At 58.9% G+C, this 114,557-nt stretch carries 110 protein-coding genes and 2 tRNA genes; 62 read left to right on the top strand and 50 right to left on the bottom strand.

From position 1 onward, the window contains the following. Positions 1–177: 177 nt before the first annotated feature. Together H035_RS21115 and H035_RS17515 are read left to right on the top strand one after the other, a co-directional pair. On the top strand, positions 178–345 hold the full coding sequence (locus H035_RS21115) for a hypothetical protein (RefSeq protein ID WP_200861511.1): 168 nt from the start codon (positions 178–180) through the stop codon (positions 343–345). Further along, positions 342–755: a type II toxin-antitoxin system VapC family toxin gene (locus H035_RS17515; RefSeq protein ID WP_051149709.1), complete on the top strand. Its 414-nt coding sequence runs from the start codon at positions 342–344 to the stop codon at positions 753–755. The genes H035_RS21115 and H035_RS17515 overlap by 4 nt, the downstream gene beginning before the upstream one ends. Here the strand turns inward: H035_RS17515 and H035_RS0100560 are convergent. Then, positions 752–3,019, bottom strand: coding sequence for an NADP-dependent malic enzyme (locus tag H035_RS0100560; RefSeq protein WP_022947070.1), 2,268 nt, complete (start codon positions 3,017–3,019; stop codon positions 752–754). The genes H035_RS17515 and H035_RS0100560 overlap by 4 nt on opposite strands. Beyond that, positions 2,994–3,455: an Hg(II)-responsive transcriptional regulator gene (gene merR / locus H035_RS17510; RefSeq protein WP_022947069.1), complete on the bottom strand. Its 462-nt coding sequence runs from the start codon at positions 3,453–3,455 to the stop codon at positions 2,994–2,996. The genes H035_RS0100560 and merR overlap by 26 nt, the downstream gene beginning before the upstream one ends. A 198-nt stretch (positions 3,456–3,653) precedes the next feature. On the opposite strand from merR, the gene H035_RS22320 reads away from it, so the two are divergent. Genes H035_RS22320 through H035_RS17500 form a run of 5 tightly spaced genes read left to right on the top strand, consistent with a single transcriptional unit; the run spans position 3,654 to position 6,429 of the window. Continuing rightward, on the top strand, positions 3,654–3,746 hold the full coding sequence (locus tag H035_RS22320; protein WP_235044522.1) for a hypothetical protein: 93 nt from the start codon (positions 3,654–3,656) through the stop codon (positions 3,744–3,746). A gap of 31 nt (positions 3,747–3,777) precedes the next feature. Next, positions 3,778–4,026 (top strand): mercury resistance system periplasmic binding protein MerP, encoded by a 249-nt coding sequence (gene merP, locus H035_RS0100545; protein ID WP_456152362.1) that lies wholly within the window; start codon positions 3,778–3,780, stop codon positions 4,024–4,026. 2 nt (positions 4,027–4,028) lie between these two features. Continuing rightward, on the top strand, positions 4,029–4,286 hold the full coding sequence (merF, locus tag H035_RS0100540) for a mercury resistance system transport protein MerF (RefSeq protein ID WP_235044521.1): 258 nt from the start codon (positions 4,029–4,031) through the stop codon (positions 4,284–4,286). Further along, positions 4,283–5,929, top strand: coding sequence for a mercury(II) reductase (gene merA, locus H035_RS0100535; RefSeq protein ID WP_022947066.1), 1,647 nt, complete (start codon positions 4,283–4,285; stop codon positions 5,927–5,929). The genes merF and merA overlap by 4 nt, the downstream gene beginning before the upstream one ends. A gap of 5 nt (positions 5,930–5,934) precedes the next feature. Beyond that, on the top strand, positions 5,935–6,429 hold the full coding sequence (locus H035_RS17500) for a hypothetical protein (protein ID WP_022947065.1): 495 nt from the start codon (positions 5,935–5,937) through the stop codon (positions 6,427–6,429). 22 nt (positions 6,430–6,451) lie between these two features. On the opposite strand, the gene H035_RS22670 is transcribed toward H035_RS17500, so the two are convergent. Both H035_RS22670 and H035_RS0100525 read right to left on the bottom strand, forming a co-directional pair. Further along, a complete protein-coding gene (locus H035_RS22670) occupies positions 6,452–6,772 on the bottom strand; it encodes a DUF2283 domain-containing protein (RefSeq protein WP_407635327.1) in 321 nt (106 codons plus the stop codon). Beyond that, on the bottom strand, positions 6,678–7,538 hold the full coding sequence (locus H035_RS0100525) for an NAD(P)-dependent oxidoreductase (RefSeq protein ID WP_022947064.1): 861 nt from the start codon (positions 7,536–7,538) through the stop codon (positions 6,678–6,680). The genes H035_RS22670 and H035_RS0100525 overlap by 95 nt, the downstream gene beginning before the upstream one ends. Before the next feature lie 219 nt (positions 7,539–7,757). Here H035_RS0100525 and H035_RS0100520 point away from each other — a divergent pair, with 219 nt between their 5' ends. Beyond that, entirely contained in the window at positions 7,758–8,627 is an 870-nt protein-coding gene (locus H035_RS0100520) for a sterol desaturase family protein (RefSeq protein ID WP_022947063.1), read from the top strand. A 46-nt stretch (positions 8,628–8,673) separates the two neighbouring features. Beyond that, positions 8,674–9,114 carry a RipA family octameric membrane protein gene (locus H035_RS0100515; protein ID WP_022947062.1) on the top strand — a complete coding sequence of 147 codons (441 nt, stop codon included), beginning with the start codon at positions 8,674–8,676 and terminating at the stop codon, positions 9,112–9,114. 1 nt (position 9,115) lies between these two features. Here the strand turns inward: H035_RS0100515 and H035_RS0100510 are convergent, their stop codons facing one another. Together H035_RS0100510 and H035_RS0100505 are read right to left on the bottom strand one after the other, a co-directional pair. Next, complete coding sequence (locus H035_RS0100510) at positions 9,116–9,763, bottom strand: MlaD family protein (RefSeq protein WP_022947061.1); 648 nt, start codon at positions 9,761–9,763, stop codon at positions 9,116–9,118. Further along, positions 9,760–10,680 (bottom strand): serine/threonine protein kinase, encoded by a 921-nt coding sequence (locus H035_RS0100505; RefSeq protein ID WP_022947060.1) that lies wholly within the window; start codon positions 10,678–10,680, stop codon positions 9,760–9,762. Before H035_RS0100505 ends, H035_RS0100510 begins: the two co-directional genes overlap by 4 nt. A 66-nt stretch (positions 10,681–10,746) precedes the next feature. Here H035_RS0100505 and H035_RS0100500 point away from each other — a divergent pair, with 66 nt between their 5' ends. From H035_RS0100500 to H035_RS17495, 9 genes are all read left to right on the top strand, one after another. Next, entirely contained in the window at positions 10,747–11,613 is an 867-nt protein-coding gene (locus tag H035_RS0100500) for a YicC/YloC family endoribonuclease (protein ID WP_022947059.1), read from the top strand. Positions 11,614–11,818: 205 nt separating this feature from the next. Then, positions 11,819–12,121, top strand: a complete 303-nt coding sequence (locus H035_RS0100495) for a hypothetical protein (protein WP_022947058.1) — start codon at positions 11,819–11,821, stop codon at positions 12,119–12,121. A gap of 177 nt (positions 12,122–12,298) precedes the next feature. Next, positions 12,299–12,511: an MIT C-terminal domain-containing protein gene (locus tag H035_RS22665; protein ID WP_200861554.1), complete on the top strand. Its 213-nt coding sequence runs from the start codon at positions 12,299–12,301 to the stop codon at positions 12,509–12,511. A 284-nt stretch (positions 12,512–12,795) separates the two neighbouring features. Next, positions 12,796–14,070: a hypothetical protein gene (locus H035_RS0100485; protein ID WP_022947056.1), complete on the top strand. Its 1,275-nt coding sequence runs from the start codon at positions 12,796–12,798 to the stop codon at positions 14,068–14,070. After that, positions 14,067–14,672: a condensin complex protein MksE gene (locus H035_RS0100480; protein ID WP_022947055.1), complete on the top strand. Its 606-nt coding sequence runs from the start codon at positions 14,067–14,069 to the stop codon at positions 14,670–14,672. The genes H035_RS0100485 and H035_RS0100480 overlap by 4 nt, the downstream gene beginning before the upstream one ends. Then, the gene (locus H035_RS0100475; RefSeq protein WP_022947054.1) at positions 14,669–17,434 is read left to right on the top strand and encodes a hypothetical protein; all 2,766 of its coding nucleotides are present in this window, start codon (positions 14,669–14,671) and stop codon (positions 17,432–17,434) included. The genes H035_RS0100480 and H035_RS0100475 overlap by 4 nt, the downstream gene beginning before the upstream one ends. Beyond that, complete coding sequence (locus tag H035_RS0100470; protein WP_022947053.1) at positions 17,431–18,321, top strand: DUF7281 domain-containing protein; 891 nt, start codon at positions 17,431–17,433, stop codon at positions 18,319–18,321. Before H035_RS0100475 ends, H035_RS0100470 begins: the two co-directional genes overlap by 4 nt. A 208-nt stretch (positions 18,322–18,529) precedes the next feature. After that, positions 18,530–19,144, top strand: a complete 615-nt coding sequence (gene gmk / locus H035_RS0100465) for a guanylate kinase (protein ID WP_022947052.1) — start codon at positions 18,530–18,532, stop codon at positions 19,142–19,144. Between the two features lie 199 nt (positions 19,145–19,343). Then, positions 19,344–20,126: a transglycosylase SLT domain-containing protein gene (locus H035_RS17495; protein ID WP_022947051.1), complete on the top strand. Its 783-nt coding sequence runs from the start codon at positions 19,344–19,346 to the stop codon at positions 20,124–20,126. Here H035_RS17495 and H035_RS17490 read toward each other — a convergent pair. The 5 genes from H035_RS17490 to secA form a co-directional block, all read right to left on the bottom strand. Next, positions 20,123–21,436, bottom strand: coding sequence for an HDOD domain-containing protein (locus H035_RS17490; RefSeq protein ID WP_022947050.1), 1,314 nt, complete (start codon positions 21,434–21,436; stop codon positions 20,123–20,125). The genes H035_RS17495 and H035_RS17490 overlap by 4 nt on opposite strands. 6 nt (positions 21,437–21,442) lie before the next feature. Then, on the bottom strand, positions 21,443–22,678 hold the full coding sequence (locus tag H035_RS0100450) for an HDOD domain-containing protein (protein WP_022947049.1): 1,236 nt from the start codon (positions 22,676–22,678) through the stop codon (positions 21,443–21,445). A 166-nt stretch (positions 22,679–22,844) separates the two neighbouring features. Continuing rightward, positions 22,845–23,825 (bottom strand): Nudix family hydrolase, encoded by a 981-nt coding sequence (locus tag H035_RS0100445; protein ID WP_022947048.1) that lies wholly within the window; start codon positions 23,823–23,825, stop codon positions 22,845–22,847. Next, on the bottom strand, positions 23,806–25,020 hold the full coding sequence (argJ, locus tag H035_RS0100440; protein WP_022947047.1) for a bifunctional glutamate N-acetyltransferase/amino-acid acetyltransferase ArgJ: 1,215 nt from the start codon (positions 25,018–25,020) through the stop codon (positions 23,806–23,808). Before argJ ends, H035_RS0100445 begins: the two co-directional genes overlap by 20 nt. Further along, a complete protein-coding gene (secA, locus tag H035_RS0100435; protein WP_022947046.1) occupies positions 25,020–27,791 on the bottom strand; it encodes a preprotein translocase subunit SecA in 2,772 nt (923 codons plus the stop codon). The genes argJ and secA overlap by 1 nt, the downstream gene beginning before the upstream one ends. A gap of 308 nt (positions 27,792–28,099) precedes the next feature. On the opposite strand from secA, the gene H035_RS0100430 reads away from it, so the two are divergent. Together H035_RS0100430 and H035_RS0100425 are read left to right on the top strand one after the other, a co-directional pair. Further along, positions 28,100–28,558 (top strand): DciA family protein, encoded by a 459-nt coding sequence (locus H035_RS0100430; RefSeq protein WP_022947045.1) that lies wholly within the window; start codon positions 28,100–28,102, stop codon positions 28,556–28,558. A 116-nt stretch (positions 28,559–28,674) separates the two neighbouring features. Next, on the top strand, positions 28,675–29,178 hold the full coding sequence (locus H035_RS0100425) for a peroxiredoxin family protein (protein WP_022947044.1): 504 nt from the start codon (positions 28,675–28,677) through the stop codon (positions 29,176–29,178). A gap of 9 nt (positions 29,179–29,187) precedes the next feature. Here the strand turns inward: H035_RS0100425 and H035_RS0100420 are convergent, their stop codons facing one another. Both H035_RS0100420 and H035_RS0100415 read right to left on the bottom strand, forming a co-directional pair. Then, positions 29,188–29,868: a hypothetical protein gene (locus H035_RS0100420; RefSeq protein ID WP_022947043.1), complete on the bottom strand. Its 681-nt coding sequence runs from the start codon at positions 29,866–29,868 to the stop codon at positions 29,188–29,190. Then, a complete protein-coding gene (locus H035_RS0100415; RefSeq protein ID WP_022947042.1) occupies positions 29,865–32,282 on the bottom strand; it encodes a Lon protease family protein in 2,418 nt (805 codons plus the stop codon). The genes H035_RS0100420 and H035_RS0100415 overlap by 4 nt, the downstream gene beginning before the upstream one ends. On the opposite strand from H035_RS0100415, the gene H035_RS0100410 reads away from it, so the two are divergent. Further along, a complete protein-coding gene (locus H035_RS0100410) occupies positions 32,281–33,687 on the top strand; it encodes an MgtC/SapB family protein (RefSeq protein ID WP_022947041.1) in 1,407 nt (468 codons plus the stop codon). The genes H035_RS0100415 and H035_RS0100410 overlap by 2 nt on opposite strands. Positions 33,688–34,385: 698 nt before the next feature. Further along, positions 34,386–34,613, top strand: a complete 228-nt coding sequence (locus H035_RS0100400; RefSeq protein WP_022947040.1) for a DUF433 domain-containing protein — start codon at positions 34,386–34,388, stop codon at positions 34,611–34,613. A gap of 460 nt (positions 34,614–35,073) precedes the next feature. Here the strand turns inward: H035_RS0100400 and H035_RS17480 are convergent, their stop codons facing one another. The 8 genes from H035_RS17480 to H035_RS0100355 all read right to left on the bottom strand — a co-directional run bounded on the left by H035_RS17480 (position 35,074) and on the right by H035_RS0100355 (position 42,863). Next, positions 35,074–35,454 carry a hypothetical protein gene (locus H035_RS17480; protein WP_022947038.1) on the bottom strand — a complete coding sequence of 127 codons (381 nt, stop codon included), beginning with the start codon at positions 35,452–35,454 and terminating at the stop codon, positions 35,074–35,076. 42 nt (positions 35,455–35,496) lie between these two features. Then, positions 35,497–35,781: a nucleotidyltransferase family protein gene (locus H035_RS0100390; RefSeq protein WP_026596101.1), complete on the bottom strand. Its 285-nt coding sequence runs from the start codon at positions 35,779–35,781 to the stop codon at positions 35,497–35,499. 412 nt (positions 35,782–36,193) lie between these two features. Then, complete coding sequence (locus H035_RS0100380) at positions 36,194–36,631, bottom strand: type IV pilin protein (protein WP_040574290.1); 438 nt, start codon at positions 36,629–36,631, stop codon at positions 36,194–36,196. A gap of 220 nt (positions 36,632–36,851) precedes the next feature. Beyond that, positions 36,852–40,214 (bottom strand): pilus assembly protein, encoded by a 3,363-nt coding sequence (locus tag H035_RS20585; protein ID WP_022947034.1) that lies wholly within the window; start codon positions 40,212–40,214, stop codon positions 36,852–36,854. Positions 40,215–40,229: 15 nt separating this feature from the next. After that, positions 40,230–40,787, bottom strand: a complete 558-nt coding sequence (locus H035_RS0100370; RefSeq protein ID WP_022947033.1) for a pilus assembly PilX family protein — start codon at positions 40,785–40,787, stop codon at positions 40,230–40,232. After that, complete coding sequence (locus H035_RS0100365; protein WP_022947032.1) at positions 40,784–41,803, bottom strand: PilW family protein; 1,020 nt, start codon at positions 41,801–41,803, stop codon at positions 40,784–40,786. Before H035_RS0100365 ends, H035_RS0100370 begins: the two co-directional genes overlap by 4 nt. Continuing rightward, positions 41,800–42,330, bottom strand: a complete 531-nt coding sequence (gene pilV, locus H035_RS0100360; protein WP_022947031.1) for a type IV pilus modification protein PilV — start codon at positions 42,328–42,330, stop codon at positions 41,800–41,802. The genes H035_RS0100365 and pilV overlap by 4 nt, the downstream gene beginning before the upstream one ends. Beyond that, positions 42,327–42,863, bottom strand: coding sequence for a GspH/FimT family pseudopilin (locus H035_RS0100355; protein ID WP_022947030.1), 537 nt, complete (start codon positions 42,861–42,863; stop codon positions 42,327–42,329). Before H035_RS0100355 ends, pilV begins: the two co-directional genes overlap by 4 nt. A 175-nt stretch (positions 42,864–43,038) precedes the next feature. Between H035_RS0100355 and H035_RS0100350 the strand changes: the two genes are divergently transcribed. The 3 genes from H035_RS0100350 to H035_RS0100340 are packed head-to-tail and all read left to right on the top strand — an operon-like array spanning position 43,039 to position 44,825. Continuing rightward, positions 43,039–44,136: a hypothetical protein gene (locus tag H035_RS0100350; protein WP_022947029.1), complete on the top strand. Its 1,098-nt coding sequence runs from the start codon at positions 43,039–43,041 to the stop codon at positions 44,134–44,136. An 18-nt stretch (positions 44,137–44,154) separates the two neighbouring features. Next, complete coding sequence (locus H035_RS0100345; RefSeq protein ID WP_022947028.1) at positions 44,155–44,412, top strand: type II toxin-antitoxin system Phd/YefM family antitoxin; 258 nt, start codon at positions 44,155–44,157, stop codon at positions 44,410–44,412. Beyond that, positions 44,409–44,825, top strand: coding sequence for a type II toxin-antitoxin system VapC family toxin (locus tag H035_RS0100340; RefSeq protein WP_022947027.1), 417 nt, complete (start codon positions 44,409–44,411; stop codon positions 44,823–44,825). The genes H035_RS0100345 and H035_RS0100340 overlap by 4 nt, the downstream gene beginning before the upstream one ends. A gap of 58 nt (positions 44,826–44,883) precedes the next feature. Here the strand turns inward: H035_RS0100340 and cmoB are convergent, their stop codons facing one another. The 3 genes from cmoB to cmoA all read right to left on the bottom strand — a co-directional run bounded on the left by cmoB (position 44,884) and on the right by cmoA (position 48,091). After that, on the bottom strand, positions 44,884–45,867 hold the full coding sequence (gene cmoB / locus H035_RS0100335; protein ID WP_022947026.1) for a tRNA 5-methoxyuridine(34)/uridine 5-oxyacetic acid(34) synthase CmoB: 984 nt from the start codon (positions 45,865–45,867) through the stop codon (positions 44,884–44,886). Beyond that, entirely contained in the window at positions 45,864–47,156 is a 1,293-nt protein-coding gene (locus H035_RS20580; protein WP_051149708.1) for a sensor domain-containing diguanylate cyclase, read from the bottom strand. The genes cmoB and H035_RS20580 overlap by 4 nt, the downstream gene beginning before the upstream one ends. A 158-nt stretch (positions 47,157–47,314) precedes the next feature. Then, positions 47,315–48,091 carry a carboxy-S-adenosyl-L-methionine synthase CmoA gene (cmoA, locus tag H035_RS0100325; protein WP_022947025.1) on the bottom strand — a complete coding sequence of 259 codons (777 nt, stop codon included), beginning with the start codon at positions 48,089–48,091 and terminating at the stop codon, positions 47,315–47,317. Between the two features lie 70 nt (positions 48,092–48,161). Between cmoA and hemF the strand changes: the two genes are divergently transcribed. Continuing rightward, on the top strand, positions 48,162–49,079 hold the full coding sequence (hemF, locus tag H035_RS0100320; RefSeq protein WP_022947024.1) for an oxygen-dependent coproporphyrinogen oxidase: 918 nt from the start codon (positions 48,162–48,164) through the stop codon (positions 49,077–49,079). Here the strand turns inward: hemF and H035_RS17465 are convergent. Next, complete coding sequence (locus H035_RS17465) at positions 49,047–49,724, bottom strand: MlaC/ttg2D family ABC transporter substrate-binding protein (RefSeq protein ID WP_084684779.1); 678 nt, start codon at positions 49,722–49,724, stop codon at positions 49,047–49,049. The genes hemF and H035_RS17465 overlap by 33 nt on opposite strands. Positions 49,725–49,810: 86 nt before the next feature. On the opposite strand from H035_RS17465, the gene hemB reads away from it, so the two are divergent. From hemB to mltF, 4 genes are read left to right on the top strand one after another with little or no spacing between them, the layout of a single operon-like run. After that, positions 49,811–50,848 carry a porphobilinogen synthase gene (gene hemB / locus H035_RS0100310; RefSeq protein WP_022947022.1) on the top strand — a complete coding sequence of 346 codons (1,038 nt, stop codon included), beginning with the start codon at positions 49,811–49,813 and terminating at the stop codon, positions 50,846–50,848. A 3-nt stretch (positions 50,849–50,851) separates the two neighbouring features. Next, positions 50,852–51,466, top strand: a complete 615-nt coding sequence (locus H035_RS0100305) for a hypothetical protein (RefSeq protein ID WP_022947021.1) — start codon at positions 50,852–50,854, stop codon at positions 51,464–51,466. After that, positions 51,456–52,292 (top strand): shikimate dehydrogenase, encoded by an 837-nt coding sequence (gene aroE, locus H035_RS0100300; protein ID WP_022947020.1) that lies wholly within the window; start codon positions 51,456–51,458, stop codon positions 52,290–52,292. The genes H035_RS0100305 and aroE overlap by 11 nt, the downstream gene beginning before the upstream one ends. After that, positions 52,217–53,788 (top strand): membrane-bound lytic murein transglycosylase MltF, encoded by a 1,572-nt coding sequence (gene mltF, locus H035_RS17460; protein WP_152485929.1) that lies wholly within the window; start codon positions 52,217–52,219, stop codon positions 53,786–53,788. Before aroE ends, mltF begins: the two co-directional genes overlap by 76 nt. On the opposite strand, the gene tadA is transcribed toward mltF, so the two are convergent. From tadA to guaB, 4 genes are all read right to left on the bottom strand, one after another. Further along, entirely contained in the window at positions 53,785–54,213 is a 429-nt protein-coding gene (gene tadA, locus H035_RS0100290) for a tRNA adenosine(34) deaminase TadA (protein ID WP_051149794.1), read from the bottom strand. The genes mltF and tadA overlap by 4 nt on opposite strands. Before the next feature lie 32 nt (positions 54,214–54,245). After that, positions 54,246–56,510 (bottom strand): TonB-dependent receptor family protein, encoded by a 2,265-nt coding sequence (locus H035_RS17455; RefSeq protein ID WP_022947017.1) that lies wholly within the window; start codon positions 56,508–56,510, stop codon positions 54,246–54,248. A 127-nt stretch (positions 56,511–56,637) separates the two neighbouring features. Further along, positions 56,638–58,209 (bottom strand): glutamine-hydrolyzing GMP synthase, encoded by a 1,572-nt coding sequence (gene guaA / locus H035_RS0100280; RefSeq protein WP_022947016.1) that lies wholly within the window; start codon positions 58,207–58,209, stop codon positions 56,638–56,640. 31 nt (positions 58,210–58,240) lie between these two features. Continuing rightward, positions 58,241–59,710, bottom strand: coding sequence for an IMP dehydrogenase (guaB, locus tag H035_RS0100275; RefSeq protein WP_026596095.1), 1,470 nt, complete (start codon positions 59,708–59,710; stop codon positions 58,241–58,243). A gap of 68 nt (positions 59,711–59,778) precedes the next feature. Between guaB and sbcB the strand changes: the two genes are divergently transcribed. From sbcB to H035_RS0100215, 11 genes are all read left to right on the top strand, one after another. Beyond that, on the top strand, positions 59,779–61,212 hold the full coding sequence (gene sbcB, locus H035_RS0100270; protein ID WP_022947014.1) for an exodeoxyribonuclease I: 1,434 nt from the start codon (positions 59,779–59,781) through the stop codon (positions 61,210–61,212). 71 nt (positions 61,213–61,283) lie between these two features. Then, on the top strand, positions 61,284–61,859 hold the full coding sequence (locus tag H035_RS0100265) for an SRPBCC family protein (protein ID WP_022947013.1): 576 nt from the start codon (positions 61,284–61,286) through the stop codon (positions 61,857–61,859). An 11-nt stretch (positions 61,860–61,870) separates the two neighbouring features. After that, the gene (locus H035_RS0100260; protein WP_084684778.1) at positions 61,871–62,842 is read left to right on the top strand and encodes a YVTN family beta-propeller repeat protein; all 972 of its coding nucleotides are present in this window, start codon (positions 61,871–61,873) and stop codon (positions 62,840–62,842) included. A gap of 4 nt (positions 62,843–62,846) precedes the next feature. Further along, a complete protein-coding gene (locus tag H035_RS0100255) occupies positions 62,847–63,173 on the top strand; it encodes a YqcC family protein (protein ID WP_022947011.1) in 327 nt (108 codons plus the stop codon). Continuing rightward, on the top strand, positions 63,173–63,481 hold the full coding sequence (locus H035_RS0100250; protein WP_022947010.1) for a hypothetical protein: 309 nt from the start codon (positions 63,173–63,175) through the stop codon (positions 63,479–63,481). Before H035_RS0100255 ends, H035_RS0100250 begins: the two co-directional genes overlap by 1 nt. A 39-nt stretch (positions 63,482–63,520) precedes the next feature. After that, positions 63,521–63,596: transfer RNA gene (locus tag H035_RS0100245), tRNA-Thr, on the top strand. A 150-nt stretch (positions 63,597–63,746) separates the two neighbouring features. Beyond that, entirely contained in the window at positions 63,747–64,082 is a 336-nt protein-coding gene (locus H035_RS17450; RefSeq protein WP_026596093.1) for an Arm DNA-binding domain-containing protein, read from the top strand. A gap of 259 nt (positions 64,083–64,341) precedes the next feature. Next, positions 64,342–65,108, top strand: a protein-coding gene (locus H035_RS21095; RefSeq protein ID WP_152485928.1) for an IS5 family transposase whose coding sequence is annotated in 2 segments (ribosomal slippage) — positions 64,342–64,717 and positions 64,717–65,108 — 768 coding nt in all. Because the reading frame shifts where the segments join, the coding sequence is not laid out codon by codon here. A 74-nt stretch (positions 65,109–65,182) separates the two neighbouring features. Continuing rightward, positions 65,183–65,458, top strand: coding sequence for a late competence development ComFB family protein (locus H035_RS0100225; RefSeq protein ID WP_022947007.1), 276 nt, complete (start codon positions 65,183–65,185; stop codon positions 65,456–65,458). Between the two features lie 247 nt (positions 65,459–65,705). Next, positions 65,706–68,645: a response regulator gene (locus H035_RS17445; RefSeq protein ID WP_022947006.1), complete on the top strand. Its 2,940-nt coding sequence runs from the start codon at positions 65,706–65,708 to the stop codon at positions 68,643–68,645. After that, entirely contained in the window at positions 68,635–70,524 is a 1,890-nt protein-coding gene (locus tag H035_RS0100215) for a GGDEF domain-containing response regulator (protein ID WP_022947005.1), read from the top strand. Before H035_RS17445 ends, H035_RS0100215 begins: the two co-directional genes overlap by 11 nt. A 50-nt stretch (positions 70,525–70,574) precedes the next feature. Here H035_RS0100215 and H035_RS0100210 read toward each other — a convergent pair whose 3' ends face one another. The 6 genes from H035_RS0100210 to H035_RS0100185 all read right to left on the bottom strand — a co-directional run bounded on the left by H035_RS0100210 (position 70,575) and on the right by H035_RS0100185 (position 77,978). Further along, complete coding sequence (locus H035_RS0100210; protein ID WP_022947004.1) at positions 70,575–71,891, bottom strand: glycosyltransferase family 2 protein; 1,317 nt, start codon at positions 71,889–71,891, stop codon at positions 70,575–70,577. Further along, positions 71,891–73,240, bottom strand: coding sequence for a TackOD1 domain-containing metal-binding protein (locus H035_RS17440; RefSeq protein WP_022947003.1), 1,350 nt, complete (start codon positions 73,238–73,240; stop codon positions 71,891–71,893). Before H035_RS17440 ends, H035_RS0100210 begins: the two co-directional genes overlap by 1 nt. A gap of 113 nt (positions 73,241–73,353) precedes the next feature. Next, a complete protein-coding gene (locus tag H035_RS0100200) occupies positions 73,354–74,313 on the bottom strand; it encodes an HlyD family efflux transporter periplasmic adaptor subunit (RefSeq protein WP_022947002.1) in 960 nt (319 codons plus the stop codon). Beyond that, a complete protein-coding gene (locus H035_RS0100195; RefSeq protein WP_022947001.1) occupies positions 74,310–76,448 on the bottom strand; it encodes a hypothetical protein in 2,139 nt (712 codons plus the stop codon). Before H035_RS0100195 ends, H035_RS0100200 begins: the two co-directional genes overlap by 4 nt. 136 nt (positions 76,449–76,584) lie before the next feature. Continuing rightward, positions 76,585–76,908 carry a hypothetical protein gene (locus H035_RS0100190; RefSeq protein WP_022947000.1) on the bottom strand — a complete coding sequence of 108 codons (324 nt, stop codon included), beginning with the start codon at positions 76,906–76,908 and terminating at the stop codon, positions 76,585–76,587. Positions 76,909–76,937: 29 nt separating this feature from the next. After that, positions 76,938–77,978: a multicopper oxidase domain-containing protein gene (locus H035_RS0100185; RefSeq protein WP_022946999.1), complete on the bottom strand. Its 1,041-nt coding sequence runs from the start codon at positions 77,976–77,978 to the stop codon at positions 76,938–76,940. 694 nt (positions 77,979–78,672) lie between these two features. On the opposite strand from H035_RS0100185, the gene H035_RS17435 reads away from it, so the two are divergent. Genes H035_RS17435 through H035_RS17430 form a run of 7 tightly spaced genes read left to right on the top strand, consistent with a single transcriptional unit; the run spans position 78,673 to position 90,145 of the window. Next, positions 78,673–80,028: a TolC family protein gene (locus H035_RS17435; protein WP_022946998.1), complete on the top strand. Its 1,356-nt coding sequence runs from the start codon at positions 78,673–78,675 to the stop codon at positions 80,026–80,028. After that, positions 80,018–81,307 (top strand): efflux RND transporter periplasmic adaptor subunit, encoded by a 1,290-nt coding sequence (locus tag H035_RS0100175; protein WP_022946997.1) that lies wholly within the window; start codon positions 80,018–80,020, stop codon positions 81,305–81,307. The genes H035_RS17435 and H035_RS0100175 overlap by 11 nt, the downstream gene beginning before the upstream one ends. After that, entirely contained in the window at positions 81,300–84,449 is a 3,150-nt protein-coding gene (locus H035_RS0100170) for an efflux RND transporter permease subunit (RefSeq protein ID WP_022946996.1), read from the top strand. The genes H035_RS0100175 and H035_RS0100170 overlap by 8 nt, the downstream gene beginning before the upstream one ends. A 32-nt stretch (positions 84,450–84,481) precedes the next feature. Next, positions 84,482–87,061, top strand: coding sequence for a heavy metal translocating P-type ATPase (locus H035_RS0100165; protein ID WP_022946995.1), 2,580 nt, complete (start codon positions 84,482–84,484; stop codon positions 87,059–87,061). A 24-nt stretch (positions 87,062–87,085) separates the two neighbouring features. Next, positions 87,086–88,774: an alpha-glucan family phosphorylase gene (gene glgP, locus H035_RS0100160; RefSeq protein ID WP_022946994.1), complete on the top strand. Its 1,689-nt coding sequence runs from the start codon at positions 87,086–87,088 to the stop codon at positions 88,772–88,774. A 6-nt stretch (positions 88,775–88,780) separates the two neighbouring features. Further along, a complete protein-coding gene (locus tag H035_RS0100155) occupies positions 88,781–89,374 on the top strand; it encodes a carboxymuconolactone decarboxylase family protein (protein ID WP_022946993.1) in 594 nt (197 codons plus the stop codon). Positions 89,375–89,389: 15 nt separating this feature from the next. Further along, positions 89,390–90,145 (top strand): SLOG cluster 4 domain-containing protein, encoded by a 756-nt coding sequence (locus tag H035_RS17430; protein ID WP_022946992.1) that lies wholly within the window; start codon positions 89,390–89,392, stop codon positions 90,143–90,145. Between the two features lie 50 nt (positions 90,146–90,195). Here H035_RS17430 and H035_RS0100145 read toward each other — a convergent pair whose 3' ends face one another. The 5 genes from H035_RS0100145 to prlC form a co-directional block, all read right to left on the bottom strand. Further along, positions 90,196–91,368 carry an ABC transporter permease gene (locus H035_RS0100145; protein WP_022946991.1) on the bottom strand — a complete coding sequence of 391 codons (1,173 nt, stop codon included), beginning with the start codon at positions 91,366–91,368 and terminating at the stop codon, positions 90,196–90,198. Further along, on the bottom strand, positions 91,368–92,528 hold the full coding sequence (locus tag H035_RS0100140) for an ABC transporter permease (RefSeq protein WP_022946990.1): 1,161 nt from the start codon (positions 92,526–92,528) through the stop codon (positions 91,368–91,370). Before H035_RS0100140 ends, H035_RS0100145 begins: the two co-directional genes overlap by 1 nt. A gap of 186 nt (positions 92,529–92,714) precedes the next feature. Next, entirely contained in the window at positions 92,715–93,380 is a 666-nt protein-coding gene (locus H035_RS0100135; RefSeq protein WP_235044520.1) for an ABC transporter ATP-binding protein, read from the bottom strand. A gap of 26 nt (positions 93,381–93,406) precedes the next feature. After that, complete coding sequence (locus H035_RS0100130) at positions 93,407–94,657, bottom strand: efflux RND transporter periplasmic adaptor subunit (RefSeq protein ID WP_200861509.1); 1,251 nt, start codon at positions 94,655–94,657, stop codon at positions 93,407–93,409. 225 nt (positions 94,658–94,882) lie between these two features. After that, positions 94,883–96,928 (bottom strand): oligopeptidase A, encoded by a 2,046-nt coding sequence (gene prlC, locus H035_RS0100125; protein ID WP_022946987.1) that lies wholly within the window; start codon positions 96,926–96,928, stop codon positions 94,883–94,885. 104 nt (positions 96,929–97,032) lie between these two features. Between prlC and H035_RS0100120 the strand changes: the two genes are divergently transcribed. From H035_RS0100120 to amoC, 9 genes are all read left to right on the top strand, one after another. After that, positions 97,033–97,389, top strand: coding sequence for a hypothetical protein (locus tag H035_RS0100120; protein WP_022946986.1), 357 nt, complete (start codon positions 97,033–97,035; stop codon positions 97,387–97,389). A gap of 14 nt (positions 97,390–97,403) precedes the next feature. After that, positions 97,404–98,414 (top strand): calcium/sodium antiporter, encoded by a 1,011-nt coding sequence (locus H035_RS17425; RefSeq protein WP_022946985.1) that lies wholly within the window; start codon positions 97,404–97,406, stop codon positions 98,412–98,414. Continuing rightward, a complete protein-coding gene (locus H035_RS0100110) occupies positions 98,411–99,394 on the top strand; it encodes a KpsF/GutQ family sugar-phosphate isomerase (RefSeq protein WP_022946984.1) in 984 nt (327 codons plus the stop codon). The genes H035_RS17425 and H035_RS0100110 overlap by 4 nt, the downstream gene beginning before the upstream one ends. Beyond that, on the top strand, positions 99,394–99,924 hold the full coding sequence (locus H035_RS0100105; protein ID WP_022946983.1) for a KdsC family phosphatase: 531 nt from the start codon (positions 99,394–99,396) through the stop codon (positions 99,922–99,924). The genes H035_RS0100110 and H035_RS0100105 overlap by 1 nt, the downstream gene beginning before the upstream one ends. A gap of 35 nt (positions 99,925–99,959) precedes the next feature. Beyond that, entirely contained in the window at positions 99,960–100,487 is a 528-nt protein-coding gene (lptA, locus tag H035_RS17420; protein ID WP_161623984.1) for a lipopolysaccharide transport periplasmic protein LptA, read from the top strand. Positions 100,488–100,492: 5 nt separating this feature from the next. Further along, the gene (gene lptB / locus H035_RS0100095; RefSeq protein WP_022946981.1) at positions 100,493–101,218 is read left to right on the top strand and encodes an LPS export ABC transporter ATP-binding protein; all 726 of its coding nucleotides are present in this window, start codon (positions 100,493–100,495) and stop codon (positions 101,216–101,218) included. A gap of 85 nt (positions 101,219–101,303) precedes the next feature. Further along, complete coding sequence (gene zapD, locus H035_RS0100090) at positions 101,304–102,071, top strand: cell division protein ZapD (protein WP_022946980.1); 768 nt, start codon at positions 101,304–101,306, stop codon at positions 102,069–102,071. A gap of 4 nt (positions 102,072–102,075) precedes the next feature. Continuing rightward, positions 102,076–102,273 (top strand): DNA gyrase inhibitor YacG, encoded by a 198-nt coding sequence (locus H035_RS0100085; protein ID WP_022946979.1) that lies wholly within the window; start codon positions 102,076–102,078, stop codon positions 102,271–102,273. A gap of 74 nt (positions 102,274–102,347) precedes the next feature. Continuing rightward, complete coding sequence (amoC, locus tag H035_RS0100080; RefSeq protein ID WP_022946978.1) at positions 102,348–103,151, top strand: bacterial ammonia monooxygenase, subunit AmoC; 804 nt, start codon at positions 102,348–102,350, stop codon at positions 103,149–103,151. Between the two features lie 127 nt (positions 103,152–103,278). On the opposite strand, the gene H035_RS0100075 is transcribed toward amoC, so the two are convergent. Continuing rightward, positions 103,279–103,836 (bottom strand): hypothetical protein, encoded by a 558-nt coding sequence (locus H035_RS0100075; RefSeq protein WP_022946977.1) that lies wholly within the window; start codon positions 103,834–103,836, stop codon positions 103,279–103,281. Positions 103,837–104,084: 248 nt separating this feature from the next. Here H035_RS0100075 and H035_RS0100070 point away from each other — a divergent pair, with 248 nt between their 5' ends. Beyond that, positions 104,085–104,690, top strand: a complete 606-nt coding sequence (locus H035_RS0100070; RefSeq protein ID WP_022946976.1) for a peroxiredoxin — start codon at positions 104,085–104,087, stop codon at positions 104,688–104,690. A gap of 66 nt (positions 104,691–104,756) precedes the next feature. Here the strand turns inward: H035_RS0100070 and H035_RS17415 are convergent, their stop codons facing one another. Then, entirely contained in the window at positions 104,757–105,053 is a 297-nt protein-coding gene (locus H035_RS17415; RefSeq protein WP_022946975.1) for a hypothetical protein, read from the bottom strand. Positions 105,054–105,227: 174 nt separating this feature from the next. Here H035_RS17415 and H035_RS0100060 point away from each other — a divergent pair, with 174 nt between their 5' ends. From H035_RS0100060 to H035_RS0100045, 4 genes are all read left to right on the top strand, one after another. After that, on the top strand, positions 105,228–107,321 hold the full coding sequence (locus H035_RS0100060) for an AsmA family protein (RefSeq protein ID WP_026596087.1): 2,094 nt from the start codon (positions 105,228–105,230) through the stop codon (positions 107,319–107,321). Continuing rightward, positions 107,318–108,367: an A/G-specific adenine glycosylase gene (mutY, locus tag H035_RS0100055; protein WP_200861508.1), complete on the top strand. Its 1,050-nt coding sequence runs from the start codon at positions 107,318–107,320 to the stop codon at positions 108,365–108,367. The genes H035_RS0100060 and mutY overlap by 4 nt, the downstream gene beginning before the upstream one ends. A 31-nt stretch (positions 108,368–108,398) precedes the next feature. Continuing rightward, the gene (locus tag H035_RS0100050) at positions 108,399–108,686 is read left to right on the top strand and encodes an oxidative damage protection protein (RefSeq protein WP_022946974.1); all 288 of its coding nucleotides are present in this window, start codon (positions 108,399–108,401) and stop codon (positions 108,684–108,686) included. Positions 108,687–108,722: 36 nt separating this feature from the next. Continuing rightward, positions 108,723–108,798: transfer RNA gene (locus H035_RS0100045), tRNA-Phe, on the top strand. A 395-nt stretch (positions 108,799–109,193) separates the two neighbouring features. On the opposite strand, the gene H035_RS0100040 is transcribed toward H035_RS0100045, so the two are convergent. The 8 genes from H035_RS0100040 to H035_RS21890 all read right to left on the bottom strand — a co-directional run. Beyond that, entirely contained in the window at positions 109,194–109,565 is a 372-nt protein-coding gene (locus H035_RS0100040) for a Mor transcription activator family protein (RefSeq protein WP_022946973.1), read from the bottom strand. Positions 109,566–109,654: 89 nt separating this feature from the next. Further along, on the bottom strand, positions 109,655–110,716 hold the full coding sequence (locus H035_RS0100035) for a hypothetical protein (RefSeq protein WP_022946972.1): 1,062 nt from the start codon (positions 110,714–110,716) through the stop codon (positions 109,655–109,657). 45 nt (positions 110,717–110,761) lie between these two features. Next, positions 110,762–111,256 (bottom strand): phage virion morphogenesis protein, encoded by a 495-nt coding sequence (locus H035_RS17410; RefSeq protein WP_022946971.1) that lies wholly within the window; start codon positions 111,254–111,256, stop codon positions 110,762–110,764. Beyond that, complete coding sequence (locus tag H035_RS0100025; protein ID WP_022946970.1) at positions 111,253–111,600, bottom strand: hypothetical protein; 348 nt, start codon at positions 111,598–111,600, stop codon at positions 111,253–111,255. Before H035_RS0100025 ends, H035_RS17410 begins: the two co-directional genes overlap by 4 nt. Before the next feature lie 18 nt (positions 111,601–111,618). Continuing rightward, positions 111,619–111,987: a hypothetical protein gene (locus tag H035_RS0100020; RefSeq protein ID WP_022946969.1), complete on the bottom strand. Its 369-nt coding sequence runs from the start codon at positions 111,985–111,987 to the stop codon at positions 111,619–111,621. A 132-nt stretch (positions 111,988–112,119) separates the two neighbouring features. Then, a complete protein-coding gene (locus tag H035_RS20575; RefSeq protein WP_152485927.1) occupies positions 112,120–112,845 on the bottom strand; it encodes a hypothetical protein in 726 nt (241 codons plus the stop codon). Next, complete coding sequence (locus H035_RS17400; RefSeq protein WP_022946967.1) at positions 112,842–113,444, bottom strand: hypothetical protein; 603 nt, start codon at positions 113,442–113,444, stop codon at positions 112,842–112,844. Before H035_RS17400 ends, H035_RS20575 begins: the two co-directional genes overlap by 4 nt. Continuing rightward, the coding region (locus tag H035_RS21890) for a hypothetical protein (protein WP_022652397.1) at positions 113,441–114,557 on the bottom strand (1,117 nt) is incomplete at its 5' end. The genes H035_RS21890 and H035_RS17400, both read right to left, overlap by 4 nt.

Raw genomic sequence — 114,557 nt, 5'->3', positions numbered from 1 at the left:
GCAAGGTACCGATGGGTCGTCGCTCCATTTCCGCAACCCATCGAACAGGCACGATTAGCGTGATATCATGATTCCTGGTTGATATCATGACCTTGGGCCATGCCAAGAACCATCATTAGCCTTAGCGAAACCGAAAAAGCCTGGCTGACGCGGCAGGCTGAGACAGAGCACGTTCCGATGACCGAAATCGTCCGCCGTGCGTTGCAGCTCTATCGACGTCAAACCGAACAACCACCGCAGCCCGGGTTTGAGGAACTTCTCGAAAAAACGCGCGGCATTTGGTCCGAAAAGGACGGGCTCGACTACCAAATCCGAATTCGCAGCGAATGGGAAGCGGACCGATGACCTATTTGCTGGATTCGGTGATCCTCATCGACCATTTCAATGGTGTTGAAGCGGCAACCCGGTATCTGAAGGAAAATGCTCGGGAAATTGCCATTTCTGTCATTACCCGCGCCGAAGTACTGACCGGTTTTAGCTTGGAGCGGGAAACGCTGGCGAAAGCACTGCTCGACAGAATCCCGCATTATCCGGTGACCAAGGACGAGGCGGACTTGGCGGCTAGTCTTCGCCGTCAGCTGCGCTGGAAACTTCCCGATGCTTTACAAGCCGCTGTTGCCCTCCATCACCGCCTCAAGCTGGTCACCCGCAATACCAAGGGATTTCAACCCGGCGCAGCACCCTTTCGTCGTGGTTCCGTATACCTTGGATCGATCTTCATCATGAAGTCTATCAACGGCCCCTTTTCTTATTAGCGGTCGGCCGCTCTGGCGGCGGCGATGGCCGCCATGTTGACAATGTCGTCCACACCGGCCCCGGTCTGGAGCACATGCACTTGATGCGGCAGACCCAAGAGAATCGGTCCGATCGCCCGGCCGCCGCCCAACTCGCGCAGCAGCTTGTAGCTGATGTTGCCCGCCTGCATGGTCGGGAAAATCAGCACGTTGGCTGGCGCTTTCAGTTTGCTGAAGGGATAGTTCGCGAGGATCTCGGCGTTGACGGCGGTATCGGCCTGCATCTCCCCGTCCACCGTCAGATCCGGCCACCGCCGGTGCAGGATTCGGGTGGCCTCGGCCACTTTCCGCGTTTCCCCCAGTTCGACGCTGCCGAAATTGGAGAAGGAAAGCATCGCCACCTTGGGTTCGAATCCCAGCGAATCGGCCGTCTCCGCGGAAAGCCTGGCCAATTCCGCCAACTCTTCGGCGGTCATCTCCACATTGACGGTACAATCGGCCAGAAAATAGGAACGATGCTCCATCACCATGATATACATGCCGTAGACATGGTGGCGATTGCCGGAAGCATCCCGGCCGAGCACCCTGAGCACCGGACGCAGCACATTGGGATAGTGCTCGGTGCGGCCGGAAAGCATGCCGTCGGCAATCCCCTGTCTGACCATCATCGCCCCCAGGGTATGAGAATCCTGCCGCAAGGCCTTGAACGCATCGTTGCGCAGCACGCCGTGCCTTTGCCGGTCGGCATAGTAGGCCTCGGCAAGCTCGGTGAACCGCCGATTCTCGAGGGTGGGGTCGACCACTTCCATGGCCCCCGGATCGAGCCCGGCCTCCGCGCAGAGGGTTTTTACCCGATCGATGCGGCCGATCACAATGGGCATGGCGATCTCCGTCTCCCGCATCTCGATGGCGGCGCGAAGCACCGTTTCGTCCTCTCCCTCGGCAAGCACCAGGCGGATCGGATTGCGGCGCGCCTTTTCCTGTATCAGGCGCATGAAAACGCGCGCTTGATCGATGCGGCCGGCCAGTTGCTGGCGGTAGGCCTTCAGATCCCGGATCGGTCTGCGCGCCACCCCGCTGTCGGTCGCCGCCTCGGCGACCGCTGCGGGCACCACTTCGATCAGGCGGGGATCGAAAGGTTTGGGAAGAATATACGCCGGCCCGAAACGGAGCTTCTTCTTGCCGTAAGCTTTCAGCACCGAATCGGGAACGTCTTCGCGGGCGAGCTCGGCCAGCGCATGGACGGCGGCCAGCTTCATCGCCTCGTTGAAGGCGGTTGCCCCGGCATCCAGCGCCCCCCGGAAGAGGAAAGGAAACCCCAGGACGTTGTTGACCTGGTTGGGGTGATCGGAGCGGCCCGTGGCCATGATCAAATCGTTGCGGGTCTGCATGGCCAGGTCATAGGCGATTTCCGGCTCGGGATTGGCCAGGGCGAACACGACGGGCCGCTCGGCCATGGATTGGAGCATGGCGGGAGTCACCACATTCCCCCGGGAGAGACCGATGAAGACGTCGGCGCCGCGCATGGCCTCCTCCAGGGTGCGCTCCGGCCGGTCGGTGGCGAAATAGGCCTTATGTTCAGGCAACGCCTCGTCCCGGTGCCGGTGGATGACGCCTTGGGTATCCAGGAAGAGGATGTGGTCGCGCGGGGCGCCCAACTCCTCGAGCAGCTTCATACAGGCAAAGCCTGCCGCGCCCGCCCCCAGGCAGACGATCGTGCAGTCGGCGAGATTTTTCCGCTGCAGATGGAGGGCGTTGATCAGGCCGGCCGCGGTGATCACGGCGGTGCCGTGCTGGTCGTCGTGGAGCACCGGAATGTGGACCCGCCGCCTGAGTTCCCGCTCCACGATGAAGCACTCGGGCGCCCGGATATCCTCGAGATTGATGCCGCCGAAGGTGGGTTCCAGGCGGGCGATCGTTTCCACCAACCGCATCGGATCGGCCTCATCGATTTCAATGTCGAACACATCGATATCGGCAAAGCGTTTGAACAGCACCCCCTTGCCTTCCATGACCGGCTTGCTGGCCAGCGCGCCGATGTTGCCGAGACCGAGCACGGCCGAACCGTTGCTGATGACGCCGACCAGATTCGAGCGGGCGGTATATTCGCCGGCGAGTCCGGGATCGCGGGCAATCTCCAGGCAGGGAGCGGCCACCCCCGGGGAATAGGCCAGCGCCAGATCGCGCTGGGTCAGACACGGTTTGGTGGAGCGGACGCTGATTTTCCCCGGCGTCGGCAGGCGGTGATACGCCAGGGCATCAAGGTTTATCGTCTCCTTGGGCATAAGACTTCCTCTGGGTGTTTTGCGCCCCCGCACCGATCCGCAGCGAGGTTGTCAGCGGGCAGGAAACATTTTTCTGGCGCGTCCGGCAGGCGTGCGCCAAGTCCGCCAGGGTCTGCTCCATGCGCTTCAAATCCGTCAGCTTCCCGCGCACGTCGGCGAGTTTACGCTCCGCCAGCCGGCGGATCTCGTCGCAATGCTCCCCGTCCTCCAGGGACAGCAGCTCGGCGACCTCGTCCAGGCTGAATCCCAACCGCTGGGCCGATTTAACAAACCCGAGCCGGGCCGCATCCGCCTCGCTGTAGCGGCGAATGCCGCCGCAGGGCCTTGCCGGCACCGGCATCAGCCCTTTGCGCTGGTAAAACCGGATGGTCTCCACGTTGACGCCGGCAACTTGGGCGAGGGCGCCGATGGTCAGTGTGTTCGAATGATTCCCCACGCCGCTTGACTCCGTACTCGACTACGGAAATAAGCTTACTCCGTCCATTCGGCTTTGGAAAGGAGGATTTGATGGCGACACCCTCCCGAGAGTCATCCCCCGGCGGCGTGGCGCTGGTGGCCATGATTCTGGCCGGGCGGCACATCTTCCAGCCGGCGGGGGTCCTGCCGACCGGGTGATGTCTGCGCCAACCCCAGGGTGCGCGGCACCTACCAGTTCCTCTTCTGGCTCGCGTCCGGCCTGGTGCTGGTCGCGTTCGGTTTTCCCTATGTGCTTCCTTTGTTCTACTGATCAGGAGTATGTCATAAACAGACTATCTGCCTTGCTCGTTCTTGCCGCCGTCGCCGCCCCGCTCCGGGCCGCCATGCAAACCGTCACCCTGTCTGTGCCGGGGATGACCTGCGCCGCTTGCCCGATCACGGTCAAGAAGGCCCTTTCCCGGATCGATGGAGTGGACCAGGTCGAGGTGTGTTTCGAAAAGCGCCAGACAGTGGTGGCTTTCGACGATGTCAAGACCCTGACTCAGGCCACCGCAAATGCAGGCTATCCCTCGTCGGTCATGGAGGAATGAAAATGAACATGCAACTTCCAGAACCCCGCAAGCTTTTCCGCGTCGGCGTCATCGGCACGGTGGTGACCGCGCTGTGCTGCTTCACCCCGATCCTGGTCGTCCTGCTCGGGGTGGTCGGGCTGTCGGCGCTGACCGGTTATCTCGACTATGTGTTGTTTCCCGCGCTGGCCGCGTTTGTCGGTTTGACCGTTTACGCGCTGATCCAAAGGCGCCGGGTCGAAGCCAGTCGTACATCCGCAGAATCGGAGGAAAAACGATGATCGAACTGAAAGTAACCGGCATGACCTGCGACTCGTGCGCGGAGCACGTCCGAGAAGCCCTGGAGCAGGTGTCTGGGGTGCGGTCGGCGGCGGTGTCGTACCCTGAGGGGACAGCGCAAGTTCAATCAGATCCCGATGCGTCGCCGGATGCCTTGATCGCCGCCGTGGCCGCATTCGGCTACCGCGCCGAACTCGTCGATGCGGTCGGTCGGCTGGAAGGAGGCAACCTCGCCTCAGGCGAGGGGAGAAGACTTCACATTGCCGTCATCGGCAGCGGCGGGGCGGCGATGGCGGGGGCGCTGAAAGCGGTCGAGCGCGGCGCGCGCGTCACCCTCATCGAGCGCGGTACGATCGGCGGCACTTGTGTCAACATCGGCTGCGTGCCCTCCAAAACCCTGATCCGCGCAGCCCATATCGCCCATCTGCGCAGGACCAGTCCCTTCGACGGGGGCATCACCGCGGTCGAACCGGTGATCGATCGTGCCCACCTGCTTGATCAACAAGAAGGCCTGGTGGAGGAACTGCGCCGCGCCAAGTATGAAAGCATTCTGGACGGCAATCCGGCCATCACCGTGCTGCGCGGCGAGGCTCGCTTTATGGACGACCACCGCCTGATTGTGCACCTGAGCGAAGGCGGCCAGTGCGAGGTGGCCTTCGACCGCTGCCTCATCGCCACCGGGGCAAGACCTCAGATACCGCCGATTCCCGGTTTGCAAGACACACCCTATTGGATCTCGAACGAGGCGCTGGCAAGCGACACCATCCCCGAGCGACTGGCGGTGATCGGCTCGTCGGTGGTGGCGACCGAGCTGGCCCAGGCCTTCGCCCGGCTGGGCAGCCAAGTAACGATCCTGGCGCGCAGCACGTTGTTCTTCCGCGAGGATCCGGCCATTAGCGAGGCGCTGACCGCCGCCTTTCGCGCCGAGGGCATCGAAGTGCTGGAACAGACCCGGGCGAGCCATATTAGCTATGGAGATGGGGAATTCGTGCTGACCACGAACCGGGGCGAGGTGCGTGCCGACCGGCTGCTCGTCGCGACCGGACGCACGCCGAACACGCGTGAGCTGAATTTGGAAGCTGCCGGAGTCCAAAACAACGCGCGGGGCGCCATCGTCGTCGACAGCGCCACGCGCAGCAGCGCGCCGGATATTTACGCCGCCGGCGATTGCACCGACCAGCCGCAATTCGTTTACGTCGCGGCCGCCGCCGGCACTCGCGCCGCCGTCAACATGACCGGCGGCGAAGCCGTTCTCGACCTGACGGCGATGCCGGCGGTGGTGTTCACCGACCCCCAGGTCGCCACCGTCGGGCTGTCCGAAGCCGAGGCGCACCACGCCGGCATCGAGACCGACAGCCGCACGCTGACGCTGGACAACGTGCCGCGCGCCCTGGTCAACTTCAATCCGCGCGGTTTCATCAAGATGGTCGCCGAAGCCGGCTCAGGGCGTCTCATCGGCATTCAGGCGGTGGCGCCGGAGGCGGGGGAACTGATCCAAGCGGCGGCGCTCGCCATCCGCGCGCGGATGACCGTGGACGAACTCGCCGACCAGTTATTCCCTTACCTGACCATGGTCGAGGGGTTGAAGCTTGCCGCCCAGACCTTCAGCAAGGACGTTAAGCTCCTGTCCTGCTGTGCCGGCTAACGACCATGGTCCGCACCACCTCGGTCCATGAACGTCGTTCACGCCATGGCCGTTCCCTCACCCCGGCCCTCTCCCAAAGGGAGAGGGAGATCAAGGCGTCGCTGTGCGACCTTCACGTTAAAGAGGGCACAAGCAAAGATCTGGCCCGCTGCGATAGTCCTGGCGGCACGTGGCGGGCGCTGATCCTGTGGGGGTTGCCGGCGTTGGTCGCCGGCGGTGCGCTGATAGCGGTTTCCTGGAACAGGAGCTTGCTATGGTTGGCCGGCGCTGCGTTCGCCGTAATGGGCCTGGCCTGCCTCATTAACGCCGCTCGGTGCCGGCGCCTGCATTGCTTCATCACGGGCCCTTATTATTTCTTACTCGCTTTAGGCGCCTGGATAGGATTTTTCTATGACCCTATCGGCGAATATCATTCGACATTATGGTTGTTACTAGCGCTGGCGGTCTCGCCTTTGTTTATCTGGCTGCCGGAGCGCTTGGCGAGGAAGAAATACTGGTAAAAGCAGATGTTTCTGCTAGCGATCACGACGTACCGCAATACAGCTTGGCTGAGCCATTTAAGGATTTAACTCGCCATCCTATCTGGCATGGTTCGAAAACTAATTTATTCAATTCCGGGCGAGGGACCCGTTTGGATAGGTTTAGAATTTCTACACCGACGACCTGATTTTCAGCATTGTAATCTAATACCACCCCTGGAGATACTTCCTCTGACTCGATGACCCGGTGCGCGGCCCAAGGATCCCGATTATCTCTTTTCCAGAACCGCCTCGAACACGCACGAGTAATCCTCGCGTTCGTGACCTTCCAGGGCGCTCTGATACAACCGGCGCAGTTTTTCAAGCACTTGCGTATCGATCGCCCCGGCGCCTTGGACAAACAAATCGATGTCTTTGATCAAATGCTCGGTGGGGAAGTTGGGATTGCGGTAATCGTGCGCCGCCATCCGCGGCAGTTTCTTGTCGAAGGTGGGGGCATAGAGCGCGCTTTGCTTCAGAATATCCATGAAGGTATCCACCGGGGCGCCGTGTGCCTCCACGTAGGCCAGGCTGGTGGCGAACGCCGCGGTGAGGGAAGCGATGAGTTGATTCAACGCCAGCTTGCAGGCCGCGGCTTTTCCCGTCTCGCCGATCAGGCGCGGCTCCGATCCCAGACAGGTTAGGAGCGGCCGGACTTTAACAAAGACGTTTTCCGAACCGCCGGCCATGATGATCAGCTTGCCGGCCTTGGCTTCGGGAATGCTGCCGAGCACCGGCGCTTCCAAATAAGCGCCGCCGGCGCGGTTCACCCGATCCGCCAATTGCCGGCTTTCCTCGGGGCCGACGGTGGCCATCTGCACGAGGACCTTACCGGCCGGGTCGATCTCTTGCAGAGCCGCTTCGGTGGCGGCGAAATCGCTGAGCATGGTAAAGACGATTTCGCTATCGGCTGCGGCGTCTCCGGGCGTGGCACACGCTTGGGCGCCCTTTTCCCGCAACGCCTCGGCTTTGGACGGCGTGCGGTTCCAAACCTTGACGGGATGATACCCTTCCGCCAGCAGGCGTTCGGCCATCGGCCGGCCCATCAAGCCGGTGCCGAGCCATGCGATGGACGATTTTGTCTCAGCCATGGTTTTCCTCCTCGAGTATGATACCTATTACAAACGCGGCAACAGGTGGGCATTGGGTTATCCCAAACGCTCCTTGGAAGCCGAAGAGCGCCCTACGGGACACGCTGTAAATACCTCCATGTACTCTGCGCACGGTCCCGCAGGGCGCTCTCCGGCTTCCCTCTGCAAATACTCACCTGTGCCCTGAATGATGACATGATATAGGAGGGGAGGCATTCGATGCCCGATTGGAACGACTGGATCTTGAGCCACGAAGTGATCATTCGCTTGGGATGCACCCTCGGCGTCCTCGCCATCATGGCCGGATGGGAGAGGATCACCCCGCGGCGACGGCTGATTCTCTCGAAAACCGTGCGCTGGCTGAACAATCTTGTGTTGGTGGCGCTCAACAGTTTATTGGTCCGCCTCTTGTTCCCCGCCGCCGCGGTGGGCGTGGCGGCGTTTGCCGCCGAGCACGGCTGGGGATTGTTGCATCACTATCGGCCCCCGTTCGTCTGGGCGGTGATCGGGTCGGTCATGGCGCTGGATTTGGTCGTTTATCTTCAGCACGTGATGATGCACGCCGTTCCGGCGTTTTGGCGACTGCACCGGGTGCATCACGCCGACGTGGATTTCGACGTCACCACCGGTCTCCGTTTCCATCCCCTGGAAATCCTTCTGTCCTTGCTGATCAAGTTTTCCGCCATCGTGGTGCTGGGCGTGCCGGTGGTGGCGGTGGTGATTTTCGAGGTACTCCTCAACGCCACCGCCCTGTTCAATCACGGCAACATCCGACTGCCTCTCGGGTTGGACCGGGTTCTGCGCTGGCTGGTGGTGACCCCGGACATGCACCGGGTCCATCATTCGGTGGAAGAAGACGAAACCAACAGCAACTTCGGCTTCAACCTACCCTGGTGGGACCGCCTGCTGGGGACTTACCGCGCCCAACCCCGCGCGGGACACGAAGGAATGACCATCGGTCTGCACGGTTATCATCGTCCCAAACAGGTGGCTTGGCTGCCGGGCCTGTTGGCGTTTCCGTTCGCCGAACCGGTCGACGGTTATGTCATCAACCGCCGCGTGTGGTCTCCGCCGCGGCAAAAGCGCTAGAATGCCATCCCATGGAATCTGAGAAAAACAAAAACCGAGGATAGCCATGAGTGTTCATCAGCATCATTTGGACAAAGTCGACATCGACGTTTTATTGGAGTTCTACCGCCAGGCGTGCATCAACGCCCGCGCCTACATCGAACTCCGCTACAAACGCTTCGCCATCTTCGTCGCCATCAACGCGGTGATCGGCGCGGCCACCTTCGCCATCACCGAGCTCCATCCCTACCACGCTTATGTGTCGGTGTTCGGGATTTTGATGACCCTGCTCTTCTGGATATTGGACCGGCGCACCCAAGCCTTCTACGAACTCAAATGCCGGCGCATCCTGGCCTGCGAGAAATTATTGGGCGGCGCCGATTACTTCGTCCCCTACACCGAGGAAACGCCGCCGGGCATTCCGGTACGGCTGTTGATGAATCTCATCTTCGCCGTCATTCTGCTGGGCTGGCTGACGATCGAGGCGCTTTTCGTCCTGCAGCCCTGACTCATAAGTCGATGGGCTCCCGCTCGGAAGGCGCCGGTTTTTTCTCGGGGCGGGATTTTTCCATCTCCTCGCGCAAGCGCTCCATTTCCTCTTTCAGACGGGGAAGGACATCCCGCTCCATCTTCTTTTCCGCCTCGCGCATTTCTTCCATCAGGTTCTCCAAGCGCCGCTGGAGGTTCTGGAATTCGGGCGATTGGGGAATCTTCTCCAACTCTCTCGACAAGCCTTGGAATTCCTTCTGCAAGGCTTCCATACTCTCGCCGAATCCCCGGAGGATGGGGCCGAACAATTCCGCCATGGGTTCGCTCCCTTCGACCACCGCCCCCTCCTTGATCGGCTCGCCCTCCGGATTGGGGGCGATCCAAATGCTTTGGCGCCGCGGCCGGACGGGATCGGGTTCGATGGTGTAGCGCGAACCGCCGGTCACCTTCGATCCGTGGGGGGCGCGAATCTGCACCGCCACCCACAGACTGCCGTCCTCCACCGGCTGAATGGTTTCCACTTGCCCCACTTCCCGGCCGGCCAGGTAGACCCGGTCTCCGGCTTCGAGGCCATCCACCTCCTGAAAACGAATGAAAAAATTCAGATCCCGGCTTTGACAGCCCATCAAAACAGAAGCCAAGCACACGATCCAAGCAAGCGCTTTCATGACACGGTTCCCTTATCGGTTAGCAAGGACTCGAATTCTGCCACCGATTGGGGTCGGTTTGCAGGGTCCAGTTGCATGGCCCGGTCGATCGCCTCCAGCAACCCCCCGGGGTATTGGTTTCGATACAGACGCCGGGCGGGCTTGAGCGTGTCTCGTTCGAGGCGATCGGTGACCATGGGTGGGGGACGGCGGTCCAGGCACGTTCGGAGTGTCGCGCCCAAACCGTACAAGTCGCTCCAGGGGCCGAGGGGCCAATTGGAGCGGTATTGCTCCGGCGGTGAAAACCCCGGCGTCCGAATCTTGCCGGGACGTTTCCAATTGTCCTTGCTTTTGGGGTAGGGTTGGGCCGCCCCGAAATCCAACAGAAGCGGATCGTTACCGGGACGGATAAGGATATTTTCCGGCTTCAGATCCAGATGCAAAAAACCGTGGCGGTGAATGGCAGCCAGCGCCTGCAGCAACTTGCCTATGACTGCCAGAAAAAAAACACCGTCGAGACGCTTGGGCTGACGCTTCATATACCAACCCAGGCTTTTGCCGTAATCGTAGGTCATGACCATATAGACCGTATCGTTGGCGTGGAAGAAGCTGGTCACTTCGACGATATTGGGGTGTTTGAGGGTGGCCAACATGCGGGCTTCTTCCACGAACAGGCGCCGACCACGGAGAAACAGGGAGCGGGTGTCCTCGCTGTGGGGCACCACCTGCCCCTCCCAGTTCCGATAGGCGAGCTTGCGCGGCAGGTATTCCTTGATCGCCACTTGGGTCTGATCGACGAGATGGCGGGCCAGATAGACGGCACTGAAGCCGCCGTCGGCCAACGGCCGTTCGATGACATAATGATCGATCACCGTCCCCAAGGGCAGATGGACGAATGCTTGGTCCTGGGCATCGGTGGACGAGGGGGCCTTCAACATCGGGGTTTCATCCTCACGGGTTTGCGCTTACTATGCTGCAAGTTTAATCATAGTCGGTTTCGCCTCATGGTCTACAGCATGACCGCCTTCTCCGAGCACGAAGGCCGGACACCACACTACACTGTTCGCTGGGAGATCCGCTCGCTCAACTCCCGCTATTTGGATTTGATCCTCCGCCTGCCGGACAATCTGCGCTTCTTAGAGCCCGAGATCCGGAAACGGATCGGCGGCCGTCTCAACCGGGGTAAAGTGGAATGCGCCTTGAAGTTGGGACCGTCCACGGATGCTTCGTTCGCCTTCGAACTCAACCGGCCGGTCGCCGAAGCGGTGGTCCGGGCGCTTTCGGAAATCGAACCCTTGCTGGGAGCTTCGGCACCGGTATCTCCCCTGGAAGTGGCACGCTGGCCCGGCGTCTTGCAGGAAGCGGGCATGGATCGGGAAACGGTAGAGGCCGCCGCCCTGGAAAGCCTCGAGGCGGCCTTGGAAAAACTGTTGACGATGCGCCAAAGGGAAGGCGTCCAACTGGCGCAATTTCTCCGCCAGCGCTGCGAAGAAATACACCGGCAAGTGACCCAAGCCCGTCAGGCCCTGCCGCAGGCGCTTCCCCAGTTGCGGGAAAAACTGCTGGGGAAAATCCGGGAACTGGGGCAGACCCCGGATTTCGACCGGCTCGAACAGGAGCTGGTCTACCTGGCTCAGAAATGGGATGTGACCGAAGAACTGGACCGGCTCGACACCCATCTGGAGGAAGCGGACCGCCTCCTGACTCAGGATCACCCCATCGGCCGGCACCTGGACTTTCTATGTCAGGAAATGAACCGCGAGGCCAATACCCTGGCCGCCAAGTCGGCTTCCACCGCATTGACCCAGTACGCGATCGAAATCAAGGTCTTGATCGAGCAAATGCGCGAGCAGGTGCAGAATATAGAATGATGTTCTATGGCGTTTTGTCGCGTTCTTATAGCACTTTAAAGAAAGAATTTTACTGAATTTGACTGTGATCGCATTCAGCAGCTCAAAGGCCAACTGGACATCCTGCAGGAGCGCATCGACGAAAAAGTACAGCAAAACCCGGTCACAGGCAGAAGCGCCTGCTTGCCGTGATCAAGGACCGGACTTTGTTCAGCGGCAATCCAGCTTGGCCGAACGCACGGGCCGGGGCATCGACCGAATCTTCGAGGGCATGCTCCGCTACGGACGTACCGCCCCGGACTATTCCAGGTCGTCCGCTCACAAGGTATCCGTGCGCATGAGCGCGGCGGACGCGGACGCCGAATTCCTGCGCATGATCGTCGAGCGCGAGGAACAGACTGGCACCGCCATGCCCATCGACAGCCTGATTATCCTGTCCCGGCTGCGCAATGAGTGGCGCACGTATTTCCGTGTGCTGTCGGCACAATGTTTAGGCCGGGCCGCATGGCGTCCGTCTGCTGGCATTTAAGCGATGCGGCTATCCAATGGTAATAAGAATGACCTATGAACAGAACCGATGCTGAAGCGTTGCTGCGTACTGCGGTGGGAAACGCAACCGCAAGCTTCCGTAGTGGCCAATGGGAAGCCATTGATGCTTTGGTAAGCCAGCGCAAAAAGCTACTGGTAGTTCAGCGAACCCGGCACGATTCATGTCGACTTCACTTGGGAGTTTGACGAAACCGGCACCATTCACGCCCGTCATATCGTAACGGACCACGGCTGGAGGATATCGCTGGACAAAGGCCTGGATATATTCCAACACTACGAGATGAACGACGAGGCCTTTGCTTTTGCCAATCGGCTGCAGCAGTTTCGCTCCGGCAAGGCCTTCGAGGTAACGTTTATCAAGCAGGCTTAGGCAGCACGGCAATCGCAAGAGGAGGCTTCCGATTCCCGCTCACACCAGGACGGAAACAACTGTTCACCATCGGCATAGTCCCTTCTCCCCTTGGGGGAGAAGGCTAGGATGAGGGGGAATCAAATCTTTCTTTGACCACACCCTCGCTCCTCCCTCCCCGCCAGCGGGGGGATAACGATTCCTACGGCTTCCCTACTAATCCCGCCTCAGCAGAGGGACAGTCCCGATGATATGGCAAAATAACCTGTAAAAGGAAAACCTCGTCAGAGAAGTTAAAGCATTTTATGGCCACCCCGAAAAGCCTCGTCGCCCAACTGCATAGACATTGGGAGATCATCGAAGACCTGGCGCGTGCATCGCGGGATATGCCCGCCTTCGAAGAGCGCCAGGTGCTGGCGGTGATCGCCAAGCATCAGCCCCGGGCCGGGCCGGAAGACCACGCCGCCGCCCTGCGCTCCCTCTGCAACGCGGATTTGCTGCAGCTTCTGAGTCGCACCTCCCACCTGCAGCTTAACCCCCTGGTGCTGGAATTTGTCCGCGGACTGACCCGCGAGCACGAGCTGGGGCTGTCGTCGGTGCTCAAGGCCCGGGTCGAGGCGATTCGGCAGGCGACAGAGCAGCTCCGCGAAGGATTGCATCGGAACGATTCCGATCTGATGCGCCGCGGAGCGGGGCGCCTTTCCGAACTGTTCCGCCAGATCGGTCAGCAGCTGGATCAGGACCGCCATGCCATCCTGGAACTGGCGGAAAACGCCAAGGCCGGCGACGCCGCCATGCCCATCGACCGGCGCTATCAAGCCGTGCTGGAAGCCTACGATCAGTATGTCGAACCGATGAACGAGATGATGGACAGCGGCTCCGACGGCACCTTCTATCCCTATCTGGTCGCGGCCGAGCAGGCGCTGGATGCGGCCACGGAAGTCCTGTCGGTTCGCGGAGCGCTCTACACCCACCGCCTGCAACTGCGGCAGGTGGCCTATCAGGCCAAGGAGCTGCGCCGCCTGGGGCGGGTCGTCGCCCAGCAATGCGCCGATACGCTGTTGCCGTTGCGGGAAGAGGCACGGCAACATAATCAGCTGTCGGCATCCATCAGCCATCTGCTGGGTCGGGTGCGCAAACAGGGGCTGGCCCGCGGATTGCGACGCCACGGCGCGCAAAGCAAGCTGCCATTGTGGCAACGGGAGCGCCGCAGCCGCATTCATTTGGGGGACGAGATCCGCACCCTGATGGCCGAAGCCCGGGATTATACGCCTCGACCAGAGGCCTTCCCGGAGGAATTACCGGCCGATCCGGCCGATTTGAGCGCCTGGATCGATGAGACCGAACTGCGCGAAGCGCTTCAGGCCGCACTGCCGGTGCACAATCTGATGACCTGGCTGCAGCAGCGGTATCCGACCCTGCCCGATGCCGTCGTGCTGCGCCTCTATCACGATCTGGTGCGCGAGCCACGGTGGCAAGCACAATTGCAACCGCAGACCACCACCACCGATCTGAAGGCACTGCGGGTACACTATCATCCCCATCAGTTGCAACCGTTACCCGAGGATGCCGCTTCATGACGGATACCCCGCTGGCGCTGGACCGGCTCACTCACCTGGCGACGCTGTTCAGGGAATTGGGCAACGGCAAACACATCAACCGGCTCTCCGATCCCATGCTGTGGGCCGAGCTGGAACGCGAAGAGGCGGCTTACCGCGCGCTCTTCGGCGCGCTCGGTTACGATCTGCGACTGGATGGACGCGGATTTGCCTGGTTTCATACCGAGGAAGCCAGCGGTAACGTCAACAAGACCTCCCGCCAGCTGGCGCTGCTCTTCATGGTGATCTTCGATACCCAGGCGGATGCCGGCAAGCCCTTGCTGCGCTTCGGCGACTGGGCGATCGATCGGTCGCTGCTGAACACCGTGCATGAACAACATCAGGAGCTGCTGACCGCCGAGGGGCTGGATACCGAGGGCTTGGCGAGCCTGCTGGAGACCGCCGCGCGCTTCGGGTTTGCGCGGGAAGCCGGCGGCCATTGGCAGCTGTTGCCGGCGGTGTGCCGCTACCTCGATCATTTCGAGGCGCTGGCCGCCGAGAGCCGCGAGGCGTCGGATGAACCGGCGGCAGCCGAGGATGAGCTTGATCGGGACGAGCCGACCGCAAGCGAGGATATGCGATGATTCAACATGGCTTTCAGCGCCTGGTGCTGCTCGGCAGCGCCGGCTATCAGCGGGCCGAATTGCCCTTGGATGACTCGGTTTCCCTGATCGCGCCCAACAACACGGGCAAGACCAGCCTGATCAACGCGCTTCAGTTTCTGCTGATCATCGACCGGCGGCGCATGGATTTCGGCGCCCACGATTTCGACAAGACCCGCCGCTTCTACTTTCCCGGCAACAGCGCCTATATCCTGCTGGAGGTGAGCCTGCCCCAGATCGGCACGGCGGTGCTGGGCTGCGTCGGCAAAGGCGTCAGTCATGAATATGAATACTTCGCCTACAAGGGCCCGCTGGTGGTGGAGGATTATCGGCAAAAGGACGGCTCCTTGGCACCTCAACCGCAGCTGGTCAACCATCTCGCCCGGCGGGAGCGGCTGGTGTTCAAATACAATCCGACGGAATTCCGCGACCTGATCTACGGCGGCCGCAGAACCCGCAGCGGCAACGAGCCGGACTTTACCGTGTTCAAGCTGGAACACGCCTCGGACGCGCAGGCCTTCCAGCAGGTGCTGACCCGCACCCTGCGGCTCGACAAGCTCAGCTCGACCGATGTGAAGGCCTATCTGCTGCAGATCTTCAAGCGCGACCTGCCGGACGCCAATATCGATTTCAAACAAGAATGGGACAAGGCGTTTGCCGAGGTCAACGCCGAGCGCGACCAGTATCGGGCGGCGGTCGATCAGCTCGAACGCATCGAGGCAATGGCGCGGGACTACGAGGAACGCTTGAAACTGCGCGGCAAACTGATCGACTGGCGGCCGCGGGTCGATCAGGGTCTGGCCGCCTGGCAAAGCCACTATGACAGCCGGCAGCAATCCCTGGCCGATCAGGAAAGGGAGCTGCGAGAAGCGCAGCGCCGGCAGACCGCGCGCGACCGGGAATTGACGACCGAGCGGTTCGAGCTGACCCAGCAACGCAAAACCCTGGGGGAAGAAGATGAGAAAATGGAAGCGCTGTCCCGCCGGTTTGCCTTGGTCCACGAACGCGAGGAGCTGGAGAATCGGCTGGCGGAGTGCGAGCGACAGCTGGATCGGCAGACCACACTCCTGGGCCAGATCAGCGGGCGGCCGGTGTCGGCCATTCGCCGCGATCAACAAACCCGGCAACGCGAGCTGGCGCAGCTGGAACAACAGCGCGAGCACCTGAATGACAACCTCTATCGCCGTCTCGGCGAATCTTTGTCGGCGGATCAACTCGACCGGTTGAACCGGGTATTGAGCCCGCCGGTGATGACGCTGGCGCCGGAGACCTTCTCCCTGGACATCGAGCCGCTGCGGCAGATGCTGGCGCAGTCGGATCGGAACCGGCTGCAACTGCCCGGCCTGTCCCTGACATTGGCCTCATTGAGTCCGCAGCACCGACAGCTGACCGAAGCGGAATTGGACGAACAACTGACCGATACGCGGCAACAGTTGCAGGCGTTGGCGGAACAGTTGCAGGCCGCCGAGCGGTTGGCGGATGCGCAGCACAAGAAGCACCAACTGGAACAGGAAAAACGTCAGCGGGAACAGGATCTGGCCGACTATGACCGGCTGCAACAGCTGCTCGACGAAGCGCCCGAGCGGCGGAACCGGCAAACACAGCTGCAACAACAACTCGATGAAGTCGAGCAGGCACTGAAACAATCGGAGGAAACGGCCAAACAGCTTCAAGACCGCCTGGATCGGGTCAGGCAGGATCAGGCGAATCTGCGAAATCAGCACCAGACCATCGAACGCGCCCGAACTCAGCGCGGCGACAGCAGCGAGATCTTCGGTTATCTGGATCGATTGGACCATCACCCCTGGCTGGAAGAAACCGGCTGGGCGCTGGATCGGCTGGCCGACAAGCTGCAAACCTACCAGCGCGACTGCCGCCGTCTGCAGGACCTGGATCACTCCCTGCGGACGGACCTGCGCGAGCTGCATTCCGGCGGCCTGACCAAGTACCAATACAGCGACAGCCCCGACCGGGAGCTGAAAGCCATCATCGACTTCAGCCGGCAACTGCCCCGGGAGAGAGAGGCGCTGGAGAAGAAGGCGCGCAGCGCCGTGGTCAACGTGACCGCCAGCCTCCGGGAGCTGCGCGACGGCCTGCTCTCGTTCAAAAGTAAAATGCGCGAATTCAACCGTCTGATCGGCCACCGCCAGCTGTCGGATCTGAAAACCTTCAAAATCGAACCGCAAGACGAAACCCACCTGGTGACGGCCATCAACACCCTGATCGACACCGCCGCACAAGTGGAGACCGGCGAAAGCTTCGAGCTGTTCAACCAGGCCAGCGTCCTCGACGACAAGCAGCTGGATCGGGCCAAGCAGATCCTGATCGACGAGGGGAATGCGCGCCAGGGATTGAAGGTCGCCGACCTATTCCGGCTGGAATTCGTGGTGGGCAAGCTCGACCAGCCGGCGGACGCTTTTCAGGACATCGACAGCGCCGCCTCCAACGGCACGGTGCTGATGGCCAAACTGGTGACCGGATTGGCGATGCTCCACCTGATGCAGGATCAGCGGCATCAGGTTCGCGCCGTCTGCTATCTGGACGAAGCCCTGGCGCTAGACGCCCGCAACCAGACCCATCTGATCGAAACCGCCCACGAATTCGGTTTCGCCCTGATCTTCGCCTCGCCGGCGCCCCTCACCACCGTTCGCTATTGCGTGCCGATCCAGCATCACAACGGCAAAAACCATATCAGCCGTCAGAGCTGGCAGGTACTCGAGTCATTGAGCGAGGCAAATCCATGAGCCGCGCTCTGCGGGCCGCGCTGGGCAAGCTGTGTCGGGCCCAAGACGATCGGCTGGCCGGCTCGCAACTCAGCAGCGCCCAACGCAAGGCGCTGGATGCGTTCGCCCGTCAGACCGGCAGCGTGCAGATCCAGCCCCGCGGCCGCGGCGTATTCTACCGCATCGTGCAACCGGCCGTGGTCGAGCGCCATTGGCGCGACCTGACCCCCATCGACGCGGACGAGTTGGATGCCGATCTACCCAAGCGCGCCGGCAACATCGCCCGCGCTCGCTTCAGCAAGAGATCCCTCCACAGTCACGACCTTCACTACCTGCTGCTGAAAGCGGCCGGCCCGGTTCAATGGCGCGATGGCGCCGGTCATCGACTAGACCTGGACCTGGCCACCGTCCGGCAAGGCGCTGCCGTTCTGGCCATCGACAACGACATGCGAAAAGACAGTGGCTGGCATACGGCCGGAACGCTCTGGCTAGTCGAAAATCAGGCGCTGTTCGACCGGCTCGACTGGCTGCCCGATCGAATGCACGCCAGTGTGGCTTACTATGGCGGTCAACTGCGCAAGGGATTGATCGAATGGCTGGCGGCACGGCCCCGTGCCGCCAGAGTCCGGTTCTTTCCCGACTACGATGGGGTGGGCCTGCTCAACTATGCGCGCATCAAGGAACGGCTGGGCGACGCCGTTCAGCTCTGGCTCATGCCCGCGTGGGAATCCCGTTTGCGCCGTTACGGCAACGCGGAGCTGTGGCAAGGTACGGCAAGAGAATTTCAGGCAGCGCAACGCCGCCTGACCGAGCTTGTGCTGGAACCGGAAGTGCTTGAACTGATCCGGACGATGCAATCCCTTGGGATGGCGCTGGAGCAAGAGGCGGTATGGGTGGACACGACCTAACCCATCAAGCCGGGGCATCTTTGCCAACGAGTCAGGGCAAATCCAACGTTATTTTGTAGCAACCGTCAGCGTCATCTCGCTCCCACCGTCCAACATCCCACGGGGTAAAATCGTGTCACTTTATCGAACGGCATGGACCGCTGACCGAGGAAATTGCTTTAATAAAATTTTTTTCACTCGATAACCCAATCCAACAAACCGAATAACCATGGCTAAAGGCACGCTTTTCATCGTTTCCGCCCCGTCGGGCGCCGGTAAGACCAGCTTGTTGAAACAATTGCGGGAAGAATTGGAGAATGTGGTGATTTCCGTCTCGTACACCACCCGGTCCATGCGACCCGGTGAGGTGGACGGCAAGGATTATTGCTTCGTCACCCGGGAGCAATTTGAAACCATGCTCGCCGAGGACGCCTTCCTGGAATACGCACGGGTCTTCGATAATTATTACGGCACCGCTCGCGCTCAGGTTCAGGAAAATCTGGCGCGGAGCCTGGACGTCATATTGGAAATCGACTGGCAGGGCGCGCGCCAGGTGCGGGAAAAGCTGCCCGACAGCCGTTCCGTCTTTATTCTCCCCCCGGCCCGGGACATTTTGGAAGAACGGCTGCGCGGACGCGGCCAGGACAGACCAGACATCATCGCCCGGCGCATGCGCGACGCCCGCGCCGAAATATCCCACTACGCCGAATACGATTACTTGGTCGTGAACGACCATTTCGAGCAAGCCTTAGGTCAACTCAAAAGCATTTTGATTGCCGACCGCCTGCGTTTGGACAGGCAACAGGAAACGTTGGGCGAACTTCTGCAAAACCTGCTTGCCTGACCGCCATTCCAGTGGCCAATCCAATGCAGAACCGTCCCCTTTTGCCCGCCTATAAGAGGCTGTTTAATCTCCGCCATAACAACTGTCAGATTTTTTTACATTTTCTGGCGTAATATTCGCCAAAGCCAGGAAAATCAAGGGTTGGTTCGAAAATTGCGTTGGATGTATTCAAAGCAAACCGAACCAAGAGGATGCAGTCATGGTGCGGATAAAATGGATCACTGGATTAGTGCTTTTCATATGTCTCGCGGCCGCAGAAGCCAAGCAATATTCCCTGTCCGCGCCCAAATTGCGTCAGGCCGCTCTCCAGCATGAACACGAAAAGGAATATGCGGACGCGTTTCGCCTGTACTGCCTGGCGGCGGCTTTGAACGACCCCATCGCCATGCATCACCTGGGTTGGATGTACTTCAACGGCCGCGGGATGCCGCGCAACCTGGAAGTCGCCATGGGCTGGTTCCGACGCGCCGCCCTTCAAGGAGACCCTTATTCCTGGCGGATGGCCAAGCGTTTCCGCGACGTATCGCCCCGCCGCGATGCCGATTGTCCGGTCACCCGCGACCCCAAACGCATGAGCAAAGAAAGAGTGGCCACCTGGGCCAAGCTGTTGGGGAATGAATTGGGCGTGGACCCTCGCCTGGTCTTGGCGGTGATCAAAGCCGAATCGAATTTCAATCCTTCCGCCATGTCGCCTTCGATGGCCTATGGCTTGATGCAACTCATGCCCGCCACTGCCCGGCGGTTCCACGTCAACCGCCTGCATCCGGTGGAAAACATGATCGGGGGGGTGCTTTACCTGCGCTGGTTGCTACGCCGTTTCGACGGAAACGTACGCTTGGCGCTGGCGGCCTATAACGCCGGGGAAAACGCCGTTAAGCGTTACCGGGGAATCCCGCCCTATCGGGAAACCCGTCGTTACGTGAGCAAGATCGTCGCCGCCTATCCCCATACCACCCATCCCGTTCCCCGGACCGCCCTTTAGCGCAGAATTCTCAGAATTTCTTGTACCTGGGTGCGGGCGTCGCAAAGCACTTGTAGGGAATATTCAGGCGACAAGCTGCCGTTGCGCAGCTTGTTGCAAGCGGGAATGGAGTTGATCGGCGGAACTTCGTTCATGCGGGAGGTTTCCATGTAGCGGTGCAGCCTGGACAACATCACGATATCCCCCAGGGACAATTCGGGATCGTCATCGTAATGCCAGACATCGGCTCTTCTCGGAATCTCCACCAACTCATCCGGAAAACCCCATTTTTGCAGGATATAGTATCCGATAGGGCCGCGAATGACCGGAAGGGCGGCGTCGACTTCCTCCTTTTGATAATAGGACTGGGGAAAGCCGTCGGCGAAGGTCAAAAAAGGAATGATGCCGATATTGCAGATCAGTCCCGCCAGGAAAGCTTCCTCGGGATCGTGCCAGTGATTATCCTTGGCCAGGACGTAAGCCAAGGCGGCAACATGGAGCCCTTCCTGCCAAGAATCGCGCATTTTTTGACATAAAAACGCATCTTTGGATTTAAAGACATTGCGCATGCACAGGGAAAGGGTAAGATTGCACGTCGCCCTGAGACCGAGGCGGTTGATCGCTTCCAGGCATGTGCGGGCCGGGTTCGCGGCGAGATACAAGGGACTGTTGGCAATATGCATCAAATTGGCGGCGATGGAAGCGTCGGCCTGGACGATTTTGGCCGCCTCGGCCACGCCGATATCCTCCTTTTCGATGGCCCGGCGTAGCGCCAGGGCGATATCGGGCAAGGTAGGCAGCGTCAATTCCTCGTTGAGGAAATTTTGGCAAAATGCCTGGAACAACTGGCTATTACGGAGTTGCTTGGGCGCCCGCCAACGGTTTGGATCCAGCAACCGGTCATCTTCCATCTGATCCTTCAAATTTTTCCGCATGACCTTGGCCAAGACCCGAATCACCTCCACGTCGGTCCGGGCGATCGCGGTGGTATTGTGGGCCTCCCCGGAAGAAAGGGGGAACCTGGCTTTGGCGGTGCCGGCGGCGACCTCGTAACTTTGCTCATCATTGAGCCTCATCGTCACCGTCCCTCTCAGAAGATAGAAGACATGCGCCTCGGTTTCGCCGCGCTCGAACAGGACCGATCCGGGCGCATAGGTCTCGGTCCGCTGGGTCAAGGCGAACGCGTTCAACTCCTCCTCGCTCAGACTGCGCAAAGGAATCAACTGCTGAAGTTCGGTAACCGTAATCGGACGCGGCGGAAATTTTCCCGACGGTTTGCGGCCCTGGCCGGTGCTCGAACCGCCCCGTTTTCCTAATAGTCGTTCCAACATAAAACTTCAGTAATCGAAGAACATTCGGACTTGCTCGATTTGCTGTTGAGCATTATGCAATAGATTCAGTGAGAATTCCGGAGAAATTTGCCGCATATCCAGTTTCTGAAAAGCCGGCAAGACCTCGATGGGAGGCAGCTCCCCGGTTTTTCTCCGCCCCAGACGGGCATGCCAGTGGGCCAGAATCACGATATCGGTCAAGCGGGTCGGCCCGGGGGCATGATAAAACCAATCGTCGCAAAAAGCGGGAATACCGCACATCTCTTCGGGGAACCCCCAAGCTTTCAGCATCTGAATCCCCAAGCCTCCCCGAACCGCCCGTACCCCGGCCTGCAACATGTTTTCCGAAAGCGAATCGGCGGGGAAATCCGCGGCAAAGTACAAGAACGGCAACGCACCCACATGGGACATCAAACCGGCGAGCAAAGCCTGCTCCGGGTCCACGCCGCCAATATGGCGCCCCAATACATAGCTCAAGCATGAAACCCGCACACTGTTCCGCCAGATGCTTTGAATTTGGCGCTGGACCTTCTTTTGCCGACACTGGAACAAGCGCCCCACGGTCAATGCGGTAACCAACTGTCGGGCGGCATTGAGACCGATACGCGCAATCGCCTGCTGACAGGTGGCTACGGGGGTTACGCCCGAGTAAAGCGGACTATTGGCGATTTCAATCAAGCGGGCGGTGACGATGGGATCGGTTTGAATGATCCGGGCGCCTTCATCCGCGCCGATCTCTTTTTGCATCGCCGCGCGCAGGCGGATGGCCGCCTGCGGCAGCGTCGGCAGGGTCAAGGAGTTTTCCCGATAAGTGCGCCAGAAGGTATAAAACACCTCGCTCTGGCGTAAAATGTCCGGCAATTGCGCGAAATCGACGCTTAAACCGGCGGCATCGATGGACTTGGCGCGCTTATTCTCCAAGGCGGTAAGCATGGCCGATTCCGGCAGGGACAGCAGAGTCACGTCGGTTTTGGCGGTGGCCGTGGTTTCGTAATGACTCCCGCAGGCCAGCGGATATTGGGCCATCTTCGATCCGGAAGAAACCGCCCGGATCTGCTCACCACGCACCAGCATTACTTCTCCGTCCAACAAGTAAAAAGCGGTGCCGTCGCTCGGACCTTGCTGAAATAACAGCGTACCCGGCGGATAGCGATGGCTGCGACAAGCGGGCAGCAACAAGCTAAGTTCGGACCCATTGAGATGATTGCATGGAATGAGCTTCCTCAACTGCTCGGGAAGCATCGGCGCGGAATCGGAGTCGATTGAGGAAGCGCGCTCGAAGGCTGGCTTTGCCGCTACCTCCTGCCGTTTACGCGACCGGTCCGCCTGTGAGCGAAAAAAATACCTGAGTAACCCCATTTCATGCCTATTATCATTCCGCGCTCCTCTAATAGTAGTAGAAATCCGTTCAGTCGAGAAACAGGCGGATGCCGGCGACGCCCCGGGCGCCGCAAAGGCGGGCCCGGTCGAGATCCGAGCGCTCAAGGCCGCCCATCAAATAGACCGGCAGATTGATCTGGCCGAGCCAGCGCCGGGCGGCTTCCCATCCCAAGGGGGTGGCTCTCGGGTGGGTGGCGGTGATCGAAATGGGAGACAAGACGGCGAAATCCAACCCCAAGGCTTGGGCCTGCCGCAAATCGGCGAGGCTGTGACAGGCGGCTCCCACCCAGCGCCAGCCGGCGGGCCGGGTCGACAGGGTATGCAGTTGACGGCCGCTCAAATGGAGTCCGGCACGGGGGCATAGCTCGGCTGATTCAGCGAATTCCTCGGAATCGGCGCGGATCATGAGACAGCCACCCTTCGCCCCCATGGCCTGGCTGAACTCCTTCGCCAAGCGCCGATAGACCGCCGGAGAAAGATTTCGAGCGCGCCAGTAAATCAAGCGCTCGCCCCGATCGAGCAAGGCGTGAAAGCGCCGCCGGTAGGTCGATTGGTCATCGCCGGTCCGAGCGTCCGTCGCGGTGCTTTCGAGGACGGGATAAAAAGGCGGCAAGCGGAGGGCGGTCAAAATCGGTCCGTTGGCGGCCGGAAACGCATAGCGATCCAGCGCTATCGGTGCCGCCCACACCAGGGTCTGGTTCTCACGTCCAATCGGTTCGCCTTCAAAACGGGTCACCTCGAACACGTGCAAAACCACCCGTCGATCCGGATAGGCATGCCGGATTTGGATCAAAGGCCGGGCAGCGGTCACTCGGATACCCAATTCTTCGCCCAGTTCTCTCGCCAAGGCTTCGGCAACCGGCTCGCCCGGTTCGCACTTGCCTCCCGGAAACTCCCACAAACCGCCCTGATGGGCGTCTTCACGACGGCGGGAAAGCAGAACGCCACCCTCGGCGTCGCGAATGACGCCCACGGCGATATGCAATGAATCAGGTGCGGTATTCCGCATTGATGCGGACGTACTCGTGGGACAGATCGCAGGTCAACACTAGGGCGGAAGCGGTTCCCCGGCCCAATTGGATGCGCACGGCGATCTCCTCGCGCGCCATGACCGTTTGCCCCTGCGCCTCGGTATAGGTGGAGGCACGCCTTCCGTCGGCAACGATGCAGACTTCGTCCAACCAGATTTTAACCTGATCGATCGCCAATCCTTCGCAACCGGCGCGCCCCACCGCCGCCAGAATCCGGCCCCAGTTGGGATCGGAGGCGAAAAAGGCGGTCTTCACCAGGGGGGAATGGGCCACCGTAAATCCGACCCGGCGGGCCTCGTCCACGGTCGCCGCCTCCAAGACCTCGATGCGAATCAGCTTGGTGGCCCCTTCGCCGTCGCGCACGATGGCTTCGGCCAGTTCGGCGCAGACCCGCTCCAAGCCGTCGAGAAAAGCGGGAAAGTCCGGGTGGTCCCGGTCCAGGACAGGGTTTTCCGCGCGGCCGGTGGCCATCAACACGCAGGCGTCGTTGGTGGAAGTATCGCCGTCCACCGAGACGGCATTGAAGGTGGGGCCCACCACTTGGGCCAAGGCGAATCGTAGCGCGCTCGGTTCGATGGCCGCATCGGTGCCGACGAAGGCCAGCATGGTGGCCATATTGGGCGCGATCATGCCGGAACCCTTGGCGATCCCGGAAAGCGTTATCTCGGTGCCGCCGACAGGAACGCGAACCGTCGCACCCTTGGGCCGGGTGTCGGTGGTCATGATGGCGCGGGCAGCCGACGCCCAACCCGCCTCATGCAGATTTTGCAGCGCTTCAGGCAGGGCGGCGGTGAGTTTGTCCACCGGCAAGGGCTCGCCGATGACGCCGGTGGAAAAAGGCAGCACTTGATCCGTTCGACCGCCGGTCAAACGGGCGAGGGCGGCGCAGGAAGCGCGTGCATCGGCCATGCCCCGATCGCCGGTGCCCGCATTGGCGTTGCCGGCGTTGATGAGCAGCCAACGGGGATTCTCGATCAAATGCTCGCGGGCGACCCTCACCGGTGCGGCGCAGAAGGCGTTGCGGGTGAAGACCGCCGCTATCCGGGCTTCCGGACACAACTCGATCAGCGCCAGATCGTCCCCGGCGGCGGGGCGGAGGCCGGCACGGGCGGTTCCCAGGCGCATTCCCGCCACCGCCATGGCTTCCGGAAAACAAGCAGGGCCGACCGCCATCAGCTCAACTTGCCGTGACAGTGCTTGTACTTCTTGCCGCTGCCGCAGGGGCACGGTTCGTTGCGACCCACCTTGCGCGCCTGACGCACGAACGGCTTTTGCTCCACGGCCACATCGCCTTCTTCCTCGACCAGCGCCAGGGCCTCGTCCTCGCTCATGGCGCTGCTTTCGGCGTGCTCGTATTGGACATCGTGGGGCTCGCTGGCGCGGCGCTGCTCGTCGATCGCCGCCACATCCTCGGCGCCGCGGATCTGCACCCGAGACAAGACGCTGATAACCTCGTGCTTGATATTGTCGAGCATCGAGCCGAACATGTAGAACGCCTCGCGCTTGTATTCCTGTTTCGGATCGCGCTGGGCGTAACCGCGCAAATGGATGCCCTGGCGCAAATGATCCATCGCCGCCAGATGTTCCTTCCAGGCGTTGTCCAGGATTTGCAGCATCACCGATTTTTCGAACTGACGCAGCACTTCCGTGCCGATCTCCTGTTCCTTGTCGCGATAGGTCTTTTCGGCCGCGTCGATGATTTCTCTCTTGAGATCCTCGTGCTGCAGATTCAAATCCGATTCGAGGCGCTTTCGCACCGGGAAGTAGAGACCGAATTCGGCCTCCAAGGTGTGTTCGAGACCTTCGATTTCCCACTGTTCTTCGAACGTATTGGGAGGCAGGTGCTTGTCCACCACCTCGGTCAACACGTCCCAGCGGATGGCGTCGAGCACTTCGGTGATGTCCTCGGTCTCGAGCAGCTCGTTGCGCAATTCGTAAACGACCTTGCGCTGATCGTTGGCGACGTTGTCGAACTCCAGCAGTTGTTTGCGGATGTCGAAGTTGTGCCCTTCCACTTTGCGCTGGGCGTTTTCGATGGCCCGCGTCACCCAGGGATGCTCGATGGCTTCGCCTTCCTCCATGCCCAATTTCTGCATCAGGGCCGCGACCCGGTCGGACGCGAAAATTCGGAGCAGGCTATCCTGGAGAGACAGATAGAAGCGGGTCGAACCGGGGTCGCCCTGACGCCCCGAACGGCCGCGGAGCTGATTGTCGACCCGGCGCGATTCGTGGCGCTCGGAGCCGATCACATGCAGCCCGCCGGCCTCGATTACCTGCCGGTGGCGCTGATGCCAATCCCGCTTCACCTGATCCTTGGCTTCCTCGGGGGCGTCTTCGCCCAAGGCCTCCAGCTCCGCATCCAAGCCGCCGCCGAGGACGATGTCGGTGCCTCGGCCCGCCATGTTGGTGGCGATGGTCACCGTGCCCGGCCGTCCCGCCTGGGCGATCACGTGGGCCTCCCGCTCGTGCTGCTTGGCGTTGAGCACCTGATGGGGGATTTTTTTACGCTTGAGCTGCTGCGACAGATACTCGGAGTTTTCGATCGAGGTGGTCCCCACCAACACCGGCTGCCCCCGGCGGACGCAATCGTCGATGTCCTTGACGATGGCATCGAACTTGTCGCGCGCGGTCAGGTAGACCAGATCGCTGAGATCGTCGCGAATCATCGGCCGGTGGGTGGGGATGGCCACCACCTCCAGGCTATAGATCTGATGAAATTCGTAGGCCTCGGTGTCGGCGGTACCGGTCATCCCGGCCAGTTTTTCGTAGAGACGGAAATAGTTCTGGAAGGTAATCGAGGCCAGGGTCTGGTTTTCCTGCTGGATGGGCACCCCTTCCTTGGCCTCGATGGCCTGGTGCAAACCATCCGACCAACGCCGCCCGGGCATCACCCGACCGGTGAATTCGTCCACGATGATCACTTCGTTGTCGCGCACGATGTATTCCACGTCCCGGTGATAGAGGGAATGGGCGCGCAAGGCGGCGGTCAGGTAGTGGAGCAGGCGGATATTGGCGGCGTCGTAGAGGCTTTCCCCGGCCTCGATCAAGCCGGCTTCGGCCAGCAATTGCTCCACCTTTTCGTGTCCCTGCTCGGTCAGGAAAACCTGCTTGGTTTTCTCGTCCACCGTGTAGTCGCCCGGTTTGAGCGAGTCGGCAAGGGGTTCCGAGGGACCGGTCTCCTTTTCGTCCGGCTGGTCCTGCTTCTGCAAATGGGGCACCAGCTCGTTCATGCGAAGGTAGAGATCGGTGCGCTCCTCGGTGGGGCCGGAAATGATCAGCGGCGTGCGCGCCTCGTCGATGAGAATGGAGTCCACCTCGTCGACGATGGCGTAGTGGTGACCGCGCTGAACCTGTTCCTCCTTGCTGAAGGCCATGTTGTCGCGCAGATAATCGAAGCCGAATTCGTTGTTGGTGCCGTAGGTGATGTCCGCGGCGTAGGCCTCTCGGCGGTCCGACTGGTTCATGCCGCTGGTGATGACGCCCACGGTCATCCCCAAAAAGCCGTAGATCTTGCCCATCCACTGGGCGTCGCGGCGGGCCAGATAATCGTTGACCGTCACCACGTGCACGCCCTTGCCCGACAGGGCGTTGAGATAGACCGCCAGGGTGGCCACCAAGGTCTTGCCCTCGCCGGTGCGCATTTCGGCGATCTTGCCGTCGTGGAGCACCATCCCGCCGATCAGCTGGACGTCGAAATGACGCATGTGGAGCACCCTTTTGCCGGCCTCGCGGACAGCCGCGAACGCCTCGGGGAGGAGATCGCCCAGGGTTTCGCCGTTCTCCAAACGCTCTCTGAATTCATCGGTCTTGGCGCTCAATTGCGCATCGCTCAATGCCTCGAATTGGGGTTCCAGGGCATTGATCTTTGCCATCAACCACCGTTTTTGGTTGATGATGCGTTCGTTCCGGGAACCGATGACTTTTTTAACCAGCTTGCCTATCATTAACGTTCCAATTTCAAAATTGATGACCCCATACCCGAGCGGGGAAGAAGATATCTCAAATTCGATCCATTTTACCGCAGGAGGCGGTGGGTTCGAAAACGCCGCAACGGATTTTTTTGAATCCTGGCGGTACGATTCCAAAACCGCCCCTTGTCAATGCTTTTTTGACGCGAGCAACCACCCAATGTTCATGAGCGCTTGTTTACAAATGGTGATGGGGTATCGGCCATTCGCCCGATACCCGCCTTTTCGGATTTGTAAACAAGCTCTGCTAAGCATCCACCCCATTAGAAAGTTTTGCTGGAGACGTGACCATCCCTAACTCCCCCAAGCCGGTATCCGAAACCGTGAAACGGGACCGCAATCTGGCCGCGCTTTTGGCGCGGGCGCGATTGCACGAACGTTTGCTCGAGAAGATCCGGCGCTCCCTGCCCGATTCCATCGGCAACCACTGCCCGGCATGCGTATTGCGCGCCGACGGGCAATTGATGCTGTATGCGGAAAACGCGGCTTGGGCGTCCCGGTTGCGCTTTTACCAAGTACAATTGCTGCCGGGGGTGAATGAACTGGTGCCGGTCACCCGGATTCAGGTTCGCGTTTTGCTGGCCTCCGAGGGACAGGAAAAAGCGCCCCGTCCGGTGACGAAACCCGGACCCGACGCCGTGTCGCAACTGGAACGCGCGGCGGACGCCAGCCCCGATCCTCAGATTCAGGACAGCTTACAGCGCCTGGCCCGTACCTTGCGCCGCGCCGCCGAGAAGCCGTAGGATTCGGCGATCACAAGCACCGCTCCCAACGTCGGCCTCTTTGACAGCGCTTGCCGAACTTCCCGGATCTGGTGTTCAATAGTGTTGACTAAAAACTTTATTTCCGGCTACCCCAAATGCAAGCATCCGAATTCCAAATCGACACTTGGCTCAACGGCGGTCCTCATGAACTCTCGTTTCTCCGGGGAAAGGTGGTGGCGCTCCACTTCTTCCAAATGCTTTGCCCGGGGTGCGTGGTTCACGGCATGCCCCAAGCGCAGAAGCTCCATGAAGCATTCAAGGAGGATCCAAGGATTCAGGTGGCCGCGATCCACTCGGTGTTCGAGCATCACGATGTCATGACTCCCGAAGCGCTCCGCGTCTTCGTCTCCGAATTTCGCTACACCCTGCCCATCGCCATCGACCGGCCCGACCCCGAGGGCTCGATACCCCGAACGATGCGCGCCTACGGCTGCCGGGGAACGCCCACCTGGATTCTGATCGATCCGGAAGGGGAGGTGGTGGCCAACCTCTTCGGCCGCCCCACCGACCTGGAGATGGGGCTTAGAATCGGAGAACTCTTGCCGCGCGCGCAAGGGGAAGAATGCTCCGAAGACGGATGCAAAGTCCCACTCACCTAGGTTCTTTGCCTAAACCAAAATCACCGGGCAACGCGCCCGTTCCGGCAATATTTGGGACAAGGGATCGGTGCGGGAACAGACCACCGCCGTGCACCCCTGGCGCTGGAGCAGATCCAGGAAGCATTCGGGATCGGCGGTCACCCACTCGCCTTCGGCTGGAGCGGCAATTTGCGCACCGCCCTTCCCCCCCAGGCAAAGACGGCAACGCTCTCTCCGGGCCAGTTCGCGCCCCGTCGCCAGGGCCCGCTCGGCCGCGGGCGAGCCGTCGTACCATACCCAAACGGGCGAGCGGCGGACCGACAGCCATTCGCGATACGCGCCACAGATCAGCAGATCGTTCTGCCCCACCGCGGCCAGTGCCGTCTCCAGATAGCGGCCGCGGCGGATTTCCAACCCGCCGGGCAAGGACAGCCGGGTTTCGATCTCCACCAGCCAGCGCCGGATTTGGGTGACCCGCTGCTGGAGAAACGCTTCCAGGCGGTCCGGCTGAAACGGCTGCAGGGCGCCGGAAAGTCCGTCGATTTCCCGCATGAAAGGGAGTTCGGCGGCCTGGCGCAGTTCCGGATTTTCCACTACCAGAATGGTCAACCGCCGGCCTTCCTGCAGGGCCATCCGGGCGCCCAACTCCAAGGCCGGACGGCGGAGAAACAGGGAATCGAGGGCCACCAGCACGCCGGGAGGAGCGCTCATGACGCCTTGTCCTCCTGGTCGCGGCCGCCGAAACGGCGTCTCAATTCGGCAAAATGGCGCAGTTGCCGCTCCACTCGCCCGTTGATAGTATCGGCGGGGAAGTCTCCATCCTCGCCGCGTTCGCCGGCGGGCGTGTCGAGCAGCAATTCCAGCGCCTCGTCCACGGTTTCCACGGCGTAGACGTGAAACTTGTCCTCCTCGGCGGCGGCCACCACGTCCCGGTGCAGCATCAGGTTCTGAACGTTGGCGACGGGAACGATCACCCCTTGGTCGCCGGTCAGTCCCTTTCGCTGGCAAACATCGAAAAACCCTTCGATCTTCTCGTTGACGCCGCCGATCGGCTGAACCTGTCCCAATTGGTTAACCGATCCGGTGACCGCCAGATGCTGACCCAGAGGCAGATCCGCCAGAGAAGAGAGCAGAGCGCACAATTCCGCCAGGGAAGCGCTGTCGCCTTCCACCGGACCGTAGGATTGCTCGAACACCACGCTGGCGGCCATGGACAACGGCTGAACCCGGGCGTAACGGGAGGCCAGGAAATTGGACAGAATCATCATCCCCTTGGAGTGGATCGATCCGCCAAGCTCGGCCTCCCGCTCGATATCGATCACCTTGCCGTCGCCCAGACGGGTGGTGGCGGTGATCCGCGTCGGCCGGCCGAAGCTGAAATCCCCCGGGGAAGTCACCGCCAGGCCGTTGAGCTGCCCCACCCGCCGGCCCTGGGTGTCGATCAGCAGAACGCCGCGCTCGATCATTTCCTTGGCTCGGCTGTACAATCGGTCGCCACGGTAGATGCGAGCGTCGATGACGGCTTGAATATCGGCGCGGGTCACCACCTCGCGGCTGGCCTTCCGGGCGCGGTAATCGGCTTCCCGGATCAGATCGGTGAAGGTCCTGAGATGGGTAGTAACCTTGAAGGCGTCCTCCAGCTCGCGCGCGCCCTGTTCCACCAACCGGATCACCGCGTCGCGGTCCAGCGGCAGGAGATTTTCCTTGCGCGCCAAGGTGGCCAGGACCCGCGCGTAAAGCTGATGGGTCTCGGGGCCGCGGGGCAGGTCCTCCTCGAAGTCGGCGGGAATCTTGAACAGGTCCTGAAATTCCGGATCGAGGGCGTTGAGCAGGTAATACAGCAGCCGGTCGCCGGTCAGAACCACGCGCACGTCGAGAGGGATGGGCTCGGGCTCCAGGGTCACGGTGCTCATCAAGCTGAGGGTTTTTTCCAGGGACTCGATCTTGATTTCCCCGGCCTGCAGAGTGCGTTTCAGGGTATCCCAAGCGTGCGGTTGCAGCAGTACCTTGCGCGCGTCGAGAATCAGATAACCGCCGTTGGCCTTATGCAGGGCGCCCGGCTTGATCATGCCGAAGTCGGTCATCAAGGTGCCCATAAAGGCGTGGTAATCGACGCGACCGATCAAGTTGGCGTGGTTGGGCAGTTCCTCGTGAACCACCGGCGCGCCGTCGTGATCGCTGTGGTCCACCAGCAGATTGATCCGATAATGCTTGATCCGCTCCTCCGCCTTGGATGCCATGAAGGGGAGGGGGATGGGAGACGCCGGCTGGGAGAGAAAATCGTCCACATGGTCGACGATATCCTGCTCGATCGCTTCCAAATGAGCCGGCACGGCCTCCAGATCCGCGTGATGCTGCTTCACTTCCTCGATCAAGGGGCCGATGGCATATTGGGCGATTTCCCGGTTGAGCCGGCGTAGCTTCTCCCGCGCCTCCTTGCGCCAGCGGGGAAATTGACGCAGCAGCTTTTGCAATCGCTGCTGGAGGTCTTCCACCGTCTCTTCGATGCGTTTTTGCGTCTCGGGGGGCAGTTGATGGAACACCTCCGGGCTCATCACCTGTTTATCGTGGGTGAGCGGCGCGAAGGCGAAGCCGGTAGGGGTCTCCAAAAGCGCCACATCCCGTTCGCGGGCCTTTTGGCGGAGCGATTCAATGGCTTCGGCCTCACGGTGCTTGGCCTCCTGTTCCAGCTCCTCCACCCGGGTGCGATACCCTTCCCCCTCGAAGGCGGCCGGAATCGCGGTACGCAACTCCTCGATCAAGTGATCCATGTCGCGGCTCAGCTTGAGGCCGCGCCCGGCAGGCAATTTCAGCGCCTTGGGCTTGACCGGATCCTGGAAATTATGCATGTAGCACCAATCGGCGGGCACCGGTCTATCGCGGGCATGGGCACTGACCACGTCCTGTACGGCGGTCAGCTTCCCGATGCCGGTGGGCCCCAGAACGAAGACGTTGAAGCCGGAATCGCTCATACCGATTCCCAGCCGCAAAGCCTCCATCGCCCGCTGTTGATCGAACACCAGCGGCACGTCGGGCAGTTCCGCCGTGGTTTTGAAAGGGAAGTCGGCGGGATCGCAGGTAACATACAAGCGATCGGGCGAGAGCGGCGCAAGGGTTTTGGTCATGGCGTCCCCCAAGGTTTATTTTCATTGTATCACCCGCTTGGCGGGGGACGGATGCCGCGGCCGTCTCTCTTTCGGATACAGGCAATTGTTTGCCCGCGGCGACCGCTGGCGCTATGCTGCAACGATGGAATCGTCCGACCTGTCTTTAGAAATCTATCCTCTGTTGTTCCGCAACCTGGCCATCGCCCTGGCGCTGGGGCTCTTGATCGGCCTGGAGCGGGGCTGGTCGAAGCGGGAAGTGGAAACCGGCGGCCGCATCGCCGGCATCCGGACCTTCAGCCTAATCAGTCTGCTGGGGGCCTTGAGCTTTCTTCTGGCTCAAGCGCTGGATACCTGGACGGTGGTCTTGGGGTTCGGCGGGCTGGCGTTGATCCTATCGTCGGCCGCCTTCGTGGAAGCGCAAAAAACTGGCAATTACAGCATCACCACCGGGGTGGCGGCCTTCGTGACCTTCGTCCTGGGAGCCCTGGCCATGACCCCCTACGTGCAACTGGCCGCCACCGCCGCGGTCATCATGGCGATTCTTCTGGGACTCAAGCCAGTCCTTCACGGCTGGGTATACCGACTGGCCCCCGAGGAGATGTACGCCGTCTTCAAACTACTTCTGATTTCGGTGGTGATCCTGCCGATTCTGCCCGACCATACCTACGACCCCTGGGACGCCTTCAACCCCTATAAAATCTGGTGGATGGTGGTGCTGATCTCGGCAATTTCCTTCGTGGGCTACTTCGCCGTCCGCATCATCGGTCCCCGCCGCGGCATCCTGTTGACCGGCCTGTTCGGCGGGCTCGCCTCCTCCACCGCGGTCGCCCTGAATTTATCCCGCCTGGCCAAAAAGAACCGGGAAGGGCATAAGCTTCTCGCCGCCGGCGTGATTATCGCCTCCACCACCATGTTTCCCCGGGTGCTGGTGATTACGGGATTTCTTTACTCCCCCTTGGCGAAACTACTGCTCTGGCCGTTGCTCGTCACCGCCGGCGTGGGTTATGTCGCAGCCTGGTGGCTGGTACGCGGCGAAGCGGCCCAGGGCGCCGGCCCGGTCCTGAATCTGTCCAATCCATTCGAATTCGGCACCGCTTTGCGATTCGGGGCTTTGTTGGCCTTGATTCTCTGGTTGACGAAGGTCCTTAAAGCTTGGCTGGGAAGCGTGGGGATCTATCTGACCGCGGCCGCCTCGGGGATTTCCGACGTGGACGCCATCACCTTGACCCTGGCGCAAATGGCCTCCGGCCCTGGCATGCTCAAGACCGCCGCCCTGGGGATTTTGCTCGCGGCAGTGGTCAATACTCTGGTGAAAGGAGTGCTGGCGGCGGTAATCGGCGGCCGCGCGATGGGCCAATACGTCTTGGGCGTGTTCGTGCCGCAGCTTCTGATCGGCGGCTCGGTTTTATTGATGTTGGGATAATTCAGGATTGATAGCGCATCCGGCAACGGACGATGCACCCAATGACGGGGTTCGATAAAATCCAACTCAAAAGACGTATGACTGAACGCCACACTTACAAGGCTTACCTGCAATGGCCGGAGGAGACCCGCTACGAACTGATCGACGGGGTGGCCTACGCCATGGCGCCGGCGCGCCGGCATCAGGAAATGCTACTTGCGCAAGTACAGAGCCAGCACATTTCGAAATTCGCTTCGCCAAAGCGCTGGGGCCGCCCAAACAGGTTATTGCATCAACAGTTTTTCGGCCAGGGGCGTGTACTCGGTCGGCAGGTAGAAATAGGCAATGACGTTGGTATCCACCACAATCATGGACGTCCCTGGTCAATCGCCCGGGAAATCTCATCCGCCTTGAAGTCGCCTGGTTTCAAGCCGCTTCGCAATTGCCGGGCACGCGCAATCTGCTCGCTGCCAGTCAGACGGGTTGGAAGCAGCGCCTGTTCCAGGCAGTCAATCACGAAGGATCGGGTCTATGAAGCCCGTAAGGTTGGAGTGAGGCACGACCCCCAACATTTAATGGCGGCGGGGGTTACGTTGGGGTTCCTTCGTCACCCCAATCTACGGGCTGGGAGCTGTTTGCGGATTTGCTCGGACCATCGGAACCCTGATATAAGGGCAGGGTGTCAAATAGCTGCTTGCCGATCACAAGAGAGATCACTAATGAAACTGGATCGAATCACGGTAAACCCCGAAATCATGAATGGGCAGCCTTGCATACGGGGTATGCGATTTACGGTGCGGCGCGTCGTCGAGGCGGTTGCCCTGTATCCGAATCGTGAGGAACTCAGAGTGGAATATCCTGAACTGGAGGATGAGGACATTCGTCAGGCGCTGGAGTTTGCGGCGCTCAACCTGGCCGATGAGGTTTTGCCCTTGGAAGCGGCATGAATCGGATCCTTCTGGATCAAGGGGTTCCACGATCCGCGGCAGCGGTGCTTCGCGAAGCCGGCTGGAATGTGAAACATGTTAGCCGGCGTAGCCCGGATGAAGCGCACCGGAATCCGGGACGACCGGCGCACGAATGACTGGCTTTCCTAACAGTCTGTTTCAAAACTCGATATACCGTACAAGCAAGCCTATGAGGCATGACGTCCCCCCTTAATTTCCTCTCCGTCCGAGAATGACTCAAGAAGTGTCCCTTCTCCCGCTGGCGGGAGAAGGTTAGGATGAGGGTGGATCTAATTGAAATGAAAGACTTTTTTATTTGACCACCCTCACCCCGCCCCTCTCCCGCCAGCGGGAGAGGAGCTTTTGCGACACGCCTCTCCAGCAAGACAAAACATACAAGGGGGATAATGGCATTCGCGATTACTCCGACCCTCACACGAGTTTTGAAACAGACTCTAAGCTAAGGCGACGGGAGTGGTTTCACGAAGTAATTCTCGTGGCAGAACTGGATGACAGCATCGTGCCAAGCGAATAATTCCGGCACCGCGCGGGTCAATTCTAAGAAAAATTCGGCGAGTCTTGCGGGATTTTCTTCGTATTCGTGGTTGACGGCGTTGCGTAGCTCGCGTATCTCCTTCCACCGTTCGGCGGACTCGATGATGCGCAACTTTTCCATGTACAGCAGTACCGCGGTATAGGGATCGACCTTTTGTTCTTCTTCAATGGCAATGGCGCGCAGGAGCTTGCTGAGATGTTCCTGAAATTCGCTGAAGCGTACGCGAAAAGCTGCCAGGCTTTCGTGCTGCCTTGGGGTGAGCTTGTCCCAATTCCGGATCGGCATGAGAGGTACGATTTGCTCAAGGGAATAGCTCGAGATGTTCGTTCACAATACCACTCCCCCCGTCTTCGCAATCCGCGCGATGGGAGCCTGAGCGCCCGGCTCGCGGACGGTCAGGTCGACGGGCATGTCTAAGCTTGCCTCGAGTTCCAGCTTTAAGCGCAGTTCTTGCATAAGCGGATGGGGAGGGGCTTCCACATAAATGTCCACGTCCCCTCCCCGCTTTTGGTCGTCCAGCCGCGAACCGAACAGCCACATGCGCGCGGTCGCGCCCAAATGGCGGCGCACGCTCTGAACGATGATTTGAATCTGCCTTTGGGTCAAACGCATGGACTCGATCAAGTGACGACCATCATGACCCTATCATACATGATGACATTGACCTTCTGGATGAATTTCGAGGATATAGCATACCGGCCGATCAAGCGATAGCAAGAAGCCCGCTACTTGCTTATTGCTCGGCGGCATCCCACCTGCCCTTTATCGCGTTGAGCGCCTTGTTGGTTCGCTTACTCGGAAAGCACTTGCTCTTCGCGAGATTAAGCAGCAACCACAGCGCTTGGGTGACTGAGGCAGAATCCTTGAATACCCGCGCCACGTCCGGGTCGAGAAATAGGTGCCTTTTCGGTGGGCTTCGTAGCCGGCGTAGCCCGGATGAAGCGCAGCGGAATCCGGGGTGATCGAAGCACGGATGCTCCCATTCCGCGAAACGCCATGCGGGCTACTTGCTATGTAAGAAGAATCACCAACAATCGTCCGCGGTCACGCCGGTGTCGGCATCGACGACGTCTTTCACGCCGATGTGGGTGTAGGTGAGCTTGCCGCATTTATCGTCGGCTTGGGCATCCTGGGGAGCGGCCTGGAGAGTGAAGACGGTGGTCGTCAGGGTGAGCGCGGAAAGGGTGTAATAACCGCCCGAAGAGTTGGTGTTGGCCAGCGCGGGGCCGCTGGTCACCGCCGCGCAGTCGGTATCGCTGTAGGCGTTGTACTCGGTATAGCAACGCTCGAGCAGCTGAGCGGTTTCCATGAGCGCCGCCTGGGCGTCCGAGCGCCGGCTCTTGCGCACATGCTCCACGTAGCTGGGGTAGGCGATCGCCGCCAGGATGGCGACGATCGCCGTGGCAATCATCAGTTCGATGAGGGTGAAGCCCTGTTTATTCACCGGATGATTTGTTTGCATCGGTGTCTCGCTCTGACTGGGGGTTTTCATCTGTCTTAGCTTGTTTTGGAGCCTCCTCATCGGACCGCCCACTCGTTTGGGAAGCCTTCCCGGTACTGGACTCGGCGGGCGGTGATCCCGAAAATACGGTTGTCATGGCAGGGGCCGACAAAGAGCATAGCAGCCCTAACAAAAGCAGCAGAATATTCAATGTACGCATCGTCATGCTCCTGATAAAGTCTCAATCCCCGATGATTTGCCGCCACGAGAGCCGGCCGGTTTTGACCGATTTTCCCTCCATCAAGGTATCCACCGACCCGCTGCTGCCGCTGATCACTTTCACCTCGCTTTCGCGGTCCTTGTCCACCACGGTGGGGGTCGTGGGTATCCCGATGTCCGGTTTCTTGCCGCTGGGCGGCACGGTTTCATTTGAACCGTCGTCGTCGGTATCGAAGTCGACTTTGTCGGCATCGGTGATTTTCTTATCCCCGGTGATATCGAAAGGCGGTACCGACAATCTGGAGCCGTCCAGATAATCCAGCTCCATGATCCAGCCGCTGCCGCCCGCCGCGCAAGGATCAGAAGAATCCGGAATGAGAGTGACGTAGACGAAGCGCCGATCACGCGCGATGGGGTTGAAGGCCACCCGCTCGCCGGTAGTGGGCAGGTCCATATACCAGCCCCGGTCGCTCGTATTGCTCGCCGACCCGTTCGAAGCCCGTTCGTAGCTCACGGTATTGTCGGATGTCACCCGATAGGATTCGCCGGATACGGTCACTTCGCCCAACACTGTTTGTTCCACCAATTTGTTGCGCCCGCCGACGGTATCCACACCTGCCATCGGTTCGCTGTCCCAAATGCCGTACAAGGTGTGGGTATCAGTCGTGGACAGATCGGCGTGCTCCAAGTATTTCCCGGTGCCGAAACCTACCATGTAACCCCCTTGGGGATGGGGAACCACCATGGGAGCGGTGGTGATGGGTTGAGGATTATTGCTGCCGTCCTCGGCGGTAAATAAAAGATCCACGGTCCAGTTGGTTGGATCGTCCACAGTCGCCTCATCTTCATCGGTTAAACTGAACTTCCACAGATTGCCCTCGAGATCGCCGGCATAAACGATGTCGACGTCGCCGTCCCCGTCCACATCGACCGGCATGGGGGTGGCCAACCCGTTGGGCGTGGCCGTCGATCCCTCGCCGGTGTCGATCTTGATGTAATCGCCGGTATCGGTCCAATCGCCGTCCATTCCGCCTTCCAGGAACAGGATGAATAGAACGGCGTGGCCGTTGGTCGAGGCATGACCGTCGGATACGCTATTGTTGTAGCCGTTCCCGACAATCAGCGCCCACTTGCCGTTGTTCATTTTGGTAATCTGGGCGGATTGGCGGGTGAGGAAACTCAAGGTGGGCTGATTATAGGTATAACCAAGGTCGGGATCATCCTCGTCGGTGAATTCCCACAATACCAGGCTGGCCGCATTGCTTTCGGTGAAAGTTGAAGGGTCGGTGACGTCCAGGGCGTAATACCCCTGACCTCCGCCGTTGAGTCCCCCTGCCAGCACTGTTTTCCAATTGCCGGAAATCTTGGCGTCGGCCACCATGGGCGAACCGTCCACGTAATAGCGGTGGGGCACGGAAGGGGAGAGCGACGAATTCCCGTAATTGGGATGGGTCAGATCGCTCAAATGCTCGTAAACGGGACCGGGCACATAGGCGATTTTCTCCTCGCCGGTGGCCGCATCGAAGCCGTGCAACATGCCGTCGTTGGCACCCACGTAAATAATGGAATCGCGTGAAGCATGAGTAGAGGCGAAGGAAGCATAACTGGAATCCACGAATCCGGCTTTCGGCGCTCCCACGAAGAAAGGCGTCGAGTGGACAATGTCGCCTAGGTTGCTGCTTCGGCTTCGGAATCCGGAGACATCGACGCCGCGCAAAAAATCGACCCGATCGCTGCCCAAACTGTCGGGGTTTCCGAAGGCGTCCTGATTCAGAAAATCCGCCTGGGTCGTATCCGTCAAAGCGGAAATGTCCGACCATTGAAAGGGCATGCCGTCGCTGCTGTCACGGCTGAAGGTAATAATTTGCCGACTGGAAGCCGATTGTGTGTTGATCACATCGCCCGCATCCCAGTTGGACGTATTGCTGATGTTTCCAAGAAGGTCGATGTCGAGTGAAAGCAATTGCCCGCTCCAATCGGCGCTGTTGAACCGGGCCTGGTAAACGATACTGCCTGAAATCAGCGAGGTGGAATTCGTTGCCGCCGAGGCCGCCGATCCCACCTTGTCCAGGATATCCGTGAAAATGGCATCGAAGGCGGTATGCAGGGCGGTCGGATCATCGGCCAGGAAAGCCGCGCTGGTGCCACCCGCCGAAGCGATCGTATCAAGAGTCGAAGGATCGGTGCCGAAAGGCAGGGCGAACCCGATCACATAGGTTTCAACATCGCTCGACAAAAGAGAAGAGGCCGCGCTGGCCGCGTCTGAAATGGCCACCGCCGGATCGTTGACCGCGTTGCCGTCTTTGTCCGTCGAGGGGAGACCGTCGGTCAACAAGGCCACGAAATTCTTGTCGCAGGAATTGGGCGGGGCAGACTGGGGACCGCCTTCATCAGACTGGGACAGATTGCCGTCGAAATAATCCTTCGCTGTCAGCAAGGTGCCTTCGATGGGAGTCAGCCCCGCGTTTTGCAGCGGAAAGCTGGGATCGGTGGGCGCGTTGGTGGAAAACTGGGAAGGGGCGAGCTTATCGTCCAGCTTGCCTGCTTGCGTGGCGTCCAGGTCGTCGATTGGGACATGAAGATAACCCCGTCCGGGCGAGGAATTGGCGAACCAGGTCGGCCCGACATGATCCCAGGTCAAAAAAGTTCCAAAATCGAGGATGTTTTGCGCTAGATCGCTATCGGTGGGTTGAAAGGTAAAGGAATTAAAGTAATTGGAAAGCCCTGTGGTATCGTCGTTTTCGTTCGTCTTGTCACGGTAGCAATCGTAGGTGTCCCAAGGTCCCGAAGGATGCGATTCGCTGCCGTTATCGAAATCGGCGGTGCCGGAATAGCAATAAGCGCTGCCTAGATCGGAATTGGCGTAGAAAGGCAAGGCGATATTGTAATAGACGTAATGGCCGGGATTGGAAACATTGGGCGTGCGGAATTTTTTAGTTGCAGAATCCCTCGGGCCAGTGTAGGCGGGATCGTAATTGGCCGAATCGAAACTGGCATCATAAGGCGCGTTGTGTAAATGCCTGGCACTTATTGACGACTGTTGATAGGCCATCAGTCCCAGATTGATTTTTCCCAGATAGCGGTCGATCAGCCCCTCGGGGTCCGAAGGATCGTCCGGATTCACTGATCGGGAAGTGTCCTTTCTGCGCACCACCTTGCGAGCGATTTCGGACTTGCTTTGGGGACTGTCGCTTCCTACCGCGGAACCGTTGGTCGCCTCGTCCATACTATTGGAGTTGTCCAAGATGACCAGCACATTGGCTTTGGCGGAGGCGGTGGTGAAGAGGGGCGCTTGAGACAAATCCAGCGGCGTGGCCTGTCCAGGCACACCGATTGCGACAGCGCCGAGCCCAAGTAGGCTTCGATACCAATTTTTACCTTTCATGACCCGTCTCCGTAATTAAGGCGCATAAACCGATTGCAGCACAACCCGGGTATTGGCGTTTCCACCACAGGCCACCGCCGTAATCCGGTACTGAACTTTCCAGGAGGGGCTGCCCGCCGGCCGGGCTTGGTGGCCTTCTATCCAATACCGAGGCTGACAGGCCACCTGCGGGAGCGCGGCGGCACTGGTGTAAGTGCCCAAGGTGACGCCGTTGGGTTCCGTGGCGGCAGCCTTCCAGACGGGATCGAGCGGGGGATCATTATCCTGTTCTTCCGGAAAGCCGCCGGTGGCATCGCACAGCCCGTTGGTGCAAGTGGAGGTAAAATGGGTGAGACCGGATACCCGAGAGGGCGCGGTGATATCGGTCTCCGCATCCCTGAGCGCCGCTTCCGCCGCCTGGAAGGCCAGATTCACATCCCGGAAATTGCCCGCCATTTTTTCTTCCAGCAGATTGGTCTGCATGGCGGCGACGCCGATGACGGTCATCACCAAGAGCATCAACAGGCTGATCACCAGGGCGGCGCCGCGTTGATTCGAGGAAAAACGCCGGTCAATCTTCCGCGTGTTTTTCATGGCAAACGGTTACGCAAGCTAATGGTCGTGGTGAATACTCGGCGCAGCCGCCGGTCGGCGGGCGTCGTGGTGGAATCGTTGTATTTATAGGACTGGGAATCGGTGGTAATATTGTCTTCTGAGGATCGAAGCAATAAGCTGATTCGAGCGCTGGTCACTCTATTCCAATCCGTCACGTCGTTGGCGCGGAGGAATTGGTTGGCCGATTCGTCGCCGTTGGAATCGACCCCGTACAAAATCTGCATGTCCTCGATTCCCGCCACCAGTTCCTCGGCGTCAGCGGAACCATCTTTGCGGTACAAAGCCGGAACGCCGGCGGCGTTATTCCGAATGTAAAAAGTACGGGTGGTGATCTTGGTCAGACTGCCCTTGCCGGCGTAACAAGCGCCCAAGTTCTTGGTGGCGTTGCCGGGAGTACCCGCCCCGGTATTATGTACTACGTTGTCATTTATATTGATATTGGTAATTTGAAAAATAGAGGCCTTGGAACAATCGCCGGCAATTACGATATCCCCATCGTCTAATCCAGACGTGTCTGCAATTTTAAGATCCGCCGTATAGGAACTCGAATTGTTGCAGTCATTGGAATTACTGGGCTGCCCGGTGATGGGTACGCCACTCTCGAACGTACCCCGAATGGTCACGATGTCGCGCCCTCCCAAGGGACTGGTGATGCTGGCGTCCACCGTAGGCGTCCAGGCGGAATCGCTGGTGGCCTCGAAGCCGTAAATCGCATTGCCGTAGTTGTATAGAAACGAGGATGTGTCGTTGAGCGTATTGACCAGAATCCGGGCCGAACCCGCACAGCCGTCATATCCCGCCATACGCAGATCGCGCGCCAAAAGCTCCATGGCAAAGCGCACGTTTTCCTGAATCCGTGCGGAAGCGTCGTTGACTCGGTAGGTTTGCTTGTTGGCTACGTAGATCTGAATCACGCCGGCGGTGAGAATCAGTCCGCTTACCAGCGAAACCATGATCTCCACCAGGGAAATGCCGCTTTGCTTGCTCCTTGTCATGGTTGAAACACCGTCACGAAGCGTTTAATCACCGGGTTGCCGGAATCGTCGTATTCGTCCACCCACCAAAGCTTGACGGCGTAGCGATTGCCGCTGTTGTCGCAGGCGTATTCGCTGGCTTCCACCGTACCGTTGCTGTTGGCATCGCCGCCGTCGTCGGGACTGCTGTCCAGGCAAACCACGCCCGTGGCTTGCGGCAGCGCTTGCGCCATGGCGTCCTTCCATTCCCAAATATCGTGTTCGGCCATTTGCTGCGGCGTGCACGCGGACGGCGCACTGCCGTCCCAAACGCAACTGCGATCCGTCGGGGTGGGATTGTTGTAAAACGTGCCTTCATAGCCGTCGTGATTGGCGCGTATCCGATCGATCATGTCGTAGGCCAGAAGGGTGGCCTGAGTGCGCAGATTGGCGCTGTGGTTGCTGTGAAGACCGGTGGTCTGAAGGCCGGCCAGGCCCAAAAGGCCGATGGCCAAGACCAGCACCGCAATCAGAATTTCGATGAGAGTGAAGCCCGCTTCCCGCCTCATGGACAACTGACCCCTGTTTCCGTCCGGATGCGCCCGGTATCCGAAAGCACGATATTTTTACCCACGTTTCCCCCGCGGTCGTCGCAAACCGTGATGGTGCCGCTCTGAAAACCGCCGCCCGTCAAAAGACTGCGGCCATTGGCCACGTAGGAAATATAATTGGCTACATTGGTGTTGCCGGTCAGGGAAAGATTTCCCGCGACGGCCTCCCGGACTCGAAGCAGCGTTTCGGTGCCGCTGTCGTAGCTGGCATTGCTGTCGGGATCGGTAAACACCATCCAACCCTGGTCCCAATTGCCCGTAGTGGCACAGGCGGCGCCATCGGCGCTTTTGCAGACGGTGACCCGGACACCTCGCTTGATCGCCTCGCTCCGGGCCAGGTTGATCGCGCCCACCAACGAGTTGGTGGCGGTGGTCATGCGGTTGTTTTTAACCAGCGTCTGGAATCCGGGCACCCCGACGGTCAAGACGATGGCCGCCATGGCCACCGTGACCATCAGTTCGATGAGGGTAAAACCACTGAGTTTTGCCATCGGATTCTTTGAGCGCTCTTTGAGTCGGACCGTTAGTGTTCGCCTTAAAGCCTAGTCGAATTTTTCCGCCAGATGTGCCGGGCAAAAACGCTTTTCTGGATCGGTATTTAAAAGGTAATCTCAAGGAGGCATCTCAACCGTGAACGGAGTCAAAAATCCTAAACCCGATGTAAAAATGTCAAAATTCCTTACCCTGTTATTGTTGACCGCCTTGTTGCTGGCTTTCCCGCTGCTGGGCGTCGGGTGGGCGGGGAAACCGGCGGCCGAGTATCTGCGGTTTCCGCCTCAGCCGATGGCGACTATCGCTCCGGCTTTCTCCTGGCCGATGTTTTGGCTGTATGTATTTCTGGAAATCCCGCTTTACGGCGCGGTCGGGTGGCTATGGCGGCGGTGCCGTAAGGTTCGGCTGAAGCGCTCACCTTTCCCGCCGTGGGGCTGGGCGGCGTCGGCCTGGCTGATCACCGCCTGGTATCTGGCCTGGACTCGACCCGAGTGGCTGGGGGCCTGGCGGAACGATACCTTTACCCTCCTATGGCTCGGCTACATCGGCGTGGTCAACGCTTTGTGCCAATGGCGTTCGGACTGGAGCCTGCTCAGCCGGCGCCCGCTTTTTTTGCTCGGCCTGTTTCCCCTGAGCGCGCTGTTTTGGTGGTATTTCGAATATCTCAACCGCTTCGTGCAAAATTGGCACTATTTGGGAAGCGAAGATCTCACCCCTTGGGCTTATTTTTTCCGCGCCACGCTGCCGTTCTCCACCGTGCTGCCGGCGGTGATCAGCACTTTGGCACTGCTTCGCACCTTTCGGGGACCTGGCGAGAAGCTACCTCCCTTACGCCTGCGCCATCCTCGGCGCTGGGCCTGGGCCGGGCTGATCGTGGCTTGCCTCGGCTTGATCGGGGTGGGGCGATGGCCGCAGTGGTTTTTCCCACTTCTGTGGATGGCGCCATTGATCTTGCTGGTGGCGATTCAGGTGCTATTGAACAATCGAAGTTATTTTCAGCCGTTGCGCCAGGGAAGATGGGACGTGATTGTCCTGCCCATGCTGGCGGCACTGATTTGCGGTTTTTTCTGGGAACTGTGGAATTACTGGAGCGATCCCAAATGGGTTTACAGCGTGCCTTACGTGGGGCGTTTCAAGCTGTTCGAAATGCCCATTTTGGGCTACGCGGGTTATTTGCCCTTCGGGCTGGAGTGCGCGGTGGTGGCGGACTGGTGGGCAAAGCGCGGTGGACAGAGAAAGGAGGACGATATTACACTTGACAAAACAGACTAGACTGACTAGGTGAATTAGATGGAAATTCGTCACAAATGGCAACTGCAAACCGCCAAGGCGCGTTTGAGTTCGCTGATCAAAAATGCCGATTCCGAGGGTCCTCAAGAAATTACCATCCGGGGGAAAGCGGCCGCGGTGATTCTATCCCGGGAAGATTACGAAAAATTGACCGCTAAAAAACCCGCCTTTCTCCAATTCATGCGTCAATCTCCCCTCAGAGATACCGCCTTGGAGATCGAAAGAGATTCTAGCCCGGCACGGGAAGTGGAATTATGAGCTATCTTTTGGATACCAACGTCATCTGTGAAGTCGTTAAACCGCGACCCGATCCTTCCGTGCTGGCGTGGTTCGAACAAGTTCCGGATGCCGCCTTGCATCTGAGCGTTCTCACGCTGGGAGAAATACGCAAAGGCGTGGAGCAACTGCCCCGGGAAGCGAAGAAAGAACGCCTCCGGCTCTGGCTCGAACAAGAAATCCCGGCCTGGTTCGAGAGCCGCTTGCTCGCGGTAGATCACGCCGTTGCCGAGCGTTGGGGAACCCTTATGGCCCAAGCCGGTCGAACGCTACCGGCGATCGACGGTTTGCTGGCCGCCACTGCATTACATCACGAACTGCGGTTGGTGACCCGCAATCTGCGGGATTTTAATTTCCCGGGCTTGCTTGCGGTCAATCCTTGGGAAGCGCATTGATCCAATCGTTCGTCGGTGATAATCCGGTGACGCCTCGGAAGCACGGAAACGTTGTCGTTCATGGTTTCTCCGCCAAAAAAAGCGCCCGTCGCGGCGCGGGATAGCCTTCCAGGGTCAAGGCGGGATCGTTTCGGTCGAGAAAGTCGGGCAGGGACTCGAACCGCATCCAATCGGTCGATCGTTGCTCGTCGAAGGTGGTGGGGCTGACGTCGATGCAGCGGATGCGCCCGAAACCCGCCCGCTTGAGCCAACCCTCCATGGTGGGGGGAGTGGGGATGAACCAGACGTTGCGCATCTTGGCGTAACGCCCCGCCGGCACCAGCACCTCGCCTTCCTCGCCTTCGATCACCAAGGTCTCGAGCACCAGTTCGCCCCCCCGCCGTAAACAATCCTTCAGGGCGAACAGATGGTCGAAAGGCGAACGGCGATGATACAGCACCCCCATGGAGAACACCGTATCGAACGCTTGCAGGCGGGGAGGCAACGCTTCCAACGCCAGCGGCAACAAATCCACCGGGAATTCCCCCGCCAAGCGCTTGATCGCCAGAAATTGGAATACGTAGCGCAAGGTGGGATCGATGCCGATCACGCGGCCCGCGCCCGCGCCCCGCATCCGCCAGCAATGATAGCCGTTGCCGGCGCCCACGTCCAAGACCAGGCGATCGGTCAACGGCTGGATTTCATGGATCAGCCGCGTCCACTTGAAATCCGAACGCCATTCGGTATCGAGGTAGATTCCGAACAAATCGAACGGCCCCTTGCGCCACGGATGCAAGGCCCGAAGAGTGGCCTCCAGTTCGGCGCGGGTTCGGTCGGCGCAGTCTTCCGGCTGGCCGATGCGGATCGTCGGACGGTTCAAGCGGATTTCGCCAGCCTTCGGCCGCGGCAGTTCGGCCAACAATTTTTCCCAGGCCGGTAGATCTCCGTGCCTGGCAGGGTCGAAGGCCCGCGCCAAGCGATCCGGCAATACTTCGGCCAAGCTTTTCAAGGCGTCGGGCGGTGCGTGCAATAAGGATCGATAGTAATCGTTAAGGATGGTCATGTATTCGGAAGCGTTTCGGTTAGGATCTCCACCCGATTCTTACCCCGCCGCTTGGCGTTGTAAAGGGCTTGATCGGCCCGCCAAAGCAAGCACTCCAAGGAGGCATCGCCGGGCAGCCGGCTGCTGACGCCGATGCTGGCGGTAATGGAAATGGTCCCGCACTCCCCGATGGGTTTTGCCGCCACCTCCTTGAGCACTTTCCGGGCGGTGGCGCGTGCGCCCGGCAAGGCGGTTTGCGTCAATACCACCCCGAATTCCTCCCCGCCCAGGCGACCGAGAAGATCGGTCTTGCGGCAAATTTGCCGCAAGATGTCGGCGACGGCCCGGATCGCCGCATCGCCGCAAGCGTGCCCGTGATCGTCGTTGACCCGCTTGAAATTGTCGATATCCAGAACAAGGACGGTAAACGGTTGATCGTAACGCCGCGCCTGCTGCAGCGACTCCTCCGCCCAGGTCATGAAGTGGCCGCGATTGTTGAGGCCGCTGAGGGAATCGGTAGTGGCCAAATGGTTCAGGCGCTCCTGCTGCCGGGACAGGCATCGAAGCATCCAAAGCAAGCATAATGTGGCGGCGAGCCACACGCCGCCTATCCAGACGGCTTCGCGATACCAAGGGGTCAGCGCCGACTCACCCCGAAAACCCTGAAGGCCACAAGCCTGGATCGGGGACGCATTTACCCGACCAACGGGGAGATAACGCTCGCCTTGCTTCGAGGCCAACCCCACCCGGCTCTTCTCGGAATCGAGGGAATAATTCACCTGCAGATAACCGAGGTCGAGTATGGCCACCAAAATACGCTTGAGAGACCCGTCGGGATGACGGAACGCGCGGCTGACCGCGAAAAACCACTCCCCATCATGCACCTTGGAAAGCTGGGGCGGGCCGATAAACCAATCGCCGGCGCGATTATCCAGATGGGCGGTCACGTACGAGCGGTCCAGAACGGAAGGGGGGTTGCCCGGACCGGTCCAATGCACGATCGCTCCCCGGGGATCGACCACCAGCAAGTCCATGAAGCCGGCATCCCGCTGCCGGCGGGATTGGAGGACGGCTCTGACGGTGGGGTCGAAAGGCGCCGCATGAGGAAGGATATCCAGCAAATCGTCGATGCCGAAAAACATCTGTTCGATGCCGTGAAGTCGCCGCTCGATGTCGTGGGCCACATATTGGGCCGCCATCTTGGCCTCCTCTTCCGCATCGCCGAGAACGATCCGGCGATCGCTGATGAGGTGCAAAACGATCAGGATGCTAAAACCGACGAGCACCACGCCGCCAAAGGCGCCGGTCAAGGATTTGTATGTCTTCTTCGATCCCGCCACTGTCAACAATTAGGCCACTGGGTTAATTTATGAGTCCCCCCTATCCTTGATCAAACGTACCGCAGCCCGTCGATTGGCAAGCTTGCCCGAAAAAATGACCGGCAACGCACTGCCGCATCTCCGTGCCGTCACTTGAAAGCCACCAGAGAGACAAAATTGAAATACTGGAACCAGACTTCGCTGGAGGAAAAACCCGACGCTTTCAGGCGGCCGCGATGAGTGGCCAAGGTCTCCGGTATCAGCACATTCTCCAGAGCGGCCCGCTTCTGGCTGATTTCCAACTCGCTGTAACCCTGGGCACGCTTAAAAGCATGATGGAGATCGGTGAATATGGCCTGCTGACGCGGATCTTCCAGAGCGATTTTCTCCGATAAAATCAAGCCGCCGCCGGGGCGGAGCCCCTCATGGACGGCCTGCAGCAATTCCAAGCGCTCGGTCGGGGGGATGAACTGGAGGGTAAAATTCAACACCACCAGCGAAGCGTTGCGGATCGGGACATGGCGCAAGTCGGCACAGACCGGTTGCACCGGAGTCGGACCGGCGAGTATTCGCAGCCGCTCCCGCAGCCGGACCAGCATCGGCCAAGCATTGTCCACGGCGATGATTCGACAGCCCGGCGCGGTGATTTCATGGGCCATGGCAAAACTGGCCGCTCCCAAAGAACAACCCAGATCATAGCAATAACCGTCGGGCTGGGCGATTTCTCCCGCCAACAATCCAATGGCGGCGACGATGGTGCGATAACCCGGCACCGAGCGGTCGATCATGTCGTCGAAGACCGCCGCCACTTGGGCGTCGAAACGAAACGCCTCGATCTTGGACAAAGGGGCGGCGAACAAACGGTCCCGCGCTTCGGAAGACTTGGCCGGGGAGCCGTGCCGCGGCGGGTTCGAACGGTCTTTCATCACGCTAATTTCCCTATGAACTATGCTATTATTCGGGCTTCAGCATCAACCCCACCGAGGAAGTGGAACCATGAGTACCATCGATCTGGCAGCGGTAAAGAACTATCTTCTCGATCTGCAGGACCGGATTTGCCAAGCACTGGAAAGCGTCGAGCCCGACACCCGATTTCGGGAGGATCCGTGGGAATACGAACACGGCCGGGGAGGCGGCCGCACCCGGGTGATCGCCGAAGGCGAGGTCTTCGAGAAGGGGGGGGTGAATTTTTCTCACGTTCACGGCCAACAATTACCCGCAGCCGCCACCGCCCAACGGCCGGAACTGGCCGGACGGAGTTTTCAAGCCGTCGGCGTGTCGCTGGTGATCCATCCGCGCAATCCTTATGTCCCCACCTCCCATGCCAACGTGCGTTTCTTGCTCGCGGAAAAAGCGGGCGAGCCGCCGGTATGGTGGTTCGGTGGCGGCTTCGACCTGACCCCCTACTATCCCTACAAGGCGGACGCGGTGCATTGGCACGAAACCGCCCGCGCGGCTTGCGCCCCGTTCGGGGAAGATGTGTACCTTCGGTTCAAGCAGTGGTGCGACGAGTATTTCTATCTTCGGCATCGACAGGAAACCCGGGGGGTCGGCGGATTATTCTTCGACGATCTGAACGAGTGGGGGTTCGAGCGTTGTTTCGAGTTTCTTCGCTCGGTGGGCGATCAGTATATCCCCGCCTACTTGCCGATCGTGGAAAAGCGCAAGGATCTGCCTTTCGGTGACAGGGAGCGGGACTTTCAGGCTTACCGCCGCGGGCGTTACGTGGAGTTCAACCTGGTCTACGACCGGGGCACGCTGTTCGGTCTCCAATCGGGCGGCCGCACCGAATCCATTCTGATGTCGCTGCCGCCCCTGGCCAAGTGGGGTTACGACTGGCGCCCGGAAGCGGGCACGCCGGAGGCGAATTTGGAAGAATATCTACGCCCCCGGGATTGGCTGGGGCAGGGCTGATGAAGCCTTGCCGCCATCCTTGAAGGCTTTACGGTTGCGCTCCGCCAGGCGATCGATGAGCGCATCCAGCGAGCCCGTTTGGATTTCCTGATCGAAGGTGGTGCGATAATTCTTAATCAGGTCCACCCCTTCGATGACCACGTCGTAGACTTTCCATTCGCCGCCTTTCCGAATCATGCGAAAATCCACCGGCACGGGCTGGCTGCCGGGCTGAACGAACTTGGTTCGGACCATGAGTTTGCTGGTATCGGACTCCCAACCCCGGATCGGCATGAATTGAATTTCCCATTCCGCGTATTCGCCGTAGGCGGTGGCATAGGTACGGATCAACATGGTTTTGAATTCTTTTTTGAAACGCGCGCGCTGTTCGGGGGTCGCGGTACGCCAATGCCGACCCAGGACAAGGGCGGCAAAGCGGTTGAAATCCACGTGGGGTTCAATGTATCTGTCCACGATATCGACCGCATTGGCAAAATCCACTTTATAGTCGATCTGGCGCAGTTCCGTTTGGATCTGGTCGGAAGTTTTTTTGATCAACTGTTGAGGAGGCACCAAGGCATCCGCATGAACCCATGGGGCGAGCAAAAGCCATCCCCAAAACAGCCATCCGTATCCTGCCCATGGCCCAATTTTCAACCTATGCATCTAACTGCTCCTAATATAGTATTCCAAGATTCTTTTTTTGTTTATCATACCTTTAGTGGCCAGGATAAACTAGAACCAAAGCATCTATGGACATTCTCAAGCATAGCGTAATTTTTCCCCGTCTTCGCGCCCGGCGCATGCGGCGCGATCCTTTCAGCCGGCGCTTGATGCGCGAACATGCGGTGACCGTCGACGATTTGATCTGGCCGGTATTCGTTTGCGAGGGCGAGGGGGTTCGCGAGCCGGTTCCTTCGATGCCCGGCATCGAGCGTCTCAGCCTGGATATTCTCCTGGCGGAGGCCCGCGAATTGGAGGCGCTGGGCGTCCCCGCGCTGGCCTTGTTTCCGGTGGTCCCGCCCGACAAAAAAAGCGACGCCGCCGAGGAAGCCTGGAATCCGGACGGACTGGCGCAACGCAGCGTCAGTCTGCTGAAGGAACGAGTCCCCGGATTGGGCGTGATGACCGATGTGGCCCTGGATCCCTACACCGCCCACGGCCAGGACGGCCTGATCGATTCGAGCGGCTACGTCCTCAACGACGAAACCGTCGCCGCGCTGGTCAAACAAGCCCTTTCCCACGCCCAAGCCGGGGCCGACATCGTCGCTCCTTCCGATATGATGGACGGGCGCATCGGCGCCATCCGAACGGCGCTCGAGGAAAACGGCTTCATCCACACCCGCATCCTCTCTTACGCCGCCAAATACGCGTCCCATTTCTACGGCCCCTTCCGCGATGCCGTCGGATCGGCGGCCAATCTCGGGCGCGGCAACAAATTCAGTTACCAGATGGACCCGGCCAACAGCGACGAAGCCTTGCGGGAAGTGGCCATGGATCTGGAAGAGGGGGCCGACATGGTGATGATCAAGCCGGGAATGCCGTCTCTGGATGTGATCCGGCGAATCAAGGACCGGTTCGGCGTTCCCACCTTCGCCTATCAGGTCAGCGGCGAATACGCCATGCTCAAAGCCGCCGCCCAGAACGGCTGGCTGGATGAAAAGAAAACCGTCCTGGAATCCCTTCTGGCGTTCAAGCGCGCCGGCGCGGATGCGGTTTTGACCTATCATGCCAAGGCCGTGGCCGGCTGGCTGCAGGACGACCCCCTGGCATCCGAAATTTGGGAGTGATCGATGGAAGACGAAAAATCGAATGAATCGTTGGAACCTTCTCAAAGCAAGGAGCCGCAGGAACCTCCCTTGAGGAAAATGACCGTCTGGCTGGATGAATCGGTCTTGATCGTTCTGCTCCTGTTATCTCTTGCCGGAATCGTAATCAGCGCCTACTCCTCCCAAGGCGGCTATTTTTTCTGGCTCGTCATGATTCCGATTTTTTGGTTGGGCGCCGTCCTCTCTAGCCGTGCCCAAGCCCGCCGGGCGGGGGAGAGCGATGTTTCGATCAAAACGCTGTTGTGTTTCGAGACCTTGCATTGGGGCGGGGTTTTGTTGGCCGTGATCGCTGTGTTTGTGCTTCGGCATAAGGAAATCGTCGATGATGTCACCGCGGTTCTGGATATTCTCCTGGTGATCGCATTGGGCACCTATCTCAACGGAATTCGGATCGGCTGGCGCTTCAGCCTGATCGGGGTTTTCTTGGGCACCACCGCCATGCTCATCGCTTATGTGGAGCAATTCCTGCCCTTGGCGATCCTGATCGCGGTCATATTCATCCTTTTTTCCCTCTACTGGGGCAAGCGCAAGCGTACGATTCGCCAGCAGTCTGCTCAAGACATCCACCATGCTTCCTGACCGTTACGCCGTTTTCGGACACCCCATCGGCCACAGTAAATCGCCGCTGATCCACACCCTGTTCGTCCAACAAACCGGGGAAAACATCGCCTACACCGCCCAAGACGTTCCGCCGGAATGCTTCGAAGTGGCGCTCCGAACCTTCCACGCCGGCGGCGGCAAGGGATTGAACTGCACCGTACCGCTCAAGGAATTGGCTTTCCAGGCGGCGGATGAGTTGACTTCCCGGGCCCGGCAAAGCGAAGCGGTCAATACCCTGGTCTGGCGCGACGACAAATTATGCGGAGACAATACCGACGGCATCGGCCTGCTGCGCGATTTGACCGAGAATCTGGCCATCGACCTAAGCGGCCGCCGGCTTTTGGTCTTGGGGGCGGGAGGGGCGGTCCGGGGTATTCTCCGGCCGCTCCTGGAACGGAAACCGGCGTGCCTGGTCATCGCCAACCGCACCGTCTCCCGAGCACAAAGCTTGGCCGCCCGCTTCGCCGCCTTGGGTCCGGTCAGCGCGGTGGGATTCCCCGGACTGCAAGGACTTCGATTCGATTTGGTTCTGAACGCCACCGCGGCGGGATTGCAGGGCGAGCTGCCGCCTTTGCCCGACGACCTGCTGGCCCCCGACGGCGATTGCTACGATCTGATGTACGCGGACAAGCCGACCGCGTTCGTGCGCTGGGGACACGATCATGGCGCCCGTCTCAGCGTGGACGGCTTGGGAATGCTGGTGGAACAGGCCGCGGAAGCATTCCTGGTTTGGCGCGGCGTGCGCCCCCGGACAGCGCCGGTTATCCGCCGCTTGCGCCGCGCCACGGCTACCGGCGGCGAATGAAGGGCGACGGCTGGCTTTTCCTCTACCGCGGCGTCATGGCCGGCGCCGGCGCCATCATCCTCATTGCTCTAATGATGGCGGGAATCGTGCTACTGCGGGATCGAACCCAACCCCTTCCCCACCTGTCGCAAGTCAAGCGGGCCGGCAAGTTGCGCGTGCTCACCCTTGCCGGCGCCACGACCTATTACCCCGCGGCCAAAGGCCACGCGGGAATGGAATATTCCTTGGTCACGCGTTTTGCCGACCGGCTCGGCGTTGAAGCAGAGTTCATCGTCGCCAGGTCCTTACCCGATCTCCTGTCCCGGATCTTGGCCGGAGAGGCGGATCTGGCCGCCGCCAGCCTGAGCATCACCGACGCGCGACGCCAGTATTTGCGCTTCTCCAACCCTTACCAGACGGTGACCGAGCAACTCGTTTACCACGGCAGGCAACGCCGCCCTCGTTCGATCGACGATCTATCCTCGGGATTGCTGGAGGTCACGATCGGCTCCAGTTACGTCCGCACCCTGGAAAATCTGCGACACCGCCACCCCGAAGTGAGCTGGAACGCCAACCCCACGACCGACACCGAGGCCTTGCTGCACTGGTTGAACATCGGCTTGATCGACTACACCGTCTTGGATTCCCATCTGTTCGACACCTTGCGCCGGTTCTATCCGCGCCTGCATGCGGCTTTCAATCTGGGTGAGTCGCGCGCTTTGGGTTGGGCTTTTTCCAAACGCCATGACGGCACTTTGTTGCAAGCCGCCAATGCCTTTTTCCAGACGACCCGGCAGGACGGCACCCTGGCGCAGCTGCTAGAACGCTATTACGGTCATGTCGGTGCCCTCAATTACGCCGCGGTTTGCGCTTTCCGGAAAGCCTACAAGACGCGTCTACCGCGCTATCGCGAAGCGTTTGAAGAAGCCGCCCGCCGCCACGGATGGGATTGGCGATTGCTGGCCGCCCTCGCCTACCAAGAGTCTCACTGGAAAGTGAACGCCCGATCTCCGACCGGGGTGCGGGGTTTGATGATGCTGACTCGCCGGACCGCCCGACGGGTCCGGGTCGACGACCGCAACAACCCGCGGCAAAGCATTTTGGGCGGCACCCGTTACCTGGTCAAAGTCAAGGACAAGATTCCGCGGCGCATTTCGGAACCGGATCGCACCTGGCTGGCCCTCGCCGCCTACAATATCGGCTTCGGCCATTTGGAAGACGCGCGCATCTTGACCCAATCAGCCGGCAAAAATCCCGACCGCTGGATGGATGTGAAAAAATACCTGCCCTTGTTGACCGAAGAATCCTGGTACCGACGAGTCGAACACGGCTATGCGCGAGGCCATGAGCCGGTGCGTTATGTGGCGCGAATCCGAAATTACTACGATCTGCTGCGATGGTTGAGCGACAAGGAAGGCTTCGGCCACGAATCGCCCGCACCGGAACCTCGCTTGGAAGAAGTCGACCCAAAAACCGCCCAGGTCGTCTCACCGACCCTCATCCCGGTGCCTTTTTAACGACGACGCTCGAAAAACGCTTTTAGCAAACGGCCGCACTCCTCTGCCAACACCCCGCCCGAAACATCCACGCGATGGTTGAGGAATTCCGCCCGATGCAGCGCCAAGATACTTCCCGCCGACCCGCGCTTGGGATCGGACGCGCCGTAGACCAGGCGCTTGACGCGGGCGTGGACGATCGCCCCCATGCACATGACGCAGGGCTCGAGAGTGACATAGAGGGTGGTTTCGGGAAAGCGGTAATTGTGCAGGAGCCGACCGGCGGCGCGCAGGGCCTCGATCTCGGCGTGGGCGGTGGGGTCGCAGGACTGGATGGGGCGGTTGTATCCCTCGGCGACGATTTGTCCCTGCCGCACCAGCACCGCCCCCACCGGCACCTCGCCCTGGCGTTCGGCCGCTTCGGCCAAGGCCAGGGCGCGGTCCATCCCGGTGATATCGTCAACGACAAGATCACCGATCAAATACCGAACTCCATTTCGAAACCGCCGTAGGCGAACAACGGCATTCCCGGACGCGGGCCGTGGGGTTGCCGAGAGACCAGGTATTCACGATTGGTGAAATTCTGCACCCCGCCCAGTACGCGAATTTTGTCGCTGACTTGATAATACGCCGCCACATCGAAAATCAAATAGTCGTCCGTCTTGCCGAAACGCGCATCGGGCTCCCCGGCGCCATTGATCTGCTGGGTGGTATTGTTGGCGCTGGTAAAGGTTTCCCCCACGTAATTGCCGGTCAAATCGATGCCCCAGCGATTGAAGTGCAGGCCGGTGCCGAAACTGACGGCATATTCGGGGATATAGGGAACCTTGTTGCCTTGCTTCCCGAAGCTGAAAATCGATTCGGGGTCCGTGGATTGGGCGTCATTGTTCTGAATTGCGTTGGTATAAGTGAAAGAGACGAAATAAGGATTGCTGAAGCCCCAATCGAAAGCGGATCCGGCATCGAAATTCAAGGCCATTTCCACCCCGCGGCTGTCAACCTCGCCGAAATTTTCGGTATCGCCGGTACCGGTGCCGCCAATGTTGTTGATCACGATCAGATCCTCGAACTGGGTGTAGAATCCCACCACTTCGGCCGAGAACGGCCCTTTATTGTATCGCACCCCCAACTCCCACGCGGTGCTGGTTTCCTCGTCCAAACCGTCCCTGACGGCGCTGCGGGGACTGGGCGGCGAGAACCCGCGATGGGCGCTGGCGAACGCCATCCATTCGTTGTTGAAGGTGTAGTCCACTCCGCCTCCGCCGGCGAACAGGTCAAGGGTGTTGGAGCCGTTGTCCTGGGGAGAGTTGTTATCCTTCAGGTCCTGAACCACATGTTCATAGCGGATGCCGGGTGTGAATCCCCATTTGCCCCATTCGATGCGATCCTGCAAGAAGAAGGCATACGCCTTGGTGTGCTGGGTGCGTTCCCCCGCTTTCCCCCGGGGACCGTCTTTGGCCCGATCGAAAATCACCCCGTCCGTATTTTGGCTGAACAACTCATCCAATTGGTTTCTTTGGACTTGATCCTCGTGATAGCGGAAGCCGCCGGAAAGCTGATGATAAGTATCGCCCAGAGTCATGCGATAGACGGCTTTCTGCTCGATTCCCCAAAGATAGTAACTGCGATCGTTGTTGCGCACGCGCAAGGTGCATTCCAGCTGACCTTTCAGGCAGGCCAGGCCTTGACCGTTCTCGGCGCCTCCCAGGGCTGAAGACAAATCCATATTGCCCACCCCCGGGATGTTGCGCAAATCGTTCAGTTTAAACCAGTTGCGATGGAACTGGCTGTAATAGCCGGTGGTGATCAGATCGAGATTATCGGTGGGAGAGACGAAATAGCGCAGATAGGTCCGATATTGGTTGGTGCTGATGTTGTCGAAACGGGAAGACGAATAGCGCCTGAAAGGATCCTTTTCGAAGTCCGTCTCGCTCAATCCAAGATAGGTTTCATCCGCCTGCAAGTTCGAATAACCGAATTTCGCTTCCAAGCGCTGATAAATGTCGGTCTTCGGCTCCCACATGACCTTAATCATGGGTTCGATTTGGGTAAACCCGGTCTGATCCCGATCGTTGAAATCGGGCGCTTTGTCGATGCGCTTGAAACCGTCCGTCTCGCGGAAAAACCCTTCCAGCACATAACCGAAACGTCCCAGATCGGTGTCGACGGTCTTGCCCACAAACCCATGGGTTCGGATCTCGTTGTAACTACCGTAGAGGGCTTTCAAATAAGCCTTGCCGGTTTCCGGAATCGGGGTCGAAAGATAGTTGACCACACCGCCGGTGATGTGAGGACCGTATTGAATCTGGCTGGAGCCTTTGAGCACTTCGATGCCACTCATGCGGCCCGCCGACGGAGTGAAATACGCGGCGGGCGCCGAATAAGGCGCCGGCGCCGTCAACACCCCGTCCTCCATCAGGGTCACCTTGGCGCTGCGACTGGTATCCACCCCCCGCAGACTGATATTGGGGAACAAGCCATAGCCGTCTTCCTCGCGCACATACACCCCCGGTACGCGGCGCAAGATCCGATTGATGTCGCTATAGCTCTGGGTTCGGATGTCCTCGGTTCCGATGAGCGTGGCGGATCCGGGAATGGTCGCGACATTGGCGGCATCCCCGATCACCTGGACGGTCTCGAGCACGGAGGCTTCGGTGGATTCATCCGCGGTCGACTCTTCCGCCGCGGCGCCCAAGGGCAATACGCCCAACGATAAGATGAGTGACCATTTGGCCGATTTCATTGCGCCCCCTTTTAAGTAATTTAAATAGCATAAAAACGGACGCAAATGATAACGATTGTCTTTTGTGAGTGCAACTATTAGCAACGAGAGGCTACCCTCCGCCCCGGCCAATGGCGAATTTGCTATCTCACTCCCACTCGATCGTCGCCGGCGGTTTGCCGGAGACATCGTAGACCACCCGGGAGACGCCCCTGACTTCGTTGATGATCCGGCGCGAGACGACCTCCAGAAACGCGTAGGGAAGCCGCGCCCAACGGGCGGTCATGAAATCGGTGGTTTCCACCGCCCGCAGGGCGACGACGTAGTCGTAGCTGCGCTGATCGCCCATCACGCCCACCGATTTGACCGGTAGGAAAACCGCGAACGCCTGGCTCACCTGGTCGTAAAGATCGTGCTTGCGCAGCTCGGAGATGAAGATATCGTCGGCCTGGCGCAAAATCGCCGCGTACTCGGGCACCACTTCGCCCAGAATCCGCACCCCCAAGCCCGGCCCCGGGAAGGGGTGGCGGTAGACCATGTCGTAAGGCAGCCCCAACTCCAAGCCGATTTTGCGTACCTCGTCCTTGAACAATTCGCGCAGCGGCTCGATCAGCTTCAGATTCATGGTGTCCGGAAGGCCGCCCACATTGTGGTGGGATTTGATCAAGGAGGCCTTTCCGGTTTTCGCTCCCGCCGACTCGATCACATCGGGATAAATGGTCCCCTGGGCCAACCATTGCACGTCCCGGATCTTGGCCGCCTCTTCCTCGAAGATCTCGATGAACAGGCGGCCGATGACCCGGCGCTTTTCCTCCGGATCGGAAACTCCCTTCAGGGCCTCGAAATAGCGCTCGGCGGCGTTGACCCGGAGCACTTTCACCCCCATGTGCTTGGCCAGGTTGAGCATCACCTGATCCCCTTCGTGGAGGCGCAGCAACCCGGTATCCACGAATACGCAGGTCAGCTGATCGCCGATCGCCTTGTGGAGCAGGGCGGCGACCACCGACGAATCCACGCCGCCGGAGAGGGCCAAGAGCACCTTTTCCTCACCGATCTGGCGGCGGATGGCGTCGATGCTCTCGTCGGCGATATTGGCCGGCGTCCAAGCCGCTCCGCATCCGCAAATATCGTGAACGAAGCGGACCAGAATGCGGTTTCCCTGATGGGTATGGGTCACTTCGGGATGGAACTGGAGACCGTAAAAATCCCCGCCTTCGAGCGCCATCCCGGCGATGGGCGCATCATCGGTGAAGGCGATGACCTTGAAGCCGGGAGGCAGCTCGATCACCCGGTCGCCGTGACTCATCCAGACATCCAGCAGCGCTTCGCCTTCCGGATTGGTGTGATCCTCGATGCCTTCCAACAGAGGCGAATGGCCTTTCACCCGCACCTGGGCATAGCCGAATTCACGTTTGAGGGCCGATTCCACCCGACCGCCCAATTGAGCGACCATGGTCTGCATGCCGTAACAGATCCCCAACACCGGCACGCCCAGCTGGAAAACCACCTGGGGGGCGCGCGGAGTAAATGCTTCGGTGGTGGTCTGGGGGCCGCCGGAGAGGATGATGCCGCGCGGGTTGAAACGGCGGATGGATTCCTCCGCCCAGTCGAACGGATGGATCTCGCAGTAGACGCCGAGCTCTCGGATTCGGCGGGCGATCAGTTGCGTATACTGGGAGCCGAAATCCAAGATTAAGATTTTATGCGCGTGAATGTCCAATTTCTTTACAACTTACTTAACGTGGGTAGAACTAATCCATCCGATAATTCGGCGCTTCCTTGACGATGGCCACGTCGTGGACGTGGCTCTCCCGGGTCCCGGCACCGGTCACGCGCATGAACTGGGCTTTTTCGTGCCATTCGGCAATGGTTCGGGAACCGGTGTAACCCATGCTGGCACGGATACCGCCGACGAGTTGGTGGATGATGGCCATCACGCTGCCCTTGTAAGGCACGCGACCCTCGATGCCTTCGGGGACCAGTTTCTCGATGGAGTCGGCGTCTTCCTGGAAATAGCGGTCGCTGGAACCTTGTTGCTGGGACATGGCGCCCAGGGACCCCATGCCCCGATAGGTTTTGTAGGAACGCCCCTGATACAGCTCCACTTCCCCCGGCGCCTCCTCGGTACCGGCGAACAGACTGCCCAGCATGACCGAATAGGCACCCGCGGCCAGCGCCTTGGCCACGTCGCCCGAATAACGGACGCCGCCGTCGGCGATCAAGGGCAGGCCGGTGTCCTTGAGGGCATGGGCCACATTGGCCACCGCGCTGATTTGCGGCACGCCGACCCCGGCGACCACCCGGGTGGTGCAGATGGAACCGGGTCCGATCCCCACTTTGACCGCGTCGGCGCCAGCTTCCAGCAAGGCCACGGCGGCCTCGCCGGTGGCGATGTTACCGCCAATCACCTGGACTTCGGGGTAATGGCGCTTGATCCAGTGCACCCGGTCGATCACCCCCTGGGAATGGCCGTGGGCGGTGTCCACCACGATTACGTCCACCCCGGCGGCGACCAATGCCGCCACGCGCTCCTCGGTACCCGCGCCGACGCCGACGGCGGCGCCGACCCGCAAACGTTCCTGGTCGTCCTTGCAGGCGCGGGGATAATCCTTGGCCTTCTGAATATCCTTGACGGTCACCAGGCCCTGAAGCTTGAGCTCTTCGTCGACCACCAGAATCTTTTCGATCCGGTGCTCGTGGAGCAGGCGGATGATATCTTCCTTGGGAGCGCCCTCGGGAACCGTGACCAAGCGATCCCGCGGCGTCATGACCTTGGCGACCGCTTCATCGTAGCGGGTTTCGAAACGCAGATCGCGATTGGTCACGATCCCTTCCGGCCGACCGGAGCGATCCACCACCGGCACGCCGGAAATATTCTTCGCCCGCATCAAGTCGATCACCTGGCGGATGGTGGTGTCCGAAGAAACGGTGATGGGGTCCTTGATGATGCCGCTTTCGAATTTCTTGACCTTGGCCACCTCGGCGGCTTGCTGCTCGGCGGTCATGTTTTTGTGCACGATGCCGATGCCGCCTTCCTGGGCCATGGTGATCGCCAGTCGCGCCTCGGTCACCGTATCCATGGCCGCCGAGACGAGCGGGGTGTTGAGGGTGATTTCCCGGGTCAGGCGGGTGGAAAGATCCACGTCTCCCGGCAATACGGTAGAGTGGGCCGGAACCAACAAAACGTCGTCGAAAGTAATGGCTTCTTCCAAAATGCGCATGGCGTCTTTACCGTAACCGAAAATAAATTGCACTATTATACCTGAAAATCATCTTTCTCTCCTTCATCATGCCGAGCTTATATTGGTACGATTATGAAACTTTCGGCGCCGATCCGGCGCGCGACCGACCGGCTCAGTTCGCCGGCCAGCGCACCGACGAGGATTTGAATCCCATCGGCGATCCCTTGGTGTTGTATTGCCGACCCGCCGACGACTTTCTCCCGCAGCCGGAAGCTTGCCTGATCACCGGGATCACCCCGCAACTCGCCCGGGAAAAGGGACTCCGCGAAGCCGATTTCATCGCCCGCATTCATGCCGAATTTGCGCAGCCCCATACCTGCGTGACGGGTTACAACAACATCCGCTTCGACGACGAAATCACCCGGCACACGCTCTACCGAAATCTGTTCGACCCCTACGCCCGCGAATGGCGAAACGGCAATTCGCGCTGGGATCTGATCGATGCGATGCGACTGGCTTATGCGCTCAGGCCCCGGGGCATCGCATGGCCCAAGCGCGACGACGGCGCACCCTGCTTCAAGTTGGATCGCTTGACCGCGGCCAACGGGATCGAGCACTCGGGCGCGCACGACGCCCTGGCCGACGTGCGCGCCACCATTGAACTGGCCCGCCTGCTGAAAGCCCGCCAGCCCAAACTCTACGCCTATTGCTTCGACCATCGACTCAAGCCCGAGGTCCGCAACCTGCTGGACCTCGAGGCAATGCGGCCGGTGCTACACGTCTCGGAAAAATACCCGGCCCGACGCGGCTGCCTGGCGATGGTGGCGCCTATCGCGCCGGACCCGAACAACCCCAACGGCGTCATCGTCTACGATCTGAGCGTCGACCCCGATCCGCTATTGACCTTGGACGCCGATACCCTCCGGGAACGCTTGTTCACTCCCGGCGATCAATTGCCCGAAGGTTCGGAGCGCCTGCCCCTGAAAACCGTCCGAGTGAATCGCTGCCCGGTGTTGGCGCCGGTTTCGGCGCTGCGCGGAAGGGACGCCGAGCGCTTGGGGATAGACCCGGAACGGTGTCGCCGCCACCTGGAGCACCTGCGTCGCCACCGACCTTATCTCAAAACCCTATTGCCCGAGATTTTCGACTTTGCCGATCGGGAGCCGGTGGCCGATCCCGATTGGATGCTCTACCGCGGCGGTTTTCTGGGCGACGCCGACCGCGCCCGCCTGGAACGGATCCGCCGGACAGCGCCCCATCGCTTGCAAGGGCTCAACGGCGATTTCGACGATCCCCGCCTGCCGGAGATGGTCTTTCGCTATCGGGCGCGCAACTGGCCGGAAACCCTAACCCTCGAGGAACGACGGCGGTGGGACGCGTTTCGCCGGGAACGCTTGACCTCCCCCGAAAGCGGGGCCAGCATCGTCCGGGATCAGTACCGTGAGATTCTGCAACGTTTGCGACGTTCAGAAGCCGTTCAGAACCGCATGGCTATCCTGGAAGCGTTGGAAGCCTACGGACGGGAAATACTCCCGACGTGACCCATTGCCTTCTCGGAAAAAGCCTGTCATGATTTTTAATTTTGCTCAAGCCAATCCAATTTGGAGGATATATGCGGAAGTTCACGGCATTAATGCCCTTGCTGGCCTTGTTTTGGGCCGTCTCGGCTTCGGCCCACGGCCCGGTTCGGCAAAAAACCCAGGAAACTATCGTCATCAACGCACCGGCGGACAAAGTCTGGGAAATCATCAAAGCACCCTGCAGCATCAAGGACTGGCATCCGCAGGTAGCGGAATGCGACGCCGAAGGGAGCCAGGAGGAGGACGCCAAGCGCAAACTCACCTTGGTCGACGAAGGCTGGGTCAACCAAGAGCTAAAAAAATACGATGAAAAGAAAAAGCTGATCGGCTACAAGTTTAATTTCGACGACGTGAGCACCGCCCAAACCATCGTCCATGCCGGCGAAGAAATTCAGGTGCCGATGTTTCCGGTGGCGAACTATTCCGACATGCTGTTCGTCAAAAATAAAGGCGCCGACAAAAGTCAGGTTGTCTGGCGCGGTGCTTTCTACCGGGCCTATATGAGAAACAATCCGCCTGAAGAGATGAACGAAGAAGCCGCTATCAATACGATGTCCGCTTTCTATCGCAGCGGCCTGGAAGGATTGAAACAATTGCTGGAAAAATAGCCCTTTGCTACATGACTAGATCTCCATTGCTATCGACCCTTTCGACAGTGGCGGCGTCAGCCGCCCTCTTTTTTTGGCTCACCCCGATTGCGGCCAAACCCTACGCCTTCATCACCAATCAGGGAGACGATACGGTGTCGGTGATCGATACCGCCGAAAACCAGGTGATCGAAACCCTGAAGGTGGGCTCCAAGCCCTCCGGCGTGGCGGTCAGCGGAAACGGCCGCATTGTTCTGGTGGCCGATTCGGCGGGCAAGGAAGTCACCCTGTTGGACGGCGAACAGCTCAAGGCCATCGGCTCCATTCCCGTGGGCGACGGACCGGTGGGCGTGGCGTTGGATTCCCAAGGCAAACGCGGCTACGTGGCCGATTGGTACGCCCATTACGTCGCCGTTTTGGATATTCCGGCGCGCAAGGTCATCGCCAAGATTCCGGTGGGAAAATCGCCTTCCGGCCTTGCGGTCAGCGGAGACGATCGCCGGGTCTACGTAGCCAACCGCGACAGCGATTCGGTTTCCCTGATCGACGCCCAGACACTGAAAGTGGTGGCCGAGCAAAAGGTGGGGGAACATCCCTTCGGGATCGCGCTGGATGAAAATCGGAACCGCTTGTACGCCGCCAATGTGGTCAGCAACGACCTCACCGTCCTGGACGCCAAGACCCTGGAACCGATCCAAACCGTGCCCGTAGGCGACCGTCCCTACGCCATCGCCCTGGCGGACAAGGGCCGACGCGTGCTCGTCACCAATCAATACGACGACACCGTATCGGTGATCGACGCCGAGCAGCTGAAAGTCATCGAAACCCTGGAAGTAGGGGAATATCCGGAAGGCATCGCCGCCCATCCCGACGGACGACGGGTCTACGTGGCCAATTGGTTCAGCAATTCGGTGTCGGTGCTCGACGCTCGGGATCTTCGCCTCTTGGCGACCATCTCCACCGGCAACGGCAGTCGGGCCTTCGGCCGATTCATTTCCCCTTGAGACCATGGAAAAACTTCATACGGCAGCCGACCTTTTACTGGACATCGAGGCGGAAATGCGCCGTATCTCCCTGTGGGAAAAAACGCCTCCGCCACCGGAAGATCTTGCCAGCCGGCTTCCTTTTTGCTGTGATACTCTAGCTTTTCCGCAATGGCTCCAGTTTGTCTTTTTGGTCCGCGTAACCGCGCTGATCGAAGCCCGCCGGCCGCTGCCGACCCAATGCGGCGTCGCCCCCATGGCGGAGGAGTGGTTCATGGCCCATGGCGAAGGGAGTCCGCGCCTTATCCGATTGCTGAGAGAATTCGACGATTTACTGAGTGATACACCCTAATGGCAGACAAACCCGAAGACTTAACCGTCAATCAAACGGAAGGCAATATCGAAACCGTCAAGGAACTGGACAAAGTCATCCTCTCCAAAGGCGCGTGGACGACCATTCTCTTCCGCTACCAGGAGTGGGACCCGCGCAAAGAGACCTACAGCCCGGAAAAATACACCATCCGGCGCTACCAAAAACGCCACGGAGAGTATATGCAGCGGTCGAAGTTCAACATCTCCAGCCGGGAACAAGCCAAGAACATCATTGCCGCCCTGCAAAAATGGCTGGATGAAGATCCGCCCGCATCAGGCGAAGCTTGAATCAAATCGGCAAAGCCGTATAATCACTCCATTCCGTTAGCCGGGATAGCTCAGTTGGTAGAGCAATCGATTCGTAATCGATAGGCCGCAGGTTCGACTCCTGTTCCCGGCACCATTAGCACTTCCTACTGCTTCCGATAAAAGCCGCAACTCAAGAAAAAACAAAGAGTTGCGGCTTTTTCTTTTCCACCAAGTACCGAAAAAAGCCGTTGTCGTCTGCAAAAATTGTTGGTATAGCCGAAACCAATAAAGCGGAGTACCAACAATGAAGCTCACGGCCATTGCACTGCGGCATCTCAAGCCTTCGGATAAGACCTACCGAAAAGCCGATGGTGGCGGCCTATTCATCGAAGTAAGGCCCAATGGCGCGCGGTATTGGCGCTTTGCCTATCGCTTTGCAGGTAAGCAAAGGCTACTCGCTGTTGGCACCTATCCCGAGATTTCCTTGGCCGAGGCGCGCATGATCCGCGACCAGGCCAGGGCATGGATTCGGGAGGGAAAAGACCCGGTAGCCGAGCGGCGAAAGGAAAAAGTCACCAGCCAGGGCAAGGCTTCAAACACCTTTCGGGTAATCGCAAGGGAATGGTGGGAGATCAACTGAGGCAAATGGAAACCCAAACACGCGGACAACGTTTGGCGGAATATCGAAGCCGACATGCTGCCTACTTTCGGAGATCGACCACTAACCGATTATGAGAAAAACCCCAAATTGTTTAAATCACCCGTTAATAATCTCGCGGGTCTTGACACGCACTTCGTTTCCATTGGTTGTCACGCAATCTTTCCTCTAGACAGTGTCGTCACGAGAAACCAACCTGTGCGACAATAAGCAAAATTATTGCTGCCGGGAGAGAGGGCAAATGAATTCAGCAGCCCATCGACGTCATGATATATCGGATCGGATATGGGAATTACTTGAACCGCATTTGCCAGGTCGTAAGGGTGCTTGGGGAGGCCAGGCGCGGGATAACCGTCAGTTTATCAATGCGGTGTTTTGGATTTTGCGCACGGGCGCGCCGTGGCGTGACCTGCCACCGGACTATGGCGATTGGAAAAACACCCACCGGCGCTTTTGTCGCTGGCGCGATGCCGGGATCTGGGAAGGGTTGTTGGAGAAGTTGGTCAACGAGCCCGATTACGAATGGCTGATGATCGATGTCAGCCATATCAAAGTTCACCCCCATGCCGCGGAGGCCCAAGGCGGAAACCAAGAGATGGGGTGCACAAAAGGGGGCTCAATACGAAGCTACACTTGGCCGTGGATGCGCATGGTATGCCGGTCAGAGCGCTTATTACATCAGGTACCCAAGCGGATTGCACGTCTGCTGGCCGACTGATCGAGGGAATCGGCGCCGAGCACCTGTTGGCCGATAAAGGCTATGACAGGGATGCCATCGTGGAGCAGGCACGTCGCCAAGGCATGGAGGCGCAGATTCCGCCGCGGAAAAATCGCAAGGAACAACGGGCGTATGACAAGCATCTGTATAAGCTGCGGCACTTGGTCGAGAATGCCTTCTTGCATCTCACGCGTTGGAGAGGCATCGCTACCCGCTATGCGAAAAGGTCCGCTTCGTTTCTGGCCGCCGTCCAAATTCGCTGTCTCGTGTTGCGGACCGGAATCTCGTGACGACACTATCTAACACTCCTAAAATTCTTAACTAAAATGTAAATGGAGTAATCGTACCGGAGAATAAGAAACACATGTCGATCATTGATGGAACCTCGAACTTCTATGAAAAGCTGGTACTAGAGGAGCTTGGAGAGCAAGCAGGCTTTCGTTTAGATGATCAGGATTTTCTGGCAGATGCAGTATGTATCGCGCTGAATGCACTGCCCTCTCGATATTTCAGACACGGTGTGGACATGGCATTCTACCTTCCCACGGACGAATATTTGCAGATGAAGGCAAAGACGAGGGAAGTCGTCAAAGATGCGATTGAAAGAGTAGAAGCTGCCCCCCGGAAATCAAGTCAATAATTTTTGCGTCGCTAACGTAGTATTTCATTCAGCAAGCTGTAAACCTTCTTAAAAAGAAGAACATAATCGGCAAGTCTCCAAGCATTTTTAAAATCAATGCGTTATGGCGATTTTGATGGCGCTTCTATTACGCATCCATTGGTCACAAGGTACGACGAGCCTTAAATGGATTGAGGGATATTAAATCCTTTACTGAGAAGTGGTCTATGCTTGTTCCATAAGTCATAACCGTACAATTTGTAGGTAAATGCAAACCCACCAGAATCAAGAACTTCACCAAATACTGGACGCCAGCTCCGAAATGATCCTCCTCGTCGACGCCAAGGGACGGATCTGTTATGTCAATCCCACCCTGTGTCAAAGTAGCGGTTACGAGGCGCAAGAACTCATCGGCCGCACTCCTCAGGTCCTGGATAGCCCCAAGGCCGACCCGAACACTTTGGCGGAAATGGCTTCCGCTTTAAAGGCGGGTCAATCCTGGGCGGGCAGAGTTCTGCAACGGCGTAAAAGCAAGCAGCCTTTCCCCCTTCCTATTGAGGGGCAAATGCCTCCTTCCGACCTATCCGAGTATTGGGCGGAGATGACCGTCTCTCCGATTCACTCCGCAAAAGACGGTCTCGTCGGCTATGTTCAAATCCAGCGGGACATCAGCGCGGAAGTGGAGAGAGAGGCTCGCCTACAGCGCGAGCAGGCCGACACCGAAGCACGCTTCAAGATCGCCAAGATCCTAGCAGGTTCCGCTTCCCTCGAAAAGCGGCTCACCCAAGTGATGGAAGTCTTATTCGGTCTCCCTGGAATGACGTTGCAACGTAAGGGTGGTTTGTTTAAGAAACATGAGGACCGTCTGGAGCTGTTTTTGCTCCACGGCCAATTCTCCGACGAATTTCGGCAAAAGGAACAACGCATTCCCTTAGGAGCGTGCTTGTGCGGTCGAGCGGCCGTGTCGGGGGAAGTATTGGTTTCAGACGATTGCTTTTGCGACCCTCGCCACGAACATTCTTTTTCAGGAATGCAACCCCACGGGCACTACATCATTCCCCTTCGTCATGGTGAGGAAATAATGGGTGTTCTTTTTCTCTACACCGATCCCTACCCGAGTTGGGACCCCACCCGTCAGGCGTTACTGCTGCAGGTGGGAGAACTCGTCGCACTGAGTTTGGTTCAGGAAGAAACCCGCCTGGCCTTGGCCACGGCCCGCGACGAGGCCCTTCAAACAGCCCAGGCGAAAGCCGCGTTTCTCGCCAACATGAGCCATGAGATCCGTACCCCCATGAACGGCGTGCTGGGGATGCTGGAGCTCCTCAAGGATACCTCCCTTAACGAGGAACAACGCGATCTGTTGGAAACTGCCGCCGGCTCCGCCGAGGCCCTGCTGGACATCCTGAACGATATTCTCGATTTTTCCAAATTAGAAGCGGGAAAACTGGATATCGAAGCGACGTCCTTCGATTTAACCGAATTAATCGAGGAAACTTGTACCGTCCTTGCTCCACATGCTCATGCCAAGGGAATCGAGCTGAATTTGCTGATCCCACCCGAGCTGAGTCCCGGTCGCCTTGGCGACCCGACCCGGATCCGCCAAGTTCTCACTAATCTTGTCGGAAATGCAATCAAATTTACCGATTGTGGCGAGGTAACCGTCGAATTGCGTCCGACCAATCGGCAGGAAAGCCGATCGGGACGCACAGACTGCGCCCCGAAGGGGGACGGAACCAGGGAAGGCGAGCATCACACCAAGGAAAACCTTCGATTCGAGATCCGTGATACGGGCATAGGGATCGCCCCCCAAGTACAAACCCATCTATTTACGCCGTTTACGCAAGCCGATGTATCCACCACCCGCCATTATGGCGGCACCGGACTTGGGCTGGCCATTGGCAAACAACTGATCGAGCGCATGGGTGGTAAGATCGGGATGGAAAGCACGCCAGGGCAGGGCAGCACCTTCTGGTTCGAATTGTCTTTACCCTCCGTCGAAAAGTCGCCCTCCACAATCCCCGTGGACTTGAATGGCAAACGGGTGCTGATTGTGGATGATAACGCCACCAATCGCCGTATCCTTTCCACCCATTTAACCCATCTGGGCCTGACCGTCGTGGAAGCCGAGTCGGGTCATACGGCCCTTTCCCTGCTTACCCGGGATGCGGCGTTCGATGCCATCATTCTGGATTTTCACATGCCTGGAATGGACGGCAATCAATTGTCCGAAGCCATCCAAGCCATGCCTCATCTGGCGACCATCCCCCGATTGCTGTTATCCTCCGGCGCGACGCTCGACGCCGAAAGGCGCAAACGACTCGGTATATCCGCCTGCCTCCTCAAGCCGGTGCGTTCTCATCAACTCAAGCGCGTCTTGAGCGAGGTACTCCAGAACACTTCCGCTTCCTTGACCGGCAACCGCGCGCAAACCGCCGATACCACCACCTGGCCAGGGCGGAAAATTTTGGTGGCGGAAGACAACCCGGTCAACCAAAAAGTCATCACCCGGCTTCTCAATAAATTCGAACTGACGGTCACCTTGGTTGAAAACGGAACCTCTGCCCTCGAAAAACTGGCGCAAGAACGCTTCGATTTAGTACTGATGGATTGTCAAATGCCGGTTTTGGATGGTTATCAGGCGACCCGGGCCTTGCGCATCCGTGAGGAGGAAGAAAATGCACCACGTACGCCCGTCGTTGCACTCACTGCCCACGCCGGTGAGGGAGAACGGGAAAAATGCCTAAACGCCGGAATGGACGATTACCTCAGCAAGCCGGTGACCAAGCAAGCCCTGGAAAAAACCTTAACCCACTTTCTTTCACAGGAAGAAACGCCCCAACCCAATTTAACCAAAAATAACGAAGCGCCCATCTACGATCTGGAAGCGGTACTCGAATCCCTGGACGGCGATCAAGAATTACTGGAAGAATTAATCAGTCTCTTCCTGGAGGACGCGCCCACGCGCCTAACGGCACTGAAGGAGGCTCAAATCAAAAAAGACGCCGACACCTTGGCTGAAGCCGCTCATGCCCTCAAAGGCATGGCGAGCCATTTTCACGCAGCCGAGATTAGCCGGCAAGCCGCTTCCCTTGAAAAAGCCGCGCGCGGTGGGGATGCCGACGTAAACGGTGACCAAACCCATGCACTGACCACGGCCGTGTGTCATTTAATCGAATTTCTTGAACAAAGTCTCACCCATGCTGAATGAATTCAATTTCGAGGAATTGAAGGCAACCGACCGTCTTCCTTCCCCTTCCGGGATCGCCTTGAAGATGCTGGAATTAACCAGCCGGGACAATGCCTCCTTGGAAGATCTAGCCCATCTCATCCAAGCCGATCCCGCACTCACCAGCCGCCTGTTAAAATTCGCCAATTCTGCTTTGATCGCGCCCCGGCGGCCGATTGTAGCGATCCAGGACGCGGTGATTCGAATCGGCATGGGTGGCGTGCGCAATCTTGTATTAGGGTTGTCACTGGTGGGGAAATACCGCGGCGGCGCATGCCGAAATTTCAATTACGAGCGCTACTGGGCTGGCTCCCTGGCGATGGCGGTAGCATTGAGTTTCTTGTCTCACCGCAACCGAATCATCGCACCGGAAGAAACCTTTACCTTGGGTCTTTTGGCCGATATCGGGCGACTTGCCCTGGCAACCGTCTGGCCGAAGGAATACGCTCGGTGTCTGGAAAAGGCTGGAAGCGACGAAATAGCAGGAGCGACCGGCCGATCGCCCCTGCTGAATCTGGAACGCAAGCACTTCGCCATCGATCAGGAAAAACTCACCGTGCTGCTTTTGGCGGACTGGGGCCTACCCGAAATCTTCCGCGACGCCCTGGCTCACTCTAAGGAACCTGCCTCCGCATCCGACACTCGGACCCAAATCCTCGCCCGTCAAATCGCCTTCGCCCGGACCATCACCGCCTGGTGCCTGGCCCAGGCACGCGATGAACACTTGCCGGCACTCGAATGGCACGCCAGCAATCATGAATTGGACCAAGATAGCCTCCCGGATTTTCTCGAAGAGGTCGAAACGGCCTGGCATGCGTGGGGAAAAGTGATCGAAGTGCGCACCGACTTGCCGCCGGAATTCCCCCCCAAGGAGCAAGCAGGGGCGACCGGCCGGTCGCCCCTGCTCCAATCCATGCCAGGATTGGATATTGTCCTGGTGGATGACGATCCAGTCCTGTTGGCCAAATTGTCCAAGCAACTCCAAAAAGCCGATCATCGGGTACGTACTTGCCGCGACGGCCGGGAAGCCCTCAAAATGATTCTCGAAAACCCGCCCCAATTGGTGGTGACCGACTGGACCATGCAGCCTGTGGACGGCTTGACCCTATCTCGTAATTTACGTCGATCTTCGCTAGGACCCCATCTCTATCTCATCATGCTCACCGCCAATGAAAGCGAGGACGATCTGGTGGAAGCCTTCGAAGCCGGCATCGACGACTACGTGACCAAACCAATCAATCTCAAGGTGCTCCTGGCACGCATCCGCGCCAGCCAGCGAATCGCCGCTTTGCAGGTCGAGCTTGCCAAGGAGCGCACCGAACTGGAACACAAAGCGAAGGAATTGTCCTTGGCCAATCGTAAATTGGAGCAACTCGCCAACACCGATCTGTTGACCGGCCTGCCCAACCGCCGCTACGCTCAGCAGCGATTGCAGCAGGAATTGGCCGCCACCCACCGCTACGCCCGACCCTTGGGGATAATGATTCTGGATCTCGATCACTTCAAGAGCATCAACGACTCGCTTGGCCATACCGCCGGCGACCAAGTGCTCCAACATGCCGCCCAGACCATGCAAAAAGCGTTGCGTGCTTCCGATGTATTATGCCGCTGGGGCGGAGAAGAATTTCTCGCCATCGTTCCCAACGCAGACCTTGCCGCTACCGGAAAATTGGCTGAACGCCTACGCCGTCATCTCCTGAGTCACCAGCCGACGGAGTTAACGCTGAAACGCCCGGTCACAGTCAGCATTGGTTTGGGGGCCTGCCCCCCCGCTCGTGATCTGGAACAACTGCTCCACTTGGCCGACGAAGCGCTCTACCGAGCCAAGGAAAAAGGCCGCAATCGGATTGAAACCGCCTGAAGTCATTTTCTCAAACTCCAGAAAGGGAAGAATCGATATAAAAGAAGTGCTTACATTCTTTCCTGCTTGGATATTCTGGATACTTTCCACGGATTCCAGCGATCATAATACGAAGACTTGACGATCAGCTCCATCAGATAGGCATAGCTTCTGACCGTTCTCATAAACAGACCGGTATAAAACGGCATCAATGGCAGATATGGCAAGACTTTCAATTCCCGGACCGACATGGTGGCACCGTAAATGAGCGCGGCGATCGCGTATTCCCCGATATTCATCCCCAAATAAAAAACATAATTGAGGAATACGATGTATACCAATTTGTCCTCGACCGGTGAGATCAAAAGCAGCTGGGCGATATAGGCCCACCATTTGAAATTCAGCAACAGGTTAAAAAACACATTGTCGGCCACGGTCAGAAAATTGAAGAAATTAAACCGTAGGCCCGGAAACAATAAATCCCGGTGCTTGCGCAAACGAAAACGCACCAGCGACCGGTCCCAGCGGAACCGTTGGCGGGCCAGCTTGGCGAAGCGGGAAGGCACATTGGTGTAGCAAATCGCCTGGGGTTCGTGTACCACCTTGTAGCCCAGTTTGCGGATTTTCAAGGTGATATCGCCATCCAGACCCGGCCCCACATCCCAGCCATGCAACCTTTTCAGGATATCCTTCCTGAACGCCCCGTGCGCGCCGGCGATAATGCGCAGCAATCCTAGCAGGGAGGCGATGGTCCGACCGGTGGAGATGGACTTCATATATTCAATGGTCTGAAGCCGCGTGGCGAGACTGGTTTTGGAATTAGCCACGCGCACATCGCCGCCGACCGCTCCCACTTGGGCATCCATGAAAAATGGCAGCAGGATGGTTTCGATGGACCGATCATCCAGATGGGAGTCGGCATCGATATGAATAATGTAGTCGCCATTGGCATAGGCAAGCGCGGTATTGGCGGCTGAAGCCTTGCCCCCTCGGAACTCGTTACGGATGAAGCGGTCGATCGCGCCTTCACGTTCCAACCGGCGGCAGATGGTTTCGGTATGATCGTCCGAGCCGTCATCGACGATGATCAATTCATAGTTTCCATAGGTTTGCTGGTGCAAGGAAACCGCAAGGCGCGGAATATGTTCGCCTTCGTTCTTTCCCGGCACGATGATCGAAACCAAAGGGTACAGCCGATATAACTTGGCCAGTGCCCGCCGGCGCCCCCGCGTACGTTGCCACCAGCGACGGGGCAGATACACGAACACGATCAAAAGATCGAGCCCCAGATAACGCACGAAATCGAACAATAGAAAGGGCCAGAAATATTCGATCAGTCGGTGAGGATCGAGGCCATACAGGAAGGCGAAAGCCCGGTCTAGAAACATCAGCGCTCCAGGAATTGATCCAGGCTTCGTTTCAGGTCGGTTTCATACCGAACCGGCTCGATTCGGCTGGTGATCGTCATGGGGTGGCCCAGATTATGATGGATCATCCGATCGACCGCCTCGGTGAAGCGCGCCAGCGCGGTTTTTGCTCCATCTTCCGAGGTTTCCACCAACAGCAACACGAACAAGGATTCATTATGGCTCGTGATGAGATCGGATTTCCTCAGCAAGGTCTTGAACAAACCGGTCAACTCCTCGAACAAGCGCGGAGCCTTCGCCCCCAATTGCAGATACAGCGCCTCCACGTCCAGATAAATGAATACCAGCGTGCTCACCGAAATTTGGTAGCGATGAATGCGTTCCTTCTCGATTTGGAGAAAGTGCCTGAATTCGGCCTGACCCATCAGATGGAAGCTGGGCTCCAACATTTTGGAAAACAGGTTATCCAGACCGAAAAGCGCGGCGTTATCGCCCATGGCAGTCACTCGGTACGACTTGATTACACGCAGGAGTTGATGTTCCGGTTCGGTGCGGCGGCCGCAGTGATAACACTCGGTGACGATTAATGGTTCCTGAAATCTGTGACGGCAACGGTTGCACCGATAGATGGTGGAAGGTTTGTCGTAATCGACACCGATATGCTTGAGTTTGCGCTCGCATTTCGGACAAATTTTTTCCTCGCCTTGTCCGAATTCGTCCCTCTCGCCCACATAAGAGCAACGAAAATGATGGATTAATTCATGCTGATCTAAATCCTCGGCCTGGCATTGCGGACAGATTTCCTTGAAATTCAGGAAGGCGCAGCCACAATGCACGCAAAAAAACGCTTTGGTCGCGAATTGGCCAACAATCAACCGTTGGGTTTCCAGCATTTCCAAGACGCGCAAGAGGCTGTCCGAATCCCCGTCGGTCAGCGCTTCCAGCAAGGGATAGCTGAAGCCGGACAATACCCCCGCATCGCGCACTGGATCGACTTCCTCTCCGCGACTGGCCAGCATGCGCAGCACCCGGAACATCAAGCTGGTATCGGGACCGTCTCCAATCTGTGCGACTTGGTCCAACCACTGGTTGACCGATTCGAACCGAGCCACCAAACGATCGATCATGGCTTCGTCCAGATCCGAAACGGACACGGTTTCGTCTTGACCTAGGCGTCGCTTGAATCCGGGGCGAGCGATAAGAACAATCGGCCTCAGATAAACCGACGGCTGCCCATGCCGACGCAGATCAGCCACCTCGTCGCGAACCTCGACCTCATCCGAGGTTGCGTCCACCAGCCAAAATGCCACATTTTCCTGGCGAGCGGCCTGTCCCGCATCCCCGCTGATAAATACTTTATTGGCTGGCAAAGCCGGATCATCCGTCGTCCCCAGCCAGCACGCTCGCCTGATACTTCGTCTTCCCGGGCTCGCACCCTTCTGGCGGAGTGAAGAGTGTCCAAATCGGCCGTCCTGCCGGTTTGTCATATTTGAGCCCCCCGAAGTTCAACCCGCAACAAGTTATAAGCTCTCCATTTCTTCGCCTCCCCCGGGCCTTCCGGCGCAATAGTGACACGCAGGGGGCTGTCGGCGGGCTCGTATTCCTGCCATTTTCGTTCGGGAAAGGCATATGCCGCCGAATGAATGGCTACGATACGACCCTTGCCAGTTTTCTCATCCGGAAATAACACGGTCATTTCCTTGCCCACGAACAAAGACTTGAAATCGTATTTGCTCAGATATCCTTCGATCATTACATCGGCTTCCGCCGGCTCTACCATCAGGACGGTTTCGGCCGTCTTGACCACCTCGAAGGGATGTTTCAACACCCGATTCACCCGGCCGGAAACAGGCGACTCGATCCACTGGGGCAAGCATTCGGTAGCCGGCGGCATGGATTGTCTGGCCATGCGCAGGCGGTTGAGATGTTCCTTTTGCAGGATGAGCTCTTTTTTCAGCAAGGCGATTTGATAGGGTAGTTCACGCTCGTCATGGCGGAGGCTGTCGTCCAGTTCCAAGGCCCGGCGTAGCATTCTTTCACTATGGAGATCCCGCCATTTGGCCTGGAGCGTTTCCAGGTGGGCGCGTTTTTGTTGAATGTCGTACTCGGCTTGCAACAACTTGGTCTCTTCCGGGGGCAAACAGGTCTCCTGGGCGTCGATTCTCACCAACATTTGCCCTGCATGTATCTTCTCGCCTTCCTTCACCGACAAGGCTCCGATGCGTCCACCCCGCACCGCAGCCAAAGGTTTCCGCTCAATCACCACCTCCCCGTAACCTTCGATCTGAGTGAGGCGCAGATAAACATAACGGCCAAGATAAACCAGTAGCAATGCCAGCAGGAGAAAATACCCCCAATGCAGGACTTTCGATGTTCGACTGACTTTTGCGGTACCTTCCGGCAAGGTGTTCAAAAAATTTTGATTGCGGTTTCTTAGTTTCATGGCGTACCTCCCTGTACGCCACCCTGACGGGCAGCCTGCGGCTGTGCAAATCGTCTTTCCTGACGATTGTACCTCCCTGTACGCCACCCTGACGGGCGTGGTTCGTCCGCCGACCCGGCAAATAAAGCGGGAAAATACTTGAGGCTGTGCAGGGCGTAACGATCCACTTGTAAACCGCCATACAGGTGGATGATGGTTTGTTCCAGCATCCAGGCGTCCTGAAAATCCGGCAGGTTTAAGGCGATTACCAGCTTTTCTTTGGGGATAGCCTTTAACGCGTTCTGGAGCCTCCGTCCGATGGTGTCCGCATCGGCCGAGCCATATGCCATCAGGTAAACCTGATCCACATACTTCACCAATTCACGGTAAACCGACTCGGGCCAATGCACCGGCACGGATACGCTCAGAAAACGTTCGCCTATGATCTGACGTAGGGTCCGCATCAAACTCAGATAATGATGCAAATAGCGCGCTTCGTCATCGTGATAGCCGGGCATCGTATGCGGTTCGATATCCAGATGCAGGCGCCGGGTCTGTTCCGCTTTGATCGCGACATCCAACGCCGCTCGTCGATGGTTTTCGGGGAAAATCCATTCGTTGGCTCCGAGAATTGATGTAACCGTTACACCAGCGATCTGGGCCTCTCGGATAAACGCTTCGAATTTGTCCTTGTTCACCGATTTACCCGCGCTAAGCAAAACCTCCTCGATTCCCTGGGCGCGTACAAGAGAGAGAATACGCTCATTGGATTGAGTATTGAACGCTTTCGACCAGACATAAAGGCTTCTATGGCCGGTTCTGGCTCGGTGGTCCTCGAAACGGGTGTCCAAAGGATGGATAAATTCGGGCTTCACCGATACACCGGCAGCGGCAAATACTTGATTGACGCGCTGATATAAGGATTGTTTGGCCTGAATCAACTCGTATCCGGCATCCAGGATGGTTCGAAGACGAGTGGCGGCCAATGGCAAGAGGTCTCGCCGTCCCAGTTTCAGTTCGGTCAAGGTTTGGCGCAAGCGCTCTTCGGCGCGCAAAAAACGGGCATGCTGCTTAATCAATTGTTTCTGTTGAAAACGCACGTCGTCGTAGATCTCGCGCACTCGCGCCACTCTCTCCCAAAGCCGTAATTTCTTCCGTTCATCCAAGGCGTGGTAACGCTCACGCAGAGCGGCATCCGATTTCCGCGCTAGGGGTATCTGAAATCTTACCCCGACCGCTATATTGGTAGGGTCCAGTGAATTTTGAGACAAGACACTGTCGCGCAAAAAAAAACGCACCTGGTTATCTTTCCGAGCCAATTGTTGCTGCCGTATGATTTCCTTTTCCAGTTGCGCTTGCCGAACTGACACATCGTCCGCGCGTATGTTCGCGATCAATTTTTCCATGTCGATATCGATAGCGGGAGGATTTATCACTGTGCCGATCGCGTCATCGAAATAAGGCGAACCGTAGAGGTAACTGAGTTCGTGGCGGGCGAGCTTCAATTCAGAATCGCTGACCACCAACTCGTCATAACGGCGCCAACCCTTGAAATAGGCGCGTTTTTCGATTTGGTAAATCGCCTCCATCAACGCCAATTTCAAGGCCAGGATACGAGCGGTATAGCCCGCGAAAACTTTGCCCAATCGCTGCTGCACACAGCGCTGAGTGTTTCTGATTCGGTTGGTTTCGTCCCTGAGTTCCAGTAATTGTGCTCTGGCCTTCAAAGCACGCGCCTGAGCACGGTTTTCTAAGAAACCTTCCTCGAGTAAATCCCAGGATAATTCCAAATAGCCCCTGGAGGCCTGCTGATTTTCGTTGTCGGTTACAGTGTCGGAAGCGATGCGGCCGCGCAACTCCAACCCTAGGTCATTCCTCAGGTCATCGGCCTCGGCGCGCAACGCTCGAGCCTCGAACCGTTGCGGCGCGGGCAGCGGGAACGAGCAGGGATGAGTGAAAATCGCGTGACCGTCGGCCCTATCGGTGGTTGGGGCGGGAAGCTTCTGAAATTTTGCATGAATGGCCTCAAGCAATACTTCGAAGGCTGCGGCTTCGCCAGCGGCACGGTTTTCAACACCTGAAAGCGCAATGCCGCTCGCCGCGAGCAAACAGCATGCAAGCATATATTTGATGATGGGAAATGGCACCAGATTCATGTCATCCTTGGATTGAACTATTCAAATGATCCTCGAACCAACCGTAATACATGCGTTGATCTAGACTCGTTTATCAGTATAGCCACATTTTGTCGGGTTTTTACCACTATCAAAATGGCAAATTCATCTCCAAAATCTACCGGGAGAGTGATACTTGTTGTGTGTCAAGGCCCGCGAGATTATTAACGGGTGATTTAAACAATTTGGGGGTTTTCTTATACCACTGCGCCATGGTCTGCATCGGGGTTTGATGCTGGAGGGTACGCTGGGGGATAGGATGCAGGTAAAGCTGGGTATTGCGTTCCAGGGTAGTGGTGAACTCCTTGCCGTTATTGGTCAGCACCTTCTGGATCTTGACGGGGCCGGTAGTAGCATCTCCTGCTTCACCAGCAAAAAGTAGGAAAGCAGCAAAACAGGGGAAAGCCTTACCGGCTGAAACCGGCAAGGCTTTTTTCGTCATTCCATGTCGATTTTATAGATAAAAACGGCTTATTGATCGAGCATCACCCCCGGCGGCAAAATTTGATAAGTCGTCACCATGCCGGCGTCGATGTGATCGGAAACATGGCAGTGATATAGCCACTCGCCGGGATTGTCCGCGGTCATATCGACGCTGATCATCTCGGCCGGAAGCAGCGAGATCACGTCCGTCCGCCGCACTCCCCATCGTCCTACTTTGACGGTCTTGCCGTGCCAATGAGGCGTATGGAGATCGACTTCGTTGCCCATGCCGAGAACATGCCAGCGAACGGTTTCTCCGTATTGGGCGATCAATCCTTTGAGATTTCCGAAAATATAGCCGTTGATGCTGTGCATCAGGCCCGGCTCTTCTCCTTCCGCCATGTCATGAATAAAGAATGCGGTCACAAACTCGCGATCCACGTCTTTAGGGCTTCCGTCCGGCCGGGCCCAGCCTTCCCGGGTCACGATGATCGGCCCGAGGAGCCCTTCGTTGACATCGGTGGGTTCGTGGATATGGGAGTGATACCACCAGACTTTGGAGCTCGATTCGCCGGGAGAAGGACCGCTTTCCGCGTCGGCCTGCCACTCGTAGTCGAAGCATTCGCCCGGGGGGATGGCCGCCCCCAGGCCCGGTCCCTGCCCGGAGTTGACGCCGGAATAGTGGGCCCCTTCCTGGTCCTTGGTATAGCGCAGGCCATGGGGATGTAGACCGGTCGGACGGTTGGAATGGTTACAGAAATGCACCCGGATCACATCCCCCACCTCGGCACGCAGAATGGGACCCAAAATGCCTAACCATTCCGGCTGAGTAACCGGTGTCTGGAAATCGGCGCCGGTATATTGGATGAATCGGGTAACAGGAAAGCTGTGGCTGTCGGTCCAGGGTTTCGGGATTGCGCACGGCTCGGCTTCCGGATAGCAATGCACCAGATTTTGCCCGGTGGGAGCGAAATCCCAGATTTCTTCTTCGGCCGCCAGGTAATATTCTCGGACCTGGGCCTGTCCGACCGCGGGCAGGATGAACAAACAAGCGCATAGGGAGACAAAATGTACTGATCGATTTAACATGGGAAAAGTCCTTATTATTTAAAACACAAGATTGCATGCAAATGATAACTGTTCTTAATTGCATTTCAATGTCTATTTATGCATTAATCACCTCATCAGGCCAACTGACCGGGCAACAAATTGCGTTAGGGAATAGGAGAGGGCTACAATTAATCAACTTAGTTATCCTGAGATGGATGCAGTGGCGAGACTCTGCTTGGCAGCACTGAAAATCGGCTTGCCCCTTCTGATGATTTGGCTGGGAAACCCGCACGTCGCTTTCGCCGGCGGGCAGGACCCGTTAGTGCCGGAGAATCGTAACCCCCGAATCTTCCTCCACGAGACCGCAGGGCATTCGCCGCAACCAATCCAGTCCATTCGGACGGCATCTCCCGGCATCGTCATCGTTTCCGCTTCTCCACGCTTTGCCTCTATGCCGCCGTGCCCCCATTGCTCGCCGGGCTGCGCAACCCACCACGGGGCATGCAGTGCCGGCTGTTCGGTTGCCGTGCCAATTTCCGCTTGGGAGATGGTGCCGCCACCGTTGACGTTCAGCCGTATGCGTGGTGCAAATCACCCCGCCCTCGAAATCACTCTGCCTCCGCCGCACAAACCGCCCCGAATCCTCGCTTGACGGCATGACCGGCGGAAGCCGGCAGGAGAATCGGTTTGTTTCTTGTAAAACCGAATCGTTGTGTCTTATGCGAGGATATCCATGTTTCTCAAATGGTTTTTATTGATCGGCCTGGCGCTGCTGGCTGGAGGTACCGCGGTCGCCGTCGAGGAGCGCCGGGCCGAGCCGCTCACGGTGGCGGCCGCGCTGGCGCGGGCGGAACGCGCCAACCCCTCCCTGGCCGCCATCCGCGCCCGCTACCAAGCGCTCAAAGCGGTGCCTTCGCAAGTTGGGAGCTTGCCCGACCCCGAAGTCAGCTTCAACGCGTTGAATCTGCCCGTGGATACTTTCGATATCCCCCAGGAGCCCATGACCCAATTGCAGTTCGGAATCAGTCAGGCGATTCCCTTTCCCGGCAAATTGAGGCTTAGGGAAGAGGCGGCCGAGTGGGAAGCGAGAGCGGCGGGTGATGCCGTCGAAGAAAGGCGGCTCCGGCTCCTGCGCGACGTGGAGAAGCTCTGGTGGCGGGTGTTCTATTTGGATCGGGCGCTGGAGATCATCACCGCCAACCAGGATCTTTTGCGCCAGTTCGTGGAGATCGCCCAAACCAAATACAAGGTCGGTCAAGGGCTTCAGCAGGACGTGCTGCTGGCGCAACTGGAACTGTCGCGGCTGTTGGATCGGCAGCTGCAATTGAAAGGCCTCAGAACTCAGGAAACGGCGCGCTTGAACGCGCTTCTCGATCGACCCGCCGATGCTGCCGTGCAACTGCCCGACAAGGTGGAACCGCACCTGGACCAAGCGCCTTCGGAGAAAGTGCTGTTCACCCTCGCAGAGCAATCCAGACCGCTTCTGGCCCGTTTTCAAAACCAGATCGAAGCGGCGCGATCCCGGGTTGAACTGGCCGAAAAAGAATTGCTTCCCGACTTCAAAGTAGGCGCCTTCCACGGCTTCCGCAGCGGCCAGAATCCAGACGGCACCAGCCGCCCCGATTTTTTGAGTTTGAAGTTGAGCATGAGCGTCCCGCTCTACTTTTCCCGCAAACAAGCCAAAGCGGTGGATCAGCGGCAAAGCGAGCTGATCCGCGAACAGTTCCAGTGGCAGGACGTCTGGAACCAAGTGCGCGCCGAGATCTCGGCGGCCCTGGCCGATTACCGCCGCGCCCGCGAACAAGTCATTTTGTTCGATCAGGGCATCATTCCCCAGGCCCGCCAGACGGTGGCCTCAATGCTCGCCGGTTACCAGGTAGGCAAGGTGGATTTCCTCAATCTGGTGTCGGCGGAGATCACCCTCTACAACTACCAAATCCAATACTGGAAGACCCTGGCCGACGCCCGCCAGGCACGCGCGACACTTTGGGCCGCCGTCGGTGGAATTGCCCCCCACCCAACCCTCCCCCCAGCGGGGGGAGGGCCAGGGAGGGGGGAGAAAAACGGAGAGAAGCACCATGCCGATTAAATGGATCCTGATTGCCCTGCTCGCTTTGGGGCTTGGCCTGGGAGGCGGTTATTGGCTGGCGGTCAGGCATGGAGAACAACCGACCACGACGGTTTCCGAGAAAAGCGCCGAGTGCGCACCGAAGTTCTATCGCCATCCCATGAACCCCGACATTACCTCCAAAACGCCGGCCAAGGACGAGATGGGCATGGATTACGTACCGGTCTATCCGCCCGGTTGTGGAGAGACACCGGCTTCATCCGGCCCGCCGGGAACGGTGGTGATCGATCCTACGGTGGTGCAAAACATCGGGGTCCGCACCGCCGAAGTAACTCGGCGCGACTTTGCCCATCCCATCCGAACGGTGGGCCGAGTCACCTACAACGAGGATCTTCTGGCCCGCCTCCACCCCAAAACCGAGGGCTGGATCGAGAAAGTCTACGCCAGCGAAACCGGGGAATTCGTCCGCAATGGCACCCGGCTTCTCAGTCTTTATTCCCCGCAATTGGTGGCCAGCGAACAGGAATATCTGTTGGCGCTCAAGAGCTTGAAAGTGCTGGAGGACAGCCCCTTCAAGGATATCCGCCGGGGAGCGCGGGAAATGGTGAAAACCTCGCGCGAGCGCCTGGAGCTATTGGATGTGCCCCGGCATCAAATTCGCCAACTGGAACAGACCGGCGAGATCATGAAGAGCCTTCACATCCATACCCCCTTAAGCGGTTACGTGGTTCACGTGGGGGTGCGCGAAGGCCAATACGTCACCCCCAAGACGGAGCTCTATCACGTGGCGGATCTGAGCAAGGTGTGGGTCTATGCCGACATCTACGAATACGAACTGCCCTGGGTCAAGGTCGGCGATCCGGCGGAAATCCGCCTGACCGCGGTGCCCGGCCGGGTATTCCGGGGCAAGGTGGTTTATATCTACCCCTATGCCGATCCTCAAACCCGCACGGTCAAGGTGCGGCTGAAGTTTCCCAATCCCGATCTGCTCCTCAAGCCGGATTTGTTCGCCAACGCAACCATCCATACCCGGCCCAAGCCGGACGTCCTGTCCATTCCTTCGGAAGCGGTGCTTCGCACCGGGACCAAAAACCACGTATTCGTGGTCGCCGGACCGGGCCGCTTCGAGCCCCGGGAAGTGACCGTGGGCGTGCCCTCCAACGGCCGGGTAGAGGTACTGGAAGGTTTGGCCGAGGGGGAGAAAGTGGTCGTCTCCAGTCAATTCTTGATCGATTCCGAGTCCGAATTGAACGAGGCCATGCGCAAACTCACCAAGCCTAAAGGAGACGGCCATGATTGAAAAAATCATCGACGCCTCCCTCAAGAACCGCTTTCTGGTCCTCATCGCCGCCGTATTGCTGCTGGCGGGGGGAACGTGGGCGGTGCGCACCATTCCGCTGGACGCCATTCCCGATCTTTCCGACGTTCAGGTGATCGTGTTCACCAAATATCCGGGCCAGGCCCCCCAGGTGGTGGAGGATCAGGTCACCTATCCCCTGACCACGGCAATGCTGGCGGTGCCCAAAGCGAAGGTGGTGCGCGGCTATTCCTTCTTCGGATTTTCCTTCGTCTACATCATCTTCGAGGACGACACCGACCTGTATTGGGCCCGCAGCCGGGTGCTGGAGTATCTCAACTACGTGGCCGGTCGGTTGCCGGAAGGGGTCACTCCCACCCTCGGCCCGGACGCCACCGGCGTGGGCTGGGTCTACGAGTATGCCCTGGTGGACCGATCCGGCAAGCATGACCTGGCCCAACTACGCTCACTCCAGGATTGGTATTTGCGTTATCCTCTCCAGACGGTGTCCGGCGTATCGGAAGTGGCCTCGATCGGCGGTTACGTCAAACAGTATCAGGTGGAGGTCGATCCCACCGCGCTATTGGCCTACAACCTCCCTTTGGCCAAGGTCAAGCGGGCGATCCAGCGCTCCAACAACGACGTGGGCGGGCGCCTCATCGAGATGGCTGAAACCGAGTACATGGTGCGCGGGCTGGGTTATATCCAATCCCTGGATGATCTGAAAGCGGTCCCAGTGGGGGTGGATGCCCACGGCACGCCGATCCTCCTCCGGGACGTGGCCAACATCCATCTGGGTCCCGAGCTGCGCCGCGGCCTGGCGGAATTGAACGGGGAAGGCGAGGTAGCCGGCGGTGTCGTGGTGATGCGTTTCGGTGAGAACGCGCTCGCCACCATCCAAAGGGTGCGCGAAAAGCTGGAAGAACTCAAACAAGGGCTGCCGGAAGGGGTGGAGATCGTACCGGTCTACGACCGCGGCGACCTGATCGAACGCGCGGTAGCCACCCTCCAGACAGCTTTGGCGCAGCAGCTTCTGATCGTCAGCCTGATCATCGGCCTATTTCTTCTTCATGTCCGCTCCACATTGGTGGCGGTCATCAGCCTGCCCCTGGGGGTGCTGGGCGCCTTACTCCTCATGAAGTGGCAAGGGCTCAGCGCCAACATCATGTCCCTGGGAGGCATCGTGGTGGCCATCGGCGACATGGTGGACGGAGCGATCGTCATGGTGGAGAACGCCCATAAACACCTGGCCCGGGCGGAAAAAAGCAAGGGGTCAAAACTGACCCCCTCGGAACACTGGCAAGTCATCGGCGAGGCGGCGCGGGAAGTAGGGCCGGCGCTGTTCTTTTCGCTCCTGGTGATCATGGTGGCGTTTCTGCCCATCCTTGCCCTTCAGGCCCAGGAAGGGCGGCTGTTTTCCCCGCTCGCCTTCACCAAGTCCTACGCCATGTTGGTGGCGGCGGTGCTGACCGTCACCCTGGTACCGGTGCTGCTCGGCTATTTCGTCCGGGGAAAAATCCTTCCGGAAAACAGAAACCCGACTATCCGCCTATTGCACGCTCTGCACGCTCCGATTTTGAAGATTGCCATGCGCCATCGTTGGATGAGCTTGGGAGTCATGGCGCTGATTCTGGCTTCGACCTGGTATCCTTTTTCCCAACTGGGCAGCGAATTCATGCCGCCCTTGGACGAGGGGGATATCCTCTACATGCCCACCACTTTTCCCGGCGTCTCCATCACCAAAGCCAAGGAAATCCTGCAGCAGACCGACAAGATCCTGAAAACCTTTCCCGAGGTCCATCATGTATTCGGCAAGGTGGGGCGCGCCGAAACCGCCACCGATCCCGCGCCCTTGTCAATGATCGAGACCACCGTGCGCCTCAAGCCTAAGTCGAAATGGCCCAATCCCGACAAAACCACCCAAGAGCTCATGCAGGAAATGGACCAAGCAATCCGTTTCCCGGGCATCGCCAATGCCTGGACCATGCCCATCAAGACCCGCATCGACATGCTCTCCACCGGAATCAAGACCCCGGTGGGGATTAAGGTTTCGGGGCCCGATTTGAGCGAGCTGCAACGGCTCTCCAAAGCCATCGAGCGCACCATGAAAGACCTGCCCGAAACCGTCTCCGCCTTCGGTGACCGGGCGGTGGGCGGCTATTACGTCGATTTCGCCATCGACCGCCACCAGGCGGCCCGTTACGGTCTCACCGTCGGCGACGTGCAGGACGTGATCCAGAGCGCCATCGGCGGCATGAATATCACCTGGACCGTAGAGGGACTGGAACGTTATCCGGTCAACTTGCGCTACCCGCGCGCCTACCGCGACAATCTGCAGATGCTCGAGCGGGTGTTGATCCATACCCCCACCGACGCCCAGATCCCGCTGTCCCAGGTGTCGGAGCTGAAACTGCGGCGCGGACCGCCGGTGATCAAGACCGAGGATGCCCGTCCCAACGCTTGGATCTACGTGGATATCAACACCTCGGACATCGGCGGTTTCGTCGCCCGGGCCAAGCAAGTGTTGGCGCAGCAGGTGAAGATTCCACCGGGATACACCCTCAGCTGGTCGGGCCAGTTCGAATACATGGCGCGAGCGGCCAAGCGCCTACAACTGGTTATTCCGATTACCCTGGGTCTGATTTTCCTGTTGTTGTATTTCACTTTCCGCAACTTCACCGAACCTTTGTTGGTCATGCTGACCGTCCCCTTCGGTTTGATCGGCGGCATTTGGCTGGGCTGGCTTTACGGCTTCAATCTCTCGGTAGCGGTGGTGGCCGGTTTCATCGCCCTGGCCGGCACCGCCGCGGAAACCGGCGCCGTATTGCTCAAATACATCGATGTGGAAGTGGACGAGCGGCGCAAAGCGAAAAACGCGCCCTTGACCGTCCGGGAAATCCGCACCGCCGTGGAAGAGGCCACCGCGCTTCGGGTACGTCCGGTGGTGATGACTGCTATCACCACCATTCTAGGGCTGGTGCCCATCTTCTTGAGTAGCGGCACCGGCTCCGACCTGGCCCGCCCCATCGCCGTGCCTGTCCTCGGCGGAATGACCACGGTGATGATCACCACCCTGCTGATCTTTCCGGTAATGTACAGCCTGGTGATCCAATGGCAAGAACCCACGCCAAAAACCGCTCCTTGAGTCCCACGAACATCCCGGCAAAGGAGAACCCGATGAAACGAGAAATTTCCCTGACCGCCACAGGACATGCGACCAGTCTGTTTCTGGCGCTTTCCTACACCCTCTGTGTGATCTGCTGCCTGCTGTTTCCAGAACATCAGCTTTACTTGAGCTGGCAGAAGCTGCTGCCGGGTTTTACCTGGCTGAGTTGGCCGAGTTTCTTTCTCGGATTGGCGGAAAGCTACGCCTACGGATGGTATTTCGCGCTCATTTGGGTGCCGCTGTATAACTTCTTCCACCGGCCGGCTTCCCCCACCCAACCCTCCCCCCAGCGGGGGGAGGGCCAGGGAGGGGGGTCGCGAACGCCCTCCGAGCCCATGCCGCCGGGGTGTACTTGCCGTACCGTGTGCCGCTGCCCGAGTCACCCGGATGTGAGCTCGGACCGGCCCGGTTACTGTCCCGAATGCGGCCGGCCGCTGGAACCGGTCCGGGAATATGAAGCCAAGGCAGTCGAATATACCTGCCCCATGCACCCGGAAATCGTTCGAAATGAACCGGGCAGCTGCCCCAAATGCGGGATGGCCCTGGAACCGCGAACGGAGGAGGCTCGGTCAGCCGAGGAGGAGGAAAACCCGGAGCTGGCGGCGATGAACCGCCGCTTCTGGATCGGCCTGGTCCTGGGCTTGCCGGTGGTGGTGCTGGCCATGGGCCACGACCTCATCGCCGACATTTTACCCCCCGCATTGACCGCCCGGAGGCTGCAGTGGATCGAACTGATGCTGGCCACGCCGGTGGTCTGGTGGGCAGGCTGGCCGTTTTTCGTGCGCGGCTGGCACTCGGTGGTGCACTGGCGGCTCAACATGTTCACCCTGATCGCGCTGGGGATCGGGGTGGCCTGGACCTACAGCACAGTCGCGGTCCTGTTTCCCGATCTCTTCCCTGCCACCCTGCGCACCGCCGAAGGCCTGGTGCCGGTCTATTTCGAGGCGGCAGTCGCCATCACCGTGCTGGTGCTGTTGGGTCAGGTGATGGAGCTCAAGGCCCGCAGCCGGACCAGCACCGCGATCAAGGAACTTTTGGGGCTGGCCCCGCCGGTCGCCCACCGGGTCAAATCGGACAGCGGCGAGACCGAGGACATCCCGCTGGAACAAGTGCGGGTGGAAGACCGCCTCCGGGTCAAGCCGGGCGAGAAGATCCCGGTGGACGGGAAGGTAATCGAAGGCCACAGCAGCGTGGACGAATCCATGCTCACCGGAGAATCGATTCCGGTGGAAAAAGGTCCCGGAGACAAAGTGGCCGGCGCCACCGTCAACGGCACCGGAAGTCTCTTGATCCGGGCCGAGAAAGTCGGTTCCGACACCCTTTTGGCCCAAATCGTCCGCCAGGTCGAGGAGGCCCAGCGCAGCCGGGCGCCGATCCAGCGGCTGGCCGACGTGGTCGCGGCCTGGTTCGTGCCGGCCGTGATCGGAGTGGCAATCGTAACCTTCATCGCCTGGAATATTTGGGGTCCCGAGCCGCGCCTGGCCCATGCCGTCATCAATGCGGTAGCGGTGCTGATCATCGCCTGTCCCTGCGCTCTCGGGCTGGCCACTCCCATGTCCATCATGGTGGGCGTGGGGCGGGGCGCCCACGGCGGTATCCTGGTCAAGGACGCCCGCGCGCTGGAAACCATGGAAATCGTGGATACGGTGGTGGTGGACAAGACCGGCACCTTGACCGAGGGCCGGCCCAAACTGGTCGCCGTGGAAGCGGCCGGCATGGACGAGAAGCGTTTGCTGACCCTGGTGGCAAGTCTGGAGCGCGCCAGCGAACATCCCCTGGCGGCGGCCATCGTCCGGGGCGCCGAAGAGCGGGGAGTGAAACTCCTGTCGGCGGACGATTTCCAATCGGTCACCGGGCGCGGGGTAACCGGCCGCGTGGATGGACATAAGGTGGTCCTGGGCAATCAAAAATTGATGGATGAAACAGGCGTCTCCCTGGACGACCTTGCCTCTCGCGCCGATGAGCTGCGCCGGGAAGGACAAACGGTCATGTTCGTCGCCGTCGACGGCGATCCCGCAGGCCTCATCGGCGTGGCCGACCCGATCAAGGAAACCACCGTGGAAGCCTTGAAGATCCTTTCCGACGAAGGCATGGAAGTGGTGATGGCCACCGGCGACAGTCGCGCTACCGCCGAGGCGGTGGCGGCCAAACTGGGCATCGAGCAGGTGTTTGCGGAGGTGCTGCCGGAGGACAAGACCGAAATGGTGAAAAAATTTCAAACCCAAGGGCGAATCGTCGCCATGGCCGGGGACGGGGTCAACGACGCACCCGCCCTGACCCAGGCCAACACCGGCATCGCCATGGGGACCGGCACCGACATTGCCATGGAAAGCGCCGATATTACCTTGGTGAAGGGGGATCTGCGCGCCATCGCCAAGGCCCGACGCCTCTCGGAGTCGGTCATGAGCAACATCCGCCAGAACCTGTTCTTCGCCTTCGTCTACAACGCCCTGGGCGTGCCGGTGGCCGCCGGCGTGCTATATCCCTTCTTCGGCATTCTGCTCTCGCCGATCATCGCCGCCGCGGCCATGAGCTTCAGCTCGGTGTCGGTGGTGCTCAACGCGCTCAGGCTCAGGCGGGTCAGATTGTAATCATTAACTCAGAGGAGGCCGGACATGCTTGATGCATTCATCCACCAACCCCGCGTCGCCTATTTCTCCATGGAAATCGCCCTGCAAAACGAGATTCCTACCTACGCCGGCGGGCTGGGGGTGCTCGCCGGCGATACCCTTTACTCGGCGGCGGATCTGGAAATCCCCATGGTGGCGGTGACCCTGGTCAGCCGGGGCGGGTCTTTCCGCCAGGAAATCGACGCCGACGGCCGCCAGACCGAACAGCCCGACGGGTGGAATCCGGCCGATTTCACCTGCCCCCTGGAGGCCAAGGTGGCGGTGACCATCGAAGGCCGGCAGGTGTGGGTGGGCGGCTGGCTGTATGTCCTGAAAGGGCATATGAACGGCCGCCAGCCGGTGATCCTGCTCGATACCGACCTGGATGAGAATACCCCCGAGGACCGCACCATCACCCATTACTTGTACGGCGGCGATCAGGACTACCGGCTGAAGCAGGAGATCGTGCTGGGGATCGGCGGCATGCGGATGCTTCAGGCATTGGGATTCGAGATCCGCCAGTACCATATGAACGAAGGCCACTCCGCCTTGCTGACGGTGGACCTTCTGCGCCGTTACGCCTATTCCGCCGAGGAAGTGCGTCCCGGTGAGCCGAAGTATGACATTCCGCGGGTTCGGGATCTATGCATCTTCACCACCCATACCCCGGTGGAGGCGGGTCACGATAAATTCGACTACTCTCTCGTCGAACGCCTGCTGGGAGCAATCGTCGATGGACAAACGCTCAAACATTTCGGCGGGGAGGACCGGCTCAACATGACCCGGCTGGCCCTGAACCTGAGCGAATACATCAACGGGGTGGCCAAACGCCACGCCGAGGTTTCCCGGAAGATGTTCCCCGGCTATCACGTTCACGCCGTCACCAACGGCGTCCATCCTTTCCGCTGGACCTCGCAGCCTTTCAAAACGCTTTACAACCGTCACCTTCCCGGCTGGTGCCACCAGCCGGAACTGTTGATGCGGGCCGAATGCTGTCTGGCCGATGCCGATATCCGGGAAGCCCACCAACAGGCTAAACAGATCCTGATCGACAAGGCCACAGAGTTGTGCGGCATCGAACTGTCCCCGGATACTCCCATCATCGGTTTTGCCCGCCGCATGACCGCCTACAAACGCCCCGATCTGTTGTTCACCGACCTGGAGCGGCTGAAGGCGATCGCCCGATCGATGCCGATACAGATCGTTCTGGCCGGCAAGGCCCATCCCCGGGATGCGGACGGAAAGCGCCTGATCGAACAGCTTCATCGTCACATCGGGGAGCTTTCCGGCACCATACCCATGGCGTTCCTGCCCGACTACGATCTGGAGATCGCCCTGGCCCTCACGGGCGGCTGCGATCTCTGGCTCAACACCCCGTTGCCGCCCCGGGAGGCCTCCGGCACCAGCGGCATGAAAGCCGCGTTCAACGGCGTTCCGAGCTTGAGCGTTTTGGACGGCTGGTGGGTGGAAGGGTGCATCGAAGGGGTGACCGGCTGGGCCATCGGCGATGGCGGTGCCGGCCACGACGATGCGGCGGCCCTCTACGAGAAACTGGAAAAATCAGTTCTTCCCTTGTATTACCAAAATCCTTCCGGCTGGATTGGTGTGATGAAGCAGGCAATCAGCAAAAATGCCGCTTATTTCAACAGTCATCGGATGATGCGCCGCTATGCGTCCGAGGCTTATTTGAGGTAATGCCCCATGCGTATCCAGCCCAAATCCCTGAACCGCTATCCCTGGTGGCTGCGGCCGTTCTTTTGGAACCAGAAGCGCAAATACGGCCAGGTGCTCGTGCCCGGCCTGTTATGGGGGCGGGTGCCCAAGCTGTTCGCCGCGGTTGCTTTGCTCTATGGCGTTCTCGACCGCAGGCGCTCGCCGATCGATTCCGTCCTGCGCTGCCTGGTGACGGTCCGGGTTTCCCAGATCAATCACTGCCGATTTTGCATCGATATCAATTCCTGGCTCCTCGCCCGACGCACCGGCTCCGAGGAGAAGGTGCGGGCGGTGGCCGACTGGCGGGAGAGCGATTCGTTCGACGAGCGGGAAAAGGCAGTCCTGGAATATACCGAGGCGATGACTTACCCCGACTTCGGGGTGAATGACCGGATGGTGGAGAGGCTCAGGACCTGGTTTGACGAAGACGCCGTCGTCGAACTGACGGGTCTGATCACCTTCCAGAATCTTTCCAGCAAGTTCAACGCCGCCCTGGATGTTCCGCCCCAGGGATTCTGCGAGGTTTTTTCCGGGAGTGAGGAGGACGGCGACGAGAGTGTTGCTGAAACCGAAAAGGCTTAATCCGGAGGTGTGAAGATGGTTTTGGATCCCGTTTGTCGGATGCAGATTTTCCCCCGGGAGGCGCAGGCCACGGAGATTTACCGGGGCAGGCTGTACTACTTCTGTTCTCCCGGGTGCCAGGAACGCTTTTTACAGGAACCGGAAAAGCACGCCCCCGATGTATCGGCCATGCGCCTGACGGTCGGTGTCATGGGATCGGCTGCGGAGCAAATTCCGGAAGCCGTCGGAGCCAAGGCTTTCTCTTTGGGACAATACATTGCTCAAGCACAACTGGCATTAATCACCGGCGCCTGTCCGGGCCTGCCCTACCAATGCGCCCGTGGAGCTTATCAGCAGGGAGGAGCATCAATCGGCATCTCTCCCGCCCTCAGCCTGGACGAGCATCTGTTGAAATACCGATCTCCGGCGGATGTCTACGACGTCATCATCTATACCGGCAGCGGCCTGATGGGAAGGGAAGTCACCAATATCCGTTCCAGCGACATGGTCGTGATCCTGGGAGGACGCTCCGGAACCCTGGGCGAATTCGCCATCGCCTATGACGAGGGCAAGCTCATCGGAATTCTGGAAGGAACCGGCGGCATCACCGAACAAATCCCCGAGATCGTCGCCAGTTTCAAAAAGGATAGCGGGGCGCGCCTGGTCTACTCGCAAGATCCGGGAGTGCTTATCCAAGAAATGACAAACGCCTATACGCAGCATCATTTCCGCCGCCCTTCGTGTTTTTGCTCATCGGGTTTTACCAACGAAATGAAGAGCTGTTCGAGTTAGATGGGCAATCTAACCATCTTCTCCATGGTGGCTGCCGCTATAAAGTGGATTCACTCCGCCCTGAGCGCATCGACGATGTCCATTCGCGCGGCCCGGAGCGAAGGCAGGAAACCGCCGACAAGCCCCATGCCAAGGGCGAACCCCAGGGCTTTGACGATGATGGGACGGGTCAGGGTGAAGGAAAAGGCGATTTCGGCGAAGGTCTGCCAGTTCATGGTGGAGAGCGTCAAAAACTGCATGATGGAAGCGCAAACGATGCCGACGACGCCCCCCACCGTCCCGATGAGCAGCGATTCGAGCAGGAAGGCGGCGAGGATGCTGACGCGGGAAAATCCCAACGCCCGCAGCGTTCCGATCTCCCGGGTTCGGCTTGCCACCGATGCGTGCATGGTGATGACGGCGCCCACCACGGCGCCGATGGAAAAGATGAAGCTCAGGGTCAGTCCCAGGATGTTGAGAAAATTCGCCATCATTTCCGATTGCTCGGCATAAAAGACGCTTTCCCGCTCGACTTCCAGCGGCAGTCGCCGATCGGCGTCGATCCGCTCCCTCACCGCTTCGAAGCGGGACGGATCGGCGAGCTTGAAGATGAGAGAAGAATAGTCCGTCCGCCGGAAGGCCTGCATGAGCTGCTGGGCATCGCCCCAGATTTCCGAGCCGAAGCCGGTGTTACCCGCATCGAAGACACCAACCACAGTCCAATCGCGCAGACCGAAGCGAATACGTTCGCCCAACCTCGCCCCCCTGAAACCTCCAGCGATTTTATTGCCGGTGACGATTTCCGAGGTACCGGGGCGAAACCAGCGCCCTTCAGCGAGGGTGACCCTGGGCCGCAACCGGAATCCGGTGGGTGACAATCCTCGGATCGTCACGTTGGACGGTTTGCCGGTGTCGCGTTTGGGCAAGGCGATGAGGACCACCGATTCCTTGGAAACGAGCGCTTCGCCGTCGAGCCCGCGGGCGATCTCGGAATAGCTGGCGATGATATTCGCCTGCTCCCGAGTGACGGCGCTTTGAATTTCGGTTTCGGCGCCCCGCCGGGTGACCATCACATTGTTTGGGCTCCCCGTCGCTACCAGGGTTCGTTCGAGCCCTTCGGTCAGCATCAACACCGTGGCGAAAACGTAGACCACCAGCGCCATGCCCGCGGCGGTCAGACCGTTGGTCGCTTTTCTGGCCCAAAAGCTTTTCACCGAATAGAGATAGGGAATGTTCGTCTTCATCAGCCGACCGCGCCGAGTCCCTGACCGACGGGCGCCTTGACCGCGCGCCAGACCGGAAACACGGCGGCCCCGATTCCGACCCCGATTGCGGTGGCCAGCGCCGTCAGCACAGTCATTGAAGAGATCTCGAACACCGGAAACAAGGTCCCCATCTGCAGCGCGAACGCCTCGGCCAAGGGATAGGATGCGGCGATGCCGGCAACCCCACCGAGCGAGGAGATGATTAGCGATTCGCAGCCGATGAGGGCGGCGATGAACCAAGGGCCGAATCCCAGCGCCTTGAGTACGGCGTATTCGCGCTTTCGTTCGCGTGCGGTCATGGCCATGGTGTTGGCCATCACCGCGAGCATGATGCCGATCACGAGCAGGGACACCACCTCGATGGCGGTCAGAATCGCCTCGGACATGGCCACGAACCCGAGCTGGAACGCTTTTTCCGTTTCCGTGAGGGTCTCGGCGAGGGAATTCTCAAATTGGCGGTCGATGGCGGCGGAAATTTCGGCGGCCCGGTCGGCCTCCTCAATCTCGACGATATAGATGCCGACTTTGTCGATCCCCGGCGCACCGCGCTGCTTGAGGGTTTCGTTGAGATTATCCCAGTGGAAGAAAAACTGGGTCTCGTCGGTGGTTTTATCAACGCCCCGATAGATGCCACGCAGCACGAAGCTCCAGGTTCCCGGATAGATGGTGCCTCGGATGGGGATCACATCCCCCACTTCCCAATCGTATTGTCGCGCCAACTTACGCCCCGCGATGGCCCCCATGCGGTCGTGCAAAAAAGCCGACCGCTCCGTTTCATCGAGGAGGTATTCGGGGTAAATATCGAAATATTTGGATTCGTCGATGGCGAACTGGGGGAAAAAATTCTTTTCGTCGATGTAAATCCCGCCGAACCAGTTCGCATAGGTCACCGCCACCACGCCGTCGACCTGGCGAATTCTATTTAAATAACTCAAGGGCAGGGGAAACACGAGCGAAATGGCGTTGCGCGTCACCAGGCGTTTGGCCGAGGTGGCATTGGCGCCCGCATACCAGGCGTCCACCACGGTGCGAAGCAGAACAAAGGCCATGACCGCGATGAGAATCCCGGCCAGGGTCAACGCGGTGCGCAGACCGTGACGCAAGGTATTTTTGATAACGAGCTTGATGAATAATCCCATTGTCCCGCGTCGTTTTCCCTCAACCATGGGCATGTGGATAAGTCATTCCCAACGCTTTTTAGGAGCCGGAGAGAGTGCTCCGGGATCGTTCGCAGCATGGATGCTGCGATTCGAGCGTACACGGAGGTATTTACAGCGTGTCTCGGAGCACTCTCTCCGGCTCCCTTCCGAGAATATCAACGGTTTCTAGGCGTTTAGACCCGCCTTATCATTCAAAACCCCCTTGTCCAGATGCCGCACGATGTGCGCTTTTTCCGCCGCGCGCTGATCGTGGGTGACCATGATGACGGTTTTCCCCACCATGGCGTTGAGCTGGGCGAGCAAGGCCATGATGTCTTCGGCCGCGACCCGGTCGAGATCGCCGGTGGGTTCGTCGGCGACGATAATGGCCGGATCGGTCACCACGGCGCGGGCGATGGCCACGCGCTGCTGCTGCCCGCCGGACAATTGGGCCGGGATGTGATCCATGCGATCCTCAAGCCCCACCAGCTTGAGCACCAATTCCACGTGCTCGCGGCGCTCGCGCCGGGACAGACCGGTCAACAGCAGCGGCAACTCGACGTTCTCGAAGGCGGTCAGAACCGGCATGAGGTTGTAGAACTGGAAAACGATTCCCACATGGGCGGCGCGCCAGTGGGCCAGTTCCGATTCGGTCAAGCGGGCGATATCGGTGCCGGCCACTTGGAGAAAACCGCCGCTGGGGGAATCGAGGCCGGCGATCAAATTGAGCAGGGTGCTCTTGCCCGATCCCGAAGGACCCATGAGGGCGATAAACTCGCCTTCGGCAACGGAGAGATCGATGTTTTCCAGTACCGGCACGATCTGATTGCCGCGCCGGTAGTGCTTGCTCAATTTTTTAATCTCCACAATGGGGGGCATCAATCCGACCGCTCGCGTATTCGGGCGCCGTCCTTGAGGTTCGGGGGTGGATCGACCACCACTTCGTCGCCCGATTCGAGACCTCGCCGGATTTCGATGAGCTCTTCGAACACTGTACCGGTCTCCACCGGAACCCGCTTGACCCGCGCTTGTTCCACCACAAATACCGAGGGGCCGGGATTTTTGACGATCGCCGCGGACGGAACGGCTTTTCGGGGCTTGCGCTCCTCGGCGGACAACGGCTTGGATAGAAACGCCACCTTGGCGCTCATATCGGGCAGAAGGCGCTCGTCTTTGTCGACGAAGCTCACCTTGACCAGAACCGTGGCCTTGCTTCGGTCGATCGTCGGCACGATCCGGTTGACCCGACCCCGGAGCTTGCGATCGGGCAGGGCATCGAGTTCGATTTCGCACGGCTGACCGACCTCGACCTTGAGGAGATTGGATTCCGATACATCCGCTTCCACTTCCAGGGTATCCATATCCGCCATGGTCACGACCGCCGCTTTGGAGTCGATCGACGAAGAGAAGGGGGCGACCACATCGCCGATATCGGCATTTTTGGTCAAAATAATGCCGTCGAAAGGCGCCCGGATGCGAGTATACTCCTCGGCGACCCGGGCCGCTTCAAATTCGGCCCGGGCCGCGGCGATTCGGGCGCGCGCGCTGTTCAGGGCGGCCCGGGCCCGATCGTTGCGGGCGATCTCGGCATCCAGCGCCTGCTGGGAAATGAAGTTTTTCTCGATCAAGGCTTTGGCCCGGCGCAGACGCAAATCCGACTCGACCAACTCCGCCCGCGCTTCCCTCGCTTCCGCCTCGGCAAGACGGATATTCGCGGCGGCCTGTTTCCTGCCGGCGACCACGTCCTCGTCTTCCAGCTCCGCGATTACTTGGCCTTGTTTGACGTGACTGCCTTCCTGCACGTCGAGTCTTTCGAGCCGTCCCGTCGCCTTGGATGCCACGTCCGCCTTGGTCTGGGGCACCACGTAGCCGGTGGCGCTGAGCAGGGTATAGGCTTGAGACGGATAGACGCGTTTGACCGTGGCGGTGTCCACTTCGATCCCTCGGGAGAACCATCGCATCGCCGCAGCGACGCCGAGCAAGACCGCCAAGGCGAAGAAAACAAAGCGCCACGGGATGCGCCGCCGAAATCGGCCGGCCGTCCTTTGGGCGCTGCGGTCGATTTTCAGCTTTTCGAGGTCGCTGTTTTCCACCCCTTGCCTATCCTGTCCATGCAGCGAATTGCTCACGGAATCTCGTAACGATGCAACGACAAATGTTCGACGAACGTTGAATCCATTTTGTCGTTCTCTGGATCTGTCGACATTCAGCGGGAGCCGGTGAGAACGCTCCGGGACCGTTCGCAGCAGGACGCTGCGATTCGAGCGTACAGGGAGGTATTCACAGCGTGTCCCGGAGTGTTCTCGCCGGCTCTTGATTTCTAGCGGAATTTATCCATGTCAACACAGCCTGGTTCATGTTTCTGTCACGATTCCGCTGTGGCGCAGGAGGGCGTCGATTTTCGGCTCGCGGCCGCGGAAAGCGACGAAAGACTCCAGAGCCGGGCGGCTGCCTCCCCGCTCCAAGATGTGTTCGAGAAACGCGCGTCCGATCGCCGGATCGAAAAGCCCCTCCTCCTCGAAGCGGGAGAAAGCGTCGGACGAAAGGACCTCGGCCCATTTGTAGCTGTAGTAACCCGCCGCATAACCACCGCCGAAGATATGGGAAAAGCCGTGGGCGAAGCAATTGAAGCGGGGCGGCTTGAACACCGCCACTTGCTCGCGGACCTCGTCCAGAATCGGGTAGATCCGCCCGCCTTGATCCGGATCGTATTCCAGGTGGATGCGGAAATCGAACAAAGAAAACTCCAGCTGCCGGACCATCATCATCCCCGACTGGAAATGCTTGGCCGCGAGCATTTTGTCGAACAGCTCGTCGGGCAGGGGTTCGCCGCTGCGGTAATGACCGGAAATCAAACCCAAGGTTTCCTTTTGCCAACAGAAGTTTTCCATGAACTGGCTGGGGAGCTCCACCGCGTCCCATTCCACGCCGCGAATGCCCGAAGCCCCGGAATAATCCACCCGGGTCAGCATGTGATGGAGACCGTGGCCGAATTCGTGAAACAAAGTGAGCACTTCGTCATGGGTCAAGAGCGCCGGATCGTCGCCCGACGGCGGGGAGAAATTGCAGGTGAGGAAGGCCATGGGCACTTGGACCTGGCCCTCCAAGCGACGCCGGGCGATACACTCGTCCATCCACGCTCCGCCGCGTTTTTTGGGCCGGGCGTAAAGATCCAAATAAAAGCGCCCCCGCACCTCGTTTTGCCGGTCGCGGATCTCGTAGCAGCGCACCTCCGGGTGCCAGGCATCCACGCCTTCCAGTTCCCGGATTTGGAAACCGTACAGCTTTTCCACCACCCGGAACAGCCCCGGCACCACCTTTGTCGCCGGAAAGTATTGCTTGACCTCTTCCTGGGAGAGCTGGAATTTATGCTGACGCAGTTTTTCCGAATAGAACATCAGGTCCCAGGCTTCCAGCGCCTCGACCTCGTGGCGGTCGCGGGCGAATCGGCGCAGCTCGTCCAAATCCCGCTGCGCCACCGGCTTGGAGCGTTCCGCCAGCTCCAGCAGGAATGCCAGCACCTGCTTGGGGGTGTCGGCCATCTTGGTGGCGAGGGACAATTCGGCGAAGTTGGCATAGCCCAGCAGTTGCGCCTTCTCGTGGCGAAGGCTCAGAATCTCCTCCATAACCTTGGAATTATCCCAGCGGCAAGCGTTGGGACCTTGATCGGAAGCCCGGGTCACGAAAGCCTCGTACACTTCCCGTCGCAAAGACCGGTCCTCGGCGTAGGTCATCACCGCGACGTAGGACGGAAACTCCAGGGTCAGCAGCCAACCGTCCAGATCCCGGGAAGCCGCCGCCTGGCGGGCCAGCGCCTTGGCGGTGTCGGGCAGACCGGCCAGCCGGGATTCCTCGGTGATATGTTTGGTCCACGCATGGGTGGCATCGAGCACGTTTTCCTCGAATTGGCTGGAGAGCTTGGACAAGCGTTGCTCGATCTCCTTGAAGCGGGCCTTTTTATCCGCCGGCAAGGCCACCCCGGCCAACTGGAAATCGCGCAGGGCATCGCGGAGAATCTTCTGCTGAGCGGCATCGAAACGCTTGAATTCATCGCCTTCGAGGATGGCCCGGTGAGCCTCGAACAAGGCTTGGTTTTGGCCCAGGTCGGTGGCGTATTCGCTCAGCTTGGGCAGGCAGGCGTTGTATGCCTGGCGCAAAGGCTCGGTATTAACCACCGAGTTCATATGCCGCACCGGCGACCAGGCCTTGTCCAAGCGGTCGTCCATATCCTCCAGCGGCCGAATCAAATTCTCCCAGGTATATTGCCGATCCTCCCTCAGCAGACGCGCCACCCGTTCGCGGTTTTCCGCCAGGATCCGGGTAACGGCCGGTTCCACGTGCTCCGGCTGGATTTCGGAGAACCGGGGAAATTCTTGGGTTTCGAGTAAGGGATTGGTCATCGCTTCGCCCTGAACTTATTTTCGATGGGCCCATCTTAATCGGTGCGCGGGAAAACACAACCGAGGAGGAATAAGGAAAACATGTATAATGACAGGCTTCTGACATGCTCCCGGCCTGCATTCTGATGCGAAACTCCTTGGTGGAACCCGGATCGCTGGATGAATTGCGCCTCTGGTTTCAACATCGTTTGCACCGCGGTGGGGTTCGATTAGACCGTAGCGGCCTCAGTTACGACGGGAATACGCCCTACGATCTATTGTATTACCGGCTGCAGAAGGAAGCCGCGCGGTATTGGCGGGAAACCTACGGCTTCGAACCGACACCGGGGCAGTTGAGCAATGCGTTTTTCAAGGCCGAATTCGAACGATTCCGCAGCCGCCATCCACCTTTTCGGCGTTGGTATCGCAAAATGAAGTGCTGGCTTAACTTCACCCTCCTCAGCTGGTGGGGGCATTCTTAGATTTTTGGATTAATATGATTGGGTTATGGATCGATGCGACCGCCCTGGTGGGCGGTTTTGCGGTTTTAGTCTTCGGCGCCGATCGTTTCGTCCTGGGGGCGGCCAGCATCGCCCGTCACTTGGGCATATCCGCCCTGGTGGTGGGGCTGGCGATCGTGGGTTTCGGCACCTCGGCCCCGGAAATGCTGGTATCTTCCATCGCCGCCTGGCACGGCAATACGGGCTTGGCGGTGGGAAACGCCCTCGGTTCCAACATCGCCAACATCGGCTTGATCATGGGTGTTTCCGCCTTGCTCGTCCCGGTGACCGTCCATTCGCGGGCGCTGCGGCGGGAAATCCCGCTGCTTCTGACTACCTGCCTGCTGGCCTACGGATTGAGCCTGGATCTTCGCCTGGACTATGTGGACGGTTCGGTTTTGCTGGCGGGACTGATCATGTTTCTGCTCTGGCTGGTTTGGCAAGGGCGCCAAACCTCAGCCGACGACCCTTTGGCGGAGGAAGTGGAAAGCGAGTTGCCGCCGATCACCTCATTGCCCAAGTCCTGGTTCTGGATCTTCTTCGGCTTGGCGGGACTACTGCTCGGTTCGAGGACGGTGGTGTGGGCGGCGGTGGAACTGGCCCATCATTTCGGCGTCTCCGACCTGATTATCGGCCTGACCATCGTCGCCTTGGGCACCAGTCTGCCGGAGTTGGCCGCTTCCCTCGCCAGCATTCTGAGAAAGGAAGACGATTTGGCGATCGGCAACATCGTCGGTTCCAATATGTTCAATATCCTGGCGGTTTATTCCATTCCCACCCTGGTTCACCCTCACTGGTTGGAAAAAGAAGTCGTGGAAAGGGATTTTCCCTGGATGCTGGGGTTTACCGTCGCCTTGTTCCTATTGGGATTGGGCTGGCGCAACCCCGGCCGCATCGGTCGGCTGGGCGGACTATTGTTATTGGCCGGCTTCTGCGCCTATCAATATTCACTCTATTTTCCACTAGATTTAAACACCATCTTGCAGCTATTGAATCAAAAATCATGACAACCACGGAACAAGCGCGTCTGCGCCGATTGGGATTGGAGGTCATCCGCTTGGAGACCGGAGCGGTGGCCGCCCTGGAGGAACGCATCAATGAAAATTTCAGCCAGGCCTGTCAATTGATGCTGCAATGCCGGGGTCGGGTGATCGTCACCGGCATGGGCAAATCCGGGCATATCTGCGGCAAGATCGCCTCCACCCTCGCCAGCACCGGCACGCCGGCTTTTTTCGTTCATCCGGGCGAAGCCAGCCACGGGGATCTGGGCATGATTACCGAGCACGATGTGGTGCTGGCGCTCTCCAATTCCGGCGAAACCAGCGAACTGATCACCATCATCCCCTTGATCAAACGCCTGGGCGTTCCTCTCATCGCCATGACCGGACGTCCCCGCTCCACCCTGGCCCAACAAGCCAGCGTGCATATCGACGTCAGCGTCCGGCAGGAAGCCTGCCCCCTGGGGCTTGCTCCCACGGCGAGCACCACGGCGGCATTGGTCATGGGGGACGCGCTGGCGGTGGCCCTGCTGGAAGCGCGGGGATTCACCCAGATGGATTTCGCCCGCTCCCATCCGGCGGGCAGCCTGGGGCGGCGGCTCCTGCTCAAAATCGACGACGTCATGCATACCGGCGCCGACATCCCCGCCGTGCACGAAGCCGCCACCTTGAGCGAGGCGCTGCTGGAGATGACCGCCAAGCAGCTGGGCATGACCGCGGTAATCGACACTCGGCGCCGAATATTGGGGATATTTACCGACGGCGATCTGCGCCGCCTGTTCGAGCGCGGGGGTTACGACGTGGGCACCACGCCTATAAGCGAAGTCATGACCCGCAGCTGCACCACCGTGCCCACCGATATCCTGGCCGCCGAAGCGGTGAAATTGATGCAAGAGAAAAAAATCAACGCCCTCCTGGTGGTCGACGAGTCGGAGCGGCTGATGGGCGCCCTCAATATGCACGATTTGCTGCGCGCGGGGGTCTTTTGATGGATCATCGTCAACTCCTCGAGCAAGCGGCGGCGATCGAATTGGTGATTTTCGACGTGGATGGCGTGCTAACCGACGGGCGCCTGTTTTTCGACCAAAAGGGGCGCGAATACAAAGCCTTCCACGCCCGCGACGGCCACGGCTTGAAACTGCTCCGGAGAAGCGGGGTGGAAACGGCGGTGATCTCGGGACGCAATTCTCCCTCGGTGGCGCAGCGCTGCGACAGCCTGGGCATTCAGCACGTATATCAAGGTTACGAGGACAAACCGCCCGCCCTGGAAGCATTGACCCAAGCGACCGGCATCGGGGTGGAACGAATGGCCTACGTGGGCGACGACATATTGGATCTGCCGGTGATGCGCCGGGTCCATCTGGCAATTGCGGTGGCCGACGCCCACTTCGTGGTCAAACGGCACGCCCATTGGATCACCCAAACCCCCGGAGGGCATGGTGCGGCGCGCGAGGTGTGCGATTTGATCATGCAGGCTCGGGGGCGTTTCGATGATATCATCGGCGGTTATTTGAAATGAGTTTGCAGCGCAGTTTTTCGAACCGGAACCCAGTTTTGAGACCTTTACCTTTGCTATGCTTTTTATCGGCCTGCCTGGTCGGGCCGGCGACGGCGCTGGAAGACGATTCCGAGCAACCGGTCTATATCGAAGCCAACACCGCTTTTTACGACAAGAAAACCGATCGAAGCACCTATACGGGCGATGTGGTTTTGATCCAGGGCAGCCTGCATCTGAAGTCCGACAAACTGGTCGCCTATAGTCCCGGAGGCAGGGTGGAAAAGGTGATCGCCTACGGCGATCCGGTCCGCTTCCGACAAACCCCCAAGCCCGGCGAAGAAGAAATTCACGGCACCTCCAAGCAGGCCGAATATTATGTGGACCAGGATCTCATCATTCTGATCGACAACGCGATCGTGCATCAGGGTCAGAACGAGTATGCCAGCGACCGGATCGAGTACGACCAGATCAACGATGTAATCAAGGCGGGGGAGGCCAGCTCCGATACCAAGCGGGTGAAAATCATCCTGCACCCCAAAACCGAAGAACCGTCCGATTCATCCACCTCCCAAACCAAGCAATAAACTTCATGGCGATCCTGGAAGCTGAAGGACTGGTCAAGCGTTATCGGAAACGCACGGTGGTCAACGGCGTCTCCTTGTCGGTCAAGGAAGGGGAAATCGTGGGACTGCTCGGTCCCAACGGGGCCGGCAAAACCACTTGTTTTTATCTGATCGTCGGGCTCGTGCAACCGGATGAGGGACGCATCGGCCTGGACGGGCACGACATCACCCCACTCCCCATCCACGGACGCGCCCGGCTGGGACTCGGTTATCTCCCCCAGGAAGCGTCCGTCTTCCGTCGTCTGACGGTTGCTCAAAACATGCTGGGGGTTCTCCAACTGCGGCCCGACTTGAGCGCCGGCCAGCGGGAATTGATCGCCACCGAACTCCTGGAGGAATTCGGCCTCACCGATTTGAGCGGACAGCCCGCCGCCAGTCTCTCGGGAGGAGAGCGCCGCCGCTTGGAGATCGCCAGGGCGCTGGCCTTGGAGCCGCGCTTCATCCTCTTGGACGAACCTTTCGCGGGCGTGGATCCGATTTCCATTCTCGACATCCAGAAAATCATCCACCATCTGAGCGAGCGGGGCATCGGGGTCTTGATCACCGACCATAATGTGCGCGAAACTCTGGGCGTATGCGAGCGCGCCTATATTATCAGCCAAGGCGAACTCATCGCCGCCGGCGACCCCGATCAATTGCTCGAACATCCGCAGGTGCGCCAGGTCTATTTAGGGGATCATTTTCATCTCTGAGCCGACTGAGTCTTGATGAAGTCCCAAGCAAAACTCACTACAATAGTCGAACCTATATTTTGTCAGCATTGAGTGGACCGTAATCTTGAACGGCCTTGTGATCTATGAATTCCCTTTAAACGAACGGATTCGGACATTAATCCGCCTTGAGCAGTTGTTCTCCCAAATCGAGCATTTTGCCCAAGGAACGTCGGAATGGGACAGCCGCGCGGCGGTCGGCGGGCTTTTGGATATCGTCACGATTTTCAGTCGCAGCGACGTGCGTTCCGAGCTGTTGAAAGAGCTCGAGCGTCATCACCAGGTGCTGGCCCGCCTCGCCCGCAACCAAAGCACCGATCAGGAAAAATTACAGCAGTTCGTAGACAGAATCGAATCGTTGAGCCAACAGATCCGCGGGATCAACGGCAAGCTGGGAACGCAGTTGCTCGATTGCGGCCTGTTCAAAAGCATCCTCCAAAGGAGCTCGATCCCGGGCGGGACCTGCTGTTTCGATCTGCCCGGTTATCACTATTGGCTGCAGCAACCGGCTTCCCATCGGCGGGAAGATATCTCCTTCTGGACGGAACCTTTTTTGCCGGTGCAAAAAGGGGTCGATTTTATCTTGAACACCATCCGACACAGCAACTTGCCCAGCGAGGAATCCGCCCAGGCCGGATTCTTTCAACAAAACCTGGACCGTTCCCTGCCGTTTCAAATGATTCGCATCGGGGTGGACTCCCAGTTGCCCTACTACGCGGAAATCAGCGGCGGCAAGCACCGTTTCACGATCCGCTTCATGGAACCGGAGTTTCTGGAAAAAGCCAAGCAAGCCAATGCCGACATTCCTTTTCAACTGACCCGCTGTCTCTTTTAAGTCTATGCAAGTCAAATGCCCCCAGTGCGGCCGAGCCGTGGAGTGGCGCCGGGATAACCCGAACCGGCCGTTTTGCAGCCCGCGCTGCAAATCGATCGATTTAGGGGAGTGGGCCGCCGAAAACCGCTACATCGCCGGCGAACCGGCGGAACACCCCGAGTCAAGCCATCCAGAAAATACCGAGAAAAATAATCTGAATTAAAGGGAACTTTTTCACTTTTCGGCTTGTCGCAAGTATTGTCGTAAACTAACTTCTTCACAAGAAGGAGGTAAGCAATGGCTGCAACCACTCAAGCAGTAAGCGCTGCTGAACGTGAAACCCCACTTCTGGACAAGAAATGGCTAGCGTTCGCGCTGGGCATTTACACGGTTTTCTACGCGTGGGTACGTTGGTACGAAGGGGTTTATGGCTGGTCGGCCGGTCTGGACTCGTTCGCTCCGGAATTCGAAAAATACTGGATGAACTTCCTGTACACCGAAATCGTACTGGAAGTGGTCACGGCCTCGGTGCTGTGGGGTTATCTGTGGAAGAGCCGGGACCGCAACCTGGACGCCTTGGCGCCGCGTGAAGAACTGCGTCGCAACTTCACCCACCTGATCTGGCTGGTGGCTTATGCCTGGGCCATTTACTGGGGTGCGAGCTACTTCACCGAGCAGGACGGCACCTGGCACCAAACCATCGTTCGGGACACCGACTTCACCCCGAGCCACATCATCGAATTCTACCTGAGCTACCCGATCTACATCATCACCGGGTTTGCGGCGATGATCTATGCGCACACCCGTCTGCCCTACTTCAACTACCAGAAGAAGGGTTTTTCGGTGGCTTATATGATCACCGTGGTGGGACCGTTCATGATTCTTCCCAACGTGGGTCTGAACGAATGGGGTCACACCTTCTGGTTCATGGAAGAGCTGTTCGTGGCGCCGCTGCACTATGGCTTCGTGTTCTTCGGCTGGATGGCGCTGTCGATTCTGGGCTTGCTGCTGCAAGTGTTCGCCAGCTTCGCCAACCTGATTGGGCGCGATCTGGTCGGTGACGTCTATGAAGGCGGCGATGCCGCCACCTGGGCGGATTAAACCACACGGCTCAATTTCATTCGCAACCACTCGCTAAAAAGAAAAACCCGGGTCCCCTTCGGAGGGCCCGGGTTTTTTTATGCGCGAATCCTCAAAAATGCCCGAGGCTGCGCCGTAGCGCATGCCCTCAGGCAAGTGCCACTCTCAACTCCGGCAAGGAAATATCATCATTCTTTGCCGTTTCTTCCGAAACAGGAGGCTCGTAAAGCCGAATGTTCCGCCAGTTCTTGAATAAATTTTCGTCGAATTGAAGATCGTTATCGATCGCATACTCGTAAGCCTTCCGGAACATTACCGCGGTCCGGAAAGCATGCAGCTCCTGGTCGGCGGTGACGGTTTTGATATTGCCGACCTGAAATGTTTTATTGCGAGGCTTGCCGTCCCGGATCCAAAAAACGGTGTAGCATAAATAGCTTTTGTCCTTGCGCTTGTCGTATTTGATCGTGCGCGAAACCCCCGTAACGCCGGTGGACAGCTTGTTACAGGGCGTCTTCATGAAGCGCGTGCGGCTACCTTTCAAAATGACCAGCATCTGGTCCCGCCAGCGGATAGCGGCCTGCAGGGATTTTTTCTTTCCCCCCCAAAGCTTATGGGAAAAGTAACGACTATGCTCTACGCTGCGGCGGACGATTCGTACCTGGTAGCCGAACGGATCCGGTTCAGTAATGTGCTTATGTTCTGCCATAACTCATCCAACCTGAAAGTTGAGTTGTTTTCTAATCAGGAGCGTGAATCAACTTTCATGCTCCCTTTGTCAGTCTAATCTTACAAAACATAGCAAATATTACAAAAACATTTCGTCGCTTGTAAAGCAACCGGCCTATTCAGGGGAATGCACGTGAAGTATTCCAGAGCGGTTTAGTGTAGAATTTCCCCGTACACTTCTTCCCCTACGGGGGTTCGCTAACACAGGTTAGAATCAGGAGGGACTCGATGAGCGTATTAGTAGGCAAAAAAGCACCCGACTTTACCGTGCCGGCCGTGTTGGGAGACGGCCAAATTGTCGATGAGTTCAATTTCTCCGAAGCCACTAAAGGCAAATACGCCGTTTTGGTGTTTTACCCGCTCGATTTCACCTTCGTCTGCCCGACCGAGTTGATCGCTCTGGATCATCGGGTGGAAGAATTTTCCAAGCGGAACGTTGAGGTGATCAGCGTATCGATCGATTCTCAGTTCACCCACAACGCTTGGCGCAACACCCCCGTCGAAGACGGCGGCATCGGTCCGGTCAAGTACACTATGGCGGCGGACGTGGGCCATGAAGTGGTCCGCGCCTACGACGTGGAAGCCGAAGGCGCTTCCGTGGCCTTCCGCGGCAGCTTCCTGATCGACAAGGAAGGGGTCGTCCGCCATCAGGTGGTCAACGATCTACCCCTGGGCCGCAACATGGACGAATTGATCCGGATGGTGGATGCGCTCCAGTTCTTTGAAAAGCACGGGGAAGTGTGTCCGGCCAATTGGAAACCGGGTCAAGAAGGCATGAAGCCCGATCCGAAGGGCGTCGCCCACTTCCTGGAAGTCCACTCGAAGGAACTGTAAGCCGCCATTTCGGCGACTCGGGATGGCAAAGCTGTCAGGCAATGCGCCTGACAGCTTTTTTTATTGCTATGAAGATTTTTTCATGCTGGCGATCCAGCGATTTCTAATGAACCAAACCAGCGCCAATGCGAGCACATAGCCGCCGACATGGGCCGCTAAAATCAAGGACTGGTTGGTATGATGAAAACTGGCGCTCACCGGCTTGAGCACCAAAAACCACCACAACAAGACAACCACGTAATAAGCCGCAGCCCCGTTGAATGCCCACACGAAAGGGGACTTGGGGTCGTTGATGTCAACCGCGGTACGATAGAACCAGATCGCGACGGCAATCGCGATCAGCCCTCCTAGTCCACCTAACATTGTGTCACCTCCTTCTCTCAATCTTCGAGTTGTTATGGGATGTCAAGCACCGATCACATCATAAACTTTATTCCATTCATTTGAAATTTATCCTTTTCGGCGCAGGATGTTTTGCGTAAGAGTAGAATGATTATCATCCATGGCGCGTCTGAAAATTGACTTGGAGGCTTCGCTTTGAAATACCTTCTCTTAACCATCCTGGCCATACTTATCTTTCTCGCCGCGGGACTGGTCGCGGTGGTGGTGCTGGTCGATCCCAATCAATACAAAGATCAAATCGCCGCTGCGGTGGAAAAGAACACCGGACGCAATCTTCAAATCCCAGGAGATTTGTCCCTGTCGGTATTTCCCTGGATAGGCGTTAAAACCGGAGAAGTCACGCTGGGCAACGCGGCCGGCTTCGGTCCCGAACCGTTCGCCGAGGTCCAGAAGGCGGAAATCAAGGTCAAGCTGTTGCCTCTGTTGCGCAAAAAAGTGGAAATCAAGCACCTGGTGTTGGAAAAGCTGCAGCTGAACTTGGCCAAAAAGGCCGACGGACGAACCAACTGGGAGGACTTGACCGCCGCCCGAGCACCGGCAAAAATCGAACCCGAAACGGCACCCAAGGCGCCCACTCCCGTTCCTCCCTTGCTGATCGGCGGTGTCACCCTGGACGACAGCTCCGTTACCTGGCAAGACAGGCAAGCCGGTCGAACGGTCCAAGTTCAACACCTGAACGCGCGCCTGGACCAGTTTCGCTTCGGCGATCCCACCGATTTCCGGTTGGGCTTCGTGCTGCAGTTGGACGAACCCTCCCTGAAAGAAACAGTCTCTCTGAAAACGACCGTCTTGGCCGACGAGCAACTGCAACGATTCGAGCTCCACGACCTGCACCTCCAATCCCACAGCGAAGGCGAACCCGTCCCGTCGGGCCGGCTGGAAGCGATGCTCGACGGCTCGCTGAAGCTGGATCTGGCGGCCCAGACACTGACCGCCACCGACATCCAACTCCAAGCCGCCGATGCCGAATTGACGGGGACCCTGGAAGGCGAACAAATCCTGGATGCTCCCAAGCTCCGGGGAAACTTCCGGCTTGAGGCGGCGCTCCCCAAGGTTTTGACCGCGCTGGGCGTGGCACTGCCGCAACCGGCCAACGCCGAGGCACCTGGCAAAACACGACTCGACTTCAATCTGAAGGCGGATACGGACCATCTGGCACTGACCGATCTCCGGGGAAATCTGGACGACACTCAACTTAACGGTGAACTCGCCGTCGCCTCGTTCGCCCAGCCCAAAATCAACCTGCAACTGACGGCCGACAACCTGGATCTGGATAGATATCTGCCCGCCGAGTCGGCGTCCGCGCCAACAAAGGAGGCGCCGGCCGAGAAAACCCCTGAACAGCCGCTCCCCTTCGCCGCGCTTGCGGGTTTGAATGTGGACGGACGGATTCAAATCGGCCAGCTCAAGGTCAAGGGATTGCAAATGCAGGGCGTGACCTTAACCGCCCTGGGCAAGAACCGGGTAATGACTTTGACCCCGACCATCGACAAATTTTACCAAGGAAACTATCAAGGACAGGTTCGCTTCGACGGGCGTGCCCAAGTCCCGCAAGTCTCTCTGAGTTCCTCGATGAAGAACGTCCAAATCGAGCCCTTGCTTCAGGATATGACCGGTAAGGCTCAGCTCAGCGGCACTGCCTTTTTGGATCTGAACCTCGCGGGCCGGGGCAGTAAAGTCTCGGACATCCAAAAAACCTTGGACGGCAAAGTGGCGTTTCAGACCGAAAACGGCAGTCTCAACAACGTCCAGATCCTGCGCTTGATCAAACACGGCGAAGCCTGGTGGAAGGGCAAGGAAGCGCCCGCCGAAACCCAGATCGAAAAGCTCCAATTCGTCGGCCTGGATTTTCGCGGCACCGTTCAAAACGGGGTCATGAATACCGACCGTTTCCTGATCGACAGCCGCAAGCTCCGAATCCAGGGCAGCGGCACCGTCGACCTGGTACAGGAGCAATTGGATTATTCCGTGCGAGTCGATCGCCTCAAACACGAAGAAGGCGAGACCGGCGAAGAAATCGCCACCGCCAAGAGCCTGCCCATCATCATCAAGATCAGCGGCCCCCTCGCCGAACCCAAATACGGCTTGGACGTCGTGCAAATGGCCCAGGAAAAATACAGATCCAAGATCCAAGAGAAGAAAGGCAAAATCGAGAAAAAAGTGACCGAGGAACTGGAAAAGAAGCTGGGAGAGGGCGCCGGCGAAATGCTCAAGGGGCTGTTTCGTTGATTTCGCCCGAAACCTTTCAATCGATCCTCCTGGCGTGGTACGACCGGTCCGGGCGCAAGGACTTTCCCTGGCAACGGCCCAGATCGCCGTACCGCGTCTGGGTATCGGAAATCATGCTCCAGCAGACCCAGGTGGGAACCGTGGTGCCTTACTTCCAGCGCTTTACGGCGGCATTCCCCACCGTCGAGGCATTGGCCCGGGCCGAATTGGACCAGGTACTCCGACACTGGGCCGGGCTGGGTTACTACGCCCGCGCCCGCAATTTGCATCGGGCCGCGAACCAAATCGTCGCCGAGCATGACGGGGATATGCCCGCCTCTCAAGAGGCGCTGATCCAACTGCCGGGCATCGGACGCTCCACCGCCGGCGCCATCCTCAGCCTGGCCTACGACCGCCCCGCACCGATTCTGGACGGGAACGTCAAGCGACTGTGGTGCCGTCTGCACGCCATCGGCAACGAGGAGAGTCCGTCGGCAACCGAACGGCGCTTGTGGGGCTTGAGCGAAAAATATCTTCCTCGCCGGCGCAACGCCGACTACACCCAGGCACTGATGGATTTCGGGGCCACCCTCTGCACTCGAACCCGACCCCGGTGCCCGGACTGTCCCCTCCAGGCCCATTGCCTGGCCTACCGAACCGGCCGAGTGACCGAGCTTCCCGCCCCGCGTCCACGCCGGACCAAGCCGGTCAAATCAAGCTACTGGCTGCTGCTGCGCGACCCGAGCGGCCGGATCTATCTCCAGCAGCGCCCTCCCAGCGGCATTTGGGCGGGACTTTGGACGCCGCCTCATTGGGATTGTCCGGAAGGATTGAAAAATCATTGTCACCGCCTGAATCTTCAGCCCGACCGTCTTCAGTGGCTGGCGGAACGAAAACACACCTTCACTCACTACACCTTGCGCTACACGCCCGCCTTGATCGACCTGGAAGAAGCACTTTCCCTGGTTCACGACCGTCCATCCCGCTGGCTGATGCCCACCCATGCCTCGCAACTAGCCATGCCCACACCGGTACGACGATTATTGTCCGATCCCGTGATAACATAGTAAAACAATCAAGTTTTCCAGGGAGTCACTCATGGCACGCAAAGTTAAGTGCGTAAAACTTGGCATTGAAGCAGAAGGTTTGGACAATCTGCCGTTCCCCGGCCCGGAGGGGCAAAAAATTTACGACCACATCTCCAAACAAGCCTGGCAGGAATGGCTAAACGTCCAGACCATGCTCATCAACGAACATCGGCTGACCGTATTCGAGCCGGAAGCCAAAGCATTCCTCGCCCGGGAGCGGACCAAATTCCTTTTCGGCGAGGGCATCGACATGCCCGAAGGCTATCAACCCCCCGAAGCCGAGCAGTATCGAACTTGACATGTCCAAGTCAGGCTAGTTTAATAAGCGTCTTTCGGCCAGGTAGCTCAGTCGGTAGAGCAGGGGACTGAAAATCCCCGTGTCGGCAGTTCGATTCTGTCCCTGGCCACCAACAAAAACAAAGCCTTGCCTGTAACCCGCTGGCAAGGCTTTTTTTATGGTTCTACGCCGGTTCTACACTAGGACCGATTTCGAAGCATTTTCTCGACCATCACCACGAGCAAAACCCTTTCCGGCCAAGCTGGCGAAGGGTTTTCATTTGACGGTCATTTGATTGGATAAGGCCGCCGGCCATGACGAAAACAAGGTATGGGGAACCAGTACGGCCCACTCTGAAGTTTATAGTAGAGATTTCAGCCCCACCAAGCGGGATGTGTCGCAAAACGTGACAGGCTCCATCCCCCGCCACAAGCCCCGTTCGGAAGGTTTAGACGGCTAAGCTCACCACATTGATATTAACCGGCGGGCAACCCCATTCCATTTCTTTCAGGTTCTTTCCGGATAAATTCACTTATTTCGATTTGAAGATTTGAGAATATTGCTGATATGACGCTCGGTCAGGCCGAAGCGCCGGGCAAGCTCAAATAGGGAAGCGCCGGCGGCACGCATTTCATGAATGGCTGCATTGCGGGTCGCCCGAAGCGCCTCATCGGCCCGGGGTACATGAAAGAACTCACCGCCATAGATCTCGCAAAACCGCCGCGAATCCTCCAGCCCCAGCACCTCCGCCAGGTGATGCCCCGGGGAGATGGTCTTGGGTATGTGCAAGTGTCCCCCGCCGTAATGCTTCAGCAGCAGGAGCGCGAGGCGCTTACCGCAATACTCGGCGATTTCCTGGAGCTTAGGCGGCAAGTGTTCCAAGGGTAAGTGCTCCATCATCCAACCTCCCGATCTTGGCCCATTCTTTTTTTTGGCATGGATAAAAACCCCCGGTAGGCCGGGGGTCGTTGAAATGCTCGCGGAAAGCCCTAGAACTCCACCCCATGCTCACGCAGGCGTTCCCGCTCCGAATGCATGGCCTTATGGAAGGTTTCCCGATCGGACCAGGAATGCAGCTGGTACAACCAACCCGGGTGGGCGGGAAGCTCGACAGCCTTGCAGGTATCCAGGGCGAAACCGGGAAGCGCCAACTCGACGGTGGTCAGAAATTCCTTGCCTCCCAAACTTTTGAGCAGCATGCTCAACCCCACCAGCCGGACGAAGTGATTTTTCAACGCCGTGGCCAATTCGGCATACTCCTTACCCAGTACCTCGGCCTCGCCTCGCACCAACTGGCGCAATACCTCCGGCCCTTTATCCTCGATCTCGGCCAGCTCTTGGCGCAGTGGTTCGATTTTGCGCTCAAGGCCGGCGATGGTCTGGCGCGCTTGGTTGGCCTTGACTTCTCCCCGCTTGGCGCGCTGGATGGCTTTGTCCCTGTTCTTTTCGGCCTCTGAGATTTCCGCTTCCAGGGTTTCCATGTCCGCCTTGGAGGCCTGGCCAATGGCCAGATCCGCCAACAGGTCTTCTCGTTTTTGATAAAGGCCGTCCAACGCGGGAACCTCGGCTTGGGAGTTCTCAACGATTTGGCGCTGCTCTTCGATCAACTTCTCCAGGCCTTCGATTTGACCTTGGATTTCCGCCACCCGGGCCTGATAGGCCAAGGCCTCCTCGATGGCGGCACCGGCGTTGCAGTTGGGCAGCGCGTTTCTTTCCAGTTCATTGAGTTCCGCGGTTAAAGCCTGGAAATCCTCTCTTGCCGCTTGCGCCTCCTGGTCGGCTTTCTCCGCTGCCTGGCGCAACCTGGCCAGTTTTTCTCTTTGCAGGTCGTCCAAGTCCTCTTTGGGGCCCGCCACTTTCTGATAACGCTCAAACTCGCGCCAAGCCCCTTCGGTTTCCAAGCGCTTGGCATCCGCCAAAGCGCTCGCTTCGCCGATATGCTCCCTGACTTCCGCTATCCGGCGTTCGATCGCCTGCTTGTGCTCGATGCGTTCCAGCAACGACGGGGCTTTGAGGTCCTCGACTTTCTGAACTTGAGATGCCTTGGTCATGTTTTTTTCTCCGTGGTTAATGAAACAGGGTTGCAGATATCGCAATTAGAAGGCGCCGTCCAAAAATTGGGTAAAGATATTCAGGATTTCCTCCTTGCCTTCATCGGAAAGACCTAAGAACGGTCTCGGTGGAATATCTCCCCAAGGAATGGGGACGCTCCCCTCTCGGGTCTTGAACGTGCCGCGGCCGAATTGCCCTTGCTTGGCGCCGAACTGATGCGTGGCGGCATGAGGTGCATTGGTGCTGGCGACGGCGAAATCGGGGCCGTAGTCGGATTGGATGCTGCTGGCGAGGTCCCCCGTGACTTTTAGGATATCTCCGGGCCAGTGTCCGGATTCGGCGCGCTGTTCCTTGGTGACATCGGATAGATCAGGCCATGGAATCCCCGCCGGGGACGCTTGTTCTTCGAATGCAGTGGTAGCGATTTTCTCCAGCTCTCCGGAAACGTCCTTCATCGCCGGGGTTAAATCATCGAGCTGGGATATCAGCTGGTTGAGCGCGTCCATCACTTCGTGGTCATCGACTTCGATGTGAATCAAAACAGTACCCTCCCTATCGGGGTTTCATTGCCATCCTCATCGATCAGATAGACGGTATCGTCGATCGACTCGACCTTGGGGTAAAACGCTTTGAGCGCTTCCGGCACACGCCAGGATGAGCCGATCACCGCGGCGAATTCGTCCGGGCGGTGATATGGATCGGAGATGGCGTAAGTGCTCGGGATCGGATGAATGCTGGTATAGCCCACCTCCGCCGCGCTATCCAAAAGAGACTTGACCTCGGCAGCGCCCGGGCTGGTTACGGTGCCGGCCTCAGAATCCCAAGTCACAGACAAGGGTTCCCGTTCGCCGGTGTAGGGTTGCAGTTCCAGGGTGAATTTCATGATCGCATTTTGATTTTGTCACGGTTTCAATATTGACCGGTGCGGCCGTACCGGGTCGCCTCGCGTAAAGGCGGTATGATGGCGCTTGCAAACCTCATACTCGATTTTGCGCCCGTCCGGCAGTCTGTCCACTTCAATGATGGAGGATGCATTGCTACAGCGGGTGTCCTTGGTGGTGGCCGCTTGGCAACGCCGGTTCGAGTGCTTCCAGGCCTCGATGGTGTTTGATTCCGTGACGGTTTCAGAATCACGCGCTCGCTCGGTCATCCGCCGTTCGACAAATGCCAGCACTTCCTCCTTCAGGGCCGCCGGTATCCTGACGGTGGTGGTTTCCACCCCATAGCGGGATTTCCGGCCCGCTCCGGTTCTTTTGCCTCCCCTCGCCATGTTTGCCGCCTCTATGAATTTGTAACAGTTTCATTTCTAGTTTAACGTCCGTATTTGAATTTGCAACGAATTCTTACAGACGCCATAGAGGGGTTAAAACAAGGCGACCAGGGGAGAAATGGCGCCATCCTTTTATGGCTTGTCGGTGTTTACCACCTCCACCGCTTCGGTGAAGCTGATGTATTTGCCCTGGGCCGCCATTCGGTCACGATAAACCCGCGCCTTGAACGCGATGTCTGCATCGCTGAGGGTGGCGTGGTTGTGACCCGTGACGGCTTCCACTGCTTCGGAAAAACTGACGCGGGCGCCCATTTCGGCCATCTCGGCATGATAGATGCGCGCCCGGCGCGCAATATCGGCATGGCCGGGGTTCGCCAAGTCGTCCGGCTCCTCGTGAAAACGGGCGGGAAGGCAACAGATATCGTTGCCGAAACTGAATATTTTGTGTTCGGTCTCGGAAAACGCCGGGTCGAGCATGCCTTTGATTGCCGGCGGCATGGCGCCCAGAAACCCCACATGCTTGAGGTAGAGTTGCCCGGCCCGGGGATTGTGCGGCGACCCCGGCATGAAGAAGGAGGCGGATATCTTCTTATAGCGGCCTTGGCGGACCCAATCCTTGAGACGTTCCGAAACGTGGTTGCAGTCGGCGAAAAGGCTTTTCCCCCGGCGAAACAGGCGCGACACTGTGCCATAGGTTTCCGTTTCTTGGTCCGGATGCCCTAAAACCAAAGGCGCCAACCGTGATTGCGGGGAATACGCCCGCGCGCAGACCTCCAAATCCTGCTCGGTGAAGGTGTGCCGTGTGCCGGACATCGCCACGTGGGCTCCGGCCCGGAAAATTTCGATGATGCTCATCATTTCCTCTCTGGTTTGAAATTGTCACAGAATCTTTCCCGGCCAGGGTAAGGCAGCGGGTCGCCCGGTTTCCAGGCATCCGCCAAGCAATCCCCGATCCCGTCACCGCCGCCGATCCGATCCGGCTGGAAGTGCCGGCAATCGCCGCAACGAACCCGCCCCGGGATCGACGCCGGCGCGCCGCATTGGTGGGTGTCGGCGTCAGTCCGGCCACACATTGGGCAGAGGCTTATGGCGGTGTTCGGGTCCGGTGGCGCCTGCTCCGGCCGGATGCCGTCTTCGGCCGCGCACTTCAACCAGCGATTCAACGCGCCCGCGTCGGTGGCGGCCTGGTGGAACACAAGAGCCCGGTCTGCCGGGTCGCGCTCCTCGATGGCGTCGAGCCACGTTTCTAGCGTCCAGCGGATCCGCCAGGGCAGCGATTCATCCGGGCCCGAATTGGCGGCTTCCAGTTCGGCGATGATTTCCCGCTTGTGGGCCTGGAGGTAGGCGCGCTGGTCATCGGTGAGCTTGCTTACCGGGCTTACCATCACCCTGCCGTCGATAATCGCCAGATCGAAACCGGCATTCCTCATTTTCTGGATGGCCTGGGCGGTGTTCATGGCTCTCCCCAATCGTCATTAAAGTGACGTTTTCCACCGCCGGAAAAATCCGACTTGCCATTTTTCATGGTGGAAACGGTGGAAACGGTGGAAAGACCGCGCCCCACCTTGGGTCTGGATCTTCCACCGTGACTTCCCCCAATGGTGGAAACGGTGGAAGAAGCAGGGCCGCACATTTCCGATTTCCCCCATTCTTCCACCGTTTCCACCATTTCCCCCATGGACGGTGGAAGACCTTGAGCCCGCTCTGGCTCTGGCGTTTCCACCGTTTCCACCGTTTCCACCGTCAAAATCGAGGAACGAATACTGAAAACGCGGACACGATCCCTACCGACACCGATCCGATTCCCGGTTCGGTCTGCCCGTTCCTTCTTCAACACCTCCAGCTGGTCCAACAGATCAAGGGTGGCCTTCTGGTTGGCACCGGCCAAGGCCTCCTTGAACGCTTCCCGGGTGAAGTGATAGCAATCGTGGCGAAACCAGCCGGCGCGCTCCTTGGGAGGGTCGTTGTCCTCGCGTTCGAACCTTGCTTCATGCCGTAGGATGAATGCCTGAAGATTCACAATCCCCCGTTCCCCTTCGGTGGCGGCGGAATGTCCGGACTGCCAGGTTCGATAGGCCAAGCGCGCGGCCTCGATGGCTTGGCCAGGCCTCCAAGGCAGAAGGCCATGCTTAATGGCCAGCTCGCCGGCACAGGCGGCCAGGGCGAAGCGTTTTCGGACGCGCACCGCCTCCGGGGTGGCCGCGGGACCAATGGCCTCGGGGTCGAAACCGCGCCAGGCTTCGGCCATTTTTTCCGTAGTGACGGACTCAATAAACCGGGGGCCGGCATGGCCGAAATGGTGGGCGAATGCCTGTTTCAGATGATCGACCTCCCCACCATCGCGGAACAGGGGTGCGCCATCGATGGGGACATCCGCCAAGCGCACCAGCTGCCCGCCACGCACCTGCCGGCCTTCCTGGGCGGCGTATTCGGCGGCGGGCAGTTCGCCGGCGCTGAGAATCAGCACGCGCCAGGATTTGGCGCGCCGTAAACCACCTCCGACATTGGCGCGCCGGCGTCCGGAACCGGACATGATGCGGTAAATGGTGCGGCCGAAATCCCGGGTTTCC

Origin of the sequence: Methylohalobius crimeensis 10Ki (assembly GCF_000421465.1) — a bacterium.
Lineage (GTDB): Bacteria > Pseudomonadota > Gammaproteobacteria > Methylococcales > Methylothermaceae > Methylohalobius > Methylohalobius crimeensis.
This window is presented reverse-complemented; position numbering and strand designations above follow the sequence as displayed.

What these genes read in the sequence shown, in the direction of transcription:
- H035_RS21115 (WP_200861511.1), top strand. Translation starts at nt 178, where the DNA reads ATGACCGAAATCGTCCGCCGTGCGTTGCAGCTCTATCGACGTCAAACC.
- H035_RS17515 (WP_051149709.1), top strand. Translation starts at nt 342, where the DNA reads ATGACCTATTTGCTGGATTCGGTGATCCTCATCGACCATTTCAATGGT.
- H035_RS0100560 (WP_022947070.1), bottom strand. Translation starts at nt 3,019, where the DNA reads ATGCCCAAGGAGACGATAAACCTTGATGCCCTGGCGTATCACCGCCTG.
- merF (WP_235044521.1), top strand. Translation starts at nt 4,029, where the DNA reads ATGAACATGCAACTTCCAGAACCCCGCAAGCTTTTCCGCGTCGGCGTC.
- merA (WP_022947066.1), top strand. Translation starts at nt 4,283, where the DNA reads ATGATCGAACTGAAAGTAACCGGCATGACCTGCGACTCGTGCGCGGAG.
- H035_RS17500 (WP_022947065.1), top strand. Translation starts at nt 5,935, where the DNA reads ATGGTCCGCACCACCTCGGTCCATGAACGTCGTTCACGCCATGGCCGT.
- H035_RS0100525 (WP_022947064.1), bottom strand. Translation starts at nt 7,538, where the DNA reads ATGGCTGAGACAAAATCGTCCATCGCATGGCTCGGCACCGGCTTGATG.
- H035_RS0100520 (WP_022947063.1), top strand. Translation starts at nt 7,758, where the DNA reads ATGCCCGATTGGAACGACTGGATCTTGAGCCACGAAGTGATCATTCGC.
- H035_RS0100515 (WP_022947062.1), top strand. Translation starts at nt 8,674, where the DNA reads ATGAGTGTTCATCAGCATCATTTGGACAAAGTCGACATCGACGTTTTA.
- H035_RS0100510 (WP_022947061.1), bottom strand. Translation starts at nt 9,763, where the DNA reads ATGAAAGCGCTTGCTTGGATCGTGTGCTTGGCTTCTGTTTTGATGGGC.
- H035_RS0100505 (WP_022947060.1), bottom strand. Translation starts at nt 10,680, where the DNA reads ATGTTGAAGGCCCCCTCGTCCACCGATGCCCAGGACCAAGCATTCGTC.
- H035_RS0100500 (WP_022947059.1), top strand. Translation starts at nt 10,747, where the DNA reads ATGGTCTACAGCATGACCGCCTTCTCCGAGCACGAAGGCCGGACACCA.
- H035_RS0100485 (WP_022947056.1), top strand. Translation starts at nt 12,796, where the DNA reads ATGGCCACCCCGAAAAGCCTCGTCGCCCAACTGCATAGACATTGGGAG.
- H035_RS0100480 (WP_022947055.1), top strand. Translation starts at nt 14,067, where the DNA reads ATGACGGATACCCCGCTGGCGCTGGACCGGCTCACTCACCTGGCGACG.
- H035_RS0100475 (WP_022947054.1), top strand. Translation starts at nt 14,669, where the DNA reads ATGATTCAACATGGCTTTCAGCGCCTGGTGCTGCTCGGCAGCGCCGGC.
- H035_RS0100470 (WP_022947053.1), top strand. Translation starts at nt 17,431, where the DNA reads ATGAGCCGCGCTCTGCGGGCCGCGCTGGGCAAGCTGTGTCGGGCCCAA.
- gmk (WP_022947052.1), top strand. Translation starts at nt 18,530, where the DNA reads ATGGCTAAAGGCACGCTTTTCATCGTTTCCGCCCCGTCGGGCGCCGGT.
- H035_RS17495 (WP_022947051.1), top strand. Translation starts at nt 19,344, where the DNA reads ATGGTGCGGATAAAATGGATCACTGGATTAGTGCTTTTCATATGTCTC.
- H035_RS17490 (WP_022947050.1), bottom strand. Translation starts at nt 21,436, where the DNA reads ATGTTGGAACGACTATTAGGAAAACGGGGCGGTTCGAGCACCGGCCAG.
- H035_RS0100450 (WP_022947049.1), bottom strand. Translation starts at nt 22,678, where the DNA reads ATGCTTCCCGAGCAGTTGAGGAAGCTCATTCCATGCAATCATCTCAAT.
- H035_RS0100445 (WP_022947048.1), bottom strand. Translation starts at nt 23,825, where the DNA reads ATGCGGAATACCGCACCTGATTCATTGCATATCGCCGTGGGCGTCATT.
- argJ (WP_022947047.1), bottom strand. Translation starts at nt 25,020, where the DNA reads ATGGCGGTCGGCCCTGCTTGTTTTCCGGAAGCCATGGCGGTGGCGGGA.
- secA (WP_022947046.1), bottom strand. Translation starts at nt 27,791, where the DNA reads ATGATAGGCAAGCTGGTTAAAAAAGTCATCGGTTCCCGGAACGAACGC.
- H035_RS0100425 (WP_022947044.1), top strand. Translation starts at nt 28,675, where the DNA reads ATGCAAGCATCCGAATTCCAAATCGACACTTGGCTCAACGGCGGTCCT.
- H035_RS0100420 (WP_022947043.1), bottom strand. Translation starts at nt 29,868, where the DNA reads ATGAGCGCTCCTCCCGGCGTGCTGGTGGCCCTCGATTCCCTGTTTCTC.
- H035_RS0100410 (WP_022947041.1), top strand. Translation starts at nt 32,281, where the DNA reads ATGGCGTCCCCCAAGGTTTATTTTCATTGTATCACCCGCTTGGCGGGG.
- H035_RS0100415 (WP_022947042.1), bottom strand. Translation starts at nt 32,282, where the DNA reads ATGACCAAAACCCTTGCGCCGCTCTCGCCCGATCGCTTGTATGTTACC.
- H035_RS0100400 (WP_022947040.1), top strand. Translation starts at nt 34,386, where the DNA reads ATGAAACTGGATCGAATCACGGTAAACCCCGAAATCATGAATGGGCAG.
- H035_RS17480 (WP_022947038.1), bottom strand. Translation starts at nt 35,454, where the DNA reads ATGCCGATCCGGAATTGGGACAAGCTCACCCCAAGGCAGCACGAAAGC.
- H035_RS0100390 (WP_026596101.1), bottom strand. Translation starts at nt 35,781, where the DNA reads ATGCGTTTGACCCAAAGGCAGATTCAAATCATCGTTCAGAGCGTGCGC.
- H035_RS0100380 (WP_040574290.1), bottom strand. Translation starts at nt 36,631, where the DNA reads ATGCAAACAAATCATCCGGTGAATAAACAGGGCTTCACCCTCATCGAA.
- H035_RS20585 (WP_022947034.1), bottom strand. Translation starts at nt 40,214, where the DNA reads ATGAAAGGTAAAAATTGGTATCGAAGCCTACTTGGGCTCGGCGCTGTC.
- H035_RS0100370 (WP_022947033.1), bottom strand. Translation starts at nt 40,787, where the DNA reads ATGAAAAACACGCGGAAGATTGACCGGCGTTTTTCCTCGAATCAACGC.
- H035_RS0100365 (WP_022947032.1), bottom strand. Translation starts at nt 41,803, where the DNA reads ATGACAAGGAGCAAGCAAAGCGGCATTTCCCTGGTGGAGATCATGGTT.
- pilV (WP_022947031.1), bottom strand. Translation starts at nt 42,330, where the DNA reads ATGAGGCGGGAAGCGGGCTTCACTCTCATCGAAATTCTGATTGCGGTG.
- H035_RS0100355 (WP_022947030.1), bottom strand. Translation starts at nt 42,863, where the DNA reads ATGGCAAAACTCAGTGGTTTTACCCTCATCGAACTGATGGTCACGGTG.
- H035_RS0100350 (WP_022947029.1), top strand. Translation starts at nt 43,039, where the DNA reads ATGTCAAAATTCCTTACCCTGTTATTGTTGACCGCCTTGTTGCTGGCT.
- H035_RS0100345 (WP_022947028.1), top strand. Translation starts at nt 44,155, where the DNA reads ATGGAAATTCGTCACAAATGGCAACTGCAAACCGCCAAGGCGCGTTTG.
- H035_RS0100340 (WP_022947027.1), top strand. Translation starts at nt 44,409, where the DNA reads ATGAGCTATCTTTTGGATACCAACGTCATCTGTGAAGTCGTTAAACCG.
- cmoB (WP_022947026.1), bottom strand. Translation starts at nt 45,867, where the DNA reads ATGACCATCCTTAACGATTACTATCGATCCTTATTGCACGCACCGCCC.
- cmoA (WP_022947025.1), bottom strand. Translation starts at nt 48,091, where the DNA reads ATGAAAGACCGTTCGAACCCGCCGCGGCACGGCTCCCCGGCCAAGTCT.
- hemF (WP_022947024.1), top strand. Translation starts at nt 48,162, where the DNA reads ATGAGTACCATCGATCTGGCAGCGGTAAAGAACTATCTTCTCGATCTG.
- H035_RS17465 (WP_084684779.1), bottom strand. Translation starts at nt 49,724, where the DNA reads ATGCATAGGTTGAAAATTGGGCCATGGGCAGGATACGGATGGCTGTTT.
- hemB (WP_022947022.1), top strand. Translation starts at nt 49,811, where the DNA reads ATGGACATTCTCAAGCATAGCGTAATTTTTCCCCGTCTTCGCGCCCGG.
- H035_RS0100305 (WP_022947021.1), top strand. Translation starts at nt 50,852, where the DNA reads ATGGAAGACGAAAAATCGAATGAATCGTTGGAACCTTCTCAAAGCAAG.
- aroE (WP_022947020.1), top strand. Translation starts at nt 51,456, where the DNA reads ATGCTTCCTGACCGTTACGCCGTTTTCGGACACCCCATCGGCCACAGT.
- tadA (WP_051149794.1), bottom strand. Translation starts at nt 54,213, where the DNA reads ATGGACCGCGCCCTGGCCTTGGCCGAAGCGGCCGAACGCCAGGGCGAG.
- H035_RS17455 (WP_022947017.1), bottom strand. Translation starts at nt 56,510, where the DNA reads ATGAAATCGGCCAAATGGTCACTCATCTTATCGTTGGGCGTATTGCCC.
- guaB (WP_026596095.1), bottom strand. Translation starts at nt 59,710, where the DNA reads ATGCGCATTTTGGAAGAAGCCATTACTTTCGACGACGTTTTGTTGGTT.
- sbcB (WP_022947014.1), top strand. Translation starts at nt 59,779, where the DNA reads ATGCCGAGCTTATATTGGTACGATTATGAAACTTTCGGCGCCGATCCG.
- H035_RS0100265 (WP_022947013.1), top strand. Translation starts at nt 61,284, where the DNA reads ATGCGGAAGTTCACGGCATTAATGCCCTTGCTGGCCTTGTTTTGGGCC.
- H035_RS0100260 (WP_084684778.1), top strand. Translation starts at nt 61,871, where the DNA reads ATGACTAGATCTCCATTGCTATCGACCCTTTCGACAGTGGCGGCGTCA.
- H035_RS0100255 (WP_022947011.1), top strand. Translation starts at nt 62,847, where the DNA reads ATGGAAAAACTTCATACGGCAGCCGACCTTTTACTGGACATCGAGGCG.
- H035_RS0100250 (WP_022947010.1), top strand. Translation starts at nt 63,173, where the DNA reads ATGGCAGACAAACCCGAAGACTTAACCGTCAATCAAACGGAAGGCAAT.
- H035_RS17450 (WP_026596093.1), top strand. Translation starts at nt 63,747, where the DNA reads ATGAAGCTCACGGCCATTGCACTGCGGCATCTCAAGCCTTCGGATAAG.
- H035_RS0100225 (WP_022947007.1), top strand. Translation starts at nt 65,183, where the DNA reads ATGTCGATCATTGATGGAACCTCGAACTTCTATGAAAAGCTGGTACTA.
- H035_RS17445 (WP_022947006.1), top strand. Translation starts at nt 65,706, where the DNA reads ATGCAAACCCACCAGAATCAAGAACTTCACCAAATACTGGACGCCAGC.
- H035_RS0100215 (WP_022947005.1), top strand. Translation starts at nt 68,635, where the DNA reads ATGCTGAATGAATTCAATTTCGAGGAATTGAAGGCAACCGACCGTCTT.
- H035_RS0100210 (WP_022947004.1), bottom strand. Translation starts at nt 71,891, where the DNA reads ATGTTTCTAGACCGGGCTTTCGCCTTCCTGTATGGCCTCGATCCTCAC.
- H035_RS0100200 (WP_022947002.1), bottom strand. Translation starts at nt 74,313, where the DNA reads ATGAAACTAAGAAACCGCAATCAAAATTTTTTGAACACCTTGCCGGAA.
- H035_RS0100195 (WP_022947001.1), bottom strand. Translation starts at nt 76,448, where the DNA reads ATGAATCTGGTGCCATTTCCCATCATCAAATATATGCTTGCATGCTGT.
- H035_RS0100190 (WP_022947000.1), bottom strand. Translation starts at nt 76,908, where the DNA reads ATGACGAAAAAAGCCTTGCCGGTTTCAGCCGGTAAGGCTTTCCCCTGT.
- H035_RS0100185 (WP_022946999.1), bottom strand. Translation starts at nt 77,978, where the DNA reads ATGTTAAATCGATCAGTACATTTTGTCTCCCTATGCGCTTGTTTGTTC.
- H035_RS17435 (WP_022946998.1), top strand. Translation starts at nt 78,673, where the DNA reads ATGTTTCTCAAATGGTTTTTATTGATCGGCCTGGCGCTGCTGGCTGGA.
- H035_RS0100175 (WP_022946997.1), top strand. Translation starts at nt 80,018, where the DNA reads ATGCCGATTAAATGGATCCTGATTGCCCTGCTCGCTTTGGGGCTTGGC.
- H035_RS0100170 (WP_022946996.1), top strand. Translation starts at nt 81,300, where the DNA reads ATGATTGAAAAAATCATCGACGCCTCCCTCAAGAACCGCTTTCTGGTC.
- H035_RS0100165 (WP_022946995.1), top strand. Translation starts at nt 84,482, where the DNA reads ATGAAACGAGAAATTTCCCTGACCGCCACAGGACATGCGACCAGTCTG.
- glgP (WP_022946994.1), top strand. Translation starts at nt 87,086, where the DNA reads ATGCTTGATGCATTCATCCACCAACCCCGCGTCGCCTATTTCTCCATG.
- H035_RS0100155 (WP_022946993.1), top strand. Translation starts at nt 88,781, where the DNA reads ATGCGTATCCAGCCCAAATCCCTGAACCGCTATCCCTGGTGGCTGCGG.
- H035_RS17430 (WP_022946992.1), top strand. Translation starts at nt 89,390, where the DNA reads ATGGTTTTGGATCCCGTTTGTCGGATGCAGATTTTCCCCCGGGAGGCG.
- H035_RS0100145 (WP_022946991.1), bottom strand. Translation starts at nt 91,368, where the DNA reads ATGAAGACGAACATTCCCTATCTCTATTCGGTGAAAAGCTTTTGGGCC.
- H035_RS0100140 (WP_022946990.1), bottom strand. Translation starts at nt 92,528, where the DNA reads ATGGGATTATTCATCAAGCTCGTTATCAAAAATACCTTGCGTCACGGT.
- prlC (WP_022946987.1), bottom strand. Translation starts at nt 96,928, where the DNA reads ATGACCAATCCCTTACTCGAAACCCAAGAATTTCCCCGGTTCTCCGAA.
- H035_RS0100120 (WP_022946986.1), top strand. Translation starts at nt 97,033, where the DNA reads ATGCTCCCGGCCTGCATTCTGATGCGAAACTCCTTGGTGGAACCCGGA.
- H035_RS17425 (WP_022946985.1), top strand. Translation starts at nt 97,404, where the DNA reads ATGATTGGGTTATGGATCGATGCGACCGCCCTGGTGGGCGGTTTTGCG.
- H035_RS0100110 (WP_022946984.1), top strand. Translation starts at nt 98,411, where the DNA reads ATGACAACCACGGAACAAGCGCGTCTGCGCCGATTGGGATTGGAGGTC.
- H035_RS0100105 (WP_022946983.1), top strand. Translation starts at nt 99,394, where the DNA reads ATGGATCATCGTCAACTCCTCGAGCAAGCGGCGGCGATCGAATTGGTG.
- lptB (WP_022946981.1), top strand. Translation starts at nt 100,493, where the DNA reads ATGGCGATCCTGGAAGCTGAAGGACTGGTCAAGCGTTATCGGAAACGC.
- H035_RS0100085 (WP_022946979.1), top strand. Translation starts at nt 102,076, where the DNA reads ATGCAAGTCAAATGCCCCCAGTGCGGCCGAGCCGTGGAGTGGCGCCGG.
- amoC (WP_022946978.1), top strand. Translation starts at nt 102,348, where the DNA reads ATGGCTGCAACCACTCAAGCAGTAAGCGCTGCTGAACGTGAAACCCCA.
- H035_RS0100075 (WP_022946977.1), bottom strand. Translation starts at nt 103,836, where the DNA reads ATGGCAGAACATAAGCACATTACTGAACCGGATCCGTTCGGCTACCAG.
- H035_RS0100070 (WP_022946976.1), top strand. Translation starts at nt 104,085, where the DNA reads ATGAGCGTATTAGTAGGCAAAAAAGCACCCGACTTTACCGTGCCGGCC.
- H035_RS17415 (WP_022946975.1), bottom strand. Translation starts at nt 105,053, where the DNA reads ATGTTAGGTGGACTAGGAGGGCTGATCGCGATTGCCGTCGCGATCTGG.
- H035_RS0100050 (WP_022946974.1), top strand. Translation starts at nt 108,399, where the DNA reads ATGGCACGCAAAGTTAAGTGCGTAAAACTTGGCATTGAAGCAGAAGGT.
- H035_RS0100040 (WP_022946973.1), bottom strand. Translation starts at nt 109,565, where the DNA reads ATGATGGAGCACTTACCCTTGGAACACTTGCCGCCTAAGCTCCAGGAA.
- H035_RS0100035 (WP_022946972.1), bottom strand. Translation starts at nt 110,716, where the DNA reads ATGACCAAGGCATCTCAAGTTCAGAAAGTCGAGGACCTCAAAGCCCCG.
- H035_RS0100025 (WP_022946970.1), bottom strand. Translation starts at nt 111,600, where the DNA reads ATGAAATTCACCCTGGAACTGCAACCCTACACCGGCGAACGGGAACCC.
- H035_RS0100020 (WP_022946969.1), bottom strand. Translation starts at nt 111,987, where the DNA reads ATGGCGAGGGGAGGCAAAAGAACCGGAGCGGGCCGGAAATCCCGCTAT.
- H035_RS20575 (WP_152485927.1), bottom strand. Translation starts at nt 112,845, where the DNA reads ATGATGAGCATCATCGAAATTTTCCGGGCCGGAGCCCACGTGGCGATG.
- H035_RS17400 (WP_022946967.1), bottom strand. Translation starts at nt 113,444, where the DNA reads ATGAACACCGCCCAGGCCATCCAGAAAATGAGGAATGCCGGTTTCGAT.